The organism is Haloarcula salina (assembly GCF_010119195.1).
In the GTDB taxonomy this organism is placed as follows: domain Archaea; phylum Halobacteriota; class Halobacteria; order Halobacteriales; family Haloarculaceae; genus Haloarcula; species Haloarcula salina.
On record NZ_WRXL01000008.1, the window covers coordinates 1 to 108,992 of the forward strand.

Sequence of the window (108,992 nt, forward strand, 5' to 3'; positions counted from 1 at the left end):
TTACCTTCCCGAGGTGTAACAATGACTTACCGACATACTTCCAGTAACCGCAAGACGGAACCGCGAAACCGGCAGGGCCCACTTGCTGTCGCGAGCAAACCCGCGAGTGACAGCAGCGAATCGCCTGAGGATTTGAACTTCGGCCGGCGAATGACGTGAGTCCGCAGTCGGTTCACAATCTGGCAGAGCCCGTTTTCCGCGAGGAGCGGACGCGACGAGCGACCACCGCTGAATTAAAGATTCACTAGAAGGAGCTGGATCCCTTTCGGGAGGATAATCCCGACAAGTAGCTGGGTCCACATGGCGAAGGTGGCCGGGTACTCGCGAGTGTTCGTCACCCGGTCCATGCGGTTCTCCAGTTCTTCGATCCGTTCTCGTTCCGTCTCGGGCCGCTTGTGGGTCGCGATATCCCAGGGCCCATCTATGAGGTCACGGTACTGTCGATCGAGTTCGAATAGCTTCTCACGCTTCTGACGGTTCATGAAGCGATGGAAGACGTAGAGGGCGTGCGCGAGCGCACCGACTGCGGCGACCCACCCAACTGTGAACACGGCGTCGATCAGCGGACTGGGTTTCACGGGGGCCGTGATCGAACCGTCGAAAACCCAGGGGCCGTAGATGAATACCGCGAACCCGGCCAGTCCGAGCATGACGTAATAGTAGGAGTGCTTCACGAGTTCACCGAGCGGGCGAAGCCCGCCGAGGCCCTGCGGGTCGAGGAAGTCGAGTTCGAGATCGGTGTCCCGGATCCGACGCGGGAGCACGAGTTGCAGTCCGAGATACGTCGCGATGAAGTCGACTGCGACCGGGACGTAGACGAACGGCACGACGACGAAGTTCCCGAATAGCCCGGCAAGGCCATCGGTCCTGAGGATGACCGAGGCCCCGATGAAAAAATACGAGTTGACGAGAATCACCACCGCACCGACGACGAAGAGCCCCCATCGAAGTCGGTCGTCGATCAGCGACTCGAAGTCCGATGCGCGGGCGGTTCGCTGCTCGATGTGAATCTCGGCGAGTGCGCTCCGATACCGCCGCTGTAACGTCCGAGTGAACAATACAGCACCCAGCATGCCGACCGGGACGACGAGCCAGAACGGATTCTGGAACACAGTGGCACTACCGCCAGTCAGTTCTTTGTAGAGCTGCAGGACGACCGCATCGACGAACAGGAACGCGGAGACCAGGAGCACCGAGGGCGAGATGTCGTATCGGAGCCGATCGACCAGTCGGTCTCCTCCAAGCCGGGCAGCGAGTGCGTCCAGCCACGTGCGGACTTGGATCTCCTCGATCATCGCACGGTACTACAGTAATCTACTGGATAGCTGTTGCCCCGGTGGTGGGACGACCGACCGCCCCTCGGTCAGGACTCGCGGATGGGCTCGCTGACTGACGCCGAGCGCACAGCCGGACTCCGGAAACCGATCGATAAAACACCGCTCAGACGGACAGAACCGTCTAAACCATTATGGGTGTCTGTCGTCATATTCGGCTATGGCGGCGATCGAGGTCTCGGGGCTGAGCAAGCACTACGGCGACGTGCGGGCCAACGACGACCTGACGTTCACCGTCCGAAAGGGCGAGATCTTCGGCTACCTCGGGCCGAACGGCGCGGGGAAGACGACGACGATCCGCAGTCTGCTCGGCTTCCAGTCGCCGACCGAGGGCACCGCGACGGTGCTCGGCCACGACGTGCGCGACGAGGACGAACTCATCGAGGCGAAGGCCGAGATCGGCTACCTGCCGGGCGATCCGGGACTCGACGAGCAGGTCACCGGCCGCGAGTACCTCGACTACCAGGCGTCGCTGAAGGGCGACGAGCGCCGCGGGGAGCTGCTGGAGCTGTTCGATCCGCCGCTCGACCGGAAGATCCGGGAGTACTCCCGTGGAAACAAGCAGATGGTCGGTATCGTCCAGGCGTTCATGCACGATCCGGACCTGGTCATCATGGACGAACCGACCTCGGGGCTGGACCCGCTGAAACAGGAGGCGTTCAACGAATTTCTCCGAGGCGAGCGCGAGCGGGGCAAGACGGTGTTCTTCTCGTCGCACGTCCTCGGCGAGGTCCGGCGGGTCTGTGACCGGGTGGGGATCATCCGCGAGGGGAAACTCGTCACGCTCGAAGACATCGACGCGCTGCTCCGGCGCGGCGGGAAGCGCGTCCGGGTCCACACGCGGTCCGACGCCGACCTCGCCGGACTGGACGGCGAGGGCATCGTCGACCGTGAGGCGTTCGACGACGGCGTCCAGTTCACGTTCACCGGCGACTACAACGCCCTCGTGTCGCTGCTCGCCCAGTACGATATCGTCGACCTCGAAATCGAGGAACCGCCGCTCGAAGACGTGTTCATGCACTTCTACGGGGCGGACTGATGTTCGAGGTAACGCGCTACGAGGGCCGCCGTCGGATGCGTGGGACGGCCGTGCTCACCGCCCTGCTCGCGGTCTACGCGCTGCTCATCGTCTTCCTGTATCCGTCGATCGCCGAGTCGGGTGCGGACTTCGAGGAGTACGTCGAGAGCCTCCCGCCGGCGTTCCGGGAGGGGTTCGTCGGCTCGGCGAGTTTCACCACCGTCGAGGGGTTTCTCTCGGTCGAGATGTACCAGTTCCTCTGGCTGCTGTTGCTCGGGCTGTTCGTCGCGTACAGCGCGGGCGCGCTCGTCGCGGCGGACGTCGAGTCCGGCAGGCTGGACATGCTGCTCGCGACGCCCATCTCGCGCTCGCGGGTCCTGATCGAGAAGTACCTCTCGCTGCTGGTCCCGGTCCTCGGCGTCAATCTGGTGACGCCGTTCGTCGTCTACGCCGGTCTCCGCGCCATCGGCGAGACGATCGACCCGGTGTCGCTGTTCGCGCTCCACCTGCTCTCGATCCCGTACCTGCTGACCTGCGCCGGCGTGGGGCTGTTGCTGTCGGTCCGACTGGACCGCGCCGATATCGCCCAGCGCGGCGGAATCGGAGCCGTGTTCGGCCTGTTCCTGCTGGACACGGTGAGCACCGACACCGACTTCGAGTGGCTCGGGGCCGTGAGCCCGACGCGGTACTACAGCCCCGTGGACATCCTCAGCGAGGGGACCTACGACGTGGCCGGCGCGCTGCTCCTGCTCGCGGGGGCCATCGCCTGCGTCGGCGTGAGCGTCGCCCTGTTCGAACGGCGGGACTTCTGATGACGGGAGCCGACGCCGTCGACCGCTGACACACCGATCACCAATGTACGACCCTACCACACTTCGCGACGGCGGAATCGCCACTGAGACGGCCCGGTCGAGGGGGATCTCGTGAGCCGACTCGCCGCCGGAGCGAGGTTACTCGCCGTCGTGGTCGTCTGCTCGCTGCTCGCCTCGGGCGTCGTCCTTGGCTTCGTCGAGGGCTCGCCGGAGCTCTCCGCCTCGCTCGCCGAGAACCGCGTGGTCGCCGGCGAGGAGGCGACGCTCGAGGTGACGCTCACGAACGCGGGCGAACTGGAGACCATGTCGCCGACGAAACCGGAACTGAACCAGCGCGTCCTCACCGCCACCGGCGTCAGCGCCAGGCTCCGGGCCGACGGAGCGCCGCTCACCGTCACCACCGGCCGGCAGAGCGTCGGGAGCGTCGCCGACGGCGGCGAACGGACCGTCCCGTTCACCGTCTCGGTCGACGAGGACGCCTCGCCGGGAACCTATCGCCTCCCCCTCCGCGTGACGTACACGCACACGGCGGAGATCGACGAGGGCGGAGGCTTCTCCAGAACGCGGACGGTCGAGGAGACGCTGTCCGTGACGGTCCGGGTCGTCGAGCGGGCCCGGTTCGCCGTCGTCGACACCGAGGGCGACGTGGGGCCGGCGAGCGTCGGGACGGTCTCGGTGACCCTCGAAAACGTCGGCAGCGAGGCGGCCAACGAGACGGCCGTCACGCTCGACTCGCTGGACCCCGACGTGCGGGTCGGGTCGTCGGGGTCGTCGAGCCAGTACGCCGGCGCGTGGGAGCCCGGCCAGCGGCGGACGCTCACCTACGTGGTCGCGGCGGCCGAGTCCGCGACGAACGCGACCTACCCGTTCCGGGTGACGACGGCGTTCGACGACGACCGCGGCGTCCGGCGGACCGACGAGTCCGGCGTCGTCGGTATCGAACCGGCGTCCGGCCGCCGGTTCGTCGTCACCGACGTGGCGAGCGACGTGGCGGCCGGCGGGTCGGGGACGCTCACCGTCACGCTCCGGAACGACGGGCCACAGACGAGCGATGCCACGCTCGCCCTCCGGTCGACCGCCGGGGCGCTCGCCGTCGACGGCGGCGGCGCGACCACCCGTTTCGTCGGGGACTGGCCGGCCGGGGCCGAGCGGACGGTCACCGTCGGCGTGACCGCGCCGCCGGGCACGGAGGGTGGGACCTACACGCTCGACGCGGCCGTGGACTATCGGACCGCCACGGGCGTCGACGCCTCTGCCAGGCCGGCGAGCGTCGGGGTGACCGTCGCGCCCGACCCCGCCTTCGCCGTCCGCGACGCCGGCGTCTCGCTGGCCGTCGGCGAGGAGGGACGGGTGCGCGGGACCGTCCTCAACCGCGGCCCCACGTCGGCCCGGGACGCCGTGGTCGTCGTCTCCTCACCGTCGCCGAACGTCCGGTTCGCGGAGACGACCTACGCCCTCGGCGACCTCGATGCAGGCTCGTCCGCCGACTTCGCGTTCGACGCCGCGGTCGCGCCGACGGCCGAGGCAGGCCCCCGGCCGTTCGACGTGACCGTCCGCTACGAGGGGCCGAGCGGGGACGCCAGGGAGAGCGCGCCGCTTCGCGTCCGCGGTGAGGTCGCGCCCCAGCCCGACCGCCTCGCGTTCGAGGCGGTGAACGCAAGCTTCGGCATCGACACGAGCAACAGGCTCCGCGTCCGGGCCACGAACGTCGGCGACGAGCGCCTCGAAGACGTGCGGGTCAGGCTCGGGACGGCGCCGCCGTTCACCAGCGAGTCGCCCAGTGCGTTCGTCAGCGCGCTCGACCCCGGCGAGACCGTCACGCTCGGCTTCGAACTCACGGTCTCGGAGGACGCGGTCGAGAGCACCCACGCCGTCGCGCTCAACGCGACCGCCGAGACGGCCGACGGCGACACCGTCCGGACGGACCGGTCGCTCGTGGCCGTGACCATCGCGGAACCGTCGGGGCCGAGCGGCGACACAGCCGTCGTCGTCGGCGCGGCGATACTCGCGGCGGTCGTGCTCGCGGCCGGCTGGTGGTGGCTCCGTCGGTGAGCGGCGCAGACGTCGTCGATGGACAGGTCCCGCTCAGCGGCGGAGACGACAGAAGGAGACCGTCGGAATTAAATCGCCGTCTCAGACCGCGAGGTACTCGGCGATGGCGTCCTCGTCGGCCAGCGTCGTCGGGCCGACCTCGTCGACGATCTCGCCGCGTTCCATCGCGTAACAGCGGTCGGCCATCTCGCGGATGACGCCGAGGTTCTGCTCGACGAAGAGGATTGTCGTCCCGAGGTCCTCGTTGATGGCCTGCATGTCCTCGCTGATCTGGCCGACGATAGAGGGCTGGATGCCCTCGCTGGGCTCGTCGAGCAGGAGGAGGTCGGGGTTCGAGACCAGCGCCCGCGCGATGGCGAGCATCTGCTGCTGGCCGCCCGAGAGCGTGCCGGCGTCCTGATTCGCCCGTTCGTCGAGAATCGGGAAGTATCCGTAGATCTGGTCGTACAGCGTCTCGTCGCTGTCCGCCCGGATCTTCTCGCCCATCCGGATGTTCTGCTCGACCGTGAGCTTCGGGAACACGTCGCGCCCCTGCGGGATGTAGCCGATCCCGGCCCGGGCGCGCTCGTCGGCCGAGGCGCTCGTCACGTCAGCGCCGGCGTAGCGGATGGTCCCCTCGGTCGGTTCGAGGAGGCCCATCACCGTCTTCAGCAGCGTCGTCTTGCCGACGCCGTTCTTCCCCATCACGCCGACGATTTCGCCCTCGTCGACCGAGAGGTCGACGCCCCGGAGGATGGGCGTCCTGTCGTAGGCGGCGGTGACACCGTCGAGTTCGAGCAGGCTCATTCCTCTTCCCCCAGGTAGATCCGCTGGACCGCGGGGTCAGCCTTGACCTCGTCGATCGGTCCCTCCAGGAAGATCTCGCCGTTGTGGAGGACGGTCACCTCGTCGGCGATGGAGGCCACGAAGTCGGTGTCGTGCTCGATGACGACGAAGGCGATGCCCTCCTCCTCGTTGAGTCGGGTCACACGCTCGGCGATGGCCTCGCGCTCGGCCACGTCGAGGCCGGCGACCGGTTCGTCCAGCAGGAGGAGGTCGGGCTCCAGCGACGCCGCCATCCCGATCTCCAGTTGCTGTTGCTGGCCGTGCGAGAGCGCGCTCGCGTCGACGTGCTCGTAGCCGGTGAGGCCGGCCGCCTCGATGGCCCGGTCGACGCGCTCGCGCCTCTCAGCCCCGTCGGCGAAGCGCTGGATGGGGAGCCGGGCGTTCTCGCGCACGCTCAGGTCGCCGTAGACGGACGGAACCTGGAACTTCATGCTGATCCCTCGCTGGACCCGCTCGTGGGGTTCCAGGTCGGTGATGTCGTGGCCGTCGTAGTAGATGTGGCCCTCGCTGGCCTCGTACGTGCCGGTGACGAGCTTCAGAAGCGTCGACTTGCCGGCCCCGTTCGGGCCGATGAGACAGCGGAGTTCGCCCTCGGCGACGCCGAAGTCCACGTCGTCGGTCGCGGTGAAGCCGCCGAAGCGCTTGACCAGTCCGTCGGTCTGCAACAGCGTGTCGGTTCGGTCGCCAGTGGCCATCTCGGCGGCCGTCTGGCGGACGTTCGGTCCCAGCGGTCGTGATTCGGGTTCGGTCTCGCTCTCGCTCATGATTCGCTCGCCTCCGTCGGATCGGGCGTCTCCGGCCCCTCGGCGTCCGCGGGGGCGGGGCGGTTCTGTCTGATCTGCTTGTGTACCCACGGGACGATGCCGTTGGGGAGGAACAGGATGGTCCCCAGCAGCAGCGCGCCGAGCATGACGAGCGCCAGTTCGCCGCCGAGGGTCACGCGAATGTACTCGATGGCGATGGTCGCGATGATCGCGCCCAGCAGGCTCTTGCGGCCGCCGACGCTCACCCAGATGACGGGCAGCGTCGCGAACAGCAGCGTGAACACCGTCGGGTCGATGAACACGTTCCGCGCGGCGTACAGCACGCCGGAGAGGCCAGCGAGCGCGCCCCCGAGGATGAACACGACCAGCTTGATGCGCTTGACGTTGTACCCGAACATCCGCGTGCGGTCCTCGTCCTCGCGGACGGCGACCATCGCGCGGCCGTAGTCGGAGTTGACGAGCGCGCGCAGGCCGAGGTACGTCCCGACGAGCAGGACCAGCGCGAGGTAGTAGAAGGGGTCGAGCTCGACGGTGCCGAACCCGGGGACCCAGACGGGGATCGCGTTGTACATGAACTGGAACGACGCGGCCCCGACGCCGAGCTTCAGCAGCGGGATGTCAGGCATCCCGTTGAAGCCGCCCAGCGCGGCCTCGCCGATCGTCCACTCGGAGCCGGCGGTCTGGGCCATGAACGTGTGCAACACCATCGTCGCGACGAGCGTGATGATGGTGACGTACACGTCGCGGACGCCGCCGTAGAACATGAAGTAGCCGAGCACGGCGGCGCCGATGCCGCCGCCGACGACGCCGGCCAGCACGGCCGCGGTGATGCCTCCCGGCGTGGAGACGTTGATGGAGACGACGGCGAAGGTGTACCCGCCCAGGCCGAAGAAGACGACCTGACCGAAGCTCAGGACGCCCGTGTACCCCCACACGACCGACAGCGAGAGGCCGAGCAGGGAGAGGACGAGGAACAGCGAGAACTGCTCCGCGTTCCCCACGAGCGGGAAGGCGACCAGCGCCGCGACCGCGACGAGGAAACCGACCCAGAACCCGTTGGAGTTCCCGATGGTGTTCGGCCCCTCGAAGCGGGCGCGGACCCGTGCGGCCAGCGACTGCCCGCCGTCCGGTGGCGCGTCGGTCGCCATCTCACTCGCCCTCCTGTCTGCGGCTCTGTACCGTTTCGATGAAGCCGGTGATCCCGTCCGGCAGGAACCGGAGCGCGACCATCGCGGCGGCCAGCAGCGCGATGCGGCCGAAGAACGTCCCGTAGAGGTTCGTGAACACGGCCTGAATCGCGCCGAGCACGCCGCCGGACAGCGCCGTGCCGAGGACGACGCTCGGGCCGCCGACGACGACGGCGACGAACGCCTCGACGAGGAACTGGTCGCCCAGCGTGGGCTGCATCGAGAGCGTCGGGGCGAACAGCGCCCCCGTCAGCCCCGCGAGTCCGGATCCGATGGCGAACGTCGCCATGTAGATCCGCTCGGTGTCGACGCCCAGCGCGCGGGCGGTCTCCTCGTCCTGTATCGTCGCCCTCGCGGTCATCCCGTACTCCGTCCTGGTGAAGATGTAGTACACCCCGACCAGGAGCGCGATGCTGACCCCCGAGAGCACGATGCGGTACGTCGAGTACGAGAACGCGCCGTAGGCGATGTTGCCGAACGGCGTGCCCACGGTGTCGATGGAGTTCCCGAAGACGACGCGAGCCCCCTGCACCATGATGAGGCTGAGCCCGAACGTCGCGACCATCGAGTCCGCGAGCCGGTCGTACAGCGGCTCGACGAAGTCGCGACCGACCGTTCGTTGCCCGATCCAGTTGGGGACCGCCCCGGAGATGACGAACCGCTCGACGACGACGCCGAACGCGGCGGTGACGAGCGTTCCCACGAGCATCGCGGCCGCGAGCGGGAGCCCGAGCTTCGTCGCCGAGAGCGTCGTCGCGTACGCGCCGACGAGGATGAACTCCCCGTGGGCGAGGTTGATGACGCCCATGATGCCGAAGATGATGGCCAACCCCGCCGCTGCGAGCACGATGAACGCGAAGCTATCGAGGAACTGTAACGCGAGGTTGATCCCGTTTACCATCCCGCTACTCTGCCTCCTCGAAGTAGTCCACCGGGGTGTACTGCGTGGTCTCCGGGTTCTCGGGGAGGTTACAGCCGACCGTCTCCGAGAGGAACTGTTCGGGGATCTGCTCGTTCTTGACGGCTTCGACGTTGTGCTGGTCGTCGGCCTTCATGACCCACATGTGGTGGTCGACGTGGTGGGTCGCGCCGTCGAGCTTGATCGTCTCGCCCTCGGGCGCTTCGGGGGCGCGCTCGGTGCCCAGTTCGATGCCGGATTCGAGGGCCTCGATGACTTCGGGCTGTTCGAGCGTGCCGGCCTGCTCGACGGCCTTCTTGTACATGTACGTCGAGAAGTAGTTCGTCTCGGCCTCCTCGTTGAGGTAGGGGGCGTCCGGGTACTTCTCGTAGTAGCGGTCGACGAAGCCGCCGTCGCCCGTGTTGCTCTCCGTCGGGACCTCCTCCATGTAGTTGACGCCGGCGTAGATGTTGGCCATCGCGGGCGGGTCGAGGCGGCGGTGCTCGTAGCCCTGGGCCATCGCCGTCGACGTGCCGATCGGAACGTCGAGGCCGGCGGAGGCCTTCTGCTTGTAGAACGCGGTGTGGTTCGCGCCGACCAGCATCGACATCACGAAGTCGGGGTCGGCGTCCTGGATGTTGTTGATGACCGAGCCGAAACTGGACTCGCTGAGCGGGATGAACTCCTCGCCGACGACCTCGGCGTCGTTCTCGTCCGCCAGCACCTTCACCCAGTCGGCCGAGAGCTGCCCGAAGTTGTAGTCGGCCGCGATGGTGTAGATCTTCGGGCCGAACTCCTCGCGCAGGTACGGGAGGACGATGCCGAGCTGCTGTCGCGCTGTCGGTCCCACCGCGAACGTGTACTTGTCGCAGACGCCGCCCTCGTACTGCGTGGTGTAAAAGTACAGCTGCTCGTTGCGGTCGATGGTCGGCCGAATCGCCTCCCGCGTCGCCGAGGAGTACCCCGCCCAGAGCACGTCGACGTCGTTCTCGTTGATCATCTCGCGGGTGAGTTCCTGGTAGCGCTGGTTGTCTGACTGGGGGTCCGTGGCGTAGGTCTCGATCTGCTTGCCGTCGATGCCGCCGTTGGCGTTGATCTCCTCGATGGCGAGCATCGACGCCTTGTGCTTGGGCGCGCCGACGAGCGCGAAGTTCCCGGACTGGTCTTCCAGCACGCCGATCTTGACCACGTCGGCGCTACTGGCGGTGTCGGTCGTCGCGCCGCTCTGGCCCTGACCGCCCGAACAGCCGGCCAGGCCGGCGACGACCGCGGCCCCGCTGGCCCCGAGGAACTGCCGGCGGCTGACGGACGATCGGTTCATGCCTGCCCCCCGAACAGGCTGCAGTGTTCGACCGTATTCCGCGAAACATTGGCCATACTCGTAACTTCTCCGTTGATATCCGGACGTTCGTCCATGATTTCGTACACAGTGTTGCCGTTCCGCAGGAAGTAAATAAGGTTTGCCACTCTGATCTTATATTGTCCTCCATACTGACTCAAGTGTATAAGGTGATGAAAGGATATTGGAAATAGCAAGACGAACGGCCAATATTGTCGGTAATTTTTAATTCTTTCAGCAATCGTGGTCGGCCGGTGACCGATCCGGACAGCGCGGTGGCTGTGGGCCGTTCGAGGCGTCGGCGGACGAACTATCAGGTGTGTGTCTACTCTGCCGTGAGAACGGGCGATATCGGGGGGTTATAGCTGGCGCGCGCTCGGTGCGCTCACTCGTCGACGACGACGACCTTGACCTGCTGGACGCCGCCGAGCGCGCGCAGGCGGTTGGCCAGTTCGGTGATGTCGCCGGCCGCCCCCTCGACGACCAGCGTCTCCATGCAGGTGTCGTGCGAGAGGTGGATGTGCTGGACCGAGGTGATGAGCTCTGCCATCTCGTGTTGGATCGTCTGGAGGTCGTCGGCGATGCCCGAGACGTGGTGGTCGTGAACGATGACGACGGTCCCGTGGTGGTGGCGCTCGCCGCCGGACTCCCACTCGTAGGTCGCGAAGAAATCGCGCAGCGAGTCCCGTATCGCCTCCGACCGGCTCGCGTACTCCCACTCGTCGACGATGCCGTCGAGCCGGTCGACCATCGACGACGGGAGCGTCAGGCTGATTCGGTCGAGGTCCTCACTCATACCTGAGGTAGACGCCCGCGGGCATATGGCTATCCGGGCTTCGGTAATACTCTCCCGCCGCCGGTAATACTGTGCGATGAAAAAGTATTATTAGCGCGCCGGTGACAGACTGGGATAGCATGCACATTCCGGACGGGTACATCGATCTCCCCATCGCGCTCGCCGTCGCCGCCCTCTCCGTCGCCGTGCTGAGTCTCGCGGCGAAGCGCGTCAACGGCGAGATTCCCGACAGCCGCGCGCCCCTGCTCGGTGTCGTCGCGGCCGGCGTCTTCGCCGCACAGATGCTCAACTGGCCGATCCCGGGCGGCACGAGCGCCCACTTCGTCGGCGGCGCGTTCGCCGCCATCCTGCTCGGTCCGCACCTGGGCGCGCTCTGCGTCGCCACCGTCGTCGCGATCCAGGCGCTCGTCTTCGGCGACGGGGGCCTCGTCGTCCTCGGCGCGAACGTGTTCAACATGGCCATCGTCGAGGTGTACGTCGGCTACGCGATCTACCGCGTCCTCGCGCCCTACGGCGAGTTCCGCGCGGCCTTCGCCGCCGGGTGGCTGGGCATCACGGCCGGCGCGCTCGCCGCCGCCGTCCAGCTCGGCCTCTCCTCGGCGTTCGAGTACCAGCTGCTGACCACGCTGGCGATCATGGGCGTCGGCCACCTCGCGCTCGGCCTCGTCGAAGGCGCGATCACCGCCTTCGTCTACCGCTATCTTGCCCGCGCTCGCCCCGACCTCCGGCCCGACGCCGCCGCAGAGGTGACCGCGTGATGAGCCGCCTCCCCGACTGGCTCCCCCGCGCGCTCGCCGCGCTGCTCGTCTTGACGCTGCTCGCCCCCGTCTTCGGCTGGGCGGCCGGTCAGGTGGGCTACGCCGAACCCCTCGAGAACGCCGCCGAGGCGACCGGCGCGACCGACCACGCGAGCGCCACCGGGACGGCGCCGTTCCCGGACTACGGCGTCGCCGGCCTCGGCGGTCCGACCGGCACGCTCCTGTCGGCCGTCGTCGGGACCGCGCTGACGCTCCTGCTCGGAGCGGGCATCGGTCGGCTGCTCGGGGCGGACGCCGACCACGGCCCGAACTGAGATGAGCGGGCGCGCCCTGTTCGACCGGACGGTCGCGACCGTCGCCGAGCGCGCCCGGTGGTTCCTGCTCGCCGAGGACCTGCCGGACCGCGCCGGCTTCCTGCAGGCCGTCACCCCGTCCGTCAAGCTGCTCGGCGTCGTCGCCCTCGTCGCGCTCACCGTGGCCCAGCGCTCGCTCCCCACGGTCGCGGCGCTGGCCTTGCTGTCCGCCGCGCTCGCCGCGCTGTCGCGGGTTCCGGCCCGTACCTTTCTCGGCCGACTGACCGGCCCGCCCGCGTTCGCGCTCGTCGTCGTCGCGCCCCAGGCCGCGCTGATGGGCGGCCCCACGCTCGGGCCGCTCCCGCTGTCGGCCGCCGGCGTCGACTACGTCCTCACGTTCGTCGTCCGCGTGGCGGCCTGCGTCGGCTTCCTCTCGGTGCTGCTGGTGACGACGCAATTCTCCGACCTGCTCGGGGCGCTTCGCCGCCTGCGAGCGCCGCCCATCGCCGTTTCGCTGCTCGGCATCACCTACCGCTATCTGCTCCTCTTCTTCGCCGAACTCGAACGGCTGGTCCGCGCCCGTCGGAGCCGGACCGTCGCGGAGCCGAGCCTGCGTCGCACCTGGCGGGACTCCGGGAACGCCGTCGGGTCGTTCCTCGTCCGGAGCCTGGAGCGCGGCGAGCGCGTCCAGCGGGCCGCCCGTGCCCGCGGTGGGACGGGTCGAACGCCGGTTCTGCCGCGGGAGTCGCTCGGGACGGCGGACCTCGCGTTCGGGCTGGTCGTCGCGCTCGCCGTCGCGGTGGTGGTCGCGTGACCGTCCTCGACGCCGCCGACCTCCGGTACGCGTATCCCGACGGGACGCTCGCGGTCGACGGCGTCGACGTGGCGGTCGAACGCGGCGAGCGGGTCGCGCTCCTGGGGCCGAACGGGGCCGGCAAGTCGACGCTGCTGGAACTGCTCGGCGGCCTGATCGAGCCCGACGGCGGCCGGGTCCGGTACTTCGGGGAGACGACCGACGCCGACTCCGTTCGGGGTCGCCTGAGCGTCCTCACGCAGAACCCAGCGGACTACCTGTTCAATCCGACCGTCCGCGAGGACCTAGCCTACGGCCCGGCGCAACTGGACTGCTCGCGCGAGGACGTGGAGCGGCGCGTCGAGCGCGTCGCGGACCGACTGGACCTGGACGGCCTGCTCTCGAAGCCGCCCTTCCGCCTCAGCGGCGGCGAACAGCGCCGGGCCGCCCTCGCCAGCGCGCTCACCGTCGAGCCGGACGTGCTCCTGCTCGACGAGCCGGTGAGCAACGTCGACGCCGCGAACCGGGCGACGATTCTCGACCTGCTCGACGACCTCGCCGCGGACGGCGTCACGCTCGTCGTCTCGACGCCCGACGCCGAACTCGTCGCGCACGTCGCCGACCGCGTCGTCCTGCTCGACGCCGAGGGGGCCGTCGCCGCCGACGGGCCGACACGCGAGATCCTGACCGACACCGACCTGTTGACCGACTGCGCGCTCCGCCCGCCGCAGGTCGTCCGGCTGTTCGACGGGCGGACGGACGACGTGCCCCTGACCGTCGCCGACGCGGCCGCCCGCCTCGACGGCGACCCCGGGACCGCCGCCGGACTTGACGGAATCGCCGACGACGACCGAAAGTAAGACAGTTCGGAAGTTCCGCCCCTCCGTGGCCGGCCGTAACTTTGTAATTTTAATCGCTTGCGGATGAAGGGGCGTCAATTGCGCCGAGAGCAATCATTTTAGTATGAGTATCCAAAGAGACGGGCAGATGATAGACGAACAGTCAGAAATAGGCGGGGATCGTCGCGATGAGTGACGGACTCGTGCCCGGCGAGGTCGTCCCGGGCGAGGGGACCGTGACGCTGAACGAGGGCCGCGAGACGACGGAGGTGACCGTCGGAAACACCGGTGACCGGCCCTCGCAGGTCGGGTCGCACTTTCACTTCTTCGAGGCCAACGCGGCCCTGGCGTTCGACCGCGAGGCGGCCATGGGGATGCGACTGAACATCCCCGCCGGCACGGCCGTCCGGTTCGAACCCGGCGAGGAGCAGACCGTCGAACTGGTCGCGATCGGCGGGAAGCGCCGCGCTCACGGCATGAACGGTCTCGTGAACGGGAGCGTCGACGGCGACACGAGCGACGCGGTCGAGCGCATGCGGTCGGCCGGCTTCCGCGATACGGGGGCCGACGCCGAGACGGACGGCGGCGAGGTCGAGTCGGCGACAGACGGTGCCGACGGGGAGGGAGCGGAGTGACACGCGACATCGACCGCGAGAACTACGCGGACCTCTACGGGCCGACGACGGGCGACAGAGTCCGCCTCGGCGACACGGAGCTGTTCGCCGAGGTCGAGGAGGACCTGCGGACCCACGGCGACGAGGCGGTGTTCGGCGGCGGCAAGACCCTCCGTGACGGGCTCGGGATGGCCGCAGGCGTCACGCAGGCGGAGGGCGCGCTCGACTGGGTGCTGACCAACGCGACGGTCATCGACCCCGTTCTCGGAATCGTCGCCGCCGACATCGGCATCCGCAACGGCGAGATCGCCGGCGTCGGCAAGGCCGGCAACCCCGACACGATGGACGGCGTCGACATGGTCGTCGGCCCGTCGACCGACGTGTATCCCGCCGAGGGGAAGATCGCGACCGCCGGCGGTCTGGACATCCACATCCACTGGAACTCGGCGCAACTGCACGAACACGCCCTCTCGTCGGGCATCACGACGATGCTCGGCGGGGGCTACGGCGGCGGCGCGACGACGTGCACGACCGGCCCGGAGAACATCAAGCGCTTCCTGCAGGCCGCCGAGGCCTGGCCGGTCAACGTCGGCTTCTACGGCAAGGGCAACGCGTCCGACCCCGGCCCGCTCCGCGAGCAGGTCGCGGCCGGCGCGTGCGGCCTGAAGCTCCACGAAGACTGGGGCTCGACGCCGGAGACCATCGACACCTGCCTCGACGTGGCCGAGGACGAGGGCGTACAGGTCTGCATGCACACGGACACGCTGAACGAGGCCGGCTTCGTCGAGAACACGTTCGGGGCCGTCGACGGCCGGACGATGCACCTGTTCCACATCGAGGGGGCGGGCGGCGGGCACGCTCCCGACATCATGGAGATGGTCGGCGAGCCGAACATGCTCCCGTCGTCGACGAACCCCTCGATGCCCTACACCGACAACACGTTCGACGAGCACCTGGACATGGTGATGGTGTGTCACCACCTCAACCCCGACGTGCCCGAGGACGTGGCCTTCGCGGAGTCCCGAGTGCGTGCGGAGACCATCGCCGCGGAGGACGTGCTCCACGACATGGGGGCCATCTCGATGATGACCTCCGACTCCCAGGCGATGGGGCGGATGGCCGAGGTCGTCTCCCGGACCTGGCAGACGGCCTCGAAGATGAAGTCACAGCGCGGCCCGCTCCCCGAGGACGAGGGGAGCAACGCCGACAACTTCCGCATCAAACGGTACATCTCGAAGTACACCGTCAACCCCGCCATCTCCGCGGGCATCGACGAGTACGTCGGCACGCTTGAACCCGGCAAGCTCGCCGACGTGGTGCTGTGGGACCCGGCCTTCTTCGGCGTCAAGCCGGCGATGACGTTCAAGGGCGGCTTCCCGGTCCACTCCGAGATGGGCGAGGCCAACGGCTCGCTGATGACCTGCGAGCCCATCCTCCAGCGCGAGCGGGCCGGCGCGGTCGGCAAGGCAAAGCACGCCCTCTCGCTCTCGTTCGTCTCCCCGGCGGCCGCCGAGGCCGAGATCGGCGAGGCGTACAGTCTCGACACGCCCGTCGTCCCCGTCGAGGGCACGCGCACCCCCGGGAAGGACGACATGGTGTACAACGGCTACTGCCCCGACGACATCGAGGTCGACCCCGAGACGTTCGAGGTCCGGGTCGACGGGGAACACGTCACCTGCGAACCGTCTTCGGAACTGCCACTCGCACAGCGGTACTTGCTATGAAACTCACAGCCAAAGAGCAGGAACGACTCACGGTCTTCACCGCGGCAGAGGTCGCGCGGCGCCGCAAGGAACGCGGCGTCCCGCTGAACCACCCCGAGGCGGTCGCCTACATCAGCGACTGGTGCATCGAGCGGGGCCGCGACGGCCAGTCGGTGGCCGAGATCCGCTCGGGCGCGTCGAAGCTGCTCGGCCGCGAGGACGTGATGGACGGCGTCCCCGAGATGATCGGCATGATCCAGGTCGAGCCGGTGTTCCCCGACGGGACGAAGCTCGTCACGGTCCACGACCCGATCCGCTCTGACAGCGTCGGGACCGCCGACGGCGAGGACGCGGACGCCGACAGCGGCGACGACGCCGCGACGGACGGCGGAGACGACGCCGCGACAGACGGCGGCGAGGACGCGACGGAGGCCGACGAGTGAGCCTCACCCACCGCGACGTGGCGACGGTCGGCATCGGCGGGCCGGTCGGCTCCGGGAAGACCTCGCTGCTGACCGCCGTCGTTCCGAAACTGCGCGAGCGGGGCCTCGACGTGGGCGTCATCGCCAACGACATCCTCACGCAGGAGGACGCGGACGTGCTCCGCGAGCGCTTCGCCGGGGTCGTCCCCGAGGACCTCGTCGCCGGCGTCGAGACCGGGGCCTGCCCGCACACGGGCATCCGCGAGGACCCGTCGATGAACCTCCAGCAGATCGACGCCTTCCTCGCCGAGCACCCGGAACTGGACCTCGTGCTGGTCGAGAGCGGCGGCGACAACCTCGCGGCGACGTTCAACCCCGAACTCGCCGACTACTCGCTGTACGTCATCTCCGTCGCCGAGGGCGAGGACATCCCGCGCAAGCGCGGGCCGGGCGTCGTCGACTGCGACCTGCTGGTGGTCAACAAGACCGACCTCGCGCCCCACGTCGGCGCAGATATCGACGTGATGGAGCGGGACGCCCGCGAGGTCCGCGACGGCCCGGTCGTGTTCACCAACTGCAAGGACGAGACGGGCGTCGACGAGGTGCTGACACACGTCCGGGAGGGGGTGCTGTTCGCCTGATGGCCGCCGACGCGCCCCACCCGGCCTTCGAGGGGTACGCGACCGAGGCCGTCCCGCAGGCCGCCGTGGGGTCGCCGGGCAAGGACGGCGTCCTCGAACTGACGTTCGCCGCGACGGCGGACGGGACGCGACTCGTCCACGACTACGCGACGGTCCCGTTCCACGTCTCGGGGACGCTGGGCCACGACCCCCATCCCGAGGCCGACACCGTCTTCGTCCAGTCGCCGACCGGCGGCGTCGCGCAGGGCGACCGCCACGACGTGACCGTCGCGGTCGGCGAGGACGCCGTCGCCCACGTCTCGACCCAGAGTTCGACGAAGGTCCAGACGATGACGTGCAACTACGCCGCCGCCGACACCGCGCTCCGCGTTGAGGCCGGCGGCCACCTGGACTACGTGCCCGAACCGACGATTCTGCACGCGGACGCCAGATACCTCCAGGACCTCGCCGTCGATCTCGCACCCGGCGCGACGGCCGTCGTCGCCGACGTGGTCGTGCCGGGCCGCCTCGCCCGGGGCGAGCGCTTCGAGTTCGAGCGCTATCTCTCGCGCGTGCGGGCGACCGGGCCGCACGGCCTCCTGTTCGAGGACGCGACGCACCTGACACCGGCCGAGAGCGACCCGACCGCGCCCGGCGTCCTCGGCGAGTACACCGTCTACGGGACGGCGTTCGTCCTCGCGCCGGACCGCGACGCCGCCGACCTGAGCGACGCGCTGCACGCGGTCGTCTCCGACGGACCGGCCCGCGCCGGCGCGACGGCGCTCCCGAACGGGGCGGGCGTCGCCGTCCGGGCGCTCGGCGACCGCGCCGAGACCGTGCAGTCGACGCTCCACGCGGCCTGGGACCACGCACGCCGGGATCTGATCGACGCCCCCGCGCCGTCCGGGAGGAAGTACTGATGCTGGTCGCGAACACGTACGTCGGCCACGGCGACGAGGAAGATGTCGCCGACCGCCTCGCCGCGGCCGACTCCGTTTCCGTCGTGCTCTCGGACACCGAGCGCCGCCGCTCGCGGGTCCGGACCGAGACGGCCGACGGCCGCGACCTCGGGATCGTTGTGGCCCGCGACCTCGCCGACGGCGACGTGCTCGAAGCCGACGACGGCACGCTCGTCGTGGTCGAACTGGCTGCAATCGAGGCGCTCGTGCTCGACCTCGCTGACAGCGGGATCGCGCCGACCGCGGCCCTCGAACTCGGCCACGCGGTGGGCAACAAGCACTGGGACCTCGCCGTCCGCGGTGACGAGGCCCTGCTTCCGGTCACCGATTCGAAGGCCCGGATGGAGGCCGCCGTCGAGGAGCACCTCCCCGACGTGCCGACGCGATACGAGCGCGTCCCGCCGACGACGTTCGACGACGGCGGAGCCGACCACAGCCACGGCGGCGATGGCCACGGCCACGGCGATCACTCCCACGCCGACGACGGCGACCACAGCCACGCTCACGCGCACGACGAGGCCCACGACCACGGCGTCCGGACAATCGACGGGGGAGACCCGTGAGCGACGCCGCGACCCTCGAATCGCTCCGTCTCGCGGACTCTTTCCTCCCGGTGGGGACCTACAGCGTCTCCTACGGGCTGGAGCAGTTCGTCCAGGACGACCGAATCGAGGACGCGGACGACCTCGAAGCCCTGCTCGCGACGTACCTCCGCCGGCAGGTCGGCCCGGCCGACCTCGTGGCGCTCCGGGCCGCCCACGCCGCCGCGCGCGAGGGCGACCTCGACGCGCTCTGTGCGGCCGACCGGCGACTGCGCGCCGTGACGCTGGCCGCGGAGTTCCGCGAGAGCGCTCAGCAGTCGGGGGACCGCCTGCTCTCGCTCCAGACCGACCTCCGAGACGACCCGTTGCTCGCGGACTACGCCGACCGCGTCGCCGCAGACGAGTCGCCGGGCAACTACGCCGTCGTCCTCGGCGCGGCGACGGGCCTTGCCGGCGTCGACGAGCGCGAGGCCTGCCTGCTGTGCTGTCACGGCTTCGTCACCGGCCTGCTCGGCGCGGCCCAGCGCCTCCTCTCGCTCGGCCACACCGACGCCCAGCGCATCCTGGACGCCCTCGGCGCGGTGATGACCGAGGCCGTCGAGGACAGCGCCGACCGAACGATCGACGATATGACGCCGTTCGCCCCGCTGGTGGACGTGCTCGCCGCCGACCACGAGCGGGCCGAGCGCCGCCTGTTCGCGAGCTGAGGCGGGCCGGTCGGCCGCCCATCGCACCCGGGTGCGGTACCGTTCCGTTCTCTCCCGACCGACGTGACAGGCTTCTCACCGGTCGGGAACGACGCCGTAGTTTTAGACGGGAGCGGGTCCAAATCCGAACGAATGTCAATGTACGACAAGATTCTCGTTCCGACGGACGGGAGCGACGTGGCCGCGGCCGCGGCGGACGCGGCCGTCGCGCTAGCCCGAGAGTTCGACGCCGCGATCCACGCGGTCCACGTCCTCGAACTGGGGGAACTGCCGCCGGGCGTCGACGACGAGTACGCCGACGAGTTCGCCCACCGCGGCGAGCGGGCCACCGAGGAGATCGCCGAGATGGCCGCCGCGGCCGGCGTCGAAGCCACGACCGCCGTCATCGACGACCCCGGGAAGATCCACGAGGCGATCGTCGCGGCCGCCGAAGACACCGAGGCGGACTGCATCGTGATGGGGACCTACGGGCGGACCGGCCTGGACCGCTTCGTCCTCGGGAGCGTGGCCGAGCAGACGCTCCGGGACGCGCCGGTCCCGGTCATGACCGTCCACGAGGACACGACGCTCAACCTGCCCTTCGAGGACATCCTCGTCCCGACCGACGGGAGCGACTGCGCGTCGGCCGCCGCCGACCTCGCCATCGCGCTCGCCGCCGCGAGCGACGCGACGCTCCACGTCGTCAACGTCGTCGACCTCGGGGTCGTCTGGGGCGACATGGACACCGGAACGGTGCTCGAAGCGCTTGAGGCCGCCGGCCAGCGAGCGCTCGACAGCGTCATCGAGCGCGCCGATGCGGCTGACGTCTCGACGGTCGAGGCGTCTGTCATCAACGGGACGCCGTACCGAGCCATCGACACCTACGCCGAGGAGAACGACGCGGACTGCATCGTCATGGGCACGCACGGCCGGACCGGACTGGACCGGTACCTCCTCGGCAGCGTCACCGAGCGCGTGATTCGACTCAGCGACGTGCCGGTCTTCGCGACGAAGGACTTCGACGCCGCGGAGTGACCGCTGGCCGAGACGCGTCCCCGGTCTATCGCCGCCGGGAAGATGAATTGATTTATTGACAACAGCGCCCAATTGACACGCGGGATGACGATGTACGAAACGATCCTCGTCGCGACGGACGGGAGCGACCCGGCGAACCGAGCGGTCGAATACGCCCTGGACCTGGCGGCCAGTCGTGGAGCCGTCGTCCACGCGATCTCGGTTGTCGACACCGGTCGGTACGGCGAACCCGCCCTCTCGACGACGGAGATCGTCGTCGACGACCTGGAAGACTTCGCGCGGGAGTTACTCGCCGATATCGAGGAACGAGCCGAGGCCCGCGACGTGGAGTTCGTCGCGGAGTGCTGTCACGGCGAACCCCACGAGACCATCGTGGAGTACGCCGAGGAGATCGACGCCGACCTGACGCTGCTGGGCCGACACGGAGCCTCGCGGACCGGCCACCACATCGGCAGCGTCGCGAACAGGGTGGTCTCTCACTCCGACCGTCCCGTCCAGCTCGTCTGACGGGCGGTCCGGCGGCGGTCGATGTGGGCTCGCGGTGTCACTCGCTCGCGTCGAGCAGTCGGCCGTGGACGTCGATCTCGCCGTTGCGAATCCGGGTGCTGCTGATTCGCGTGCCGTCCTCGGCGACGACGAACGGCGGCGTGTGGATCTCCAGCGGGCGGAGGCCGTTCTCGCGGCGCTCCTGATTGAGGTCGTAGGCCCGGCGTTGCGCCTTCGCCTCCGGCGAGGCGACGAGGGCGTCCACGTCCTCGCGCGTCGCCGCCGGCCCCTGCACGTCGGCCAGTTCGAGGATCTCGTAGGACGCCGTGTAGGCGTCGTCGAGTTCGCTCAGTTCCGCGTCGAGGGCGTCCCGGCGTTCCTCGTAGGGTCCCAGCAGATCCGCGTGGTCGGGGTCGCTACGCGTCTCCGTGGCCAGGTCAGGGCTGGTGAGCCCGACGATAACGTGGCCGTCGCCGGGGCCGTCGTGGCTCGCGGTCTGGAACGCCTTGTGGAGCAGCGCGCGGTGGCCGTTGTGGACGGGCGTGAACGTGCCGCCGAGGATGGCGGTCCGGTCCGAATCGGACATACCGAACACTGCACGCGGCGGCCCCATAGGTGCTCGGCCGCGCGCCGTCTCGCTCGCGGTCGGCCGGGTCAGTACCCGCCGGGGAGCGCCGCGACGATGCTCGCCAGCGCGAGCGGGACGGCGAACAGGAGTGCGTACCACGCGCCGCCGCCAGCGAGCAACAGCCACGTCGACGCGCCGTAGCCCGTCGGGTCCCAGTCGATGCCGACCCGCGGCAGTCCCAGGACGCCGACGACCGGCACTCCAGCGGTGTACGCACCGAACAGGGCCAGGGTCATCGTGAACAGCGGCTTGCTTAATCGGACAGCGCCGCCGCGTCCGCTCGTGTCGACGGTCGCGAGAATCACCAGCGTCCCGACGACGAACGGGAGCGACGCGCCGATACCAGCGAGCGCGTACGATGGGACGAGCGACCCGGTCGGCGGGAGCGCCCGAAACAGTGATCGAACTCGCTTCGCGAGCAGGAACGGGAGCCAGCAGACGGCCGCGACGACGCCGGGGACGAGCAGCGACAGCCCGAACGTGAGCCACCCGCCGACGGTGTCGAGGAGCGACTGGAGGGGGACCATACTCGGAACACACGCCTCCCGCCGCACGTATCCTTCGGTTTCACGGCCGCTGAACCGCCATCTCCGTGCCCGATCAGTCGTCGGCGTCGGCCGTCTCGGCCCGCGGAACGGTCACGTCTGTCAGCCCGGCTTCGATCTCCTCGCGGCGGTCCTCGAACGTTCCGGGGAGGACGAGCCGGCCGCCGAGGTCGTCGAGGGGTTCGTCGCTGGTGTAGCCGGGCTCGCTCGTGGCGAGTTCGAACAGGACGCCGCCGTGTTCGCGGAAGTACACCGACCGGAACCAGTGGCGGTCGATCTGCTGGGTCGGTTGCAGCCCCCGCGAGCGGACGGCCGAGCGCATCGCCTGCTGGTCGTCGTCGGTGGGCGTCTGGAAGGCGACGTGGTGGACCGTACCGTGACCCTGGCGGCCGCCCTGGATGGTCGGGAGCACGTCGACGTACTTTCCGATCGGCCCGCTCGCGGCGAAGCGAGTCCGCTCGTCGCCCGGCGTGTCGCCCTGTGCCTGCTCGGTCCCGACCTCCTCGAAGCCCATCGTCCCCAGCAGTTCCTCGGTCGGGTCCGGGTCGGCGAGCCACAGCGTCACCGAGTGGAACCCGCGGATGGCGTGTTCCTCGGGGACGAACTCGGTCCAGGGGACGGTCGGGTCGTCGGCCGGGACCGCGACCGCGACCAGTTCGACCGGCAGGCCGTCGGGGTCAGAAAACGGGAGCACGGTCTCGCCGAAGCGCTCGACGCGCTCGTCGTAGTCCACCCCGTACTCGTCGAAGCGGTCCTCCCAGTAGTCGAGGCTCCCCTCGGGGACGCGGAAGGCCGTCCGGGAGACCTGCCCGGACCCGACCTTCCCCTGGCGCATGTCCTCCCACGGGAAGAACGTCATGCTCGTGCCCGGAGTCCCCTCCGCGTCGGCGAAGAAGAAGTGGTACGTCCCCGGGTCGTCCTGGTTGATCGAGCGCTTGACGAGGCGGAGGCCGAGCGTCTCGACCCAGAAGTCCATGTTGCGCTGCGGGTCGCCCGCGATGCACGTGACGTGGTGGATGCCCGGCGTCGGTGGTGCGTCTGTCATTACCCCGAGTAGGCGTCGCGCGTACTTCAATTCGTGCTGACGCGAGTGTTACCGGGTCGCGGCGGCCACTCGCGCGAGGTGACACCGCCGCGGCGTGCCTCACCAGTTGCTCGGCGTGTACTCGAACTCGTACTCGTCGACGCGCTCGGCCGGGAGGCCGACCGCCTCGAACATCCGCCGGAAGACGCTCCGATACTCGTCTTCGGGAATCGTGTCCCCGGGTTCGAGCGTCACCAGGAGCCACAGTCCGCCCAGCCGGTCCAGCTTGACGACGTACTCGTGGCCCGCGTCGGTCGTCACGATCCGAACGCTCGGGACGACGACGCTGAACTGCCCGAACTCACCGCTTTCGTCCGCGTAGGTCTGGGTCGCCCAGCCGTCGCCGAGGGTCTCCGAGGTCGTGACCGACGTGGCTCGCTCGGCGAACGCCCCGTGGACGGCCGCGAGATCGGTCTCGCGGTCGACGCGATGTGTGAGGAAGTGGTCGGACGTACCCGCGGCGGCCGACTTCACGTCCGCGACGAGCCCCGTCGCCGCCGCCGACGAGAGGTCGAACAGGAGCGCGAACTGCTCGCCGAGCCAGTCGTCCGGCGGGAGGTTCGTCGGCCGGAACGGCTGCTCGAAGTCGAGCGCGTCGTCGAAGAACGCCAGCCGCACGCCGCCGTCGGACACCGTGAAATCCACTTCGAAGAAGCGCGTCGCGGAGTAGGTGAACTGCGTGAGCACCACGCGGGCGTCCGTCCCGAACTGCTCTGTGAGCGCCGGCACGGTCAGTTCGCGGCCGATTTCGCGCTTCGCGTTGACGTAGTAGGGACCGTCGACGGTGTAGCCGGCCTCGCGGGCGCGAGCCTGGATCGAATCGTAGTCCACGCCCTCGACGGTGTCGCCGGCCGTGCTGTAGGCGGCGTGGTCCGCGCCGAACACGCCGAAACAGCCCCCAAGCGCCGCCGCTCCGCCGACCGCCGCTCCCGAAAGGACCTGCCGTCTGGTGTACATATGCGGGAGTAACTCGTGGCAGGACCGAAAGGACTCCGGCGCGCAGAACGCCTTTCGCCGGCCCTCGCTGTCGAGGCGGTCTGTCTGGATCCAGGTGTCGCGTCACTCGCCGCCTTCCAGACCGCGCTCGTCGCCGTGATCTCCGTCGAAGAACGGCTGGGATTCGCGGCCCTGTCGCGGGTCGGAGCCCGCGCCGCGGCGATAGCCGACGGACTTGGCAAATAACTGCCCTTTCGGTGCTTCCATTACCTCGATGGGCGAACCGTCCGCACGACTCTCCCGGCGACGTGGCGGCACAGTCGGGAGCTGCTATCATGGATTCCCGGCTATCGCGGGCAGTCGATCGGATCTCGTCGGTGGGGCGTCTCCCTCTCGGTACCGTCGGGACCGTCCTGTTGTTCCTGTTCGCCGTCCAGCTACTCGGTGCGGCAACCGACGCTGCGTCCCCGCTCCTCAGGCGACTGTTCTTCCGCGTCGTCGTCGGGGACGCCGCCGCGCTGGGGCTGAGCTGGCTCGCCGCGTACGCGCTGGGGAACGGGTCCGTCGTCGCTGCGCTCGCGCTCTCGCTGTTCACCGCCGACATCGTGTCGGTCCCACAGCTGTTCCTGCTGGTCGCGGGGTCGCGTCTGGGCGCCGCGGCCATCGTCGTCTTCGTCGGCGCGCTCGACTTCTTCCAGAAGAAGCGCTACACGCTACAGGAATCGGTCAGTCTTGGGCTGCTCGCCTTCCTGCTGACCCTCTCGATATACCTTCCGGTCACCGCGCTCGGCTACGTCGCGCTGCCGTGGCTCCGCGAGCCGCTCCAGGCTCTCACGCAGAACTGGTCGCTCGGCGTCCGTTCGCTCTCGGTGCTCGAACCGCTCACCGCGGCCATCACGGCGCGCGCCGGGCCGGCGCTGACGTTCGCCCTCGCCGTCGCGCTCCTGTTCGGGAGTCTGACGCTCTTCGACCGACTCCTCGGAACCGTCGACACCGAGACGCTCCGCGAGCGCTTCTTCAGCCGTCTCCAGCACACCTGGGTCTCGTTCGCCGTCGGTCTGCTGGTGACCGGACTCACCACCAGCGTCGCGTTCTCGCTCGGCGTCGTCGTCCCGCTGTACAACCGCGACTACGTCACCCGCGAGGAGCTCGTCCCGTACGTTCTCGGCGCGAACATCGGCACGCTGTTCGACACGGTGCTCGTCGCGGTCGTGCTCGAATCTGCCGTCGGCGTCGCGGTCGTCCTTGAACTCCTGGTCGTCGCGACGGGGCTGACGCTCGCGGCCCTCTTTGCCCTCGGCACCTACAGCCGGGGCATTTTCACGGCCTACGACCGCCTCCTCGACGACCGGCGGCTGTTCGTCGCCTTCGCTATCGTGCTCCTCGCCGTCCCGCTCGCGCTGGTGCTCGTCCCGCTGGCTACTGGGTAATCTGCGGAACTCAAACCGAATATTTCGCGGTTTCGGCGGTTATACGGTCCATTCCAATCGTTAGCCGGCGGATAAATATAGCCGCCTATTCCGTCTGTGCGGGCATGGCAACCGAAGAACGGGAGTACGTCATCGCTCCGTGGGGGGAGGGGGACTGCGAAACGTCGGTCGTCACGCTCGAGTTACCGTCGCGGGAACTCACCGCTCAGGTGGAAGTCCCGACGACCGTGCTCGAGAACGTATCCGAACTGGCCGACGAACATGGGATCGCCACCGAGCGGGCCCTCGCGGAGCGACTGGAGATCAACCGCGCTCGCATCTCGCTCTACGCCGCCAAATCGGTCGAGCGGGTGAGCGAGGTCCAGCAGCACCTCACCGACGCCCGCGAGTACCTCTCCGGCGTCGACGCGCTGGCGACGGACGACCTCGAAGACGACATCGAGCACATCTGGACCAGCGAGCTCGGCGAGCCGTAGAACCGGCTCGGACCGACCGCGGGAGCGGGTTCGACCCGCGGTGTGATCGAGACGCTTCACAGGAGTGGCTCGTGGTCAGCCGTGTGCGTTCTGCAACCGATACCGGGTGTGCCACCAGAGCGCTTCCCGAACAGCCGCCTGTGTGACGTACTGCGTCTCCGACGCGAGCCGGGACTCTGTGGTCTCCTTCGACAATTGAGTAAATTCAGATACGTGGATATACGCCCATCACATCCCACTACGAAAACATAGATCGTAAATATGAATCGATATTGCCGTCAGATGCGTGTGAATCCTGTCGGTGACTATGGGTAGTACAGGCGGTTTTCAGAACCACTCGCTGTGGTCGTTTCCCGCCTTATGCGGTCGGTTTCAGATAGCTGAAACGGCTCCGCACGCTGTGTGGGTTCCAAGCCGGCTTCCGTTATGAGATCGACGGCCTCCGCGTCTCCGTACGTCAGTGTCGAGTCTCCGTGTGCCATGGTTTGGACTAACAACCGTACGCTCGTTAGCGACTGCATTCCACAGTGTCGAACGACCGAACACGTTCGCGTCCGCGTATCGGCCGGGCGCGCGCACGTGGACCATCTCGGTTGAAGCTGATGTGCGCGGTGACTCCAATAAAAGTATATGCGGACTGATAGGCAATTGGAAGGGAGCTACTTGCGGGAAACAGTCGCTTGGCGACTGTCCGAGACGCTGGGGGAGCTCCGACGACTCAGACCCGATTCGCCCGTCTTTACCGGGTGAACGACCCTCAGCGAACGAATTAACTACACTCTGAGTCCCCATAAATTTATTATCAGATACGACCTGCCACCGGGTACGATGTCCGACTCCATTCCGGCGACCCACCAGTTGGTCTCTGGATTACCAGATCCCGAAACGGCCGACAACGTTCGGTACAATCCGTCGCTCGAACAGCTACGGTCGTTTTCCAGCGATCTGGAGACGACGACCTCCTTCGGCGCACCGTCGTACGTCAGCGACGAGCGCTCCCGGAACGCGGACAAGACGAAAAACAACGTCGACGACGCGTTCGACGGCGAGGACTACCGGCTCATGGAGGATCTCGTCTCGGCCGCCAACGAGGAGGCGATGGTCTGTCTCGACCGGAAAGTCGGCCGACACTCGGAGAACAGCTACACCTGCCGCTACTACGTTCCTGAGGAGTACGGCCGCATCGCGCTCAGTCTGGCCAAACTGCTGGAGCCGGCCGATCCCGGCGCGGAGCCGGACTTCCACACCGTCCAGATCCCGGAGTGGGACCGGACGGCCATCCGAATCCTCCCCGAGGAGGGGTTCACCGCGGTCGCAGGCAGCGACTACACGGGCGAGGCCAAGAAGTCGTTCCTCCGGCTGTTCATGCTCCGCGCGAAACAGCAGGGCGGCCTCGGACTCCACGCCGGGAGCAAGCAGGTCGAACTCGAGACGGACGACGGAATGGAGACCGTCGGCCAGCTGTTCCTCGGGCTCTCCGGGACCGGAAAGTCGACGCTGACCGCCCACGGCCTCTGGCTCGACGACCCGGAGGACGCGACGATGCTCCAGGACGACGTGTGCGCGCTCCTCCCCGACGGGAGCGTCGCCGGCAGCGAGGGCCAGGGCCTGTTCGTCAAGACCCACGGGCTCGACCGGGAGACCGAGCCGGCGATCTTCGACGCCACGACGGACGAGTCGGCCGTTCTGGAGAACGTCGACGTCGACGCTGACGGGACGGTCGACTTCGACAGCGACCGCTACTCCTCGAACGGCCGCGCGATCATCCAGCGCGAGAAGCTCTCCTCGGCGGGCGCGGACATCGACCTCCCCGAGGTCGACCAGATCTTCTTCATCACGCGCCAGCCCGCGATGCCGCCGGTCGCGAAGCTCTCGCCCGAGGAGGCCGCCGTCGCGTTCATGCTGGGTGAATCCATCCAGACCAGCGCCGGCGATCCGTCCGCCGCCGGCCAGTCCATCCGCGTCGTCGGCACGAACCCGTTCATCATCGGGTCCGAGGGCGAGGAGGGCAACCGCTTCCGCGACCTCATCGCGGACCTCGACGTCGACTGTTACGTCCTGAACACCGGCTCCGTCGGCTCTCGGGACGTCGGCGTCGAGGACACGATTTCGCTGCTCCGGGGCATCTCGCGCGGGACGCTGGAGTGGGAGACCGACGAGGCGACCGGCTTCACCGTTCCGGCGTCGGTCCCCGGCCTCGACACCGACGATTTCGCCGTCTCGGAGAACCTCGACGACTACGAGACGACGCTCGCGGCGCTCCGGAACGAGCGCGAGTCCTACCTCGCGCAGTTCGACGACCTCGACGACGACATCGTCGGCGCGCTCTACTAATTCGCGCGCGCCGCTAGCCGCTTGTCTTTCAGTCTCTGAGGCGTATCGAACGTCGGAATTATTTGAATCTTCCACTGCCAATTATCCAAACAGATACGTCGACTCTAGACATATATATTCAAAATATAGAGTTTAATTCCCTCTTCTGTGCCTGTCTTGCGTTGTGGGTCGTCGATTCTCGGAGCCGTCACAGCCGAGCAGCGCGCCGCTCAGTCCTGCCGATACCGCCGTGTCCACTTCGGGATCGCTCGCCGGTAGAGCGCGATCCCGATGAGGCCGAGGACCGCGCTACCGAGACCGATGGCGGCGAGCAGGGCCGGCGAGACGGGCGCGAGCGCGAACCCGACGACGAGTACGGGGACCAGCGGGACGACCATGGCGAGGCTGAACACGGCGAACAGCGCGGTGTCGAAGAGGAACTCGTTCGGCGAGAACCCGGTCAGGTACACGGTCGTCCCGAAGATGTAGCAGGCGACGCCGACGAGGAGTGCGGCCCCCGCGATAGCCTCGCCGACCGGACCGCCGCGCCAGACCACCGCGGGCGCGTAGACGGCGAGACCCACGACCGGGCCGAGCAGGAGGAACGCCCGGAGTTTGCCCGTGAACAGGGACGCGACCGACAGCGGGAGCGCCCGGTAGGCGTCCACGTCGTCGGACTGCGTGAGCCAGTTGTAGGTGGTAAAGCCCGAGAGCCCGAGCATCGCGCCGAGCGAGATGCCGGCGGAGGGGGCGACGCCCGTGATCCGGCCCGCGAGGTCGGTCAGCCCGACCGTGACGCCCAGCAGGACCCCGGCCGAGAACAGCACCTTGGCGAACCCGCCGGAACTCCGGTGGACGTCGAGGAGCGTCTTGGTCGCCACCGGGTCTCCGAGGCGACGACGCCAGCGGCGAAACGTCGGTCCGACGGTCCGTGCCGGCCGGCGCGCGGTCGGGTCGAAGGTCGCGGCTCCGACGAGCGAGACGGCCGCGACGGCGACTCCGGTCGCCGCGATCCGCGGGCCCGTCGGCGCGAGGAACACGCCGTAGGGCGTGTAGGCCGCGATGTCCACGCCGGTCGCCCACGCCGCGGCCCCCGCGGCGAGGACCGCGCCGAAGACCGCGCGTCCCGGCAGGCCCCGGCCGGTGAGTCCGAGGCCGGCGAGCGTCGCGCCCATGCCGAGGACGAACGCGCACGTCAGCGTCGCCCACAGGAGGGCTGTGGTGCCCACGAGCGACGCGACGCCGGGGAATCCGCCGACGGCCGCGACCGCCGTCGCCGTCCCGAGCGACATCGGCAACAGGAACAGGAGCGCGTAGTACACGAGGTCCTTGACGACGAAGACGCCGAGCAGTCGGGACTGAGACAGCGGGAGCGTCCGCGCGGAGAATACCAGCAGCGTCAGGTCTCCGAGGAGATCGTCGATTGCGTCGCGCCCGACGAAGCCGATCGAGCCGGTGTGGAGGCCGAAGACGACCGCCAGGCCGTGGAGTCCGGCGTAGACAGTCTCGGGCGCAGTTCCGGTCCAGACGACCCCACCCGCCGCTCCCGCGGTGACGAACGCGACGAGCACCGGGAAGAGCGCGAAGTGCGAGCCGCGAAACAGGCGGCCGTGGAGCCGCCACTCCTCGCGGAGCATCGCGGCGAAGACGCGGCGTGTCCGCCCGTCAGGCATCGCCGGCCACCCCGTCGACGGTCGCGTCCACGCGGTCCAGGAACACGTCCAGTAGCGTCTCCTCGCCGGGGAGATCTGGGGGACGCACGTCCGCGACGAGGCCGCCCTCGTAGACGATACCGACCCGCGAGCACAGCTCTGCCGCCACGTCCACGTCGTGCGTAGTGAGCACGACGGTGTTGCCCGCGTCGCGGTAGTCGCGGAGGAAGCGCTTGACCCGCTCCTGGACGATGGGGTCGAGGTTTGCCAGCGGCTCGTCGATGAACACGAGCGCGGGCTCGTGGAGGAACGCGCCGGCGATCATCACCTTCTGTTGCTGGCCCCGCGAGAGGTCGGTGGCCATCGTGTCGAGCTTCGCCGCGAAGCCGAGCCGGTCGGCCCACCGCTCGATCCGCTCGTCGACCGTCTCGGACGCGAGGTCACGGACCGCGCCGACGAACTCGAAGTACTCTCGCGGCGTCATGAAGCTCGGCGGGGACTCCTTCTCGGGGAGAATGCCGACTCGTTCGCGGACCCGCGTCGGGTGAGCGACCGGATCGACGCCGAGGACCGAAATCTCCCCGCCGTCGGGGACGAGCTGGCCGGTGAGCGTCTCCATGGTCGTGGTCTTGCCCGCGCCGTTCGGGCCGAGGAGGCCGAACAGCTCCCCCTCGGCGACCGACAGCGAGAGGTCTCCGACGGCGGTCACGTCTCCGTACGACTTGCGGAACGACTCGATCTGGATTGCTGGCACGGCGGTCTCACGAGCGTCTGTCCCGAAACCGCATAAGTAGTGGTGGTGGGCCGACCCGTCGCGGCCCGCGGGCGTGCCCTAATCGTCGCTCAGGACGCCCTCGGCGACCGCCATGTCGTCGACGCTCGGGTCGTCCTCGGACTGCCGGAGGACGAACCGCTTGCGGACCAGGTCGGCGGCGTACAGCGCCGTGCCGACGATGATGAGCGTGTCGCCGGGCAGCCGCGCCCAGAACAGCGTCTGGACGAGCGGCTGCTCGTAGAACGCCACGCTACGGGCGGCGGCGTAGCTCCCGGTGAAGGCGGCCTCTAACTGGAGGAAGCCGACCGGGAGGACGGAGACGAACACCATCAGCGCGAGGCCGACGTTCCAGCACCAGAACGCCCCGCGGAGCCAGGACGCGTCCCAGCGCTCGGGCTTGATGGAGAGCTGGAGCATGTACGTGACCATTCCCAGCGCGAGGAAACCGAATGCCCCGAACATCGCGGCGTGGGCGTGGCCGACGGTGAGGTACGTCCCGTGCTCGTAGTAGTTGATGAGCGGGAGGTTGATGAAGAACCCCAGCACGCCGGCCCCGACGAAGTTCCAGACCCCGCTGGCGACGATGAACATGAAGGGGAGCTTGTAGGTGAACCCACCGGTCTCGGTCATCGCCCGGTACTGGCCGATGGCCTCGTAGAGGATGAACACCAGCGGGATGAGTTCGAGCGTCGAGAAGACGCTTCCGATGGGGACCCACATGTCGGGCATCCCGACCCACCAGTAGTGGTGCGAGACGCCGATGACGCCCGTAGACATCACCAGCAGGGCCTGGAGCATGACCGCCTTCTCGGCGCTCTTGCGTTCGAGGAGGTTCATCGACACCAGCGTCAGGCCGACGATGGCGACGATGAAGAACTCGAAGGCCCCCTCGACCCACATGTGGACGACCCACCAGCGCCAGAACTCCGTGACGGCGATGTTGGTGTCCGGGGTGAAGAAGAACCCGGCGGTAAAGAGCAGGGCGATGGAGCCGCCGGCGTAGAGGATCATGTGCGCGAGGCCGAAGGGCTGCTCGCGGTCCAACATCGGCTTCAGCCCGCGGATCGAGAGGACGGCCCAGAGGCCGAAGCCGACGAGCAGGCCGACCTGCCAGACCTTCCCGACTTCGAGGTACTCCAGGCCCTCGTTGCCCAGCAGCCACCAGAGCTGGCCGTCGAGGTAGCCGTTCGCGCCGAGCCAGATGCCGCCGAGGCCGCCGACGGTGACGACGACGATGGCGACCAGCAGGCCGTCGATGTACGTCGACTGGCGCTTCGGTTCGTGGCCGGTCAGCAGCGGCGGGAGGAACAGCCCCGCGCCGAGCCACGTCGCGGCGATCCAGAGGATGCCGAGGTCGATGTGCCAGGTCTTGGCCATCGCGAACGGGAGCAACTGGAGGATGTGGACGCCGAAGATCCGCTCGACGCCGAAGAAGCCGGCGCGTTCGATGTAGAAGTGCGCCAGCAAGCCCCCGAGCAACACCTGTGCGAGGAACAGCCCAGCGGCGACCGGGACGAACCGCAGCGCCGACCGCTGGCTGGGGAAGACGCTCACGTCGCCCGGCTCGGGGACGGAGATGCCTTCGGCGGACGGCTCCGGGAGGTCGACGGCCTTGTACAGCCAGATGCCGCCGCCGGCCCCGCCGACGAGCAGGACCATGGCGATGACGCTCCAGGTCATCGCCGCGCCGGTGGCGTCGTTGCCCGCGGCCGGTTCGTAGGGCCAGTCGTTCGTGTAGGAGTGCTCACCGCCGGGGCGGTCGGTGTGGGAGAACCACGCCGTCCACATCGCGAAGTCGGCGAAGTTCCGCGCGTCTTCCTCGGTCTCGATCATCCCCTCGGGAACCCCGCGCTCGTGGCTCCCCTCGTGGTAGCGCTCGACGTACACCTCGCGGACCTGCTCGTGGGCGTACAGTTCCGCGGCGGAGTATTCGATTGGGCCGCCGCCGTACTCACCTTCGAGGTCCGCTTTGACCACGTCGTTGACGGCGGCCTGCTCGGCCGAGGCCAGCGAGTCGTACGCCGTCCCGTAGCGCTCCTCGGCGTAGTACGACCGCATGTACCGGGTCTTCAGTTCCAGCGCGTCGGCGGTGTAGTCCGCGCCGTAGTACGCGCCGTTGCCGAGGATCGACCCGTGGTTCATCAGTCCGTTCTTCTGGAACGACTTCTTGCCGTCCCGAATCTGTTCGTCAGTCACGATCGTCTCGCCGTCGGGCCCGACGACCCGTTCGGGGATGGGTGGGGCCTCTTGATAGGCGATCCACGCGCCTGCGCCCATCACGACGAGATTGAACACGAAGGCGACGACGATCACCTTCGCGATGGTTTTGCGTTTCAGCTCCATGTGTGCGATCGTTCGCCTGGGCCGCCCAAGAAGGGGGTTCTGCGTTCTCAGCGGCTGGTGGCCGAGGCGAATATGTTCGCCCTGACACCGAACCGCCCGACGGCCGTCGGTGATGTTCGGGTCCGGTTCGTCCCGCGACAGGCCCCACTTGACTGTTCAGTGTCACCGCATGTTGTGGCAATGATTCGCAATACCAATAGACCTATATAATGGTGTGCTATACCTTATCATGTATGGCGTCCGCACCGAGCAGTGACGATATGTTCGACCAGTTCCTTTCCCAGCGCGGTCACGACGTGGAAGAGACCGGATGGGAGGAGAACTACAACAAGAAGCAGTGCCCGGATTGCGGCGGTCTTCACGAGTCGACAGCGTCCCAGTGCTCGGTGTGTGGCTGGGCACCAGCACACTGACAGGGCAGGGCCGGTTTTCGTTTCTGTGTTCCTTCGCCGTCAGCGCCGCGAGCGACGCGCTCGCGGTTCAATACGCCAGTACTACCGAGTCTGTTTCGTAGTGCGGTAGGAAGTGGGTAATCGAGGGTCGGGCGACCGACGCCGGGGGTCAAGCGACGCGGTGCCGACCGTGATTTGGGGGGTCAGTGTCGGACCCAGCGAGCTTCGCCGCACGCCGATTGCGCCGCTGTCGTGCAATCGGCGTATACGTGGTCTCGACGGGCCGCTCGTGATCACATCGTGTCGAGGGACAACTGGAGGAACATCCCGAGCACGAGGTGTTGATACGCGGCGTTCTGAATCCGCTCTTTCGCAGTCGCGGTGTCAGCGATCGTATACTGCTTCGTCTGGACGAGTTCGTGCATCTGGAGCGTGTCTCGGGCTTCCAGATCGTGGAGCCGGGGGTACACTGTCCCCGGACTCAACTCGGCACCGAACTGCGTCGACAGTTCCTCCATCAGCCCGGTACCGTGGGTGCCACCGTCGGCGACGGCGATCATCGCCAGGAGGATTTCGTCCAGACTCTGTGTGACGAGTCCGTCGTCGACGTCGATATCGCGATCGACGACGTCGTCGACGACCGAAGCCAACAACGACTCCGGAATGGCGTCACGACTGGGCGGGTCATGCGAATGCGGGCGCTCGATCCCGACGAGGGGGGTCAGTCGCTCGTCGGCTGTCTCGCCCTGTGTCTTGCCCGTCGTCACGCGACGGAGGTTGTCTCCGGACATCGTCTCACCTGAACGCGATCTGCACTCGATGCTACAGGGTGATTGAACATATAAATAGTGCAGTGTTTTCTCAGCGTGAAAGTACCGCAGTGCTGGATAAATTTTATATAGCACGCCGAGAACGAACGGATAGTGGCCGAGGAACAGAGCATTGAGGAGATTCTCGACACGATCGGCGACCAGCACGCGCGCCGCGTGCTCGCCGCCATCAGTCGAGAACCGCAGTCGGCGAAAGAACTCGCCGAGGAATGCGACCTTTCCCTCCCGACCGTGTACCGCCGTATCGAACTGCTCGACGAGTACGACCTCGTCACAGACCGAACGCTCGTCGCCGAGGACGGCAACCACTACAAGGTGTACGAGTCCAACTTCGAGTCGACGGTCATCTCACTCGAAGACGAAGAGTACAAGGTCCGTATCTACCGAGAGGAGAACCTCCCGGACCGATTCAGCCAGCTCTGGGACGAACTGAATCCCGAATGACGCTCCTACTGCCCGCGAGGTCCGACCGTGCAAACTGACGGCGTCGCTCTCGCCCGCGGCGCGCTCGTCCTGATGCGGATGGTGGTGTTCGGACTGACGCTCGGGATCACGCTCATCAGTTTCCAGGCGTACCGGAAACGCCCCTCAGAGCGTCTCCAGTACGCCTTCGTCGGCTTCGCGTTCATCAGCATGGGCGTCGCCGTCTCCAGCGTCATCACCCAACTGAGCGCCGCCTCGGCCGGGGCGCTCGTCCGCATCTTCTTCCAGATGGCCGAGACCATCCCCTTTATCATCGGCTTCTCGATGCTGTACGTCTCGCTGTATCGGTAGCGCCACTTCCGACGTCCGCTCACGAAAGCAAGTCGTTTATCTGCCAGCGGCCCCACTACATGTCCAATGGCTGATTCGACCACCGAGGTTGTCCGCCTGTTCGGTGGGCCCGGTAGCGGGAAGACGACGGCGTTGCTCGACCGTGTCGACGAACTGCTGGAAGAGGAGGACGTCGACTTTCGCGACGTACTCGTCGTCTCGTACACGCGCGCAGCGGCCGCAGAGATCCGCGAGCGCCTCGCCGAACGGCTCGGGGAGTCCCCGCGCGCGCTCCGCGGCAACGTCTGTACGATGCACGCGAAGGCGTACGAGCTCCTGAACCTCTCGCGCGGCGACGTCGTCGGCGAGGACGACAAGGAGGCCTTCTGCGAGGAGTTCGGCATCGACTACGAGGACGAGTACGAGGGCTCGCGCCGTCGCTCGGCCCGCTCGACGACGCTCGGGAACAAGATCATCGCGACGAGCCAGTGGCTCCAGCGCACCCGGCGCGACGTGGCCGACTGGTACGACGTGCCGTTCAAGTGGGACGACGAGGAGGTCCGGCTGCCGCCGGAGATCGACGACAACGCCCAGACAGGCAACAAGTACACGCCGACGTGGCCGACCGACGACGACCGCGTGGACGTGCCCGCCGCCATCCGCGGCTGGCGAACCTACAAGGGCGAGAACGATCTGACCGGCTTCGCCGACATGCTCGAACGGGTCGCCCAGCGCTCGCTGCTCCCCAACGTCGACTACCTCATCATCGACGAGTTCCAGGACATCACGACCCTGCAGTACGACGTCTACCAGGAGTGGAAACCCCACATGGAGCGCGTCCTCATCGCCGGCGACGACGACCAGGTCGTCTACGCCTGGCAGGGCGCGGACCCCGACCTCCTGCTCGAGGAGACCGTCACGCAGGACGAGGTGCTGCCCAACTCCTACCGGCTCCCCTCGCGCATCCTCAACGTCGTCAACCGCGAGGTGCGCCACATCGAGAAGCGCCAGGAGAAAGACCTGAATCCGCGCAAGGAGGGCGGACGCGTCGAGGCGGTCCAGAACCCCTCGATGTTCGACCTCGCGCGGAACGTCCAGAGCACCGTCGAGCAGTCCGACGAGACCGTGATGGTGCTGTTCCGGGCGCGCTACCAGATGTTCCAGTTCATCGACGAGTTCATCGACAAGGGTATCCCCTTCTCCTGTCTCACGGACCAGCGGATGTGGACCGACCGGCTCACGCAGTACGTCCGCGGGCTGGAGGCCGTCGACGCCGACGAACCGCTCACCGTTCTCCAGGCCCGGCGGCTCGCCGACATGCTCGTCGACTCCGCGTTCGGGACCGGCGAGCGCGACGACTTCTTCGACGCGCTGGAGGAGATCGATGAGGCGCACGAGGACGAGGACATCGCGGACCTCGAGATCGAACCCGACGTCGTCCGCGACCACGTCCCGTTCCTCCCCGACGCCGCCTCCGCGGGCGACATGCTCCGGAAGGTGACGAACTTCCAGGAGCGTACCGTCGACGCGTACTTCCGGGGCGACTACACCGGCATGGACACCGACCGCGTCCGCGTCGGCACCATCCACTCCGCGAAGGGCCGCGAGGCCGACCACGTGTTCGTGGCGACCGACCTCACCGAGAAGGTGGTCGAGCAGATGGCCGCAACGGTCGACCAGCAGGGCATCGAGGTTCCCGGCGTCGACGAGTTCACCAAGCACACCAGTCCCGTGCCGACGCTGACCGACAACGAGCGCCGCGTGTTCTACGTCGGGATGTCCCGCGCCAGGGAGCGACTCGTCCTGCTGGAGAACCTCGTCGACGGCGCGCCGACGCTGCCGATCGACGTGTTGCTGGAGAACGAGCCGAGCGACCGCTCCATCGACGAACTGCTCGACGAGGCCGGCGAGACCATCGCCGCCGACTGAGCGCGTCGCCGGCCGCCTCGAACCCCACGCGACGCCGTTTTCCCGCTCTTACTCGTCGATGGTCCCGCCTTCGAGGTAGTACGTCGTCTTGTCCCGCGTCGACCGCGCGACCTTCGTGAACGTCACGACGCGCTCGCCGTCGTCGCGCTCGTCGCGCTCGACGTGCAGTTCCAGCCCCTGATCGCGGAAGTACGACAGCACGTCCCCGATGCTTTCTGGCTCGCCGCGGATCGTGTGAGTCTCGCCGACCGGCTCCCCGGCCTCGACCGAGCGGATCGTCTCGACGGCCGGCCGGAGGATGGCTTCGCCGAGTCGCTGTGCCCGCTCGCGGACCCGTTCGTCCGACTCCTCGAACTCCACGGCCTGGAACGCCTCGCGCATGACGCGGGTGAACACGAAGTCCCGGCCGTACTCGAAGGGGAGTTCGAAGGCGTGCTCCAGGTCGGCCCGGTGGATGGCGCTCGTCGTGTACTTCAGCGCTCGTCGTCCGTCGGTCGATTTCAGCACCACGCCTTCCCGGCCGCGCTCGTTGAGGTCGTGGATGCGCTCGCGCGCCGCGGCGGGGGCGGCCGACGGCGCGAACGTCCCGAAGTGGGCGACGCTGTCGAACCCGTAGGTCCCGCAGGCGTCGCGCCGTCGCTCGACGCCCATCGGGGCCCCCGTCTCGCGGTGGCGGATGCCGAACACGGAGAAGCAGACCGTCTCGACCTCGGCGTAGTCGTGGTTCGTGTAGGGGTTCTCCGGCCCGACGAGTTCGCCACAGAGCATGTGCTCGGGGTAGTCGTCGAAGAACGCGTCGGCGTCCATCAGCCGTTCGACCGTCCGGGTAGTGTAGGGGCAGACGAAGCCGCTGCGGGTGAACGCCAGCACGTCGCCGTCCACGCGCGCCACTCTGACGTTGTAGCCGTTGAGTTTCTCCTCGACGGCGACCGGGCCGTCGAACGCCACCTCGACCGCCGGTTCGAGGACTAGCGCGCGCGGCATCGAGGGGTAGCCGCGGACGACCGTGTCGCCGACGAGGGCCGTCCCCCGCTCGATGCCGTGGCGCGCGTCGCCGAGGTGGCGGTACCGCCGGCCGCGGAACCACTCGGTGTCGAAGTGCTCCAGCACGTCCTCGGCGTCTGCGTCGACGCCGAGCGTCGACGCCCAGTCTCGCGCCATGCATGGTATTTGTTGGCACGAATGCAAAGTTCTGCTGGCGCGTCCCGCCCGCCGGGACTCGCCAGAGGGCATTAGTTACCGGCCGCCGAACGTTCGGTATGGTCGACCGCCCGCTCAAGCAACGGTTCGTCCTCGACACGTCGCTGTTTCTCACGCCAGAGATTCGCACGGCGGACGAGGACCTCGATTCGGCCTGTCTGGAGCTGCTCGACCTCATTTCCGAGGCGAAACTGGTCCACAACATCTCCTGCTACATGCCGCCGTCGATCAAGGCGGAACTGACGACGATGCTCGCCGACCGGGCGGTCAGCGACGAGGTGACGACGAAACTGGACACGTGGGTCATCACGAAGTCGCCCGCACACTACGAGGTGATGATCCCGGCCGACCTGGTCTACGAGTTCATCGACGAGATGTCAGACCGGGTCGACCGCGGCCTCCGGGTCTCGGAAAAGGCAGTCCGCAAGGCCGAGGAGTCTCGCGCGGAGACGATCGAGGAACACGACCACATGACGCAGGTGGACAAGGTCATCTCGGACCTGCGCGACGAGTACCGGAACACGCTCCGGCAGGGCGTGCTCGACTCCCGCGAGGACTTCGACCTCCTCATCCTCGCCCGCGAACTCGACGCCGGCGTCGTCACCGAGGACCAGGGCATCATCAACTGGGCCGAGGACTTCGGTCTGCGCTATCTGAAGGGGCGGAACTTCCCCCCGCTGCTCAAGGAGTACCTCGCCGCGGACGACCCGGACCGCTGGCGCGATACGGGGTAGTCGGTTCCTACTCGTCCTCGTCGTCGGTCTTGACGACCGCGCCGACAGTCTTCTCGGCGACCATCCCGGGGAGGTCCGTCGGCGTCACGACGTACTGCTCGATGGCGACCATCCCGACGGCGATCGCCAGAAAGGCGACGCCGGGGACGACCTCGCCGCGGACGAGGTGTTCGGCCCCGAACAGCGCGACCGGGACCGCGAAGACGACGACCGTCAGCAGGCCGATGGTGTCCAGAATCCCCTGTGCCATTGGCCCCGCTTCGCGCCTGGCGGGGATAAGAACGTCGGCACCCGCCCGGGAGTACGTTGAAGAACGCGGGTGGCGAACGGACCGCTCATGCTGGTCGGAATCGTTTCGGACACGCACGACAACACGGACCTGGTCGACCGTGCGGTCGAGACCTTTGCGGACGCCGGCTGCGAGGCGGTCGTCCACTGCGGCGACTTCGTCGCCCCGTTCTCGGTGACGCCCTTCGACGGCGACTGGTCGTTCTACGCCGTCCGGGGCAACAACGACGGCGAGTGGGCCGTCCAGTCGACGGTCGCGGAGTTCGGGACGTACTTCGGGGAGATGGGCGAACTCACGCTGGACGGTCACGAGGTCGCGGTGTACCACGGCACGAGCGGCCCCGTGGTCGACGCGCTGGTCGACTGTGGCACCTACGACTACGTCCTCCACGGCCACACCCACGAGCGCGGCTCAGAGACGCGCGAGGGAACGGTCAGAATCAACCCCGGCGGCATCTCGATTCCACCGGCTCCGGAGGCGTTCTCCGTCGCGACGCTCTCGACGGAGACGGGCGAGATCGAGTTCCACGAACTGGGCTAACGGCGATCGGGGGCTCAGTCGTCGGCGTGACTGTCGACGGGCTGTGGGCTGCCTTCGTGTTCGACGAGGCCGCGGCCGACGCCGAGGGCCTCGTCCGTGCGACGGATGCTCTTCTCGGCGCTCGCGGTCCGCTCTGAGAGCGCGCGGACGGCGTCGATGTTCTCCGGGACCACGTCGGCCTCCTGGTGGATGGCCTGGAACAGGTAGAGGTCGCGGCCCTGGACCGTGATGGACTCCGCCCAGATGCAGTTCTCCCACACGTCGCCGCGGGGCCGGCCGGCGTCGCGCGTGTACTCCTTGAGTTTCCCCGCGCCGTCGATGCCGAGCGTCTCCGGGATGAGGAACAGGCGCGACTCGTCGGCGAGCAGCGACGTGACCTCCTCCGCGCTCGGTTCGCTCTCCAGCGTGACGTTGACGCTGTGGGTGTGCATCTGCGTCGTCGGCACCTTCATCCCCATCGTGTCGATGTCGAGGTCGGGGAAGATGGTCTGGACGTCGGGCCCGTGGTGCGAAGGGATCGTGACGGGGTCCGGCAGCGTGTCGTTGATGGGGCCGCGGCCGGTCTGGCCGGGGTCCGCGCCGCGGCGGACGAGCGTGACGCGCGTCTTCTCGACGCCGTAGGACTCCCTGAGCGGGGCCAGCAGGCGCGAGAGTCCCGTCGTGTTACATGAGACCACGCGGGCCGTGTCCGCGCCGACGGCGTCGTCGTAGTTGGCGCGTGCGTTGAAGCTCACGTCGGCCACGTCGGGGTCTTCACCGCCCTGGAAGATGGCCGGTGTGTCGTGCTCGGCGTAGAGGGGAGCGTTGGCCGCACCGACCCCGCCGGGCGTCGTGTCGACGACCACGTCGCTCGTCTCGATGAGGTCGTGGACCGTGCCGGCGGTCGCGAGGTCGGCCTCCGCGAACGGTTCGCGTCCGTCGGCGGCGTAGAGGTCGTACCCGCGGTCGTGTGCGATAGTTGCCTCGAAGTTCGGCGAGCGCTTCGCGACGCCCGCGACAGTCATATCTGGCTGGACACGCACCGCGTCAGCGACGCGTTTCCCGATGGTGCCGAAGCCGTTGATGCCCACGTGGAGCATACGACTTCATTTCTTCGGGGAGAGTATATTCTTTGTGATTAAAATTTGAAGAAATTAACTCAGATAGTTGTACCACCGACGGATGTCAACTTTTGCCACAACGGCCGCTGACGGCGCTCTGGGCGCTGAATCGTCGCTGGGCCTGCGCGCCTCCATCAAGAGTTATTCAGCGTGAGTACGCACCATCGGTATGGACAATTCGTCGCTCCGCGTTCCCGCCGAAACGGCCGTCCGGCAGTGCATGAACCTCCAACCCGACGAGTCGTGTGCGGTTGTGACCGACGACCAGCGCAAGGCCATCGGCGAGGCGCTGTACCGCGTGGCCGCCGAGATCACCGACGACGCGGCCTTCGTGCGCTACCCGCCGGGCGACCAGCACGGCGAGGAGCCGCCCGCACCCGTCGCCGGCGCGATGAAGACCGCCGACGTGGTACTCGCGCCGACGACCAAGAGCCTGAGCCACACCGAGGCCCGGACCGAGGCCAACGAGGCCGGCGCACGCGTCGCGACGCTTCCCGGCATCAGCGAGGGCGTGTTCCTGATGGGCCTCGACGCGGACTACGAGTCGATCGAACGCCACTGCGAGGCCGTCCTCGAACAGGTCGAAGACGCCGCGGAGATCCGCGTCACGTCTCCCCAGGGGACGGACATCACCTTCGGCGTCGGCGACCGCGAGTGGCACCTCGACACCGGCATCGTCCACGAGGCCGGCGAGATGTCGAACCTCCCTGCGGGCGAGGTCTTTCTCGCGCCGGAGACCGCCGACGGCACGTTCGTCGTCGACGGGACGATGCGCCCCCACGGCAAACTCGACGGTCGACTCCTGGCCTTCGAGGTCGAGGGCGGCTACGTCACGGACATCGACGACCCGGACATCCGCTCGGAGGTCGAAGCGGCCGCCGAAGAGGTCGGCCGCGACGCCTACAACCTCGCCGAGCTCGGCATCGGGACGAACGTCGCCGTGTCCGAACTCGTCGGCTCCGTCCTGCTGGACGAGAAGGCCGGCGGCACGGTCCACATCGCCATCGGCGACGACCACGCGATGGGCGGCGACGTGCACGCGCCGATCCACCTCGACGGGATTCTGAAACAGCCGACCGTGTACGCGGACGGCGTGGAAGTGAAACTTCCACGTGCAGAGTGAGCGGCGAGCGTTGCGAGCCGCGAACAGGGGGAGGTCGTAGACCTCCCACAAGCGAACGGCGACTGACAGGGGCCGTGCGCCGGAGACGTTTCACCTCCACGTGCTGAGTGAGGGGTGAAACCGCGAACGGCGACCGTGGCTCACGCCGTGGTCCGACGCTCCGCACGGACCGCGTACGCGACCAACGCCAGCGCCCAGACCAGCGAGCCGACGAGGACGAGGTCGAACGGCACCGCGTAGCCGAGGTTCCACCCGAGCACCAGCCCGTGAATCGAACCCATGAACGCCATGGTCGCGACGGCGACGACTCCGCCGATGCGCGGCGTTGCGGGCGGATCGAGACGGAACGCGGCGTCGAGTATCAGGAGCGTCAGCGCCATAACCGCCGGGAGCAGTGCGACTCCGACCGACTTCGAGACGTAGATGTCCGGCGTCCCGGACGCCGAGAAGTGGATCGCCGTCTTGGCGGGGAGGCGTGGCCAGACCGCGATTCCACCGACCGCCGTCAGGGCGACGACCGCGGCGCTCGCGAGTCCGAACCGATTCCGTAGGAGGGACATACCCCGACGTTCGGTACCGCATTCTAAAATAGTGGGTGACCGCTCGTGCCCCGCAGCGGCGACCAACGCCGTGCGAGGCCGAACCACGAACAGGGCCGTGGCGACGACCATTTACGGGAGCGTCATCAACTCGGAGGTATGACTGACGCGACACCGGGCGAACGCATCGCCCTGCCGTGCCCGGCCTGTTCACCCGATCTGGAGACCGTCCACGAGGTGCTCAAGCCCGGCGGCCACGTGACGGTTCGCTGTACGGACTGCGACCACGTCCACAAGGAACAGCTCCCCGAAGACGAGACGCTGGAGCGCAAGGTCGTCGTCTCGCAGGACGGCGACTCCTTCACCGCGACGGTCGACGTGCCGGCCGAGGAGGACCTCGCCGTGGGCGAGGAGTTCCTGCTGGAGACCGAGGAGGCCGTCGTGACCGCACGCATCACCAGTCTGGAGACCGACGACGGCCGGGAGGACGACGCGACGGCCAGCGACGTCGAGACGATCTGGTCCCGCGCGGTCGGGAACGTCGCGGTCAACGTCACGATGCACCCGAAGGACGGCCGCCACGACGAGACCGAGAGCTTCAAGCTCCACGTCCCCGGCGACTACGACTTCGTCGTCGGCGAGACGGACGAGTTCGGCGACGAGGAGTTCACCGTCGAAGGGATCCACGTCCGCGACGACGCCACCGGCTACGACCACCAGAACATGGACCACGACGGCGACTCGGCGATTGCAAAGGACATCAACCGGCTGTACGTGCGCGACGAGTCGACGACGGCGTGGTCGGCGTGGTAGGATGGTCGACTGGGACCGCGAGCGCTCGCGGCTGGTAACCCACCTGCGAGAGCGGGTGTCCGACGAGGCGGTTCTCGATGCGATGAATCGCGTCCCGCGCCACCGGTTCGTTCCCGAGCGAACGCGTCGGAACGCCTACGCCGACCGGCCGCTCCCCATCGGCGAGGGACAGACCATCTCGGCCCCGCACATGGTCGCGATCATGGCCGACCTGCTCGCCCTTTCTCCCGGCGACACGGTCCTCGAAGTCGGGACGGGCTGTGGGTACCACGCGGCCGTCACGGCCGAACTCGTCGGCACCGAGAACGTCTACAGCGTCGAGTACCACGAGTCGCTGGCGTCGAGGGCCCGGGAGACACTGGCCGAGACCGGCTACGGCGACGTGTCGGTCCGGGCCGGGGACGGCAAGCGGGGCTGGCCGGAGCACGCGCCGTACGACCGTGTCTATCTGACGTGTGCGGCCCCCGACTTCCCGCCGTCGCTGGTCGAGCAGACACGGACCGACGGGTACTTGCTCGCACCGCTCGGTGACGGGACCCAGACGCTCGTTCGGGCGTGCAAGCGAGCGGACGGCACGCTCGCCCGCGAAGACCACGGAAGTGTTCGGTTCGTCCCGCTGCAGTGATTCTCGGCGGCCGATCCGCGCCCGTGACTGGCACAGGTGACGCCCGCCGGTGCGTGGCGCGTAATTGATATAGCTCCGGCGGGAACCTCGGATATGGACCCGGCGGTACTGCGCGGTGACATGGTCGACAGCCTGCAACACGAGAGCAAGGGCGTCGTCCAGAGCGCCTGGCTGTCGGCGGCGATGCGCGCCGTCCCGCGCGAGGCGTTCGTCGGCGAAGACCACGCCTACTCGGATCGGCCGTTCGAACGGCTCGGGACGCGCGTGCTCTCGCCCAGCACCGCCGCCCGGTTACTGGAGGCGCTGGCTCCCGAGGAGGACGACGAGGTGCTCGTGGTCGGGGCCGGCGTCGGGTACACGGCCGCCGTGCTGGCCGAGCGCGTCGGGGCCGCGAACGTCCAGGCCATCGACATCACCCGACGGCTGGTCGTCGAGGCCCGGCAGAACCTCGCGCGGTCGGGCTACGACGCCGTGCTCGTCGACCGCCGCGACGGGGCCGAGGGCCTCCCGGAGTACGCGCCGTACGACCGCATCCTGCTGGAAGCGGCCGCGGTCGACCCGCCGCGAGCGCTCGTCCGGCAACTGGCGGACGACGGCCAGCTAGTGATGCCGCTCGGGACCGGCGAGCAGTCGCTGGCCGTGGTCGAGGCCGACGGCTCGACCGAGCGGCTCGGGACCGTGGCCTTCCAGCCGATGCTCGTCGAGGGCGAGCAGGCCGACACCGTCGAGCGCAATCGCACCCACCGCGAGGACCGCGAGCACGCCCGCCGCGCGGCGCAGTCCCGCGCGGGCTGGGAGCAGGAGTGGATCGACTGGGACGACTAGGTCGATTCGACGACCAACAGGTCGGTGTTCGACCGCGCGTCCTCGTAGCTGCTTCCCGCGGGCGGTTTCACCTCGAAGACGACCGTCCCGTCCTGCTGGTTCGAGCCGAGCGACGGCGACAGCGAGAGCGTCGCGTTCCCGGCGGCGCTCGTCTCGCCGGTCCTCACGCCGTCGAGCGTCGCCGTCCCGCTCTTGGCGACGACCGTCGCGCCCGACACCGGCGACCCCTTCGAGTCGACGACGGTGACGGTCACGTTCTGCGTCCCCGGCGTCGTTACTTCGGGGGCCGGTTCGACGTCCACTTCGGTCACCTGGAGCGTCTCGATGCCCGAAATCGTGCTCATCATCACGGAGAGACAGGCGACGCCGACCACCAGAGCGATGACCAGACGGATCGGCAGGCCTTCGATCGCGCGCTCGTCGCGCCACAGCGAGTCTGACATAGCCGGGCCTGGTCCCGGACTCGTACTTGAACCCTCGGCCGAAGGTTCACGTACCGGGACGGGACCAGCGCCGGCATGGTCGTCATCGGTCGCGAGGGGGCGGACGAAGCGAGTCACCTCGATACTGGCGAGCGGCGAAAGCCGCGGGGCCGCGAAGGGGCGAACGGACCGGCGGGGCGCCTCGGGTACTACCGGGCGCGCGACGGGAGTCGCGGTGCGGCGGTCGACTTCGACCTCGACTGTCCGCACGCGGGACTCGTCGTCGGCAAGCGCGGCTCCGGAAAGACGTACACGCTCGGCGTGCTCGCCGAGGGACTGCTCGCGGCCGACGGTATCGCGCCGGTGGTCGTCGACCCGATGGGCGCGTTCGCGCCGCTCGCCGACGCGGACGTGCCGGCGACGGTGGTCGACCCCCGGGTGTGCGCCGACGCGCTCGGGCCGCGGCAGTGGTGTACCGTGCTCGGCCTCGACCCCGAGCGGGCCGCCGGCGCGCTGGTCTGGCGAGCGGCGAGCGAGCGTGCGACCCTCGACGGAATGGGCGAGTGGATCGCGGCCGCACCGGCGGCCGATGCGACCCGCCGAGCCGCTGAGAACCTCCTCTCGCTCGCGGCGTCGTGGGACGTCTTCGACCCCGACGGGCTCTCGGTGTCGGACCTGTGCGGCGGCGACCTGACTGTCGTCGACGTAGCCGGCCTCGACACCAGGCCGGCGGGCGCGGTGCTGTCGGCCGTCGCGACCGCGCTGTACGACGCGCGGGTCGGCGGCGAGACGGCGCGGCTTCCCTGGCTACTGGTCGACGAGGCCCACGCCTTCACCGACGGGGTCGCGGCCCGCCCGCTCCGACGACTCCTGACGCGCGGCCGTCAGCCCGGCGTCAGCGTCGTGTTGGCGACACAGCGGCCGAGTTCTCTCCCGTCCACGGCAATCTCGCAGGCGGACGTGCTGATCGCCCACCGGCTGACGAGCGCGGCAGACGTCGACGCGCTCCGGGCGGCGCGTCCGACGTACCTCGACGGCGATTTCGCGTCTCGCCTGCCGACAGACACCGGCGAGGCGCTCGTCGTGGACGACGCGACCGAGTCCGTCCACCGCGTGACCGTTCGCGAGCGCGAGACTACCCACGGGGGCGGATCGCCGCGGGCGAGCGACCGGCCGTCCGCGACCACCCGGACCGACGGCGGGATTTAATTCGGCTCCGGCCGTCGGGTCGCCCGTATGGCTCCTTACACCATCCGATACCGGGTCGACGGCGAGTTCGACGAGATCGTCGCGGCGGTCCAGGACGAACTGGCCGAAGAGGGGTTCGGCGTCCTCTGTGACATCGACGTGCAGGCCACGCTGAAAGAGAAGCTTGGCGAGGAGTTCCGCAAGTACCGCATCCTCGGGGCGTGCAATCCGTCGCTCGCTCACCAGGCGATGAGCGAGGAGATCGAGCTCGGGGCGTTGCTCCCGTGTAACGTCGTCGTCTTCGAGACCGACGACCACGTCGGCGTGAGCGCGATCGACCCGAGCGTGATGCTGTCGGTCACGGAGAACCCGGCCCTCGATCCGTTCGCGGATGACGTGGGCGACCGGCTGGAGGGCGTGCTCCAGCGATTGCCCGGCGCGACGCCAGTCTCGGAGTGACGCCGAGGAATCGTCGTAGTGGACGCCGAACGTCCGTCACAGGAGATAGAGGACGGCCCACGCGAGGCCGACGGCGGCCAGCGCCCCGACGAGATTGCCGACGGCGTTGAGCGCCGCCAGCGCGACGTAGCCGTCCTCCCACAGCCGCACCGTCTCGAACGAGAACGACGAGAACGTGGTGAACGAGCCGCAGGCACCGACGCCGACGAGGAGCGCCGCGTCGCCGGTCGCGCCGGCGAACGTGAGCAGGCCGAGCGCGAAGCTCCCGAGGACGTTCACCGAGAGCGTCCCCAGCGGGAACGTCTCCCGCTGGACGGCCTGTGTCAGGTAGTAGCGACCGAGCGCGCCGAGCGCGCCGCCGGTCCCGACCAGGTGCCCGGGGTCGACGGCGACCATCAGCGCTCACCGCCCATGAGCCGGTGGACGACCGTCCGTCCGGCCAGGACGCCGGCGAACCCGAGCGCGTAGCTCCCGACGACGTTCGCCAGCGCCCACTCCGGCGAGGTGACGGTCTCGACAGCGAACGTGCTGTAGGTGGTGAACGACGAGATGAACCCCGTCGAGGCGGCCAGTTTCGTCTCGCTCGCCAGCACGCCGACCTGCAGCGCCTCGTAGAGGAGGACGCCGAGTGCGAAGCTCCCGAGCGCGTTGACGAGCAGCGTTCCCTGGAGGCCCGGCAGCACGAGGCCGACGAAGTACCGGAGGTTCGACCCGGCGAATCCCCCGATGCCGACGAGGACGACGGTCTCGACCGTCACGAGCGGATGGGCGTCGCTCATCGCTCAGTCACCGAGGATCTCGGCCAGCCGCGCCTCGCCGAGGGTGTCCACGAGCTGTGCGAGTTCGATGACCCGCTCCTCGCCGAGGGTGTCCACGAGTTCGCGGATCTCGTCCGGGTCGAAGGTCCGGGCCACGTAGCCGAGGTTCTCGACCATCTTCGTCGTCCGGTCGAGCACGTTCTCGTCCGGTCGAAGGGTCAGCGGCCGGTTCGTGAACTTCCCGTCGTCGTTGAAATAGCAGAACCGGAGCTCGGCGGTGTCGCTGTAGTCCGGTTTGACGACCTGCAGGACGCCGTATCCGTCGTCCCACTCGTCGAGTTCGACTTCGAGCAGCGTTTCGTATCGAGTCATAGATACGTATTCTAACGCACCCATCTTATGCGTTTTCATATTTTAGCGATATATGTTCGAAACAGGTTATGAGACGCAAGGAAAATACATTTCGCGCTCAGACAAAAATCCGCCGGCGAGCGACCCGTTGGCGGCCGGAGAATAATATTGGTACAGATGTTATTCCGAACGCTATCCGACGTTCCTGAACGCGAGCCCCGCGTAGCCGCCCGCTCGCCGCCAGACGTTCGGGTGAATGGAACCATTTTTATACGTTGTGCGACAATGGGCCGTATAATGCCAGAATCACAGCAGGAATCTAGCATCGCCCACTTCGATGTGGAACACATCGGTGGAATCGACGAGACGTCGGTCGATATCCCTCCGGGAGTGACGGTTCTGACCGGGAAGAACGCGACGAACCGGACCTCGTTCTTGCAGTCGATCATGGCCGCGATGGGGAGCAAGCAGGCGACGCTCAAAGGCGACGCGGAGGAAGGCCACGTGGCCTTCTCTTACCAGGGCGAACAGTACGAACGTACGCTGACGCGAGCCGGCAACGCCGTCCAGTTCAGCGGTGAGGGCTACCTCGACGACCCGGAGGTCGCCGACCTGTTCGCGTTCCTGCTGGAGACCAACGAGGCGCGCCGGTCCGTCGCCCGCGGCGACGACCTCCGCGAAATCATCATGCGGCCGGTCGACATCGACGCAATCCGAACGGAAGTCGAGCGCCTGGAGCGCGAGAAGGGCGAGATCAACGACGAACTCGCCACGATCGAATCCCGCCAGCGCGACCTCCCCGACCTCGAACAGCGCCGTACCGACATCCGCGAGCAGATCGAGGACAAGCGCGCGGAGCTCGCGGAACGCGAGGAGGAGATCGACGACAGCAGCCGCGACATCGAGGAGAGCCGTCAGGAGCAGGACGTTCTCGAAGAGAAACTCGACGAGCTCCGGTCGACGCGGTCGGACCTCGAATCCGTCCGCCGAGACATCGAGACCCAGGAAGAGAGCATCTCGTCGCTGAAACGCGAGCTCGCGGATCTCGAAGACGAACTGGACGAGCTGCCCGACACGCCGATGGGCGACCAGCAGCACCTCGACGAGGAGATCGCCCGCCTCCGGGAGCAGCGACAGACGCTGAACGGCGAGATCTCCGACCTCCAGAGCCTCATCCAGTACAACGAGGAGCGACTGGAAGAGGAAGACTACGACGTGATCCAGTCCCTCGAAGACGCGTCGGAGGAGGCGGACGGCGCGGTGACGGAGCAGTTGCTCGGCGGCGACGACGAGGAGTCCGTCGTCTGCTGGACGTGTGGCTCGACCGTCGACCGCGAGCAGATCGAGGACACCGTCGACCGACTGCAGGACCTCCGCCGGGAGAAGGTCGAGGACTTGAACGAGATCAAGTCCGACCTCGACGACCTGAAGGCCGACCAGCGCGAGGCCGAGAAGAAACAGCGACGCCGCGAGAACGTCGAGCGCAAGATCCAGGAGACCGAGACGGAGATCGAGCGCCGCGACGAACAGGTCTCGTCGCTGAAAGACCGCCGCGAGGAGCTGACCGACGAGGTCGAAGCCCTCGAGAACGAGGTCGACAACCTCGAATCCGAGGACTTCGACGAGATCCTCTCGCTCCACCGGGAGGCCAACCAGCTCGAGTTCGAGATCGACAGTCTGGAGTCCGACCTCGACGACGTGACGGAGGAAATCGAGGAGATCGAGGCGATGGTCGACCGCGCCGACGACCTCCGCGAGGAGCGCGACGAACTGGTCGACCAGCTCACCGACAAGCGGACGAAGATCGACCAGATCGAGGCCAACGCCGTCGAGCAGTTCAACGAGCACATGGACGCCATCCTCGGCATCCTCGAGTACCAGAACCTCGAACGCATCTGGATCGAGCGCGTCGAGCAGACCGTCCGCGAGGGCCGCCAGAAGGTCGACCGAACGGTGTTCGAACTCCACATCGTCCGGACCACTGAGAACGGCGCGGCCTACGAGGACACCATCGAGCACCTGAGCGAGAGCGAGCGCGAGGTGACGGGACTCATCTTCGCGCTGGCGGGCTACCTGGTCCACGACCTCCACGAGTCGGTTCCGTTCATGCTGCTGGACTCGCTGGAGGCCATCGACTCGGCGCGTATCGCCGAACTCGTCGACTACTTCGCCGACTACGCCGAGCACCTCGTCGTCGCTCTGCTGCCCGAGGACGCGCAGGCGCTCGACGACGACTACAGCCGCATCACCTCGATCTAACCCCAACACCTTTTACTTCCGGTTCACGTACGTGGTGACGAGAGATGGCAGACACGACAGACGGGCGACCGTCGAGCAAGGTCGCCCGGCTCATCGACGAGTACGACCTCGACGGTCTGGGCGCGGAGATGGAAGCGCGCTGGACCGGCGACGGCGAGGAGCGGATGAGCCTTCGAGACCTCGCGGAGTTCTTCAACAAGCGACTGCTGGAGCGATCCCTGGTCGACGCCGGCATGAGCGCCCTCGAGAGCGACGTCGAATCGACCTACGAGAACCTCACCAGTGACGACATCAGCACCGGTGTTCGGACGGACACGCGCAACCGACTCGAACGGAACGGCATCGACGTGGACGATCTGGAGACGGACTTCGTCACCTACCAGGCGATCCGCTCGTACCTCAAGGAGTGGCGCGGCGCGGAGTACCAGGGGCTCTCGGACGACGAGAAGATCGAGAAGGACCTAGAGAGCATCCAGCGGCTCCTGACGCGGACGCTGTCGGTCACCGACCAGCGTATCGAGAAACTGCGCGACACCGGCCGCATCGACATCGACGAGTTCGAGGTGTTCCTCGACGCGCAGGTGCTCTGTCAGTCCTGCGGCAGCCAGTACGCCGTCGCCGACTTCTTCGAGCAGGGCGGCTGTGAGTGCCAGCAGGACTGAACCGCGGTTCACCGCGACGCGTCCGAATCCGGTGACACAGATAGCGAATACAAATATGAGAGTAATAACCGATAGGGGTTGTGATACGCAACAATTCTTAAACACCGACTAAATGCGGTTGCGTGAATAAACTGAAGACAGTTGGTGTCTGGTTTATTTGGACCCGATCGACCGTGACAGTGCGCGGCGCGCAGGGCTGAAGTCGCCGGCGGCCCACTGGAGCGGTATGGAGCCAGCCGAACTTCGGGCGTCGATTCCGGCGCTCGACCGCTGTACCTACTTCAACACTGGCGCGAGCGGCCCGACGCCGCGTCCGGTCGTCGATAGCGCGACGGCGTTTCTCGAACGCCACGCCTTCGAGGCCCCGTGCGGCGAGGGACCCTACACCGTCGCCTGGGACGCGATGACGGGGGCCCGCGAGGTCGTCGCCGATCATCTCGGAACCGACGCCGAGACCGTCGCGTTCACCCAGAGCACGGCCGACGGCGTGAACCTCGTCGCCGGCGCGATCGACTGGCAACCCGGGGACGTGGTCGTCCGAACCGACCTCGAACACCCGGCCGGGTCGCTCCCGTGGGACCGCCTGGCCGACACCCACGACGTCGAGGTCCGCGTCGTGGAGACCGAGGGCGGCCGACTCGACCTCGACGACGTTCGAGCGGCCGTCGCGGACGCCCGGCTCGTGACGCTGAGTTCGCTCACCTGGACCCATGGGACTCGATTCCCGGTCCCGGAGGTCGTCGACATCGCGCACGAGGCGGGCGCCCAGGTGCTCGTCGACGCCGTCCAGTCCGTCGGCCAGCACCCCGTCGACGTGACCGAGTGGGGCGCGGACTTCGTCGCGGCGGCGGGCCACAAGTGGCTGCTCGGCGTCTGGGGCGGCGGGCTCCTCTACGTCGACCCGGACGCCTACGACCGCTTCCAGCAGACCCGCATCGGTTACCGGAGCGTCGAGGAACCGACAGCCGACGACTACGCGTACCACGAGGGCGCGCGCCGCTTCGAGGTCGGGACTACGTCGCCAGTCCCCTACGTCGCGCTCGCCACCGCAGTCGAGACCATCGAGGCGGTCGGTCTCGACACCGTAGAGGCCCGCGTCGAGCGGCTGACCGACCGACTCAAAGACGGCCTCGGCGACCGGCTCTTGAGCCCGCGCGAGTACGAGTCGGGACTCGTGACGTTCGCCGTCGACGACCCCGACGCGACGGTCGAGCGCCTCGCCGACGAGGGAATCGTCGCCCGCCAACTGCCGTTCCCGGACGGGGCGGTGCGAGCGTCGGTCCACGTGTTCAACACGGCCGACGACGTGGACCGTCTGCTCGACGCGCTGTAGCGCCGGCACGGTCGCCGCGGACCGCACTTTCTTGCTCCGCCGGGTCGTTCGCGCTCGCATGGACGAACGCGCCGTCGTCACCTGCTTCCTGCGCAGCGAGGGCGAGGTGTTGCTGTTGCGCCGGAGCGACGCCGTGGGGTCGTACGCGGGCCGGTGGGGCGGCGTCGCGGGCCACGTCGCCGACGACGACGGTCGCGACCGGGAGCCGGAGGCGGCCGCACAGGCGGAGATTCAGGAGGAGACCGGGCTCGGCGACGCGGTCGCGCTGCTCCGTCGGGGAGCACCGTTTCCCGTCGAGGACGCCGACCGCGGGACCCGGTGGGTCGTCCACCCGTTCCTGTTCGACTGTGCCTCCCGCGACGTGCGGGCCAACGAGGAGACGACGGAGACGGCGTGGGTCCACCCGCCCGAGATACTGCGCCGCGAGACGGTGCCGCGGCTGTGGACCTCCTACGACCGGGTTCGGCCCCGTGTCGCGACGGTCCGCGAGGATCGCACGCACGGCTCCGCGTGGATCTCGTTGCGAGCGCTCGAAGTCCTCCGGGACGAGGCCGCTCTCGCGGCGACCGGGCGAGCAGACGAACTGGAGACGGCAGAGCGCGCCGGCGACGACTGGGGCGCGCTCGCGACCCTCGCCCGCGCGCTCCGCGAGGCCCGCCCCTCGATGGTCGTGGTCGCCAACCGCGTCGACCGCGCGATGCACGCCGTCGCCGACCGCACGCCGTCTGCGGTCGAGCGGGCGGCGACCGAGGCGCTGACGGACGCCGTGAGCGCGGACGGGGTCGCCGCGGCCGTGGCCGCCGACCACGTCGGCGACCGCGTCGCCACCCTCTCGCGGTCGGGAACGGTCCGGACGGTCCTCGCCGCCGCCGGACCCTCCGCCGTCCTCGTCGCCGAGTCGCGACCGGGACGGGAGGGCGTCGGCGTCGCCGAAGCGCTCGCCGACGACGCCGCGGTGACGCTGACTACCGACGCGGCCTTCGGGCACGAACTGGCCGCGTGGGACGCCGAGACGCTCGTCGTCGGCGCGGACCGCGTCCTCCCGGACGGTCGGGTCGTCAACAAGGTCGGGACCCGCGCGGCGGCGCTGTCGGCGGCCGCTGCGGGCGCGGACTGCTACGCGGTCTGTGCCACGGACAAGGTCGCGCCGTCCGCCGACTGGGAGCGCGAGGACCGCGACCCCACGGAGGTGTACGACGGCGACGCCGCCGTCGACGTGGCGAACCCGACGTTCGACGTGACGCCGGCGGACGCGGTGACCGTCGTCACGGAGCGGGGCGTCCTCGACGCCGAGGATATCGGGGCGGTCGCCGACGCCCACCGAGAGCGAGGCGAGTGGCTCGAAGACGGGTGACCCAATTGCGGGGCCGCTGTCACTGCTCGTCCAGCACGACCGGCACGCCGGCCTCGGCCACGTCCGCGGCGAACTCCCGGGAGTCGGCTTCGAGGTTCGAGAAGGTGTTGTAGTGGACCGGCAGGACGAGGTCCGGTTCGACGGTCGCGGCCAGCGCGGCGGCCTCGTGGCGGTCCATCGTCGCCCGCGGGCCGATTGGCGGACACAGCAGCGACACGTCGAGCGTCCGATGGCCGGGGAGCACGTCCGAGTCGCCGGGATAGAACACCCTGGTTCCGTCGAGCGCGATCATGAAGCCGCAGCCGAACCCCTCGGGGTGGTACGGCGTCCCGTCCGGGAGCGTGTGCGGACCGTCCGGTTCGTTGTACGCCGGCGTCGACCAGATGGGCACGTCGTCGACGGTGACCTGCGACTTCATTCCCACCTCGACGACCTCGTACCCGAGCGAGGAGATGGGCGGGAGGTCGCGGTCGCCGACGCGCTCGTCGATGCCTTCGTAGGCGACGATGGTCGCGTCGTCGCTCGCCACGCGCTCGATGCCGTCCGGGTCGTAGTGATGGACGTGGGTGACACAGACCACGTCCCCGTCTCCCGCCCGGTAGTCGCTGCTGGGCGGGTGGCCGATGCCGTCGACGTGGGGCTCCCACTCGCCGGTGAGGACGCCGTACCGGCCCGGGTCGACGTACACCACGTCGCGCTCCCCGGCGAAGCGGAGCGTGGCGTAGCCGAGCCAGTCGACGGTGAGCCCGTCGTGTCGAATCGTCATTGTGCTCCGTACGGGCTACACCCTGAATAAGTCAGCTACTCGTCGGCGTCAGCGGGCCGAAGATATAACTCCAGTCCGCCTGTCGATTCCGGCGTGCGAAACTTCCACATCACGACGGTCTGGGGCATCCCGATCCGAGTCAACATCTCGCTGCTGGTCTTCCTGCCGGTCCTGGCCTGGATTATCGGAAGCGGGGCGCAGATCGAGGTGTACGCGGGCATCGTGAGCGGACTCGCCGGCGTGTCGCTGGACCTGGGTCGATTGACGGCGGGCTCGATGCCGTGGTTCATCGGGGGTGCCGCGGCGGTGGGACTGTTCGTCAGCGTCGCTCTGCACGAGCTGGGGCACGCCTGGGCGGCGATGCGGTACGGGCTGCGCGTCGAGTCGATCACGCTGTGGATCCTCGGCGGCCTCGCCAGCCTCGAAGCCATGCCCAAGGAGTGGAACCGCGAACTGGTCATCGCGCTCGCGGGTCCCGCGGTCAGCGTCCTCGTCGGCGTCGCCTGCTACGCCGCGCTGTTCGCCATCCCGGCCAGCGCGCAGGTGACGCTGTTCCTCGTCGGCTGGCTGGCGGTCACGAACCTCCTGCTGGCCGTGTTCAACATGCTGCCGGCGTTCCCGATGGACGGCGGCCGGGTCCTGCGGGCGCTGCTGTCACGGAACCGGCCCTACGCCGTGGCGACCCGGATCGCGTCCCGCATCGGGACCGGGTTCGCCGTGCTGTTCGCCGTGGTCGGCGTCCTCTCGATCAGCCCGATGCTGCTGTTGCTCGCGCTGTTCGTCTACGGCGCGGCCGCGAGCGAGTCCCGGTCCGTCGCGCTCGCCGCGCTGCTCGAAGGCATGACCGTCGACGACGTTGCGAGTCCGCTCGAAGCGACCATCGACGCGGACGCGACCGTCGAGGACCTGGTCGACCGGATGTTCGCCGACCGTCGGACCGAGTTCGCGGTCACGCGCGGCGGCGACGTGGTCGGAGTCGTCACCGTCGCGGACTTCCGAGCGCTGTCCAAGGCCCAGCGCGAGGCCGACAGCGTCACCGACCTGATGGAGACCGACCTCCCGCGGTTCGCCGCGGAGACGCCGGCGTTCGACGCCCTCGTCGAACTCGACACCGGCCGGGCGACCGCCGCGTTCGTCGACGGCCCCGAGGGGACCCGCGTCGTCACGCGAGCGGACTTCGCCAGCGCGATGGAGATGCGTCGCCTCATGGGCTCGCCGGAGCCGTTCTGACCGGCGCGACACCGCCCCGTCTGGCGACGACGAGGCGGTACTGCAAAGAGGCGTCGACGCGGACCACCTGACGAATGCAATCCGGGCTCGTCGAACTGTTCGCCGGCGTCGTCGGCACCGACCCGCTGATAAACGGCCTCGTCGGCGGGATCATCATCGCGCTGATGAATCTCTTCGGCGCGTCGCTCGTGTTCGTCTGGCGCGACCCCTCCGAGCGGGCGCTCGACGCCGCGCTCGGCTTCGCCGCCGGCGTGATGCTCGCCGCCGCGTTTACGAGCCTCATCCTCCCCGGCATCGAGGAGTACTCCGCCGGCAATCCGATCCCGACCCTCGTCGGCGTCGCACTGGGCGCGCTCTTTCTGGACCAGGCGGACGGGCTGGTCCCCCACGCGCACTATCTCTTGACGGGCCGCCGGCGGACCGACGCCGCCAACCCCAGTCAGTCCCTGCCGGTCGACGAGGCGCGGCTGACCGGCGTCGTCCTGTTCATCCTCGCCATCACGCTGCACAACATGCCGGAGGGACTCGCCGTCGGCGTCGGCTTCGGCGCGGCCGGCGGCGACCCGGCACAGCTAGGTGGGGCGATCTCGCTGATGCTCGCCATCGGCATCCAGAACATTCCCGAAGGGCTCGCCGTCTCCGTCGCGGCGATCAACGCCGGCCTCGACCGCCGCCTCTACGCCGCCTTCGCCGGTATTCGGGCGGGCGTCGTCGAGATCCCGCTCGCCGTGCTCGGGGCCGTCGCGGTCACGCTCGTCGAACCGCTCCTGCCCTACGCGATGGGTTTCGCCGCCGGGGCGATGCTGTTCGTCATCTCCGACGAGATCATCCCCGAGACGCACCAGCACGGCTACGAGCGGGTCGCCACGCTCGGGCTGATGATCGGAATCATCGTCATGCTGTACCTGGACATCTCGCTGGCCGCGTGAGCCGAGCGCGGCCGAGCGAAACGCCGCTCACTCCTCGTAGGGCCAGTTCGGGTCGCGGTCGATGCCGTCCGGCGACTCGCAGTCGCCGACCTCGTCCGGCGTGCACGCGCCGTGCTCGCGGAAGTTCTCGCGGGCGTCGCGCAGCGACACGTGGTTCGTGTCGCTGACGTACTCGTCGTCGCCGAACTGAATCGGGTCGTCGAGCCAGTGACACACCGGACACATCTCGTAGGACCCGGGCCGACCCTCGGGGAGCGTCCGGTAGCCACAGCACGGGCAGTAGCCGAGCTCCCGCGCAGCGGGGTTGCCGGGCGTCTCGGTCGACATGAATTCTGGTATGTGTCGTCACACCAAAGCGTTTCCGACTGTTCACGCCCTGCTTCGTCAGGGATGGACGCCAGTTGCCGGGGCGACGCGTTCAGTCGTCCGACTGCGCGTCCTCGACGCGCCCGGCGTACTCTTCGAGTTCGGCGGCGAGTTCGCGCGCCTGTGCGGCCGAGAGCGTGACAGAGTCCGCGTGGGGCTTCACCGCGTCGAGGTCGGTGTTGTCCATCTCCAACTGGAGTTCGACGTGGTCCGGATTCTTTCGCGGCGCGGTCACGTTCAGCACCGCCAGCGCTTCGTCTTCGAAGCCGTGGCCCTCTACCTCGCCGTCGAGCAGGTCGAAGGTCGTGTACGCGTTGACCTTCATGATGCGGTCGACCATACCCGCGGTTGGCGTCGGGCCGACTTAATCCCGGCCTTCCGACGCGTCGACCCCTTCGTACCCGACCCGCTCGGCGTCCGCCGCGGCGCGCTCGACGGCCGCGTCCAGATCGAACTCCCTGACGACTTCGCCGTCCCTGACGAGCGGTCCCATGAGCGACTCGGCGTTCTCCGGCCCCTCGCGGCTCGCGAGGCCGACGTGGTGGCCGCCGTCGGCGGTCCGGTACACCGACTTCTTGCCGGTGAGTTTGCCCCGCTTTGCCGCCGGTTCGCCGTCCACCTCGACGAGGTCCAGCGCGAAGTCCAGCGGGTCGGCGTTGGCGACGTAGCTCCCGACGCCGAAGCCGTCGGCCACGTCGCGGAGGTCGCGCAGTTCGGTGGGCCCGAGCCCGCCCGAGATGAACAGGTCCACGTCCTCGTGGCCGTAGGCGTCGAGCGTCCAGCGGACCTCGCGGATGATGTGTCGGAAGTCCCCGCGGCGAGAGCCGGTCGTGTCCAGGCGGACGCCGTCGAGGTCCGCGATCGCCTCGGCCGCCCGAAGCGCCTCGTCCGTCTCGTCGCTGTAGGTGTCCGTCAGCGCGATGCGCGGCGTCTCCGCTGGGACGCCCTCGTCGAACGCTTGCCACGCCTCCTCCTGATTGCCGCGACCGAAGCAGATGACCAGCGCGTGGGGCATCGTCCCGCCCGCCTCGCGGCCGATGACCTCGCCCGCGGCGACGTTCGAGATGCCGTCGAGGCCGCCCAGCAGCGCCGCCCGCTCGATCATCGCGGCGATGGAGGGGTGGACGTGTCGGGATCCGAAGGACAGCACCGTCGACTCAGGCGCGGCGTGGCGCGCTTCGAGCGCCCGCGTGGCGACGCCGGTCGGGTGCGAGAGGAAGCCGAGCAGCGCCGTTTCCAGCCGGCAGAACTCCCGATACGGCCCCTCGATTCGCATCACCGGACCGCCGTCGAACAGTTGCCCCTCGGGGAGGGCGTCGGCGTCGATGGCCAGCCCATCGAGCAACTGTGCGGCGTCTTTCAGCCCGGCCAGCACCTTCCAGGTCCCCGTCGCGAACTGGTTCGCCGTGACCTCCGCCACGACCTCCGGGTTCTTTCCCGCGTGCTCCAGCGCCTCCATCGTCCGGTCGAAGTAGGCGTCGGTCGCCCGGCCGTCGCGAATCGCCTCCGGCGAGACGATGTCGAACTCCTCGGTCATTGTCCCGTGTTCGGCCGTGCGAGGGAAAAAGCGGTCCGGTCGACGGTCACGCTTTGCCCCCGCAGCGAGGGACGCCTCCGCCGTGGCCCGTCCTCGTAACGCTTTCTACGTCGCCATCGCTACCCGTCGGGCGTGCTCAGTCCCCGCCGCTCCGTCGCCCTCCTGCTCGCGCTCGCGCTGCTCGCCGCCGGCATCGGCCTCGGCGGCTCGCAGTACCGGACGGCCACCGGCTACGCCGCGACGACGGGCACGGTCGAGACCGTCGAGATGGACAGCTACGCCGAGATCGGCCGACCCACGCTCGGCGGCAACCGGTACTACCGGCCGAACGTGACCTACACCTACCGCGTCGAGGGCCGGACCTACACCGGTCGCGACGTCGCGTTCGGCAGCGACGTGGACACGAACCAGCGGGACCGCGCCGCGCGGGTGCTGGCGAACTACGCCGAGGGGTCGCCGGTCACCGTCCGCTACGACCCGGACGACCCCGGCGACGCCTACCTCGCCCAGCGCTTCGACTTCTTCCCCGTCGGCGTGCTGGTCGCGCTCGGCCTCCTGCTGCTGGGCGACGCGCTGACGCCGCGAACGCGGTGGCTCCGCTTCGTCCTGTCGAAGATTCCGCTGAACCAGAGCGAACGGAGTCCACTCTCACGGACCGACACCGACGACCGCGTTCCCGACGACCCGACGCGGATTCTCGACCGGACGGACGCCGAGACCGGCGATTCGGACGGCGGCGGTTCGGACCCGGATGCGCCGGTCAGCGGCCGCTGGGCCGTCGTCCTCTGGGCGCTCTGTGGCCTCGCCGCGCTCGGGACGGTGGGCGGCTACCTCGCCGTCTCCCGGCCGCCACACGATCTGACCGCCTACGCGACGGCCGTCGTCACCGTCACGGGATTCGGCCGCTTCGCGTACCGCCGCGTCAGCTGATCGCGTTCAGGTCTCGGCTCGGTGAATCTCGCTCAGGTCGCCGACCGTCGGGCCGTTGACGATGCGGACCGTCTTGCCCGACCTGACGACGCGGAACGCGTCGGCGAACTGGTCGCCCTCGGGGACGACGTAGACGTTCGCTCGCAGTTGGCTGGCGTCGTGTTCCTCCACCAGCGCGCCGCGGTAGGCGTCGGCGAACTCGCGGGCGTCCTCCTCGGTGTCCCAGCGCGTCTCCCAGACGTAGCCGTAGCCGCCCGAACCGTTCCGGTACGGCACGACGAGGTCGCCGGCCCAGCCCTCGGAGGCCTCGCTCTCGTAGCTGTAGCGGTCGCCGTCGGTCTGGTCGTTGTGGTAGACGGTCGCGTAGATGGACGCCTCGCCGACGGTGTCGCCGACCGGGTCGTGGTCGAAGCGGTCCCACGCGTCGGACGAGCGGTCCGAAACGTCGACGGCGACCGGCTTCTCGTCGGGGTACTTCTCGGGGTGGAGCACCTGCTCGGTGCTGTCCGGGAAGTCGTCGTGCAGCGCGTCGACGGCGTCCCAGCCGCCGTCCTCACGGATCGAGTGGACGAACGCCGGCCCGGTGACGTAGGGCTGGTAGAGCACGGTGAACAGCCCCTCGTTGTAGCTCGGCTGCTGTGTCGCACTCTCGTTGCCGTCACCGCTGCCCTCCGACGCGCGGTCCGGGAGCGCGATGCACTCCCACTGGTCGCCACAGCGCCGCTCGTAGAAGATCCGGACGTAGTTCGCCTCGCCCTCGGTGACGCCCTGGCGCGAGAGCTGGGTGTCCTGGGTCTCCGCGGAGCCGTTCAGGCCGAACTGCTGGTCCTGGAGCGCGTGGACCAGTTCGTGCGACAGCGTGCGCCGGTCGATCTGGGGCGTCTCCGTCGGGCTGACGATGACGATCTCGTCGCGGCTCGGCGAGTAGTACCCCTGGACCGTCGTCGAGAGCGTGTCGTCCAGTTCCTCGCTGCTGCCCGAGTCCTCGCCGATGAGGAGGAGCGCCTCCCACACCTGGTCGTTCCAGGGGTCCTCCGGCGGCCCGCCGCCGCTCCCGTTGCCGCGCGAGCGGTTGCGGTACTCGGCTCGCGAGATGACCGACACGGGGACCGACTCTTCGAACTCCCGCTGTCGGATCTGCTCGACGCGGGCCATCGTCCGGGCGACGACGGCCTCGCGCTCCGTCTCGTTCAGCCCGTCGCCGGTCGTCACGCGAACGGGGTCGTCGTACCAGTAGCCGTCCTCCCAGCCGATCGCGTCCTCGCCGGCCGGCGTCGCCGGGTGGTCGCTCCCGCCGAACGACGGGACCGAACAGCCGGCGAGGACCGCGGCGAGCGCCAGCGACAGCGCGAGCAGGCGCTCCCTACGCATCGTGGACCTCGTCGAGTTCGGCCGCAGTCGGCGCGTTCACGACGGTGACTGTCCGGCCATCGACGGAGATCGATATCGCGTCGGCGTAGGGGCTGTCGTCCGCGATGACCCAGGTCCCGTCGGCGCGCTGGCTCCCGCCCCAGTGGACGACGACGCGCTCCCAGGCGCGGGCGAACTCGCTGGCGTCGGCCTCGCTGTCCCACCGCGTCTTCCAGACGTAGGCCGTCTCGCCGCCGTTCGCGTAGACGTGCATCCGGCCGCCGCGCCAGCCGTCGGTGGCGGGCAGGTCGTAGTTGTACGGGTCCTCGCTCCGGAGCGAGCCGTCGGACTCGTAGTTGATGACGTCGCCCGTGCGGACGACCGCCGAGTCGTTGTAGTCGTCGGCGAGCGTGTAGGCCATCGAGGCCGCGATGGCCGACGGGCCGACGACGGCGTAGTCGGGCCGGTCGCGGTCGGTCGAGGGGCGGACCCGCTCCCAGTCGGCGCTCGACCGGTCCGCGAGCGACACCGACGCCCGCTCCCACTCGGGGTAGCGGGCCGGGTAGGTCACCTCGACGGCGCTGTCGGGGTGGTCGCCGTAGGCGTCGTTCACCGCGTTCCACCCGCCGCGCTCACGGAGGTCGCTTACCAGGCCCGGGCCGTCGCTGTACGGGAAGTACAGCATGAAGCTGATACCGAAGTGGCGGTCGCCGCCGCCACCGCCGCCACTGGTCGGCGTCTCGATACACTCCCACGTCGCCGCGCAGCGCTCGGAGTATATCTGGCGCGTCGCCACGGCGTCGCCCTCGATAAGCCCGTTCCGACCCTGCACGCCGTCGCGCGTGTTCGCGTCGCTTCCCAGTCCGAACTGCTGGTCCTGGAGCGCGTGGACCAGTTCGTGAGCCAGCGTCCCGCGGCTGATCGTCGGCGTCTCGGAGTCGCTGACGACGACGATCTCGCCGCGTCGGCTGCTGTAATAGCCGAGGACGCTCTCGCCGCGGTTGCTGCTCTGGACGGCGATGGAATCGCGGTCCTCGCCGACGAAGAACAGCGCTTCGAACTTCGCGTTGTCGAACCGCCGCAGCGACTCGCCGGTATCGCCGCCGCCGGTGCTGTTGCGGTACTCGGCCCGCGAGACGACCGAGACGGGGACCGTCTCTTCGAACTCCAGGCCGCGGATCCGCTCGACGCGGGCCATCGTCCGGGCGACGACGGCCTCGCGCTCCGTCTCGTTCAGCCCGTCCTCGGTCGTCACAGCGAGCGACTCGTTGTACCAGTAGCCGTTCTCGTAGCCCAGTCGGTCCGCCGTCGGCGCGTCGGGGGCCGACCCGTTCACGGCGAGATCGACCGCGGGTTCGGTCGGCGTCGCGGCGGCGTCGGTCTGTCCGGCGTCGCCGCCGAGCGGCGTCTGCTCCGCCGGCGATCCGGGGGCCTGACAGCCTGCGAGCAGCAGCGCGACACAGACGACGGCGAGGGCGAGGGGGCGGCGCATCTACCTGAACGTGGGCCAGCGCAGTGAAAAGTCACACGGGGTAACGTTGGTACTCCGTCGGCCCGAACGTCCGCGTATGGAACTCGATCCGTCACAGACCGCGCTCGTCGTGGTGGACATGCAGAACGGCTTCTGTCACCCCGACGGGACCCTCTACGCGCCGGACAGCGAAGCGGCCGTCGACCCCTGCGGCGACCTGGTCGACCGCGCCCGCGAGGCCGGGGCCAGCGTCGTCTTCACTCGCGACGTGCACCCGCCCGGGCAGTTCGAGGACGCCCACTACTACGACGAGTTCGAGCGCTGGGGCGAACATGTCGTCGAGGGCTCGTGGGAGGCCGAGCTGGTCGCGGACCTCGACCCGGCCGAGGAGGACCTGGTCGTGGTCAAGCACACCTACGACGCCTTCTACCAGACGGAACTGGAGGGCTGGCTCGACGCCCACGGCGTCGAGGACCTCGTCATCTGCGGCACGCTCGCCAACGTCTGCGTGCTCCACACCGCCTCCAGCGCCGGCCTGCGAGACTACCGCCCGGTTCTGGTCGAGGACGCCGTCGGCTTCATCGAGGAAGACCACCGCGAGTACGCGCTGGAGCACGCCGACTGGCTGTTCGGCGAAGTGACCGACCGCGCGGGCCTCGACTTCGCCTGATGGCTGGCCGTCGCGACGCTACCCGGGGTCTGCGCCGCCAACCCCCTCGATAGTCACCCGCACCGCGTCTCCCACGTCGAGGTCGATTTCCCGGCCGACCAGTTTGACGCCGGCCCGCTCTCGGTCGCAGAACAGCGCGATGCCGGTCACCGCCTCGCCGTTCGCGAGGACGGTCACGTCGTCCCACGCGACGGTGCGCCCGTCGGCCGTTCCGACCCGCTTCCCCGCGAGCGCGGCGTGCTCACCCCCACGACCGCCGAGCAAACCGCCCCCGTCGTAGTGCGGGAAGCCGCCGTCGAGGACACTGGGATTTCCGCCTCCGACACCGTTCGCGACTCCGGCGAAGCGTTCGCCCGGCGCGGGATGTTCGGGCGCGTCGAGTCGCGCCCACGTCTCACCGGCCGCGACGACCGTCCCGCGTCCGTCCCACGGGACCGCCTCGACATCGGCGGCCACGTCGACGGGGAGCGATCCCGACGCCCGATAGGAGTTCGCGTCAGGGTCGCGAAACCCCAGGTGGACGTGGTTCGGGACCCACGGCGCGAAAAAGCCCGCCCGGACCAGGTCGCCGAGGTCGTCGCCCACCGCGACCGACTCGCCGGGTTCGACGCGCGGGTCGACGTGGAGTATCCGGGCGACGTGCTCGCCCGTGTCGACCAGGACGAGGTGGTCGTGCTCGGCGGCGTAGGCCTTCGGCGGCGCGCGGACCGTCTTCGTGTCGAGGACCTCGCCGGCGACCGGCGACGGCGCACACGCGCCCTCGGGATACAGGTCGATCGCGCACCCCTCGTCGTGGGCATCGAACGGGGAGTTGTACAGCGAGAAGCGGTAGTACTGGGCGAGTACGTCCCGGGGGAGCGTCACGGCCATCGCCGTCGGTTAGGTGCGCGCCAGCAAGTGGCTGTCGCCCGAGGGTTCAAGTCCGATGCCGGGGCCACCCGCGGACGATGCGCTGACTGTACACGCGACGGGGGCCGCGGGAGCGCGACACGTCCCGTCGCGAGGGTCGAGTGTCGCCTGTCCGCCATCGCTGCGCCAGCGGACTGCTCGGGCCGTCGGCTGTCTCCCCTACCCTGCCGCGGGCGTTTTGTCTCCGCGGACCCACTGTCGAGCTATGCGACTGCTCCGGGGTCGGGCCGCCGACCCAGACCGGGACTACCGGCGGACCCGGGAGATGACCGACCGCGTCGCGTCGGACCGCGAGGCGGCGCTCCGCGTCTGGCGGCCCCACCGGCAGGTGGCGTTCGGTCGCCGGGACGCCTCCAGCGACGGCTACGAGCGAGCGCAGGCCGCCGCTCGCGACCGGGGCTACGCGGTCGTCGAGCGTTCCGTGGGCGGCCGCGCCGTCGCCTACACCGGGTCGACCGTCGCCGTCGCGCTCGCGGAGCCGACCGACGACCCTCGCGGGATTATCCAGTCCCGCTACGACCGAGTCAGCGACGCGGTCAAGCAGGCCCTCTCCGACTGCGGTGTCGACGCACGAGAGGGTGAACCGCCTGATTCGTTCTGTCCCGGGACCCACTCGCTGCAGGCCGCCGGGAAGGTCGCCGGTCTCGCCCAGCGGGTCCGCCAGTCCGTCGCGGTGGTCGGCGCTGTCGTCGTCGTCCGTGACCACGAGGAGCTCGCCGCGGTGCTGACGCCGGTCTACGCGGCACTGGGCGTCCCCTTCGACCCGGACAGCGTCGGGAGCGTCGCCCGCGCCGGCGGGACCGACGACCCCGACCGCGTCGCCGCGGCGCTCGAAGCGGCGCTGACGGCGGAGCGGGACGCTTCGGTGAGCCACATCCGAGACACTTAGGGGTTCGCCCGGCCGACTGGGGGTATGCTCATCCGCAACGCGACGCTGCCCGACGGTCGCCAGCGCGACGTCCGGGTGCGTGGCGAGTCCATCGCCGAGGTCGGTCGCGACCTCGACGCCGACGATCAGCACGTCATCGAAGCGACGGGCAAGCGCCTGTTCCCCGGCATGATCGACGCCCACGTCCACTTCCGCCAGCCCGGCTATCCGCACAAGGAGACGTGGGAGACGGGCGCTCGCTCCGCGGCGGCCGGCGGGGTCACGACCGTGGTCGACCAGCCCAACACCGACCCGCCGACGATCGACGGCGAGGCGTTCGATCAGAAGGCCGAATTCGCCGCCGACGCCGTCGTCGACTGGGGCATCAACGGCGGCGTCACGGCCGACTGGATCCCGAACGTCCTCCTGCGCCGGCGACTCTTCGCCCTCGGCGAGGTGTTCCTCGCCGACTCGACCGGCGACATGGGCATCGAGGCCGACCTGTTCGCCGACGCGCTCGACGCCGCGACGGAGAAGGGCGTGCCGGTCACGGTTCACGCGGAGGACGCCGACTACTTCAACGACGACGCCCGCGCCCGCGACGACGCCGACGCCTGGAGCGCGTTCCGAACCGCGAAGGCGGAGGCGAAAGCCGTCGAACGCGCCTGTTCGGTGGCGAACGAGCGCGACGCGACGATCCACATCGCTCACACCTCTACGCCGGAGGGCGTCGACATCGCCAGCGAGGCCGGAATGACCACCGAGGTGACGCCCCACCACCTGCTGCTCTCCCGTCGCGACCTCTCCGACCTGGGTACGTTCGGCCGGATGAACCCGCCGCTGCGCCGCGAAAAGCGCCGGCTGCAGCTCTACGACCGCGTCGTCGACGGCACCGTCGACATGATCGCGACCGATCACGCGCCCCACACCCGCGAGGAGAAGGACGCGAGCATCTGGGACGCGCCGTCGGGCGTCCCCGGCGTCGAGACGGCACTCCCACTCCTGCTCGCCGAGGCCCGCGACTCGGACAGCGACCTCACCTACGAGCGCGTCCGGGATCTCACCGCGCGCAACCCCGCCGAGGTGTTCGACCTCCCGCAGAAGGGCGCGATCGAAGCCGGCCGGGACGCCGACCTCGTCCTGGTCGACACCACTGAGACGACCGCGGTTCGCGGCGAGACCCTCCACTCGAAGTGCGACTGGACGCCCTTCGAGGGCTTCGACGCGGTCTTCCCGGAGTGGACGATGGTCCGGGGAACCGTCGTGTACGAGCGCGGCGACGCGCTGGGCGACGGGGGCGAGGAGGACGTGTTCTACGACCACCAGGGCGAGAACGTCCGCGACGCGGACGCCGAAGTGGTCGAGTAGCCGGAACCTCACCGCTCTCTGACCCGATCGAGCCGGAAGGCCGGGACGGGAAAGAGAAAGCCGTAGCAGAGCCGATAACACAGGACGCCGACCCCGAACCCGGAGAGCGCGCCGGCGAGGACGACAGCCACACTCGCCTCGATGACGACGACGAACCCCGCTACGACGGCCGCGAGGACGACGAGCGACGCCAGCGCGGTCACCTCCGGGTACACGCCCGGGACCGCGGCGTGTTCGACGGCGTACAGCGCCGCCGCAGTCAGCAGGCCGACCACCGCCAGCGTCGGGAGCACGGTAAACAGCGCCGGGCCCGCCTCCGCGTAGCCGAGCACCGAGCCGCCGAGCCCGATCGCGAGGTCGGTTCGCAGGACTCGCTGTCTCGCTTCGCGGTCCGACATCGCGGACCCTCGCGGCTCCGATCCGGGATCGCTCATCTCACCGACGTGTTCGGACACGCACGGCGGGCTTCGCGGTTCCACCCCTCGTGGGCCCGAGATCCCTCCGGAATCTCGCGGTCCGAGTGGGCCTACTCGTCCGCTGCAAGCGAGGCGGACGACTACGTGTTCGGACACGCACAGCGGGCTTCGCGGTTCCACCGCTCGTGGGCCCGAGATTCCTCCGGAATCTCGCTGTCCGAACTGGTCTACTCATCCGCCTCGAACTCGTGGCCGCACTCCGGACAACACACCTCGTCGTGTCGCAGCGCGGCCGACTGCTCGCGGACCTCTCGCATCACGGTCGAGATGCGATCCTCGGCCTCCATCTCGTCCTCGACGGCGAGGTCGACGCCCTCGACTTCGAGCAGGAACTTCGCGACCTCCGTGGCCTCGTACATCACGTCGTCGAGTTCCTCGGCGGTGAAGAAGTCGCACATCGCGCCGTAGAGGAACGTCGCGCCGGCCTTCCGGACCTTGTCCTCGAAGGCCGAGCGGGCCTGATTGACGGCCTGCGGAGTGTACGTGTCGGTCATGAACGGGACGAGTTCCGGGAGGTTCTCGCCGATCTTCGTCATCTCGACGCCCGTCTCGGTCCGGAAGTCGGCACAGAGGCGCGCGATAGCCCACTCGCGGGCGGTGATGTACGTCCGGTCCCTGAGGAAGTCGTTGGCCCGGTCGTAGGTCCCGCCCTCGATCTTTTTGAAGCGGTCGTACTTTCGTACGTCGGCCGGCACGTCGGTGTTCTGGACCGCTGGGTCCTGCTCGTCGGCCGCGTCGGCGACTCCATCGTCGGCTTCCTCGGCGGTCCCCTCGTCTGCCCCGCTCGGCTCTCCGTCCCCGTCCCCAGTGTGTTCGTCGCTCTCGGTCGCCGGCCGGTCGCTCGGCTCCGGTTCGGCGTCCCCTCCGTCGATGTCCGTCTCGTCCGGCGATGCGCCCTCGGTCATGGCCGACGTTGGGTCCCCGCGGCGAAAAAGGGTATCGCCGCGAGACGCCACTCCAAACAACTGTGTGACACGTTCGCCAGGTGGCTTTTTGACCGGGGGTATACAAGTCCCGGCTATGAACGTACTGCTCGGTGTCGGGGGCAGCGATCTGTCCTACCGCGCACTGGATGAAACGTTGACACGAGCCTCGGAGACGGGCGACGACTTGACGGTCGCGGTCTACGAGGACGACGACGCGGACGAGGGCGTAGAGACGGTCTCTCGACGCGTGCGAGAACGGATCGAGGAGTCCGGCGTCGAGGCGACGATCCGCCGTATCGAGGGGTCGTCCCCGGGGAGCGATCTGGTGAACATCGCGGAGAGCGAGGATTTCGACCGCATCGTTCTCGGCGGCGGCAACCGCTCACCGCTCGGCAAGATCCAACTGGGCTCCATCGTCGAGTTCGTCTTGCTGAACGCACAGACCCCGATCACGCTCATCCGATGACTCGCACGTACCCAGACGACCCCGCGGACGCGTTCCCGCGACCGCCGCGGACGATCACCGACGGCGAGGGCCGCGAGATCGAGGTCGTCGCCGCCGACGCGACCGACACCGAGGACCTCGTGGAGATGTACCTCGATTTCAACCCCGAGGACCGCGCGCAGGGCATCCCGCCGGTCAAGGACGAGGCGATCCGCAAGTGGCTCGACGTCATTCTCGGCGACGAGTGTCTCAACGTCGTCGCCCGACACGAGGGCGACGCGATCGGCCACGCGACGCTCGTCCCCGACAACGAGGACGAGCAGGAACTCGCGATCTTCGTGTTACAGGCCTACCAGGGTGCTGGTATCGGGACGGCACTCGTCCAAACGCTACTCGGTCACGGGCAGGACCAGGGGGTCGGGAAGGTGTGGCTCACCGTCGAGCGCTGGAACGAACCCGCGATCGCGCTGTACGAGAAAGTCGGCTTCGAGACGAGCAACACCGAGAGCTTCGAGGTCGAGATGGCGATTCGCCTCTAGACGGAGAGGACTGGCTGACTCGCGTACTCGATGACGTAGAAGGCCGCGCGCCCCACGGCGTCCTCCGCGTCGGCCTCGCGCGGCACGACGATGAAGTCCGACCCGATCGCTTCGGCCACGTCGAGCACGACGCTCCCCGGGGTCTGCATCAGCCGCGTCTCGGAGAACGCCGCGGCGGCCGACGTGTCGAACGCGCCGTCGTAGGAATCGGCGAACTGCGCGTGGATGTCGTCGGCGAAGGACTTGTGGATGTCGGCGACGACCTCCGGGTCCACGTCGCCGTTCTCGATGTCGCGGTGCAGTCGCTCGTCGACGACGAACAGGAGATGGATGTCCGCGTCGTATCGCTCCGCGACGGCGATCGCGTACTCGGCCGCCCGTTCTGACTTGTCGCTGCCGTCGACTGGCGCGAGTACGAGGTCGATGTCCATCACACGCCACTGTGACCCCACCCGGCAAAAAGCCACCGAGGTCCGGGCCCCGTCGCCCGCCGCGTCCTGTCCGGGAAGGGACTGCTTATTTAATCGTGCCCGAAATAGCGTGGCGTATGTTCGATACGGTGGTCATCGCCACGGACGGGTCCGGGAGCGCAGAGCGGGCCGTCGAGGCGGCGCTCGATCTGGCGGCGCGCTTCGACGCGACCGTCCACGGGCTGTACGTCGTCGACGCCGGCGAGGTCGAGGCAACGCCGGAGGAGGTCCGCGAGGCGCTCGAGCGCGCGCTGGCGACCACCGGCGGTCGCGCCCTGTCGTTCATCCGCGAGGCCGCCGACGCCGAGGCCGACGAGGAACTCATCACCGCGGTCCGGCAGGGCGACCCCGCCGACGAGATCTGCAAGTACGCGAACGAGCACGACGCGGACGTCATCGCGAGCGGGACCCGCGGCCGTCACGGCGAACACGGCTTCCTCCTCGGGAGCGTCGCCGAGGAAGTCGTCCGGCAGGCCCCGATGCCGGTCCTCACGGTGCGCCAGCTCGAGGGCGACCCCAACCCCGAGCGAGAAGGGGTCTGACCGGACGCGCCTCGTCCCGTAGCGCGTCGCACGCCGTCGCCTCTCCCTTCCACCCCTTGTCATTTGATACCGTGTCTATATCCCTACCGACCGGTATAGGGAGGGTATGCGTAGCCAGGTTCGCGTCCTTCACGTCGACGACGACCCGGATCTCACGGCGGTGGTCGCTCAGTTCCTCGAACGCGAAGACGACCGCTTCAGCGTCGAGACGGCAGCGAACGCGACCGACGGGCTGGCGCGGCTGGAAGACGGGGACATCGACTGTATCGTCTCGGATTACGACATGCCCGGAACGAACGGCATCGACTTCCTCGAAGCCGTCCGAGAGTTCGACTCCGACCTCCCGTTCATCCTCTACACGGGGAAGGGATCGGAGGAGATCGCCAGCGACGCCATCTCGAGCGGCGTGACCGACTACCTCCAGAAGAGCGGCGGCACGGATCAGTACACGGTCCTCGCGAACCGCATCGCCAACGCCGTCGAGGCGTATCGGGCCACTCGCGACCTCGAACGGAAGAGCCGACAGGACGAGGCCATCGCGACGCTCAGCCGGGACGCGCTCGAGGGGCTCGCGCTCCCGTCGCTGTTCGAGCGCGCCGTCGGTCTCATCGCGGACCGTCTCGATACCGAGTACGCCGCCGCCCTTCGGTCCGTCGCCGAGGACGACCGGCTCTCACCCGTAGCCGCGACGGGGTGGGACCGCCCGGTCACCGACCGGGAGACGGTCGACGCCGGTCCTCGGACGCAGGCGGGCTACACGCTGTCTGTGTCGGAGCCGGTGGTCGTCGAGGACCTGTCCGGCGACGACCGATTCCGGGAGTCAACGCTACTCACCGACTCCGGCGTCGTCAGCGGAATCAGCGTCGTCGTCGGCAGCCGCGACGACCCGTGGGGCGTCCTCGGGACGTACGCGACCACCGGCCGCTCGTTCAGCGACGACGACGTGCGGTTCGTCCAGAGCGTCGCCAACGTCCTCGGGACCGCCATCCAGCGCCACCGCTCGGAACAGCGCCGGCGCGAGAGCGAACGCCGCTTCCGCGAGATCGCCGAGGTCAGTCCCGACACGATCTTCCGCCTCGACACCGACGGCGTGTTCACCTACGTCTCCCCCGTCGTCGAGTCCCTGCTGGGTTTCACGCGCGAGGAACTCCTCGGGGAGAACTTCCAGCAGTACGTCGAAGCGGACACCCTCGCGACGGCGTTCGATGGGTTCTCCCGCGTCCGAGACGGCGAAACGGTCCGCGAACTCGAACTGGCGCTCGTCGACGCGGACGGCTCGCGGGTCGACGTCGAGGTGAGCGCCAGCCCGGTTCGCCACGACGGCGCGATCGTCTTCGTCCAGGGACTCGTCCGCGATATCTCTGACCGGAAGGAACGCGAGCGCGAACTCCGCCGATACCGCGAGTACACGGACTGCGTGCTCGACGGCATCGACGACCTGCTGTTCGTCCACGACGCCGACGGCGACTTACAGCGGTGGAACGAGAGTTTCGCGGCGGTCACCGGCTACGACGACGCGACCCTCGCGACGATGAACGGGGTCGACTTCGTTCCTGAGACGCACCGGGAGGCGACGGCGGCGGCGATAACGCAGGTGTTCGAGACCGGCCACGCCCGACATCAGGCACCGCTACTGACCAGCGACGGCTCCGAGATCCCCTACGAGTTCGTGGCCAATCGCGTCACGCATCCCGACGGAACGGTGCTCCTCGTCGGGATCGGACGCGACATCACCGATCGGAAGGAACGCGAACGGGAACGGCGGGCGCTCGAGGCCCGGTACCGGACGCTCGTCGAGAACCTCCCGGACATGGGCGTGTTCCTGTTCGACCGCGACCTCCGGTACACGCTCGCGGCCGGCAGCGAACTCGCCGCTGTGGGTCTCACCTCGGACGACTTCGAGGGAATGACGGCCCAGGACCTGTTCCCCGACGACCTGGCGGAGGAGACCGAACACTACTACCGCGAGGCGCTGGCCGGCAACGAAGGGGTCTTCGAGCAGGCGTACCAGGGCGAGCGCTACCGCGTCCAGACCGTCCCAGTGCGGGACGACGAGGGCGAGGTCATCTCCGGGCTGGCTGTCTCCGAGAACGTCACCGAGCGCAGGGCTCGCCAGCGGGAACTGGAGCGCCAGAACGAGCAGCTCCGGGAGTTCGCGAGCGTCGTGAGCCACGACCTCCGAAACCCGCTCAACGTCGCCCGGGGGCGCCTCGAACTGGCGCGGGCGGAGTCCGACAGCGAGCACCTCGACGACATTGGGACCGCGCTCGACCGAAGCCACGCGCTCATCGACGACCTGCTGGCGCTGGCCAGGAGCGGCGACGCGGTCAGCGACACCGAACCGGTCGCGCTCGTCGACCTGGTCGAGCAGTGCTGGCAGAACGTCCCGACCGCGGCGTCGACGCTCGTCGTCGAGACGGACCAGACGATCCTCGCCGACCGCGCCCGGCTCGAACAGCTGTTCGAGAATCTCCTCCGGAACGCCGTGGAGCACGGTCCCGCACCCCTCTCCTCGCAAGCGCAGGGAGACGCCGTCGAACGCGGTCCGCCGACTAGTCCGCCGTCGTCGGAATCCGACGACGGCGAGGAACGCGCCGTTACGGTGACCGTCGGCTCGCTCGCAGACGGCTTCTACGTCGAGGACACCGGCCCCGGCGTCCCGCCGGCGGACCGCGAGAAGGTCTTCGAGGCCGGCTACTCCACCGCGACCGACGGCACCGGCTTCGGACTGCGGATCGTCCGGCAAATCGCCCACGCCCACGGCTGGGACGTCTCCGTGACCGACGGTGCGAGCGGCGGGGCGCGCTTCGAGGTCCGCGGTGTCGAGACGGCCCCGTGAGAGCGGCGTGGCCTCGCCTCGCGGCTCCGCGGCGGGCGGTCGATCCGCATCCGCGACGGCCGAACCCGACGGCTTCTTGACGACTCGCCCGCTTGCTCGGGCATGGACGATTGGCTCATCGACGACGACCGCCTCTCTCTCGGCCGCAAATCCGTTCTCCCCGGGGAGGGCTTCTTCGTCCCCGACTCCTACGAGGAAGAACAGGCCGAAGCCGAGGCCGCCGAGACCGTTTCCGACGCCGGCGTCGTGGTCATCGCGGACCCTGACGCCGACGGCCTGGCCTGCACCGCGCTGATTCGGCAGGCCCACGGCGAGGGCGCGCTGCTCCCCGCCGGCCCCCACGAACTCACCGAGGCGCTGGAGTGGACCGCCGAGTACGCCGACCCCGGCGCGACCGTCTTCGTCTGCGACCTCTGTCCCGACCGCGACTCCGATGTCGCGCCGCTCGACGACGTGGTCGCCCGCGTCGAGCGCGTCGTCTGGTTCGACCACCACCAGTGGCCCGACGACCTCGCCGCCGCCGTCGACGCGGCCGGCGTCGAGCGCACCGTCGGCGACTCCGACGAAGTGTGCACCGCCGACGTGGCGCTGGGCGAACTCGACCACGACTTCGACGAGCAGTGGGCCGACCTCGCCGCCGTCACTCGCGACCACGACCTCTGGATCCGCGACGACCCCCGAAGCGACGACCTCGCGGATTTCTCCTACTGGAGCGAGCCCGAGGAGTACATCGAGGCGGTCCGCGAGCACGGCCCCGACCTCTCGCCCGAGGTCCACGACTTCCTCGCGGAGAAGCGCGTCGAGAAGGAGGCGCTCATCGAGAAGGCCGTCGACCGGGCGGAACTCCGCGAGGTCGCCGACTGGACCGTCGGCGTCACGTACGGCCGCTGCTCGCAGAACGAGGTCGCCGAGGCCCTGCGCGAGCAGGGGGCCGACGCCGCCGTCGTCGTCAAGCCCGCCGGCTCGGCCTCCATCCGCGGCACGGAGAACTTCGAGCGCGCACACGAGGTCGCCCAGCAGGTCAACGGCGGCGGCCACCCGAAGGCCGCCGGCTGCAAGCCCGACATCTACGACGACATGATGGATTACGCCCACCACTGGACGACGCAGGGGGCGGTGGCGAAGCAGGCCATCGTGGACGCGTTCCGACGGCTTCCCGAAGAAGAGGAGGAAGGCGTCGATACCGACAGATAGCGGCGTCACCCGCGAACGGAGTGAGCGGCTTTTTCGCCCACGTTTTTCGACGAGTGGTGCGCGAACGCAGTGAGCGTTCCCGAGGAGAAAAAGGTGGACTCGGACGACGCAGGGGGCGGTGGCGAAGCAGGCCATCGTGGACGCGTTCCGGCGGCTTCCCGAAGAAGAGGAGGAAGGCGTCGATACCGACAGATAGCAGCGTCACCCGCGAACGGAGTGAGCGGCTTTTTCGCCCGTCGCAACGTTGATAGATCTCTCTGTCGACACCTCTGAGTGATGTCCGAGTCCCTCCACACTCGAATCGCGCGCGAAACAGTCGTACGAAAGCGCCTCGGGAGCGCCGTCGCGGTCGGTGTGACGCTGTACGTCCTCGACGGCTCGATACGGTACGCCGCGGCCACAGCGGCGATCGCCTTCTGCGTCTGGCTGGTCGCCGACGCCGCACGGGCCGCCGTCGGTGACTACGCCGACCACGTGGTCTTCGGGCTGCTCATCTTCGGTTTCCTGGGCTACACGGTCTCGGCCGGCGGTCCGACGTGGGTCGTCGCTCCGGGGGCGCTCCTCGGCTGCTGGTTCGTCGTCGACGGCGTCCAGCACCTCCGCCACGGCGTCACGCGCGACGACGTAGAGATACGGTATTCCCGCGACGGGAGCCTCGTCACTGGCCTGCCGAAGGCGCTGCTCGCCCGACTGGCCCGGCCGTTCTCGCTGTAGGCCCGCCGGCTACTGCTCGACGACCCACTTGTCGCTGTAGCGCTCGCCACAGGCGCACACCGCGTAGGCGTGGATGACGTCGCCCTCGGCGTAGAGGCCGCCCACGTCCTCGTTTTGCTCCTCGGCGAAGGCGAAGACGAACCGCGTGGTGTGGTCGATGTCCGGTTCCTCCTCGGCGACGGGACAGTCCGCGCCGGTCAGGTCGTCGTGGACGTGGCCCTCGGTGCCCATCGCCTGCTGGGCCAGCCCCATCGGGTCGATGCCGGTCGCCGACTGGAAGGCGCTGCGGCCGTCGTCGCCGGGGAGGACGAGCACGTGGCCGTATTCGACCGCGTCGGCGTAGTCGGCCAGCGCGCCGGGGTTCGAGACGGCGTCCTCGTGCAGGAAGAAGAGCACGTCGTCGGGCCGCTCGCCCGCCAGGAACTCCGCGTGATTGGTCATGCCCGCCCTGAGACGCTCGCCGGGCAAAAATGGCCCGCTCTCGGTCACGACACACAGCGTTTTCACCCGGCCCGTGCTACTGCGGGGCATGGTCGATCTCAGCGAGTACGTCACCGATATCGTCCACGAACCGACCCAGACCGACAGTCCGGGCTTCGATCTCACGGTCGCGGCCGTCTACGAGGTCGTCGAACCGGGCCGGATCGACTTCGGCGGCGGCGAACTCGACGCGGCCACGACCGCGCTCCACGAGACGCACAAGCGCGACCCCGACGACGACTACGAGTGGTGGACGCTCCGGGACGGGCAGTACCTCCTCGAGTACAACGAGTCGCTGACCGGCGACGCGACGGTGACGCTCCAGCCCCGAACGGAACTGCTCGAACGCGGGGCCACGCACCCGACGCTGCACGTGGACTCCCTCCCGCGAGTGCCGCTCTCTGTCGGCGGCGCGGGACTGAAACTGAAGGAGAACGCGCGGGTCAGCACCGTCGTCGCCGCCGAGGACTGAAGCGGACGACACGACAGCGGCCCGTCCGCGTCGGGGTGCGCTCCGTCGCAGTCAGGCGTTCACGTCTTCCAGGTGGCGGCTGGCGACGACCTTCCCGGTCGGCGTGAGCGCGGGGCCGTCGCCTCCGTCCTGAATGAGGCCGTCCTCGGAGAGGTCCTGGAGGATCATCGACACCTGCGAGGAGTCCTTGCCGAGGATGCTGGCGAGCGGCATCCCGTCCATGTCGCCGGTGGAGTACATCGCGACCAGCACCTCCTTCTTGTCCTTCGTGAGTTCGACGTTCCGGAGTTCCTCCATGAGTTCGGAGTACTCCCGGCGGAGGTAGCGTCCGAGGATGGACATCTTCCGGCCGGAGGCCAGCGCCGCCTGCGTCGTCATGGCGGTCCCGTCTTTCATGTGCCGGACCGTCAGCACCGGGCGCTTCGCGCCGCCGATCTCTCGCGTGTTGCGCTCGAAGTCGGAGACCGTCTTGAGGTCGACCGTGAACGCGCCGTCGTTGCGCCGGAACTCGACGGTCCCGGCCGTCAGAAACAGCCGCGCCGTCTTGAACGACTCGTCGGTGACGCGACCGCCGACGCGGGCGCGCTCTTTGACCGTGGTCTCGGTCCCGTTGACGACGGCCTTGAACAGGACGGTCCCGAACTTCTCGATCTTCTCGTTGTCGGCCTCGACCGCCGCGATGAGACGCCGCCCGTTTCGCTCGAAGGCGACGGTCACCGTCGAGTCGAAGAAGTCACCGAGGTCGGGCGGGACCTGCCCGATGGCGATGTCGAAGATGGACTCGAGCGGAATCGTCAGCTTGTCGGACTCGCTGGCGGCCAGGACCAGTCGCTTCTGGGAGAGGACGACGCGTCCCTTGATGGGGTCGCCCCGTGAAGCCACCTCCGAGTTGAATTTGCCCACGAAATCCGCGATCACTGATTCCGACATCGGACGTTACGGGAGCTACACGAGCCCCGATATTGAGCGTTTCGCGCGAGTATCAACTGAGAAAATCGGACGAGATCGAGCGAGCGGCGCGAACTGTCGTCAATTATCGAGGTTTCTGGCGATGTCCGACAGCGACGAGTCCGGGCCGTCGGTCGCGGTGTAGACGACGCGCTTGCCGGGCGTCCGGAGGCCGTACTCCTCGCCGGCGGTGATCACGTCGAGGTGAGCGGACCCGCCGAGGGACACCTCGCTCGACTCGACCCACTCCGCGAGCCGGTTCGGCCCCTCGCTCTCGCGGGCCAGGCGGCGGTTGTCGGCGACGTGCGAGAGCACCGGTTCGCCGTCGAAGTTCTCGCCGACGGCGGCGTGGTAGCCGTCTCCGTCGAGCGCCAGCCGAACGGCGTCGCCTTCCTCGAGGCCGAGGTCCGCGGGGAGGACGACGCGCGGGCGGTCGGTCCGGCCGATCGATTCGACGGGGACGCGATGCGTCTCGACGGTATCGTGGTCGCTGGGAACGCGGTCCGGCACGCGGGCTTACTCGTCGTCGCCGCCGAGCAGGTCGTCGACGTCGTCGCTTCCGCGATCCGTGATCTTCGCGTTGATCTGGCGCGTGTCGTCGCTGACCTCGCGGCCGCGGACGGTGATGCGCTTTCGCTCGCCGTCGGTGGTCGGCTCGAAGCCGACGCCGCCGTCGGACATGATCTCCTTCGTCGCGACGCCGCGGACGTCCGGGCGCATCGGTCGGCCGGCCGTGTCGGAGCCGCCGGTGAGTTCGAGCGTGTAGCCGTCGAGGCCGACCGCGCCGCCGTCGACCTCGTCGCCGAGCTCGCGGCCGATGAATCGGTTGGCGTCCTGTCCGTCGACGTCGATCTGGTAGGTGTGGCCGCTTTCCGGGTCGGAAACGGCGACCGTAAATTCTGCCATACCTGTGGTCTATCGACCGCGCTTCAAAAACGCGTCGAACCGTCGTTCCCCACTGTGACTCGTTGACGCGGGCCCGTGTGGCTACTGGTCGGCCATCGCGTCGCTCGCGATGGACCGCCCGCGGGCTTCGAGTTGGACTTCCCGGCGGGTCCGGACCGGTTCGAGGATCTCCGACTCGATGAGCCGGTCGTAGACGCCTTCGACCTCGCCGATCTCCATATCGACGAAGTCCGGGATCTTGAACGGCGAGATACCGGAGTACAGGGCCATCAAGACCTGCGTCTCCGCGTCGGAGAGCTCCACGTCGTCGGCGATGTTGCGCTGTTCGCCCTGGCGGACGAGCCCCTCCAGCAGCGAGACGTGCCGGGGGACCCCGGAGACGTGCGTCTCGACGCTGGTCCCCTCGATGGTGTGTTCGACCTCAAGAACCGGGCGCTCCTCGCCGCGGACCTCCTTCTCTTTGGCCTCGACGGTCCCCACGTCGTCGATATCGAGCTCGACGAACGTGCCGCTGGAGATGGCGAGATTGAGGCAGTCGCCGTCGAGTTTGAGACGGGTCTTCTCCCAGCCGCCGTCTTGCACGACGCCGCCCTTGACCGCGGGGTGTTTGACCAGGATGACGATCTGGTCCAGCAGGGTGCTGTAGAGATTCGACTGGAACTCCTCGTCCTGTCTGGCGGAGACGAGCGTCACGTCGCGGCCGGACTGAATCTTGACGTAGCTGTCGACCTGCGCCAGCGACTGGTTCATCTGACTCGCCGTGACGCTGGTGAGCTTCGACAGCGGGATGGTCCGCTTGCCCTGGTTCGTCGCGAGGACCAGCCGCTTGTTCGACAGGAGGATTCGACCGGGTAGCCACTCGATGTCGTTTCGCTTCCGACCGTCCGAGACGACCTGGACGAACTTCCCCTTCGTGTCGACCAGCGCGTGTTCTCCGTCGCTCATCGGTCAGCTCGCTGTCGACGTGACGTACGCCCCGGCGGGTCTTAATCCACTCGGCCGGCTCATCTGCGACCACCGAGCTTCGAGATGGCCGAGAACGCCTTCTTTCGGATCACGTCGTGTTCGGTGTCGTCGATGAGCCGGTCGAGCGTCTTCCGAGAGCGCTCGCCGCCGACCTTTCCGAGCGTGAAGATGGCCTGGCCCCGTATCTGCGGATCGACGCCGTCGTCTTTCACGATGTCGAGCAGCCGCCGCTCCACCATGTTGTCGTCGCCGCCCAGTTCGGCGAGCGAGGTGGCGGCGAACTGCCGGAGCATCTGGTCGTCGCCGGAGATTGCGTCGACGAGCGAGTCGATGACGCGGTCGCGCTCCTCCTCGCTGGTGACGCGCCCGAGGAGCCAGGCGGTGTTGCGTCGCTGGGCGGCCTGCGAACTCTCCTCCAAGATCTCGACCAGCGGGAGGACGACGCTCCGGTCGTCGGTGTTCGAGAGCTTCTCGACGACGGTGTCGCGGATCTCGTGACTCTGCTCCGTCGGGACGTTCGAGAGCAGTTCGATGAGCGAGTACACCGCGGTCCGTCGAACGGCTGCCGAGTCGTCCGACAGCGCCTCGACGAGGTAGTCGACGGGGCGGTCGTTCTCGAAGTTGCCGAATGCCCCCACAGCGATCCGGCGGACGCGTTCGTCGTCGTCCTCGTACAGCGGGAGGAGCGCCTGGAGCGCCTGCCGATTGCCGATGTTGCCCAGCGCGTCGGCGGCCTCGCGCCTGACGGCGGCTTTCGGATCCGTCAGGACGCCTTCGAGGGGCGTCGTCGCCCGCGAGTCGCCGATCTTCCCGGCCGAGCGCGCCGCCCGCGCCCGGACGCGCGAGTCGGGGTCCTCGAAGCGTTCGGCGAGCTTCGGGACCGCGTCGGCCTGATCGAGGGTCCCGAGGCCGTTGGCGGCCGCCATCCGAAGCTCGGCCACGTCGGCGTCGAGCGCCTGCATGTAGGCCTTGGCTTTCACCCAGTCCGCGGCGTCGTCTTCGAGGTCGACGCCGGCCATGCTCCCGATGAGTTCGGTGATGGCGTCGTCGCCGAGTTCGTCGAGCGAGTCGATGGCGGCGGCGGTCACGGCCTCGCTGTCGCCCTGTGCCGCCCGCACGAGCGCGTTGACCACGTCGCGTCGGTCGTCGTGGTCGTCGAAGTTCCCCAGGAGCTCTGCGGCGCGGGCCGTGACCCGCTCGTTGTCGCTCTCCCTGAGCAGGCGGATGAGTTCCTGGGCCTTGCCGTCGCGTTCGAGTTCGTAGAGGCTCATCGGTCGCTACACTCGCCGGTAGATCCGGTGGCGCTTGTCGACCGGGTCGAAGTCGCCCCGACACTCGGTCGGCAGCGTCTCGGTCATGCCGATCATCAGGTAGCCGCCCTCCCGCAGCGACCCGCGGATCGTCTCGAAGATGGGGACCTTGAACTCGGCGTCGATGTAGATGAGGAGGTTCCGACAGAACACGAGGTCGAAGTCCTGTTTCGGGTCGCCGCGGATGAGGTCGTGTTGCTCGAAGGAGACCATGTCCCTGACCCGGTCCCGGACGGTGAACGTGTTGCCGTCCTGTTCGATGTACTGCGTGTAGTCGTCGAGCGGCTCTAACTCCTCGGCGATGTCGGTGGTCTGTGACGTGGCGTAGGTCGCCGCCCGCGCCTCTTCGAGGATGTCGGCGTTGATGTCCGTCGCCGTGATCTCGACGCGCCGGGCGTCGATTTCCGGGTCGTCAAGCGCGAGCATCGCCGCCGAGTACGGCTCGCGGCCGTCCGCGCTCGGGGCGGACCAGAGCTTGACGCGGCGGTTGTCATCGGTCAGTTCCCGCAGCACCGGCCGCAAGTGTTCCCACGCATCGGGGTTGCGGAAGAAGCCGGTGACGTTGATCGACAGGGAATCGAGCAGTTCCTCGCGCTCGCCGTCGTCGCGCTCCAGCAGCCGCTGGTAGGAGCGGTAGTCATCGGTGTCCGTCCGGCGCATCCGCGCGGTGATCCGGCGGTCGAGGTACGAGTCGTTGTAGAAGCCCGACTCGAAGTCCATCTCCTCGCCGATGAACTCGACGAGGTCCTCGAACGTCCGCTCGCTGCCCTTGTTCATAGCGTCACCACGTCGAGGATGTGGACGATGTTCCCGTCGCCCAGCACGGCCGTCCCGGAGAGGCCGGGCGTCCCGGAGAGGATGCCTTCGAGGGGCTTGACGACCACCTCCTCCTGGCTGTCGACCGAGTCGCAGTGCAGCGCGACCTGGCGCTCGGACTCGCGGATGCGGACGAGCATCCCGTCGCCGTTGGCCGTCTCGCCCTGGATGTCGAAGGTGTCGTCGAGGTGGACGACCGGGTAGATCTCGTCGTTGTGCTTGATGACTTCCTTGCCGTTGACCTGCTTCGCGGCGTCGGTGCCGGTGATCTCGTCGACGTTCTTGATCGGGACGCCGTACTCCTCGTCGCCGACCTTCACGAACAGCACCTTGACGATGGCCATCGTCACCGGCAGGCGCAGGGAGACGGTCGTCCCCTCGCCGGGTTCGGAGTCGACGTTGACCGACCCGTCGAGCTGGGAGACCGTGTCGTGGACCACGTCCATGCCGACCCCGCGCCCGCTCGTGTCGGTCACCTCGTCGGCCGTCGAGAAGCCGGGGTGGAAGATGAGGTCGTACACCGAGGAGTCGTCCATCGCGTCCAGTTCCTCGGGCGAGCGGACCCCCTTCTCGATGGCCTTGTTCCGGATGCCCTCCACGTCCAGGCCCGCGCCGTCGTCCTCGACTTCGATGATGACGTGATCGCGCTCGCGCGAGGCCCGGAGCGTGATGTGGCCCGTCCGGGGCTTGCCGGCCGCTTCTCGCTCGTCGGGGGATTCGATCCCGTGGTCGACCGAGTTGCGCAGGATGTGCATCAGCGGGTCCGAGATCTCGGTGAGGATCGTCCGGTCGAGTTCGATGTCCTCGCCCTCGATGGTGAACTCCACGTCCTTGTCGAGGTCCCGGGCGAGGTCGCGGACGAGTCGCGGGAACTTCCCGACGACCTTCTTCAGCGGGATGAGCCGCATGTCCATCACCGTGTTCTGGAGGTTCGCGGTGATCTTGTCCAGCTCGTTCAGCGTCTCGCTGGTCGAGTCGAGGTTGTTCTGCTCGACGCCGCGCCGGAGCTTGATGCGGCTGGTGACGAGCTGTTCGACGAGCCCGTGGAGGTCGTCGAGCTGGTCGACGTCCACGCGCACGGACTTGATCTCGTCGACGCTGTGTTCCTGTTCGGGGTTGGAACCGTCGTCCGCCGCGTCCGCGGGCTCGTCACCGACGCTCGTTTCGCCCGCCGCGTTCGTCACCTCGTCGGTCACGTCGGTCACGTCGAAGGAATCGACCTTACCGGTCGTCCCGAGTTCGGCGTCGGCGGTCGAGGCGTCGGGCGCGTCGAGGTAGAGCACGAACGTCTCATCGAACTTCCCGTCCTCGATGTCGGCCCGGTCCGGGGTCGAGTCGAGGAGATCGAAGCGCTCCTCGATGGCCTCGACGGCCAGCATCGCGTCGACCCCGAGCATGTCCGAGTCGCCGACGCCGATCTCGGCCCGCAGGACGCGGTCCTCGATGGCACCGGCGTCGACATCGACGCTGTCGACGACCGCCTCGGCCGCGTCGTCTGTCGGCTCCTCGTCGGATTCGGTCGCGCCGTCGCCGGCGGCCGCCGCACCCTCTTCGAGGACCGCGCGCAGCTCCGCGACCATCTCGTCGGTCTCGGTCTGTGACTCGCCGTGCTCCTCGATCTCGCCGACGATGACCTCGATCTGGTCGACCCCGGCGAAGACGAGGTCCATCAGGTCGGGCGTGACTTGCATCTCGCCCTGGCGCATCTCGTCCAGCAAGTCTTCCATCGCGTGTGCGAGGTTCGCGGCGTCGTCGAAGCCCATCGCGCCGAAGTTGCCCTTCAGCGTGTGGGCCGTCCGGAAGATCGAGTCCATCGCCTCCGTGTTGGAGGGGTCCGATTCCAGGTCGAGCAGCGAGTTGTTCAGTTCGGTGATCGCTTCCTCGCTCTCGCGGATGAATGCGTCCAGGTATTGGTCGTTCATTGTTAGCTCTCCTCAGTAGTTATCGTGTCTATAATGCCGTCCGCAATGTCGTCGATCGGTAACACCGAGTCGACACAGCCCGTCTCGACGGCGCGTTTGGGCATCCCGTACACCGCGGACGTGGCCTCGTCCTGTGCGATGGTGCTGCCGCCGGCCGCCTTGATGCGCCGGATACCGTCCGCCCCGTCCTCGCCCATCCCCGTGAGGATGAGTCCGACGAGGGGGTCGTCGATCGTCTCCGCGGCGGTCTCCATCGTCACGTCGACCGCCGGTCGGACGCTGTTGACCGGTGCGTCCTCGGTCAGTCGAGCCCGAAGTCGCCCGTTCCGGTAGTTCTTGACCCGCATGTGCCGGTCGCCCGCGGCGACGAGTCCTTCGCCGCCGCCGATGCGCGCCCCGTCGGTCGCCTCGCTGACCTCGTACTCGCTTCGAGCGTTGATCCGCTCGGCGAAGCGCCCGGTGAATCCCTCGGGCATGTGCTGGACGATGAGCACGCGGAGGTCGGCCGCCGCGGGCAGGTTCTGCATCACCGTCTCGACCATCTTCGGACCGCCGGTCGAGGAGCCGACGACGAGCGTCGGGTTCTCGACGTAGGTGTCGCCGGCACCGGCCGACGTCGATGACTGGGTCGTCGCCGTCCGTTCGGACCCCGTCGAGGATCGCTTGGCCTTGCCCGCCGCGGTCACGTCGACCGCCGCGACGGAGACGACCATCTCCACCAGCTGGTCTTTCAGTCTGGACATCTCCATCGACACCTCGCCGCCGGGCTTCGTGAAGAAGTCGACCGCGCCCTTATCGAGCGCCTCGAAAGTCACGTCCGCGTTCTCGTCGGTGTGGGCCGACAGCATCAACACCGGCGTCGGTCGCTCGGCCATGATGCGTTCCGTGGCCTCGATGCCGTTCATCACCGGCATCTCGACGTCCATCGTCACGGCGTCCGGTTCGTGTTCGATGACGGCCTCGACCGCGTTCTCCCCGTCGCGCGCCTGTGCGACGACGTCGATTCCCCCGTCGTCGAGGATATCGGAGATGACGCTCCGCATAAAGTGGGAATCGTCTGCGACCACGGCGCGGACACCACCTACCATGTCACTGACGCTCCCGGGACGCGGGGCGCACCAGCGAACGAGACATCCTCATACCTACCTCGAAATCCCGTTCGGCCCCGAAATAAATACTCCGCCCACGTAATCAAAGTTGATAGCCCAGGAGGCAGCTTTATGCGCTCCTGTCCGAGACAGACGAACCAAGAGTTCTATGTCAGCCCAGTCAGCCACGACCGGCCAGGTGCTCGAGTTCCAGCTCGGGTCCGAGACGTACTGCGTGAGCATCGATTACGTCACCGAAATCGTCGACGTAGGGGAGCTCACCGCCGTCCCGAACGCGCCGCCCCACGTCCGGGGCGTCATGGACCTCCGCGGGCGCACGACGTCTATCGTCGACCCGAAGGTCGTCTTCGGCATCGAGGACGAGGGCGCGGAGAAGCGCATCATCGTTTTCGACCCTGATATCGTCGAGGACCAGGGCGCGGCCGGCTGGCTCGTCGACGAGGTGTACCAGGTGGTTCAGGTCACCCCGGACCAGGTGGATCAGTCGCCCGCGAACGACACCGGCTCGATCCGCGGCGTCGTCAAGCGCGACGAGAGTTTCGTCATCTGGGTCGACCCCGCGATCGTCCACGCCGGGAACTGAACCGAACTGCCGCCGTCTCGGCCCGGCGGTCGTCGGACCGGGCCGACGATCACCGACGACAATCCGTTTGAATCCGGGCGCTGTGGCAGGATACCAGCAAGACTTTTTAACATTCCCGACTGAAAAGTATCTAATCGACTAGCTGACTCTGACCTATGATAGAGCAAACCAAGACGGGGATCGAAGGCCTCGACGACATTCTGAACGGGGGCATTGTCAAGAATTCGACGACACTGGTGAGCGGCAATCCGGGCGCTGGGAAGTCCATTCTCTGTCTCCAGTACATCTACAACGGCGTCGAGCAGTTCGACGAGAAGGGGATCTACCTCTCGTTCGAGGAGGACGAAGAAGACCTCCGCGAGGCCGCCGAGTCGATCGGCTTCGAGAAGTGGGGCGAGTTCGTCGACAACGGCGACATCAAGATCTACGACAAGCAGGTCTTGCTGCGCGAGAACGACTTCACCTCCTCCCTCGACATCCTCCTCGAAGAACTGGAGGAGGGGGACTACGACCGACTCGTGCTCGACTCCCTCGCCATGTTCGCGCTGTTCTTCGAGAACGAGAAGGAGAAGCGGACCTACCTCCTGAAGTTCACCGACATCCTCAGCGACAGCGGCCTCACCACGCTGATGACGAACGAGCAGGGGGCCGTCTTCCCGGACACCGAGATCGGACTGGAGAACTACCTGACCGACGGCAACATCTACCTCATCCAGACGCCGACCGAGAACGGCGTCAGCCGATACGTGTGGGTCGCGAAGATGCGAAAGCAGAACATCGAGACGGACATCTATCCGATGGAGATCGATGCGGGCGGCATCAAGGTCCACCAGAACGCGAGCGCTTTCTCGATGATGAGCGAGGAAGAATCCCCGATCTAAGGGCGGAATAACTCGTTATTATTGCGGATAACGTCGGGTACAGGTACCGTACCTGACGTATCTCGGTCCTCTGTTCGTAAGTGCTTTACCCCGGTCGATCCCCGATATCACAGGCGATAGCTTTATTATCGACAGAATTTATGTTTTGATAACGATGGCTTCAGGGGAGATTCTTCAGACGCTTGGCAATAAATACAGCGCCGAAATCCTCGATGCGACGGACGAACCCGTGTCCGCGCAGGAACTCAGCGACGATCTCGGGATTCCCATCGCGACGTGTTATCGTCGCATCGACGAGCTCACCGAACACGACCTGCTCGAACTCCACGACAACATCCTCTCCGACGACCGCCGACGGATCAAGGTATACCGTCGGAACGTCGACGAAGTGCGCGTCGACTTCGACGACGAACTGACCGTTCACGTGGAGGAGCGGTCCGAGGTGACGAACAAGCTCGACGAGGCCTGGCGGACCCTCTCCGAGCGGTAACGTCCCGTCTCCTGTCGTTATCAGCGGCGATATTTTCGTGCATGGATTTAATAACGGGATCGGTGTAGGCCCGGATAGTGCAGATGATAGAACTTCTCTATGCCATCTCGACGCTGGTGTTCGTCGTGGCCGGACTGACGATGGTCGGGATGGCGATGCGGGCGTACGTCCAGACATCCCGGCAGGCGATGCTCCACCTCTCGGTTGGGTTCTCGCTCGCGATCGCGGGGGCGGCCGCCACGATGATCAGTGCGTTCATAAACGACTTCCAGGGAGTCCGGTCCCTCCTGCTGGTGAACAGCGGCCTGACCACGTTTGGGTACCTGTTCGTCATGTACAGCCTCGTCACCTACGAGTAGCGTCCGGCCAGTCCGACCGACACACCAGTGGCGGATTCTCTTTTGCACCTGTCTCTGTGAGTTCGTCTGTTCTCCAGTCGCGTCGGTGACCGAGCGCGCGTCTGCTCGCGAGGAGACCGGTTTCCGATTCAGTGCTGATACCGATTGTCTCGTCTTTCTCGATTATGAACTTCGGTGATCGGGGCTGTCTCGATTTACCGCTGTCCGACCGAAGTAGCGTCCTAGGCCCCTCTACCGCCCGTTATCACGGTCGATAACTCGGGGAGAGGTATTATTACCCGTGAAAGAATCGGTATCGGTAGGGTCAGACAGACCCGGATAACCAATGTTAACGGAACTCACGAACGACGACGACCGCGGGCAGGTCGGTATCGGCACGCTGATCGTGTTCATCGCGATGGTGCTGGTGGCCGCAATCGCCGCGGGCGTCCTGATCAACACGGCCGGCTTCCTCCAGAGCAGCGCCGAGGAGACCGGACAACAGAGCAGCGACCAGGTGACCAATCGACTCCAGCTCGTCAACGCCGTCGGTGAAGACATCAACGACAACGGCGTACAGACGGTGAACCTGACGGTCAAGCGCGCGCCCGGTGCGGCGAACATCGACATCGGGAGCACGATCGCGCAGTGGGTCGACTCCTCCGGGTCCTACGATCTGACCGTCGACGACAACAACCCGAAAACGTCCGACAACGACAACTTCGGCGTCACGGAAGTGCAGGACGATGACGGCTCTATCTCGGATAGCCAGGTGCTGAACGATCCAGCCGACCGCGCGCGACTGGAATTCAGTGCTGAGGCTATCCGCGGCGGGAGTAATCCGCTGCCCGAGGGTGCGACGGGGACGGTTCGCCTGAACACTCAGTCCGGTGGGACGACGACCGTGCGCCTGGTCGTTCCGGAGACTCTGTCTGGTAACTCCGCCGTCAGCCTCTAAGCTTCGACGACCACTGATTTCTGCGTCGCTCTTTTTGCTTCTTTCGCTCATCACGAACGACCACGCTCTGCCGTCCCAATACCGCTGAGCGGACGTCTTCCGTTGTCGCTCGATGTGCTCTCGAATCGTTCCAACACGGAAAATACGAGACAGACGATAAAGGCTCCAAAACACTCTCTACCGCCCGTTATCACGGTCGATAACTCGGGGAGAGGTATTATTACCCGTGAAAGAATCGGTATCGGTAGGGTCAGACAGACCCGGATAACCAATGCTAACGGAACTCACGAACGACGACGACCGCGGGCAGGTCGGTATCGGCACGCTGATCGTGTTCATCGCGATGGTGCTGGTGGCCGCAATCGCCGCGGGCGTCCTGATCAACACGGCCGGCTTCCTCCAGAGCAGCGCCGAGGAGACCGGACAACAGAGCAGCGACCAGGTGACCAATCGACTCCAGCTCGTCAACGCCGTCGGTGAAGACATCAGCAATAACGGTATCCAGACGGTGAACCTGACGGTCAAGCGCGCGCCCGGTGCGGCGAACATCGACATCGGGAGCACGATCGCGCAGTGGGTCGACTCCTCCGGGTCCTACGATCTGACCGTCGATACCGACAATAACCAGCCGAAGTTATCCGATGCTGATCATTTCGGTGTCACGGAAGTGCAGGACGATGACGGCTCTATCTCGGATAGCCAGGTACTGAACGATCCGTCTGATCGCGCGCGACTGGAGTTCAGTGCTGAAGACATCCGCGGCGGGAGTAATCCGCTGCCCGAGGGTGCGACGGCAACGATCCGTCTGAACACCCAGTCAGGTGGGACGACGACCGTGCGCCTGGTCGTTCCGGAGACTCTGTCTGGTAATTCCGCCGTCAGCCTCTAAGTTCGCTTTCCTTTTCTTGACGCTCTCTCAGCTCGAACGGCGACGGAGTTATACCACTTCCTCACACAGTACGACGTATGGCTCGGCGGTCAGACGAACCGAATCCGGAAGAAGGCAAGGTACTCTCGCCCGAGGAGCTCGACATCGCCGACGACGAGCACGTCACCGAGATCGACGAGGGCCGCTACGTCGTCTCCTCGGACGTCCGCACCGACGACTCCTACGGGAACCAGATCCCGTCGGATTCGGCGTCAGACCCGTCGGAGTCGTCCTCGGGGAACCCGCCCGAACCCGAGTTCACCGACGCGAACGTCCATCAGTGGCTCGCCGAACAGATGGCGGACTCGAACGCTCGGTACGGGTTCGACGTGACCGCCAAGTTCGACGGGGAGGTCGACCAGCAACAGTTGGTCTCCAACGACATCGTCACCGTCTTCGAGAGCTTCATGCTCTGGTACGGTCGGCAGATGGACGGCTCGACCGCGGTCGAGGACGTTCTCGGAATCCTGCTTTCGGAGTCGAACGTCCCGGTCCGGTATCCGCCGGGGGCCGTGAGAGAACTCGTCAAGTCGACGCAGCTCTCGCCCGACGACTCCATCGCGGACCTGTTGCACGCGGTCGAAGACGACGACGGCGTCCAGTTCTGACCGGCGAGAGATTTAACTGCGGCCACGGCGGTTGGTGGGGTAGCTGATGGACCGCTTCGAGCCACAGACCGTCACGGCCCTGTTCGTTCTGGCGACGCTCGTCGCCACCGGACCGCTCGTCGGCGTCGGCGCGTTCGAGCCGCGGGCCACGACCATCGGCGACGGGACCGCCTCCGTCGGGGGCGTTCACGTGGACACGACCCAGTTTCGGGTCACCGACGGCCGCTTCGGAACCGCGGTTCCGTACCTCAGAGTCCCGGACGCGTCCGTCACCGTGGACGCCGTGACGGGGCGTCCCAGACTGCTGTACCAGATTTCGATTCCCCGTCTGGACGCTTCGATGACATCCGAACGCGTGTTCTCGACGGCCGGGACGTACCGACTCGCCCCGGGTGATCGGGCGCTGGAGCCCTCTTCGGTCGGCCGGGAGCGATACAACGGGACCGTGCGAATCACCGTCCAGAGCTTCGAAGCGACCGAGACGGTGTACGACGAGAACGTCACCGTGGCGGTGATCGAATGACCCGCCACATCGACTCACTCGGTAACCGCGGACGGGCGGTCGCCCGCCGCGTCTTCGGCGACCGGTACGGCGTCGCGCTCTGGCTCGGCCTGCTCGTCGCCGTCTCGCTGTACTGGCGGGTCGGAATCTTCATCGCCGACACCTACACCACGGCCAACACGCTCGCGGCCGTCGCCGACGGCCACCTGAACATCGTCGAAACGCCGTACTCGCTGACGCTCGGTTCCCAGCCCGGGCTCCACCACGTCGGCGGCGAGCTCTACGGCCGGAACTACGGACAGGTCGCCCTGGCGGTCCCGCTGGTCTGGACCTTCCGGGCCCTCTCCGTGGTCGCCGCCCCGCGACTGCTCCTGCTCGGCCTCTGGTCGGGGCTGGCGCTGGCGTTCGTCTCCCAGATCGGGACGCTCGGCAACCGCCACACCGGTGCGTCGCGGCGGGCGATCCTGTTGGGCGGGAGCGCCGTCGTCGCGGCGCTGTTTCTGGTCGGCGTCTCGTCGGCCACGGCGCTCTCCGACTCCGCGCTCGCCCTGGCCGCGTTCCAGTTCTCGACGATGCTCGCGGCGGCCACGACCGGCCTCGTCCTGTACCGGCTGGTCGGGCTCTGGCACGGACGCCCGGTCGCGCTGGCGACCGGCGTGGCCGTCGGACTCGCCTCCTCGGTCGGCTTCTGGGCGTCGCTCCCGAAGCGTCACGTCCTCGTCGCCGCGCTCCTGCTGACGACCGTCTACGCGTTCGCTCGCAGCCGGATCGCCTACCGAGACGATCGGTTCCGCCGAGCGCTGGCGTTTCGCGCCGCCGCGTACCTGACGGCGTCGCTCGTCACCTGGACGCACGCCTTCGAGGGGTTCTTCCTGGTCGCGACCCTCGGCGTCGTCGACCTCGCCACCGCGCGGCGGAACGCGCTCTCGGACCTCCTGGTGGTCGGCTGCGCGCTGCTGGTCGGCTCGCTGCCGATGCTCCTGACGAACTACCTCATCTCGGGCAATCCCGCCAAGCCCCCGCGCCTGCTCCCGCGAGTCGACGGGGCCAACGCCGAGTTCGTGCCCGACACCACGTTCTCCGACGCCGGAGCGTCGGGCGGCTCCGACGCGGGGACCGGTGGAAGCGATGGGAGCGGGGGGAGCGGTGGCACTGGCAGCGACGGCAGTAGCGGGAGTGAAACCGGCGGCGATTCGTCGGCCGGTGATACCGGCGCAGCCAGTTCCGATGGCATCGGCGACGTCCCCGTCCTCGGGTCGCTCCTCGCCGTCGTCGACCGAATCGGCGACGTCATCGGTCCCGCGATGGCGTTCGTCCCGGCGGCGTTGCTCGGCGGGTTCGAGTCGCTGACGGACCTCGACCGGATGTCCCACGTCTTCCTTCGGAGCGGTCACATCCCGAGCGTCCGCTACCACCTCAACGGGTACGCCATCATCGAGCTCACGATGCTCGAATCCGTGCCGGTGCTGGGCGCGCTCGCGGCCGCCCCGATCCACGGGGTCCGACTGCTCCGACGGCGGGCGAGCGACCTCGGCCACCTGCCGAGTCAGTACTCGCCACGGGCCCAGACCGACCTGTTCGTCGCGGCGCTCGCTGTCGTCTTCACCGTGATCTACCTGGAACGGCTCCCGCTGTACTCGCAGCTCACGGTCCGGTATCTCCTCCCGACGGTCCCGCTGTTGCTGTACGGCGTCGCGCGGCTCCCGGCGGTGAACGGGGCCGCCCGGGACGCGACCCGCTGGCTCGTCGGCGGATACGCCGCGAGCACCCTGGGTGGAATCGCGCTCTGTCTCGCCGCCGTCGCCGGCCTCGACCTGGCGCTGGGCGAGGCCGTGCAGTTCCACGCGCTTCTCAACCTCGCCGGTGCGGCCGTCTGTGCCGCGGTCGTCGTCGGCGGGACCGTCGCCCCGGACCGCGTCCCGTCTCGGGTCGTCGCGGTCGGCGTTGCGCTCCCGGCCGGACTGACCACGGCGTTCGTGGCGCTGTCCGGACTGAGCTATTTCCAGTACGGTCCCCACGCCCTCGACGTGGTCCGGATCGCCGTCGAATATCTCCCGGCGGTGTAAGGACCCCGCTGCCGTCCCCGATAATATCACACGCGATAATTTACGGGACACCTTTATCTAACTCATCGGGATAGGTTGCGTTGATAGGCATGCCAGACGTACTGATCGCCGACGATTCGGAATTTATGCGTAACCTCCTCCGCGAAATCCTGGAAGAGGACCACCAGATCGTAGGAGAAGTCGAGAACGGCGTCGAAGCCGTCGAAGTGTTCAAAGAAGAGACGCCGGACCTCGTGATGATGGACATCGTGATGCCCATCCGCGACGGCATCGAGGCCACGGACGAAATCAAGTCGAACAACCCCGACGCCAACGTCATCATGTGTACGAGCGTCGGGCAGGAAGAGAAGATGAAAGAGGCGGTGAAGGCCGGGGCCGACGGGTACATCACCAAGCCGTTCCAGAAACCGAGCGTGATCGAGGCCATCGAGGACGTCGTGCCCTCATAGATGAACGTCGACATCCAGTCGCTCGGGACGTTCAACCAACTCGCTCACGAGGGTGCCGAGGAAGCCACGCGCTCGATGGCGCAGATGACCGGCATCGACGCCGTCGTCGACGTGACCAAGATCACGCTCCTGAACCGGGACGACGTCGGCGAAGAACTGACCGGCCGCGAGTTCGTCGGCGTTCAGTTCGCCTTCGACGGCGTGCTCGAAGGCGACACCGTGCTGGTGTTCGACGCCGACAGCGCCGCGACGATCGCCGACGCGCTGGTGCCCGGCGACAGCCCAGACGAGGCGATGGCCCGCAGCGGTGTCAAGGAGATCGGCAACATCATGATGAGCGGCTTCATCGACGGCTGGGCCGACTACGTCGAGGCGACCATCGATCACTCGCCGCCGGAGTACATCGAGAAGTCCGGGGCGGACGTGCTCCCGGACGCGCCGACCGACGCCGACCATCAGCAGGTCTTCGTCTTCAAGTCACAGATCGAGTGGATCGACGAGTCCGTGAACTTCTACATCTACATGCTCCCGGAGTACGAGCCGCTCGCGGAGCTGATGATGGAACAGGCCGACACCGAGGACGACGCCATCCCCATCGACAAGCTCCAGACGTTCAACGAGATGACCACGAAGGGGACCCAGAAAGCCGCTGACAACGTCGAGATGATGACCGGCATCCCGACGGACGCGGAGGTGACGCAGATCAGCTTCGCGCCGATCACCGACGTGCCAAAACAGGTCGGCACGGAGACCTACGTCGGGACGGTCGTGGAGTTCACTGGAACCCCCAGCGGCTACCTCATGGTGCTGTTCGACGAGGTTTCGGCGGTCACCGTCGCCGAGGCGATGATGCCGATCGAGATGGAGGGCGACGAACTGACCGACCAGCACACGGCCGCCATCGAGGAACTCGGCAACATCATGACCAGCGGGTTCGTCGACGGCTGGGCCAACGTCCTCCAGACCTCCGTCGAGCACACGCCCCCGCGGGTCGTTCACGACATGGGGCGGGCCATCGTCGACCCGCTCGCGGCCCAGGTCGGCCAGCACCAGGAACACGCCTTCATCATCGAATCGGAGATGAAGACTGAGGACATCGAGTTCGAGTCGGAGATCCTGGCCCTCCCGAACGAGAAGGAACTGCGCGAAGCGCTCGAAGCCCTCGACGTCGAGCGAGCGAACGAGACGCAGGCAGACGTGGAACAGATCTTCGAATAATGAAAGTATACGACGGCAGCCAGTCGGAGAGTACGACCCAGAACGCTCCCGAGCGAATCAAGGTCGGCATCGCCGAGTACAAGGTCACGACGGACGCGGCGCTGTTGACGACGAGCGGGCTGGGATCCTGTATCGGGGTCGCCATCTACGACGAACTCAACGGAGCCGCCGGACTCGTCCACGTGATGCTCCCGTCGGCGGCCGACATCGACGGTGGTAATCGCGCGAAATTTGCCGACACCGGCGTCGAGGTGCTCGTGGAGGCGCTCGAAGCAGCGGGGTCGACGACGGACGCGATGCGGGCGAAGATCGCCGGTGGGAGCGACATGCTCGACTTCTCGGAGAACGGGTCGTCGATCGGATCCCGCAACGCGAAACAGGTGCGCCGGACCCTCGAGGAGTACGACATCCCGATCGTCGGTGAGGATCTCGGCGGCGATCACGGCCGATCGATCAAACTCGAAGCGGCGACCGGCGAACTCATCGTCAAGAGCGCCAACACCGAGTCTATCACGTTGTGACAGACCGTCGGTGACGCCCGTGTAGATAGCCGGAGTAGCTCTGCGCAGACTCGTCAGACGGGTGGCTGCCACTCGTCTGCCGGGCACGCGGGGCCTCACTCTCTGTTCTTCATCTCAGTAGCTGGAATTAATTTGAAATGTAAGACGATAGTAACTAGAACGTTTATTTTGCGATTCTGGGTCGGGAATTTGGCCAATTATTATCAGATATGATACGCTAGGGGGAATATTGAAGGGTAGCAGAAGCGTCCATTACGGAAGATGAGTAGTCTCGCTCTCGAGCCGCTGGCCGCAGCCGTCTCGCCGGTACTGGTCGGGCTGGCACCCGTCCTCTTCGTTCTCCTGACGGGCGGGCTGGTCGGCATGAGCATCAAGAACATGTTCGACTCGATTCTGTCGGACGACGAGAGCGAGAACGGGAGTGACGGGAACGACGAGATGGCCGACGGGGGCGGCGGACTGATGGCCGACGACGGCGGTGACGGCGGCGACGACTTCGGCGGCCTCGGCGGCCTCGACGACGACGATGACATGGGCGGGTTCGGCGACGACGACTTCGGCGACATGGAGGACGCGAGCGGTCCGGACACCGACGAGCTCGAACACCGGCTCGACGAGCTGGAAAACGAGGTCGGCAGCCTCTCCTCGACGGTCAACACGGTCCGGACCGAGAACGAGAGCATCTCCGAATCGGTCGAAGAGACGGAGGAGAACGTCCGGAAACTGCTCGACATCTACGAGATGGTCACCCGCGGCGTCAACCCCTTCGCCGACGACGTCGACGGGGGCATGGGCGGTATGGGCGAGGGCGGTGGCTCCTTCGGGCTGTTCGACGACGGCGGCGACGAACCGGAGGAGGACATCGACGACGACGTCGCCAACGCCGACGCCGAAGGCTTCTTCGACGAGGACCTCACTGAGGGCGCTGGCGGCGACATGGGGATGGGTGACAGTATGGACATGGACGACGGCAGCGTCGACGACGTGTTCCCGGACGAGGGGGACGACATGGGCGGCTTCGAGGACGACGGCGGGTCCTTCGACGAGGAGTTCGACGACTTCGACGACGCGGGAGACGATGACATGAGTATGGATGACGGGATGAGCATGGACGACGCGAGCACCGACGACGGAGACAGCGACGACGGCGAGGGCGGCAAGTCCTTCGCCGAACTCAAAGACGAGTACGAGTCCGGCGACGCCGAGTGGGCCGAGGGCGACGAGGAAGCCGACGCCGACGAGGACGAGTTCGAGGACGACGGCGACCTGCTGGCCGACGACGACGGGGAGTTGTTGGCCGAGGACGACGGCGACGAGGACGCGCTCGCAGACGACGACCTCTTCGACGAGGTCATCGAGGACGACGGGGCCGACGGCGACGGTCTGGCAGACGACGGGGCCGACGCGGGTTCCGAATCCGTCACCGAGCCAGAGCCGGAACCCGAGCCCGAACCGGTCGCCGAACCGGAACCCGAGCCAGAGCCGGAACCCGAGCCAGAACCGGTCGCAGAGCCAGAGCCCGAGCCCGAACCGGACACAGAGTCCACCGACACCGGTTCCGCGGCAACTGGCGACGACGCCGAGACGACGGACGGCGATGGGGGGAAGCCGTACCTGTCGACGATGCCCGAAGGGTTCGCGGCGGACCTCATCATCGTCGAGTGGCTGGAGTACCTGGTCCAGAACTCCGGGTACCGCGAGACGGCCCGCGCCATCGACTACTACGAGACGATCGACTGGATCGACGAGTCCGTCGCGGACCAACTCAAGGAGTACCTCCGCGGCTTCGACGGCGTGGACGACACCGGAGCGGGGCTCTCTATCGACCACCACACGGAGAGCTTGCGATACATCTCGCAGCTGGACGGCGACAGCGGTGCCGACGCCGTCATGCTCTCGAAACTGGTCGGCGGAGGTGGTTCCGATGGGCTTCAGCGTTAGCGGCTCCGCGGCGATCATCTTCGTCGCCGCCTTCATCGGTTTCGGAATGTTCTACTCGGCGACCGCGAACAGCTTCGAGCGCGTTCAGGACGCGCGCGGAGCCCAGCAGGACCGGTTCCTCGACCAGCAGAACACCGCGGTCGAGATCACGGCGGCGACGTGGAACGCGAGCGGAACCGACGACCTCGACGTCACCGTCGAGAACACCGGCTCGACGACGCTCGCGGTGAGCGACACCGACTTGCTGGTCGACAACGCCTACCAATCGGGCTACGACACGGCCGTCGACGCCGACGCGTCGACCGACGTCTGGGCTCCCCAGGAGACGCTCACGATCACGGTGACGACCTTCGACAGCCGGCCCGGCCGAGTGAAGGTCGTCACCGAGAACGGACTCGCGGACACCGCGGTGGTGAGCTGAGATGGCGAGCGTCTCCGTCTCGCACCTGATCCTGTTCATCGCGTCGATGGCCATCGCGGCGAGCGTCGCCGGCGTGTTCACGAGCAGCATCGGCGAACTCAGCAACGCCGTCTCCGAGCAGGGCCTCGACGTGAGCAGCGAGGTCCGGAGCGACGTCGAGATCATCTCCGACGGCGGGAGCGACGCGATCTACGACAGCGGCACGATCACGCTCTACGTGAAAAACACCGGGTCGGAGACGCTCGCGCCGGTCCCCGGACAGCTGGACGTCTTCGTGGACGGCCAGTTCGCCACCGAGTACACGGTGACGCTCGAACCGAACGGCGGCGACTCCTGGCGGGCCGGCGACGTGGTCCGCCTCGAGATCAGCCAGAGCCTCAGCGGCGGTGATCACCGCGTCATGATCATCGTCAACGGCGACGAGGAGGTGTTCGAGTTCAACCTATGAGCATCGCAAGCACCGACCTGTTCTCGCTCGGACTGGACGACCACGACCGACTGAACAAGGAACTGGGCGGCGGTATCCCACCCGGCAGTATCATCCTCGTCGAGGGCGACTACGGGGCCGGCAAGTCCGCCATGAGCCAGCGGTTCACCTACGGCCTCTGCGAGGAAGGCCACGAGGTGACGTACCTCTCGACGGAGCTCACCGTCGGGAGCTTCCTCGACCAGATGCACTCGCTGTCCTACGACATGGTCGACCACATCCTCGACGAGAACGTGCTGTTCCTGCACGCCGACATCGGCGAATCGAACGCCCTCACCGGCGGCGAGCAGAAAGAGCGCAAGGAACTGCTCAAGCGGCTCATGGAGGCCGAGGTGATGTGGGAGGCCGACGTCATCGTCATCGACACGTTCGACGCCATCCTCCGGAACGACCCCAAGTTCGAGGCCCTGGTCCGGCAGAACGAGGAGCGCCAGGCCGCCCTCGAGGTCATCTCCTACTTCCGGGACGTGATCTCCCAGGGCAAGTGCATCATGCTCACCGTCGACCCGTCGACGCTGGACGAGGAGGCGATCGGCCCGTTCCGGGCGATCGCTGACGTGTTCATCGAACTGGAGATGATCGAGGTCGGCAACGACGTGCGCCGGCAGATCAACGTCCTCCGCTTTGCCGGCATGGGCGAACAGGTGGGTGACACCGTCGGGTTCTCCGTGCGCTCGGGGACCGGCATCGTCATCGAATCGCGGAGCGTCGCATAGGGGTGACCTAAGACATGACAGACCACGGACGAGCGAAACCGTCGGACGAACTTCGGCAGATCGCAGCGCGGCGACCGCACCTGCGGGACCACCTGAAGAAGTTCAAACAGATCACCGGCGAGTTCCCCATGCTCATCGACGAGGCCGACGGCGAGTTCGAGTCCGACCGGCCCAACGTCCTCTACCCCGTCGGTGGCCCCATCTTCTGTCACGTCTACGGCGACGTGGGCCAGGACACGAAGTACTACGCCATCGAGCCGGAACTCGACGACGACGAGCGGACGGTGTTCAGCAAGGTCCGCAACCGCCTGCTCCAGCGCAGCGTCAACAAGCCCGCCCCGGAGAACGAGGCCCAGTTCGACGACCGCATCGAGGAACTCCTCCAGGAGACGACGAAGATCCGCGACGAGGACAGCGACAGCGGCGTCCTCACGCGCCTGTCGAACCTCACCGACGTGAGCAGCGTCGAGGTCACCCAGGAAACCTACGAGAACATCCTCTACCGCCTCAACAGGGACATCGTCGGTCTCGGCCCGCTCGAACCGGTCATGCGCGACCCGGCCAACGAGGACATTCACGTCATCGGCCGCAGCGAGTGCCACGTCGACCACGGCGTGTACGGGATGCTGGAGACCACCGTCGAGTGGGAGAGCGAGGAGGCCTTCGACCAGTGGCTCCGCAACATGGGCGAGCGGATGGGCGACCCGGTGTCAGATTCGGACCCTATCGTCGACTCGACGCTGCCGGACGGCTCGCGTCTGAACCTCATCTACTCCGACGACGTGAGCCTCAAGGGCCCCTCGCTCACCATCCGTCAGGGCGACGAGATCCCCCTGTCGGTGTTCCAGATCACGAAGTGGATGACGTTATCGCCGGAACTGGCGGCGTATCTCTGGCTCTGCCTGGAGAACGAGCAGACGGTGTTCGTCGTCGGTGAGACGGCGTCAGGGAAGACGACGACGCTGAACGCCATCACCTCGTTCATCCCCGACGACGCGAAGATCTACACCGCGGAGGACACCGCCGAGGTGCTGCCGCCGCACAACACCTGGCAGCAGTTACTGACCAGGGAGGGCGAAGACGAGGGGACCAGCATCGACATGTTCGACCTGGTCGCGGCCGCCCTGCGTTCGCGTCCCGACTACATCATCGTGGGCGAGGTCCGTGGCGAGGAGGGTCGGATGGCGTTCCAGGCGGCCCAGACCGGGCACCCGGTGATGCTGACCTTCCACGCGAGCGACATCGTCTCGATGATCCAGCGGTTCACCGGCGAACCGATCAACGTCCCGGAGACGTTCATGGACGTGGCCGACGTGGCGCTGTTCCAGAACCGCGTCAAGCAGGGCGACCGCGTCCTGCGCCGTGTCACCTCGGTCCAGGAGATCGAGGGCTACTCGAAGGAGATGGACGGCGTCGTCACCCGGCAGGTGTTCAACTGGGACCCCGTCGAAGACGAGATCATCTTCCAGGGGATGAACAACTCCTTCGTCCTCGAAGAGCAGATCGCGACCCTGCTCGGCTACGAGGACACCCGCGACATCTACGACGACCTCCGGTTCCGGGCCGACATGATCGAACGCGCCATGCAGGAGGGCATCCTCGGCTATCACGAGGTCAACGACTTCATCTCGGACTTCCAGCGCGACGGCGTCGAAGGCATCCCGTTCAACATCTCGCGGCCCGACTAACGATGGCGCAGGGCGAAGCCGAGAGCGACCTGGATCTGACGATCACCGAGACGATCCAGGGGCTCGTCGAGTCCTACCGGCACATGTCGATGCCGCTGGAGCGGTACCTCTCGCTGATCTTGCTCCCGTCGGTCGCCTTCTTCGTCCTCTCGTCGATCGCCGCGCTGTTGCTCGACCTCCCGCTCTCGATTCGCGCTCCGATCCCCCTCCTCGGCTTCCTGGCGATGGCGTCGGCCATCTTCTACCCGAAGATCGTCCTGAGCCAGCGCAAGCGCGAACTCAACAACCGATTCCACCTGCTCATCACGCACATGACCGTGCTCGCGACGACGAAGATCGACCGGATGGAGGTGTTTCGCACCCTGGCCGAGGAAGACGAGTACGGCGAACTCGCGATGGAGATGCACCGCATCGTCCAGCTGGTCGACACCTGGAACCTGAGCCTCGACGACGCCTGTCGCCGCCGGGCGAAACAGGTCCCCAGCCGCGCCGTCTCTGACTTCTTCGACCGCCTCGCGTACACCCTCGGGGCCGGCCAGGGGCTCGACGACTACCTCCTGACCGAACAGGAGCAGATCATCCAGCACTACTCGACGGTGTATCAGAGCACCCTCGACAGCCTCGAGGTCATGAAGGACCTCTACCTGTCGATGATCCTCTCGATGACGTTCGCGCTGGTGTTCGCCGTCGTGCTGCCGGTGCTGACCGGGACGAACCCGACCATGACCGTCAGCGCCGTCATCGTCATGTTCGTCTTCGTCCAGAGCGGCTTCTACCTCGCCATCCGCTCGATGTCCCCCTACGACCCCGTGTGGTTCCACCCCGAGGAGTACCCCTCGCCGATCGAGGAGCGCCTCGACAAGTCCATGGCCGCCGGCGTCGGCCTGTCCCTGCTGCTCGCGTTCGTCACGCTCGGCGGCATGCTCGGCGTCTCGCCGGTGACGCTCAACGACCTCCTGTTCATGTTCGAGTCCGTGCCGCTGCCCCTCTACGCGGTCGTCCCCATCACGCCCATGCTCATCCCCGGTATCGTCTTTCGGCAGGAGGAACAGCGCATCAAGGGCCGCGACGAGGAGTTCCCCAACTTCATCCGCGCGCTCGGGGCGACCGAGGGGGCGAAGCAGTCGACGACCGGGATGGTGCTGCGGACGCTCCGGAAGAAGGACTTCGGGCCGCTGACCGACAACATCGACGACCTCTACAAGCGCCTCAACATGCGCATCGAACCGACCTCGGCCTGGCGCTTTTTCACCGCCGACTGCCGGTCGTACCTCATCCAGACGTTCTCCGAGATGTACCTCATCGGCCGCGAGATGGGCGGTTCGCCCAAGCAACTGGGCGAACTCATCTCCGAGAACATGAACCAGGTGCTTCAGCTCCGCCAGAAGCGCAAGCAGGCGACGACGACGCTCATCGGCCTGCTGTACGGGATGACGGCCGCCTCGACGTTCGCCTTCTTCATCGGCCTGCAGGTCGTCAACATCCTCGCCGACATGTCGCTGAACCTGAGCACCGGGAGCCGCCTCGACGCCGCCTCGCTCATCAACACCAGCGTCTACAACATCCCGCTCATCGAGTTCCTGCTCATCATCATCATCATGTTCTCCGCCATGCTCTCGGCGCTGATGATCCGGACCGTCGACGGCGGCCACTACGCCAACACCTACCTGCACTTCGTCGTCCTCGCGTGGATCGGCGCGGTCACCGGGACCTTCACCAAGTGGCTGGTGTCGCAGTTTCTCGCAATCTGAGAGTACCTTTTTACTTCGTCGCCCTTCCTCGCGGCGCTTCGCGCCGCTGTGGGAGGGCTCCTCGCAAAAATCTACGCTAAAAACGTCCTCCGAGTCGCGCTCTGCGAGCGCGCTCGGAGTGAAACCGCGCGCCGTCGGCGCGCGGTACGGTGCCAGTGTCACGGCCGCGGCGACACCTACCCTTCCCCGAGTCGCGCCACGGAGGGCGCTCTCGGCCAACAGCACCGCGGCAGCCGCTTCCGACCGACGGCACCGCCAGCACCGCAGCGACTACGCCTCGAAGCCGTCTTCCCACCGGAACACGCCGTCTCGCTGGACGACCTCGCCGTCGACTTCAAGCCGCGAGCCGTCGCCCATCGTCGTGATGAGGTCCTCGTGGACGGCGCTGTCGGTGCCGGACTGGCCCTCGGGCAGGCAGGCGTCGTACGCGCGCCCGAGCGCGAGGTGGACCGTCCCGCCCATCTTCTCGTCGAAGAGGATGTTGTCCGTGATTCGGTCGACGCCGCGGTTCATGCCGATGCCGAGTTCGCCCAGCTGTCTCGACCCGCCGTCGGTTTCGATGACTTCCGTGATGACCGACTCGCCCTGCTCGGCCGACCAGTCGACCACGACGCCGTCCTTGAAGGTGAGTTCGACGTTCTTCACGCGGCGGCCCTGGATGGTCATCGGCACGTCGAAGGTCACGACGCCGGCCGTGTCGTAGGGCGCGGTGAACACCTCGCCCGAGGGGAGGTTGTGGGAGTCGTAGGCCACGCTGGCGGCGGAGTTGACGGCGATGCGGTCGCCGATGAACAGCGTCAGGTCCGTCCCGTCGGTGACGAGGTGGACCTTGTCGCCGTCGTCCAGAATCTCCTTCAGCCGGGCCTGTTCCTCGGCGAGCGCCTCCCAGTCGCGCAGCGTCGCGTCGTAGACGAAGTCCCGGTAGTCGGCGTAGGCCATCCCGGCCTGCTGGGCCATCGCCCGCGTCGGGTGCTGGGTCGACACCCAGTCCGTGTCGAGGCGGGCCTCCCGGATCGCCTGGCGGGCCGTCGAGTACGCCCGCCGCGTGTCGCCGTCAACGTCGGCCGTCTCCGCGGTGTTTCGCGACCCCTTCAGGAACAGCACGCTGTCGGCCCGCTCGTACAGCGCGAGTTCGTACGCAGGGCTCTCTTCGAACTCTCCGTCGTGGGAGTCCAGATAGGCACGCGTCAGTTCGTCGGACTGGTACGTCGAGAGCAGGTTCGCGCCGCGCTCGCCCAGTTGCTCGGCGACGGCGACGGCGAGGTCGTGTGCGCCCTCGTCGACGGCGAGGACCACGTCGTCGCCGGCCTCGATGCGGGCGCTCCACTCCACCAGCGTCCGGGCGTGCTCGCGAATGCGGTCGTCCATACCGCGGCCACGGGCGGCGCGGGCAAAACACCGGTGGTCGGTCGCGGTCGCGCCGTCGGCCGGAGCGCTGGCACGGGCGCCTTCCGTAGATTTTTTGCGCCAGCGGCGCGAATTTAGCCTCGCCGGACGCGGCACGGCCCGCGGCGACCGCCGGTGTCACGCATTGATCCAACCGTTCCCCACCGCGCCACCGAACGGCGCTGGTCGAAGTGGGCCCAGAGACTGACTGACGACGGCACGACTGGTGTTCGTGCCGCGCTTTTCCGCCGAATCGCAACCACTACCTGTGCGCTCGGTGACCGCCAGGTATGGAACTGGGCGTCATCGGACTCGGACGCATGGGCCGTATCGTCGTCGACCGCGTGCTCGAAGCGGGCCACGAGGTCGTCGTCTTCGATATCAACGAGGAGAGCGTCGCCGACGCGGCGGACGCCGGCGCGCGGCCCGCGGCGTCGATCCCGGACCTCGCCGACGAACTCGGCTCGGAGAAACGCATCTGGCTGATGGTCCCGGCGGGCGACCCGGTCGACGCCGCCCTGGACGAACTGGCCCCGACGCTCGACTCGGACGACGTCGTCGTCGACGGCGGAAACTCCTACTTCGAGGACTCGGTGCGCCGCGCCGAGTCGACCGACGCGGCCTACCTCGACTGCGGGACCTCCGGCGGCCCCGCGGGCGCGGAACTGGGCTTCTCGCTGATGGTCGGGGGGCCGCAGTGGGCCTACGACGAACTGGTGCCGGTGTTCGACGCCGTCGCGACGGGGCCCGACGGCCACGACCGGATGGGGCCGGCCGGCTCTGGCCACTACGTCAAGATGGTGCACAACGGCGTCGAGTACGCCCTGATGCAGACCTACGGCGAGGGCTTCGAACTGCTGGCGAACGGCCGATATGACCTTGACCTCGAAGCCGTCGCCCGGACGTGGAACAACGGCGCGGTCATCCGCTCGTGGCTGCTGGAGCTCTGCGAGGAGGCGTTCCGCGAGGAGGGGACCGACCTCGGAACCGTCGCCGACCGCGTCGAGGGCGGGTCGACCGGGACCTGGACCGTCCAGGAAGCCCTGGAACAGGAGGTCCCCGTCCCGCTCATCTACCAGGCGCTCGCCGAGCGGTTCGGCTCGCGGGCCGACGACGGCCGCTTCTCGCGCCGCCTCGCCAACCGCCTCCGGTACGGCTTCGGTCGCCACGAGGTCCCGCGCCGGGAGTAGCGCCACGGTTCCGATTGCCCCCGCTACGTAGCGCTGGCCTGCTCTCACGCTCGGCCGAATCTGCCAGGGCCTGTGTCCCCGTCCGTCGGTGTCGGAGGCGCCCTGCGGCGGAAACAACAGCTAATTAAACCAGTGTTCCATAGCCGCCCACATGGTAGAACTCGTTGGACTCGCCGGCGGGGCCGTGCTCACCCTGATCGTGGTGGCGCTCCACTACGCCAAGGGGACCGGCTGGGAGGCACCGGAAGACATCTCCCAGGAGGTCCTCGAGCAGCGGGCCGCGTCGGTCCCCGAGACGGACTTCCCCGAGCCGTACAACCGCTCTATCGGTGGCGGCGGCGCCGCCGCGATTCCGGCCGGCGACGCCGAGGGCGAACTCGGCGAGGGCGAGGAAGCCGAGGAAGCGGACGAGGGCTTCGACCCCGACACCATCGCCGACGACGAGGTCGAGTACTACGAGATCGAGTTCGCGAAGGAGGGCGAGACCATCGAGGTCGCGAACAACGAGACGATCCTCGAAGCCGGCGAGGAGGAGGGCTGGGACCTCCCCTACGCCTGCCGAGAGGGCCAGTGTATCTCCTGTGCCGGCCACATCGATGACGGCCCGGCCGAGGACTACATCCGCCACAGCAACAACGACTCGCTGATGGACGACGACATGGAAGAGGGCTACTGCCTGACCTGCGTCGCCTACCCGACCAGCGAGTTCACCATCGAGACCGGCGAATCTCCCTGACTGCGATCTGTTCTCGCGTTCACAACCGTTAAGGTAGCCTGTCGAATAGCCAGTGTCGAGGGCGGCTAGTTCAGCGGACAGAACGCCTGGTTCCGGACCAGATGGTCGGGGGTTCAAATCCCTCGCCGCCCGCTTTTCCTGCGAACAGAGTGAGTCAGTGAAAAGCGACACAAGAGGGATTTGAACCCGGGGAGCCGCAGCGGCCGAGCGAAGCGAGGCCGACCGTCTCCACTCGGCTCAAATCCCTCGCCGCCCGTTTTTCGGCGTCCACGCGAGTGACACGAGTGCGGGCTCGTGACGGCTTGCCGTCACGGCGAACCCATGTGAGCGAGACCGGTCCGACACCGCCACCACATTTTATCTCGGTTCTCCGCGAACGCTATAGTGGTGTTATCAGAATGTCACTTCTCGATGGCAAGACGGCCGTCGTCACGGGCGGCAGTTCGGGAATCGGTCGCGGCATCGCTAGCGGATTCGCGGACCACGGCGCGAGAGCGGTCGTTGTCGCCGACGTCCGCGACGACCCGAAAGAGGACGGCCGGCCGACACACGAACTGATCGAGGACGAAACGGACGCCGACGCCGCGTTCGTCGAGTGCGACGTCACGAACCGGTCGGACCTGACCGAGGCGGTGGAGGCCGCCGAGGCCGCCGCCGGGCTCGATATCATGGTGAACAACGCGGGAATCTGGCACGCCGAGGACTTCTTCGACGTGACCGAGGCGGACTACCAGCGGATGATGGACATCAATCTCAAAGGGGCGTACTTCGGCTCGCAGATCGCCGCGGACCGGATGGTCGACCACGGCGCAGGCGGGACCATCATCAACACCTCGAGCATCGCCGGGCTCTTCGGCAACGGGGACTGGCCGACGTACTCCGCGTCGAAGGGCGGGCTGACGACGCTCACCTACTCGCTGGCGCACAAGCTCGGCGAGCACGACATCAGGGTAAACGCGATTCACCCCGGCGGGATCGAGACGATGATCGGCGGCGAGTCGGACGATCCGGAAGCGGCGGCCGAACAGGCGGAGCAGTTCACGCAGATGGTGCCGCTCGGACGCTACGGACAGCCCGAGGACATCGCCGGCGCGGCGACGTTCCTCGCGAGCGACCTGGCGAGCTACGTGACCGGGGAATCGCTCGTCGTCGACGGCGGCTGGACCAGCTGGCGGTGACAGGCCGGCCGGCGCCGTCGGCCCGACCGCCTCCCCGCCGCGTGGAGCGTGGCCGCGACCGGCTCGCTCCCACAGCGTTATGACGCGCGTCACCGTCTGACGTGGTGTGATGCGCGCAGCTGTGTTCACCGGACACGGAGAGCCGCTGGCGGTCAGAGAGGTCGACGAGCCGGAGCCCGACGAAACGGGAGTCGTGGTCGAGACCGAGGCGTGTGGCATCTGCCGGAGCGACTGGCACGCCTGGCAGGGCGACCCGCTCTGGGAGTCCCGCGGGTTCTCGGAGGGGCACGTGTTCGGACACGAGCCCGCCGGCGTCGTGGTCGATGTCGGCGACGAGGTCGAGACGGTCCGCGAGGGTGACCGCGTGGCGGTGCCGTTCAACCTCGCCGACGGGACCTGCCCGTCCTGCCGCCGGGACATGTCGAACCTCTGTGACGAACGGATTCCGCTGGGGCTCGCGCCCGAGTCGCCCGGCGCGTTCGCCGAGCGGTTCCACGTCCCGTGGGCCGATTTCAACGCCGTCCACCTCCCCGACGGCATCTCGCCGGTCGAGATGGCGGGTCTGGGCTGTCGGTTCATGTCCTCGTTTCACGGCCTGGTCGACAGGGCCGACGTGAACGGCGGCGACTGGGTCGCCGTCCACGGCTGCGGCGGCGTCGGGCTGTCCGCCGTCCACATCGCCGACGCCCTGGGTGCGAACGTCGTCGCCGTCGATCTTTTCGACGAGAAACTGTCCCTCGCGGCCGACCTCGGGGCCGTCGAGACGGTCAACGCCGAGCGGGTCGACGACGTGCCCGCGGCGGTGACGGCCGTCACCGACGGCGGGGCCGACGTGTCGGTCGACGCGCTCGGTATCGCGGAGACGTGCCGCAACTCCGTCCGCTGTCTCCGAAAGCGCGGACAGCACCTCCAGATCGGCCTGACGTCGAGCGCCGAGGGCGGCGAGGTGGCGCTTCCCACCGACCTGATGGTCGCGAAGGAGCTCCAGTTCGTCGGGACGGTCGGGATGCCGCGGCCGCACTACGACGACATCTTCCGGATGATCGACCACGGGAAGCTCGATCCGACCGCCATCGTCTCCGAGACGGTGTCGCTCGAACGAGCGCCGGAACTGCTCGACGCGATGACCGACTTCGAGACGACCGGCATTCCGGTCATCGACGAGTTCTGACGGCACAACGACCTTGGGGGTGCGATACGACAGCACAGATACATGCGAGTGTTGGTCGTCGGCGCGACCGGATTCATCGGACAGCGACTCGTCCGCGCCCTGAACGACGCGGGCCACCACGTGGTGGCGTTCTCCCGGAGCGCGAGCGAGGAGTCGTTTCCCGAGGGCGTCGAGCCGTTCGACGGCGACCTCGGCGACCCGGACTCGCTGTCCGGACTCTGTGAGGGCGTCGACGCGGCGTACTACCTCATCCATTCGCTGACCGCGGATAATTTCGCGGAACTCGACCGCGAGTACGCGCGTCGCTTCAGTGAAATCGCGTCCGATGACGGCGTCGACCGGGTGGTGTACCTGAGCGGCATCAGCGGCGACGAGGAGAACCTCTCGCCGCACCTCGCCTCGCGGCGCGAGGTGGAGTCGGTGCTGGCCGAGGGGAGTTACGACCTGACGGTGCTCAGAGCCGCGGTCATCATCGGCGCCGAGAGCGCGAGCTTTCGCATCCTCAACGACCTGACCGACCGCCTCCCGCTGATGCTCGTCCCGAAGTGGGTCCGGACGCCCTGTCAGCCCATCGGCGTCCGCGACGCTATCTCATATCTCGTCGCGGTGCTCGAGGCCGACGAGACGCGCGGCGAGACCTACGACATCGGCGGGCCGTCGGTGTGGTCCTACGAGTCGCTGCTGAAGCTGACCGCTCGCGAGAAGGGCAAGCGGGTGTTCATCGTTCCCGTGCCGGTGATGACGCCGGCGCTGTCATCGCACTGGCTCCGCCTGACGACGGACGTGCAGTACGCCATCGCGCGGCCGCTGGCCGAGAGCATGCGCAACCCCGTGACCGTCGACCCCGAACTGGACCTCCAGACCGTCGTGCCCATCGACCAGACGCCCATCGAGGAGGCGGTTCGCGAGGCGCTCGTCTCGGCCTGATCGGCCGCGGCACGCGCCGGCCTGCGTGGCTGTTTTCACCCCCCGGACCGAGTCGGCGGATATGGCCGAGACGGTCGCCGTCACCGGCGGGAACGGGCGCGTCGGCGGGCACGTGCTCGCTCATCTGAACGACGCGGGGTATCGAACGGTCAATCTCTCGCGAGGTGGGCGCGACGAGGAGCGCGCCGACGCGTACGTCACCGCAGACCTGCTCGACGCGGGCGAGGTGTACGGGGCCGTCGCGAAGTCCGACGCCGACGCGGTCGTCCATCTCGGCATGATTCCGACGCCCGACCGGACGCCGGGGTACCGGACCTACGAGAGCAACGTCATGACGACGTATCACGTGCTCGAAGCTGCCGGCGAACTGGGCGTCGACACGGTGGCGCTGGCGTCGAGCTGCAGCGCCATCGGCGGCGGCTTCGAGCCCGACCCGATCACGGTCGACTCCCTCCCCGTCGACGAGTCCCACCGGCTCACGCCGTCGAATCCCTACGGCATGGGCAAGCAGGCGCTCGAACTCGCCGCCGACGGCTTCGCCCGCCGCGCTGCGGGCGCGCCGCGGACCATCACCTCGCTGCGGTTCCCGTGGGTCGTCGACGACGACCTGGCGCGCGAGACGTTCGTCGAGGCCGACCGCTCGCTCGCCGCCCTCCGCGACTCGCCGCACTTCCACACCCAGCGAAACACCCTGTTCTCCTACGTCCACGCCGACGACGCGGCCTCGCTCGTCCGGCGGGCCGTCGAGGCCTCCTTCGACGGCCACGAACGGGTCTGGGTGTCGGCCCCCGACACGAGCGCCGAGACGCCGAGCGCGGACCTCGCGGCCGAACTGTTTCCCGACGCCGACCGTCGCGAGTCGCTCGCCACCGGGGACCCCTACGCGGCGCTGGTCGACACGTCGAAGGCCGAGCGGCTGTTCGACTGGGAGCCGACCTGGCGCTGGCGGGACGCGGCCTGAGGCGCGTCGCGGCCTCGGTCGGCAGGTCGACCTGGACGTATGTCCCTCGCGGACGGAGACCGCCACCGAGTTCCGGGACGTCTCGGCCCGTCAGAGCACGTCGACCGATTTTATGTGCGCTCGTCACCGTCTCTCCGAACGTGAATCCCCTCCCGCTGTTCGCCGCCCTGTTCGTCGTCCCCGTCGCCGTCGCGCTGGTCCTCGTCGACGCCGGGAAGCGCGGCCTCTCCCGACGGACGCGCCGCCGGTGGAGCGGCGGCGTCGGCGTCGTCAGCCTCGGCGGCTTCGTCGCGTCGGCCGCGCTCGACGGCGCGCTCGTCCCGGCCTACAACGCGCTCCTGGGTCGCCCCGTCGTGGTCGTCACCCCGCTCCAGTTGCTCACCGGACTGGTCCTCGTCGGTCTCGCGGTCAGCGCGCTCGCGGTCCTGACATACGGCGTCGCCAGTCGGTACGGTCCGCTCGCGGCGACCTAAGCGCTCGCTCGCACCCGTAGTTTCAAACGCGTCACGGCCGCACCGTGGAGCATGAGCGACACCGACTGGATCGGCGAGACGTTCACCAGCGACGCCGGCTGGGACCACCTGGAGACGCTGGTCGACATCGAGAACCGGATGGCGGGCAGCGAGGGCGAGCGGGCCGCCGCGGCGGAGACGCGCGACGCCCTCGCCGAACACGCCCGGAACGCCCGTCTCTCCGAGTTCGAGATACAGGGCTGGGAGCGCGGCCAGAGCGCAATTCGGGCCGACGGCGAACCGGTCGCCGCGCGGGCCCACGAGTGCATTGCCCTGCCGCGCTCGCCTGCCGACGAGGTGACCGGCGACCTGGTCGACGTGGGCCACGGCCTCCCCGAGGAGTTCGCGGACGCCGACTGCGAGGGAGGCGTCGTGATGGTGCGCTCGGACGTGCCCGACTGGTACGACCGGTACATCCACCGCCGCGAGAAGTACTACCGCGCCGTCGAGGCGGGCGCGGCGGCGTTCGTCTACCGGAACCACGTTGAGGGCGTCCTCCCGGCGACGGGCAGCGTCGGGACCGCCGACGCACCGATCGGCGAGATCCCCGCCGTCGGCGTCGCCAGCGAGACTGGGGCCAGACTGGCGAGGCGCTACGACGGCGACGCGGTGACCGTCGCGGTGGACTGCGAGACGCCCGAGGCGACGAGTCGGAACGTCCACGCCGACCTCGGGCCGGACACCGACGAGCGCCTGCTGGTGACCAGCCACGTCGACGCCCACGACATCGCCGAGGGTGCGATGGACAACGGCGCGGGGACGGCGATGGTCGTCGAACTCGCCCGGGCGCTCGCCGGTCGCGAGCACGAACTCGACACCCGCGTGGAGTTCGTCGCGTTCGGTGCGGAGGAGGTCGGACTGGTCGGCTCGAACCGCCTCGCCCGCGACGCGGCCCTCGACGACGTGACCGCCGTCCTCAACCTGGACGGCGTGGTCCAGGGCCGAACGCTCGAGTGTTACACTCACGGCTTCGATGCCCTGGCCGACGCCGCCGAGCGGGTGGCCGGCCGCTTCGACCATCCGATCTCGCTCACACCGGAACAGGGGCCACACAGCGACCACTGGCCGTTCGTCCGTCGGGGCGTCCCCGGCTACCACGTGACCAGCGAGACGGGCGAGTCCGGCCGCGGGTGGGGCCACACCCACGCCGACACGCTCGACAAACTGGAGCCCCGGAACTTCCGCGAGCAGGCCGTCCTGCTGACGGAACTGGCGGTGACGCTCGCCGACGGGACGGTCGACCCCGAGCCGGTCGACCCGTCGGTCATCGCCGACGCGCTGGAATCCCAGGACCTCGCCGAGGGGATGCGGGTCACCGGTGACTGGCCCTTCGAGGAGTGAGCGTTCCGCGTAGCGGTCGCGTCACGTGGACTGCGAGCGTCGCGACTCGCTGACGGGCGGTAGTACTAGAATTTTTACATATGCCGGGTCGCTGTCATTCTGGGCCTGCACGCGCTCTCCCGTCTACAAAGGATTTACTCG

General features: G+C 67.9%; 118 protein-coding genes and 1 tRNA gene. 75 read left to right on the forward strand and 44 right to left on the reverse strand.

Features of this window, described 5'->3' with window-relative positions:
- Positions 1 to 233: 233 nt before the first annotated feature.
- Positions 234 to 1,295, reverse strand: a complete 1,062-nt coding sequence (locus GM656_RS17370) for a hypothetical protein (RefSeq protein ID WP_162414970.1) — start codon at positions 1,293 to 1,295, stop codon at positions 234 to 236.
- A 199-nt stretch (positions 1,296 to 1,494) separates the two neighbouring features.
- Here GM656_RS17370 and GM656_RS17375 point away from each other — a divergent pair, with 199 nt between their 5' ends.
- The 3 genes from GM656_RS17375 to GM656_RS17385 all read left to right on the forward strand — a co-directional run bounded on the left by GM656_RS17375 (position 1,495) and on the right by GM656_RS17385 (position 5,216).
- On the forward strand, positions 1,495 to 2,373 hold the full coding sequence (locus tag GM656_RS17375; RefSeq protein WP_162414971.1) for an ABC transporter ATP-binding protein: 879 nt from the start codon (positions 1,495 to 1,497) through the stop codon (positions 2,371 to 2,373).
- Positions 2,373 to 3,164, forward strand: coding sequence for an ABC transporter permease subunit (locus GM656_RS17380; protein WP_162414972.1), 792 nt, complete (start codon positions 2,373 to 2,375; stop codon positions 3,162 to 3,164). The genes GM656_RS17375 and GM656_RS17380 overlap by 1 nt, the downstream gene beginning before the upstream one ends.
- Before the next feature lie 111 nt (positions 3,165 to 3,275).
- Positions 3,276 to 5,216: a COG1361 S-layer family protein gene (locus GM656_RS17385; RefSeq protein ID WP_162414973.1), complete on the forward strand. Its 1,941-nt coding sequence runs from the start codon at positions 3,276 to 3,278 to the stop codon at positions 5,214 to 5,216.
- A gap of 81 nt (positions 5,217 to 5,297) precedes the next feature.
- Here GM656_RS17385 and GM656_RS17390 read toward each other — a convergent pair whose 3' ends face one another.
- From GM656_RS17390 to nikR, 6 genes are all read right to left on the reverse strand, one after another.
- On the reverse strand, positions 5,298 to 6,002 hold the full coding sequence (locus tag GM656_RS17390; protein ID WP_394352102.1) for an ABC transporter ATP-binding protein: 705 nt from the start codon (positions 6,000 to 6,002) through the stop codon (positions 5,298 to 5,300).
- Complete coding sequence (locus GM656_RS17395; protein ID WP_162414974.1) at positions 5,999 to 6,805, reverse strand: ABC transporter ATP-binding protein; 807 nt, start codon at positions 6,803 to 6,805, stop codon at positions 5,999 to 6,001. The genes GM656_RS17390 and GM656_RS17395 overlap by 4 nt, the downstream gene beginning before the upstream one ends.
- A complete protein-coding gene (urtC, locus tag GM656_RS17400; protein ID WP_162414975.1) occupies positions 6,802 to 7,953 on the reverse strand; it encodes an urea ABC transporter, permease protein UrtC in 1,152 nt (383 codons plus the stop codon). The genes GM656_RS17395 and urtC overlap by 4 nt, the downstream gene beginning before the upstream one ends.
- 1 nt (position 7,954) lies before the next feature.
- Entirely contained in the window at positions 7,955 to 8,893 is a 939-nt protein-coding gene (gene urtB, locus GM656_RS17405) for an urea ABC transporter, permease protein UrtB (protein ID WP_162414976.1), read from the reverse strand.
- A 4-nt stretch (positions 8,894 to 8,897) separates the two neighbouring features.
- Entirely contained in the window at positions 8,898 to 10,211 is a 1,314-nt protein-coding gene (locus tag GM656_RS17410) for an urea ABC transporter substrate-binding protein (protein WP_162414977.1), read from the reverse strand.
- A 403-nt stretch (positions 10,212 to 10,614) separates the two neighbouring features.
- On the reverse strand, positions 10,615 to 11,025 hold the full coding sequence (nikR, locus tag GM656_RS17415; RefSeq protein ID WP_162414978.1) for a nickel-responsive transcriptional regulator NikR: 411 nt from the start codon (positions 11,023 to 11,025) through the stop codon (positions 10,615 to 10,617).
- A 119-nt stretch (positions 11,026 to 11,144) separates the two neighbouring features.
- Here nikR and GM656_RS17420 point away from each other — a divergent pair, with 119 nt between their 5' ends.
- The 13 genes from GM656_RS17420 (at position 11,145) to GM656_RS17480 (ending at position 20,796) form a co-directional block, all read left to right on the forward strand.
- Positions 11,145 to 11,783: an energy-coupling factor ABC transporter permease gene (locus GM656_RS17420; RefSeq protein ID WP_162414979.1), complete on the forward strand. Its 639-nt coding sequence runs from the start codon at positions 11,145 to 11,147 to the stop codon at positions 11,781 to 11,783.
- Positions 11,783 to 12,097, forward strand: coding sequence for a PDGLE domain-containing protein (locus GM656_RS17425; RefSeq protein ID WP_162414980.1), 315 nt, complete (start codon positions 11,783 to 11,785; stop codon positions 12,095 to 12,097). The genes GM656_RS17420 and GM656_RS17425 overlap by 1 nt, the downstream gene beginning before the upstream one ends.
- A 1-nt stretch (position 12,098) precedes the next feature.
- Entirely contained in the window at positions 12,099 to 12,890 is a 792-nt protein-coding gene (gene cbiQ, locus GM656_RS17430; protein WP_162414981.1) for a cobalt ECF transporter T component CbiQ, read from the forward strand.
- Positions 12,887 to 13,729 (forward strand): energy-coupling factor ABC transporter ATP-binding protein, encoded by an 843-nt coding sequence (locus GM656_RS17435; RefSeq protein ID WP_162414982.1) that lies wholly within the window; start codon positions 12,887 to 12,889, stop codon positions 13,727 to 13,729. Before cbiQ ends, GM656_RS17435 begins: the two co-directional genes overlap by 4 nt.
- A gap of 167 nt (positions 13,730 to 13,896) precedes the next feature.
- Positions 13,897 to 14,343 carry an urease subunit beta gene (locus tag GM656_RS17440; RefSeq protein ID WP_162414983.1) on the forward strand — a complete coding sequence of 149 codons (447 nt, stop codon included), beginning with the start codon at positions 13,897 to 13,899 and terminating at the stop codon, positions 14,341 to 14,343.
- A complete protein-coding gene (gene ureC, locus GM656_RS17445) occupies positions 14,340 to 16,046 on the forward strand; it encodes an urease subunit alpha (protein ID WP_162414984.1) in 1,707 nt (568 codons plus the stop codon). The genes GM656_RS17440 and ureC overlap by 4 nt, the downstream gene beginning before the upstream one ends.
- Positions 16,043 to 16,468: an urease subunit gamma gene (locus tag GM656_RS17450; protein ID WP_162414985.1), complete on the forward strand. Its 426-nt coding sequence runs from the start codon at positions 16,043 to 16,045 to the stop codon at positions 16,466 to 16,468. The genes ureC and GM656_RS17450 overlap by 4 nt, the downstream gene beginning before the upstream one ends.
- Positions 16,465 to 17,088 (forward strand): urease accessory protein UreG, encoded by a 624-nt coding sequence (ureG, locus tag GM656_RS17455; RefSeq protein WP_162414986.1) that lies wholly within the window; start codon positions 16,465 to 16,467, stop codon positions 17,086 to 17,088. Before GM656_RS17450 ends, ureG begins: the two co-directional genes overlap by 4 nt.
- Positions 17,088 to 17,987, forward strand: a complete 900-nt coding sequence (locus GM656_RS17460; protein WP_162414987.1) for an urease accessory protein UreD — start codon at positions 17,088 to 17,090, stop codon at positions 17,985 to 17,987. The genes ureG and GM656_RS17460 overlap by 1 nt, the downstream gene beginning before the upstream one ends.
- A complete protein-coding gene (locus GM656_RS17465) occupies positions 17,987 to 18,589 on the forward strand; it encodes an urease accessory protein UreE (RefSeq protein ID WP_162414988.1) in 603 nt (200 codons plus the stop codon). The genes GM656_RS17460 and GM656_RS17465 overlap by 1 nt, the downstream gene beginning before the upstream one ends.
- The gene (locus GM656_RS17470; protein ID WP_162414989.1) at positions 18,586 to 19,275 is read left to right on the forward strand and encodes an urease accessory protein UreF; all 690 of its coding nucleotides are present in this window, start codon (positions 18,586 to 18,588) and stop codon (positions 19,273 to 19,275) included. Before GM656_RS17465 ends, GM656_RS17470 begins: the two co-directional genes overlap by 4 nt.
- Before the next feature lie 132 nt (positions 19,276 to 19,407).
- Positions 19,408 to 20,289, forward strand: a complete 882-nt coding sequence (locus tag GM656_RS19395; protein WP_241692812.1) for a universal stress protein — start codon at positions 19,408 to 19,410, stop codon at positions 20,287 to 20,289.
- A gap of 90 nt (positions 20,290 to 20,379) precedes the next feature.
- Positions 20,380 to 20,796 (forward strand): universal stress protein, encoded by a 417-nt coding sequence (locus GM656_RS17480; protein WP_162415117.1) that lies wholly within the window; start codon positions 20,380 to 20,382, stop codon positions 20,794 to 20,796.
- Positions 20,797 to 20,833: 37 nt separating this feature from the next.
- Here the strand turns inward: GM656_RS17480 and GM656_RS17485 are convergent, their stop codons facing one another.
- The 5 genes from GM656_RS17485 to GM656_RS17505 all read right to left on the reverse strand — a co-directional run bounded on the left by GM656_RS17485 (position 20,834) and on the right by GM656_RS17505 (position 24,235).
- Positions 20,834 to 21,361 carry a phosphopantetheine adenylyltransferase gene (locus GM656_RS17485; RefSeq protein WP_162414990.1) on the reverse strand — a complete coding sequence of 176 codons (528 nt, stop codon included), beginning with the start codon at positions 21,359 to 21,361 and terminating at the stop codon, positions 20,834 to 20,836.
- A gap of 68 nt (positions 21,362 to 21,429) precedes the next feature.
- Positions 21,430 to 21,930 (reverse strand): hypothetical protein, encoded by a 501-nt coding sequence (locus GM656_RS19400; RefSeq protein WP_162414991.1) that lies wholly within the window; start codon positions 21,928 to 21,930, stop codon positions 21,430 to 21,432.
- A 73-nt stretch (positions 21,931 to 22,003) separates the two neighbouring features.
- Positions 22,004 to 22,993, reverse strand: coding sequence for a ring-cleaving dioxygenase (locus GM656_RS17495; protein ID WP_162414992.1), 990 nt, complete (start codon positions 22,991 to 22,993; stop codon positions 22,004 to 22,006).
- A gap of 99 nt (positions 22,994 to 23,092) precedes the next feature.
- Positions 23,093 to 23,989 (reverse strand): hypothetical protein, encoded by an 897-nt coding sequence (locus GM656_RS17500; protein WP_162414993.1) that lies wholly within the window; start codon positions 23,987 to 23,989, stop codon positions 23,093 to 23,095.
- A 102-nt stretch (positions 23,990 to 24,091) separates the two neighbouring features.
- Entirely contained in the window at positions 24,092 to 24,235 is a 144-nt protein-coding gene (locus tag GM656_RS17505; protein WP_162414994.1) for a hypothetical protein, read from the reverse strand.
- Positions 24,236 to 24,303: 68 nt separating this feature from the next.
- Here GM656_RS17505 and GM656_RS17510 point away from each other — a divergent pair, with 68 nt between their 5' ends.
- From GM656_RS17510 to GM656_RS17520, 3 genes are all read left to right on the forward strand, one after another.
- Complete coding sequence (locus tag GM656_RS17510; protein ID WP_162414995.1) at positions 24,304 to 25,398, forward strand: sodium:phosphate symporter; 1,095 nt, start codon at positions 24,304 to 24,306, stop codon at positions 25,396 to 25,398.
- Positions 25,399 to 25,502: 104 nt separating this feature from the next.
- Positions 25,503 to 25,874 (forward strand): hypothetical protein, encoded by a 372-nt coding sequence (locus GM656_RS17515; protein ID WP_162414996.1) that lies wholly within the window; start codon positions 25,503 to 25,505, stop codon positions 25,872 to 25,874.
- Positions 25,875 to 26,702: 828 nt separating this feature from the next.
- Positions 26,703 to 28,208 carry a phosphoenolpyruvate carboxykinase (ATP) gene (locus GM656_RS17520; protein WP_162414997.1) on the forward strand — a complete coding sequence of 502 codons (1,506 nt, stop codon included), beginning with the start codon at positions 26,703 to 26,705 and terminating at the stop codon, positions 28,206 to 28,208.
- Between the two features lie 209 nt (positions 28,209 to 28,417).
- Here the strand turns inward: GM656_RS17520 and GM656_RS17525 are convergent, their stop codons facing one another.
- The 3 genes from GM656_RS17525 to GM656_RS17535 form a co-directional block, all read right to left on the reverse strand.
- Entirely contained in the window at positions 28,418 to 29,860 is a 1,443-nt protein-coding gene (locus tag GM656_RS17525; protein ID WP_162414998.1) for a hypothetical protein, read from the reverse strand.
- Positions 29,853 to 30,593, reverse strand: coding sequence for an ABC transporter ATP-binding protein (locus tag GM656_RS17530; protein ID WP_162414999.1), 741 nt, complete (start codon positions 30,591 to 30,593; stop codon positions 29,853 to 29,855). Before GM656_RS17530 ends, GM656_RS17525 begins: the two co-directional genes overlap by 8 nt.
- A gap of 78 nt (positions 30,594 to 30,671) precedes the next feature.
- Entirely contained in the window at positions 30,672 to 32,957 is a 2,286-nt protein-coding gene (locus GM656_RS17535) for a nitric-oxide reductase large subunit (RefSeq protein WP_162415000.1), read from the reverse strand.
- A gap of 233 nt (positions 32,958 to 33,190) precedes the next feature.
- On the opposite strand from GM656_RS17535, the gene GM656_RS17540 reads away from it, so the two are divergent.
- Positions 33,191 to 33,370: an HVO_0416 family zinc finger protein gene (locus tag GM656_RS17540; protein ID WP_162415001.1), complete on the forward strand. Its 180-nt coding sequence runs from the start codon at positions 33,191 to 33,193 to the stop codon at positions 33,368 to 33,370.
- Positions 33,371 to 33,642: 272 nt separating this feature from the next.
- On the opposite strand, the gene GM656_RS17545 is transcribed toward GM656_RS17540, so the two are convergent.
- Positions 33,643 to 34,140: a helix-turn-helix transcriptional regulator gene (locus GM656_RS17545; protein WP_162415002.1), complete on the reverse strand. Its 498-nt coding sequence runs from the start codon at positions 34,138 to 34,140 to the stop codon at positions 33,643 to 33,645.
- 132 nt (positions 34,141 to 34,272) lie between these two features.
- Between GM656_RS17545 and GM656_RS17550 the strand changes: the two genes are divergently transcribed.
- The 3 genes from GM656_RS17550 to GM656_RS17560 all read left to right on the forward strand — a co-directional run bounded on the left by GM656_RS17550 (position 34,273) and on the right by GM656_RS17560 (position 36,861).
- Positions 34,273 to 34,623 (forward strand): ArsR/SmtB family transcription factor, encoded by a 351-nt coding sequence (locus tag GM656_RS17550; RefSeq protein ID WP_004515333.1) that lies wholly within the window; start codon positions 34,273 to 34,275, stop codon positions 34,621 to 34,623.
- 72 nt (positions 34,624 to 34,695) lie between these two features.
- Positions 34,696 to 34,953: a DUF7521 family protein gene (locus GM656_RS17555; RefSeq protein ID WP_162415118.1), complete on the forward strand. Its 258-nt coding sequence runs from the start codon at positions 34,696 to 34,698 to the stop codon at positions 34,951 to 34,953.
- Positions 34,954 to 35,019: 66 nt separating this feature from the next.
- Positions 35,020 to 36,861, forward strand: a complete 1,842-nt coding sequence (locus GM656_RS17560; RefSeq protein ID WP_162415003.1) for a UvrD-helicase domain-containing protein — start codon at positions 35,020 to 35,022, stop codon at positions 36,859 to 36,861.
- 48 nt (positions 36,862 to 36,909) lie between these two features.
- On the opposite strand, the gene GM656_RS17565 is transcribed toward GM656_RS17560, so the two are convergent.
- Positions 36,910 to 38,022, reverse strand: a complete 1,113-nt coding sequence (locus GM656_RS17565; RefSeq protein ID WP_162415004.1) for an RNA ligase — start codon at positions 38,020 to 38,022, stop codon at positions 36,910 to 36,912.
- Positions 38,023 to 38,120: 98 nt separating this feature from the next.
- Between GM656_RS17565 and GM656_RS17570 the strand changes: the two genes are divergently transcribed.
- Positions 38,121 to 38,795, forward strand: coding sequence for an RNA ligase partner protein (locus GM656_RS17570; protein WP_162415005.1), 675 nt, complete (start codon positions 38,121 to 38,123; stop codon positions 38,793 to 38,795).
- 7 nt (positions 38,796 to 38,802) lie between these two features.
- Here the strand turns inward: GM656_RS17570 and GM656_RS17575 are convergent, their stop codons facing one another.
- Positions 38,803 to 39,045, reverse strand: coding sequence for a DUF7533 family protein (locus tag GM656_RS17575; protein ID WP_162415006.1), 243 nt, complete (start codon positions 39,043 to 39,045; stop codon positions 38,803 to 38,805).
- 87 nt (positions 39,046 to 39,132) lie between these two features.
- Between GM656_RS17575 and GM656_RS17580 the strand changes: the two genes are divergently transcribed.
- Positions 39,133 to 39,624, forward strand: coding sequence for a metallophosphoesterase (locus tag GM656_RS17580; protein WP_162415007.1), 492 nt, complete (start codon positions 39,133 to 39,135; stop codon positions 39,622 to 39,624).
- Positions 39,625 to 39,638: 14 nt separating this feature from the next.
- Here GM656_RS17580 and GM656_RS17585 read toward each other — a convergent pair whose 3' ends face one another.
- Positions 39,639 to 40,703 carry a type II glyceraldehyde-3-phosphate dehydrogenase gene (locus GM656_RS17585; protein ID WP_162415008.1) on the reverse strand — a complete coding sequence of 355 codons (1,065 nt, stop codon included), beginning with the start codon at positions 40,701 to 40,703 and terminating at the stop codon, positions 39,639 to 39,641.
- Between the two features lie 190 nt (positions 40,704 to 40,893).
- Here GM656_RS17585 and GM656_RS17590 point away from each other — a divergent pair, with 190 nt between their 5' ends.
- Positions 40,894 to 41,847 (forward strand): aminopeptidase, encoded by a 954-nt coding sequence (locus tag GM656_RS17590; protein ID WP_162415009.1) that lies wholly within the window; start codon positions 40,894 to 40,896, stop codon positions 41,845 to 41,847.
- A 140-nt stretch (positions 41,848 to 41,987) separates the two neighbouring features.
- Here the strand turns inward: GM656_RS17590 and GM656_RS17595 are convergent, their stop codons facing one another.
- Positions 41,988 to 42,407, reverse strand: coding sequence for a DUF1648 domain-containing protein (locus tag GM656_RS17595; protein WP_162415010.1), 420 nt, complete (start codon positions 42,405 to 42,407; stop codon positions 41,988 to 41,990).
- A gap of 138 nt (positions 42,408 to 42,545) precedes the next feature.
- Between GM656_RS17595 and GM656_RS17600 the strand changes: the two genes are divergently transcribed.
- The 3 genes from GM656_RS17600 to GM656_RS17610 all read left to right on the forward strand — a co-directional run bounded on the left by GM656_RS17600 (position 42,546) and on the right by GM656_RS17610 (position 44,649).
- Positions 42,546 to 43,199: an HVO_0476 family zinc finger protein gene (locus tag GM656_RS17600; RefSeq protein ID WP_162415011.1), complete on the forward strand. Its 654-nt coding sequence runs from the start codon at positions 42,546 to 42,548 to the stop codon at positions 43,197 to 43,199.
- 1 nt (position 43,200) lies between these two features.
- Positions 43,201 to 43,824: a protein-L-isoaspartate(D-aspartate) O-methyltransferase gene (locus GM656_RS17605; protein ID WP_162415012.1), complete on the forward strand. Its 624-nt coding sequence runs from the start codon at positions 43,201 to 43,203 to the stop codon at positions 43,822 to 43,824.
- 93 nt (positions 43,825 to 43,917) lie between these two features.
- Entirely contained in the window at positions 43,918 to 44,649 is a 732-nt protein-coding gene (locus tag GM656_RS17610; RefSeq protein ID WP_162415013.1) for a protein-L-isoaspartate O-methyltransferase family protein, read from the forward strand.
- Here the strand turns inward: GM656_RS17610 and GM656_RS17615 are convergent.
- Positions 44,646 to 45,092: a DUF7382 domain-containing protein gene (locus GM656_RS17615; protein ID WP_162415014.1), complete on the reverse strand. Its 447-nt coding sequence runs from the start codon at positions 45,090 to 45,092 to the stop codon at positions 44,646 to 44,648. The genes GM656_RS17610 and GM656_RS17615 overlap by 4 nt on opposite strands.
- 75 nt (positions 45,093 to 45,167) lie before the next feature.
- Between GM656_RS17615 and GM656_RS17620 the strand changes: the two genes are divergently transcribed.
- Together GM656_RS17620 and GM656_RS17625 are read left to right on the forward strand one after the other, a co-directional pair.
- Positions 45,168 to 46,280, forward strand: coding sequence for an ATP-binding protein (locus tag GM656_RS17620; protein ID WP_162415015.1), 1,113 nt, complete (start codon positions 45,168 to 45,170; stop codon positions 46,278 to 46,280).
- A 27-nt stretch (positions 46,281 to 46,307) separates the two neighbouring features.
- Positions 46,308 to 46,718, forward strand: a complete 411-nt coding sequence (locus tag GM656_RS17625; RefSeq protein ID WP_162415016.1) for a DUF302 domain-containing protein — start codon at positions 46,308 to 46,310, stop codon at positions 46,716 to 46,718.
- 36 nt (positions 46,719 to 46,754) lie between these two features.
- On the opposite strand, the gene crcB is transcribed toward GM656_RS17625, so the two are convergent.
- Genes crcB through GM656_RS17640 form a run of 3 tightly spaced genes read right to left on the reverse strand, consistent with a single transcriptional unit; the run spans position 46,755 to position 47,848 of the window.
- Entirely contained in the window at positions 46,755 to 47,114 is a 360-nt protein-coding gene (crcB, locus tag GM656_RS17630; RefSeq protein ID WP_162415017.1) for a fluoride efflux transporter CrcB, read from the reverse strand.
- Entirely contained in the window at positions 47,114 to 47,497 is a 384-nt protein-coding gene (locus GM656_RS17635) for a fluoride efflux transporter FluC (RefSeq protein ID WP_162415018.1), read from the reverse strand. Before GM656_RS17635 ends, crcB begins: the two co-directional genes overlap by 1 nt.
- Before the next feature lie 3 nt (positions 47,498 to 47,500).
- Complete coding sequence (locus GM656_RS17640; protein ID WP_162415019.1) at positions 47,501 to 47,848, reverse strand: hypothetical protein; 348 nt, start codon at positions 47,846 to 47,848, stop codon at positions 47,501 to 47,503.
- A 276-nt stretch (positions 47,849 to 48,124) separates the two neighbouring features.
- On the opposite strand from GM656_RS17640, the gene GM656_RS17645 reads away from it, so the two are divergent.
- The 4 genes from GM656_RS17645 to GM656_RS17660 all read left to right on the forward strand — a co-directional run bounded on the left by GM656_RS17645 (position 48,125) and on the right by GM656_RS17660 (position 53,435).
- Entirely contained in the window at positions 48,125 to 50,086 is a 1,962-nt protein-coding gene (locus GM656_RS17645) for an archaea-specific SMC-related protein (protein ID WP_162415020.1), read from the forward strand.
- A 44-nt stretch (positions 50,087 to 50,130) separates the two neighbouring features.
- Positions 50,131 to 50,748, forward strand: coding sequence for a rod-determining factor RdfA (gene rdfA, locus GM656_RS17650; protein ID WP_162415021.1), 618 nt, complete (start codon positions 50,131 to 50,133; stop codon positions 50,746 to 50,748).
- A 226-nt stretch (positions 50,749 to 50,974) separates the two neighbouring features.
- Complete coding sequence (locus GM656_RS17655; RefSeq protein WP_162415022.1) at positions 50,975 to 52,081, forward strand: aminotransferase class V-fold PLP-dependent enzyme; 1,107 nt, start codon at positions 50,975 to 50,977, stop codon at positions 52,079 to 52,081.
- Between the two features lie 58 nt (positions 52,082 to 52,139).
- The gene (locus tag GM656_RS17660) at positions 52,140 to 53,435 is read left to right on the forward strand and encodes an NUDIX domain-containing protein (RefSeq protein WP_162415023.1); all 1,296 of its coding nucleotides are present in this window, start codon (positions 52,140 to 52,142) and stop codon (positions 53,433 to 53,435) included.
- A gap of 19 nt (positions 53,436 to 53,454) precedes the next feature.
- Here the strand turns inward: GM656_RS17660 and GM656_RS17665 are convergent, their stop codons facing one another.
- A complete protein-coding gene (locus GM656_RS17665; protein WP_162415024.1) occupies positions 53,455 to 54,201 on the reverse strand; it encodes an MBL fold metallo-hydrolase in 747 nt (248 codons plus the stop codon).
- 93 nt (positions 54,202 to 54,294) lie between these two features.
- Between GM656_RS17665 and GM656_RS17670 the strand changes: the two genes are divergently transcribed.
- Positions 54,295 to 55,431 carry a site-2 protease family protein gene (locus GM656_RS17670; protein ID WP_162415025.1) on the forward strand — a complete coding sequence of 379 codons (1,137 nt, stop codon included), beginning with the start codon at positions 54,295 to 54,297 and terminating at the stop codon, positions 55,429 to 55,431.
- A 74-nt stretch (positions 55,432 to 55,505) separates the two neighbouring features.
- Entirely contained in the window at positions 55,506 to 56,360 is an 855-nt protein-coding gene (locus GM656_RS17675) for a ZIP family metal transporter (RefSeq protein ID WP_162415026.1), read from the forward strand.
- A gap of 27 nt (positions 56,361 to 56,387) precedes the next feature.
- Here GM656_RS17675 and GM656_RS17680 read toward each other — a convergent pair whose 3' ends face one another.
- The 3 genes from GM656_RS17680 to GM656_RS17690 all read right to left on the reverse strand — a co-directional run bounded on the left by GM656_RS17680 (position 56,388) and on the right by GM656_RS17690 (position 58,263).
- Positions 56,388 to 56,687: a CPCC family cysteine-rich protein gene (locus tag GM656_RS17680; RefSeq protein ID WP_162415027.1), complete on the reverse strand. Its 300-nt coding sequence runs from the start codon at positions 56,685 to 56,687 to the stop codon at positions 56,388 to 56,390.
- A gap of 91 nt (positions 56,688 to 56,778) precedes the next feature.
- Complete coding sequence (locus GM656_RS17685; protein WP_162415028.1) at positions 56,779 to 57,066, reverse strand: DUF6360 family protein; 288 nt, start codon at positions 57,064 to 57,066, stop codon at positions 56,779 to 56,781.
- A 24-nt stretch (positions 57,067 to 57,090) separates the two neighbouring features.
- A complete protein-coding gene (locus GM656_RS17690) occupies positions 57,091 to 58,263 on the reverse strand; it encodes a nicotinate phosphoribosyltransferase (RefSeq protein ID WP_162415029.1) in 1,173 nt (390 codons plus the stop codon).
- Between the two features lie 132 nt (positions 58,264 to 58,395).
- Between GM656_RS17690 and GM656_RS17695 the strand changes: the two genes are divergently transcribed.
- Positions 58,396 to 59,193 (forward strand): DUF3592 domain-containing protein, encoded by a 798-nt coding sequence (locus tag GM656_RS17695; protein ID WP_162415030.1) that lies wholly within the window; start codon positions 58,396 to 58,398, stop codon positions 59,191 to 59,193.
- A 6-nt stretch (positions 59,194 to 59,199) separates the two neighbouring features.
- Here GM656_RS17695 and GM656_RS17700 read toward each other — a convergent pair whose 3' ends face one another.
- Together GM656_RS17700 and GM656_RS17705 are read right to left on the reverse strand one after the other, a co-directional pair.
- The gene (locus GM656_RS17700; protein ID WP_162415031.1) at positions 59,200 to 60,564 is read right to left on the reverse strand and encodes an Hvo_1808 family surface protein; all 1,365 of its coding nucleotides are present in this window, start codon (positions 60,562 to 60,564) and stop codon (positions 59,200 to 59,202) included.
- Entirely contained in the window at positions 60,557 to 62,035 is a 1,479-nt protein-coding gene (locus tag GM656_RS17705) for an Hvo_1808 family surface protein (protein ID WP_162415032.1), read from the reverse strand. Before GM656_RS17705 ends, GM656_RS17700 begins: the two co-directional genes overlap by 8 nt.
- 76 nt (positions 62,036 to 62,111) lie before the next feature.
- Between GM656_RS17705 and GM656_RS17710 the strand changes: the two genes are divergently transcribed.
- On the forward strand, positions 62,112 to 62,684 hold the full coding sequence (locus GM656_RS17710) for a cysteine hydrolase family protein (RefSeq protein ID WP_162415033.1): 573 nt from the start codon (positions 62,112 to 62,114) through the stop codon (positions 62,682 to 62,684).
- 18 nt (positions 62,685 to 62,702) lie between these two features.
- On the opposite strand, the gene GM656_RS17715 is transcribed toward GM656_RS17710, so the two are convergent.
- Positions 62,703 to 63,554 (reverse strand): hypothetical protein, encoded by an 852-nt coding sequence (locus tag GM656_RS17715; RefSeq protein WP_162415034.1) that lies wholly within the window; start codon positions 63,552 to 63,554, stop codon positions 62,703 to 62,705.
- A gap of 244 nt (positions 63,555 to 63,798) precedes the next feature.
- Here GM656_RS17715 and GM656_RS17720 point away from each other — a divergent pair, with 244 nt between their 5' ends.
- Together GM656_RS17720 and GM656_RS17725 are read left to right on the forward strand one after the other, a co-directional pair.
- The gene (locus tag GM656_RS17720) at positions 63,799 to 64,482 is read left to right on the forward strand and encodes a lipoate--protein ligase family protein (protein ID WP_162415035.1); all 684 of its coding nucleotides are present in this window, start codon (positions 63,799 to 63,801) and stop codon (positions 64,480 to 64,482) included.
- Between the two features lie 24 nt (positions 64,483 to 64,506).
- Complete coding sequence (locus GM656_RS17725; protein WP_162415036.1) at positions 64,507 to 65,829, forward strand: dihydroorotase; 1,323 nt, start codon at positions 64,507 to 64,509, stop codon at positions 65,827 to 65,829.
- A gap of 8 nt (positions 65,830 to 65,837) precedes the next feature.
- Here the strand turns inward: GM656_RS17725 and GM656_RS17730 are convergent, their stop codons facing one another.
- Both GM656_RS17730 and GM656_RS17735 read right to left on the reverse strand, forming a co-directional pair.
- Positions 65,838 to 66,227 (reverse strand): hypothetical protein, encoded by a 390-nt coding sequence (locus GM656_RS17730; protein ID WP_241692814.1) that lies wholly within the window; start codon positions 66,225 to 66,227, stop codon positions 65,838 to 65,840.
- 245 nt (positions 66,228 to 66,472) lie between these two features.
- Complete coding sequence (locus tag GM656_RS17735; RefSeq protein WP_162415038.1) at positions 66,473 to 67,210, reverse strand: DUF5806 family protein; 738 nt, start codon at positions 67,208 to 67,210, stop codon at positions 66,473 to 66,475.
- A 115-nt stretch (positions 67,211 to 67,325) separates the two neighbouring features.
- Here GM656_RS17735 and GM656_RS17740 point away from each other — a divergent pair, with 115 nt between their 5' ends.
- Both GM656_RS17740 and GM656_RS17745 read left to right on the forward strand, forming a co-directional pair.
- A complete protein-coding gene (locus GM656_RS17740; RefSeq protein ID WP_162415039.1) occupies positions 67,326 to 67,697 on the forward strand; it encodes a universal stress protein in 372 nt (123 codons plus the stop codon).
- On the forward strand, positions 67,694 to 68,215 hold the full coding sequence (locus GM656_RS17745; protein ID WP_162415040.1) for a GNAT family N-acetyltransferase: 522 nt from the start codon (positions 67,694 to 67,696) through the stop codon (positions 68,213 to 68,215). Before GM656_RS17740 ends, GM656_RS17745 begins: the two co-directional genes overlap by 4 nt.
- Here GM656_RS17745 and GM656_RS17750 read toward each other — a convergent pair.
- The gene (locus GM656_RS17750; protein WP_162415041.1) at positions 68,212 to 68,646 is read right to left on the reverse strand and encodes a universal stress protein; all 435 of its coding nucleotides are present in this window, start codon (positions 68,644 to 68,646) and stop codon (positions 68,212 to 68,214) included. The two genes, GM656_RS17745 and GM656_RS17750, sit on opposite strands and share 4 nt — an antisense overlap.
- Positions 68,647 to 68,762: 116 nt before the next feature.
- Between GM656_RS17750 and GM656_RS17755 the strand changes: the two genes are divergently transcribed.
- From GM656_RS17755 to GM656_RS17770, 4 genes are all read left to right on the forward strand, one after another.
- Positions 68,763 to 69,227, forward strand: coding sequence for a universal stress protein (locus tag GM656_RS17755; RefSeq protein ID WP_162415042.1), 465 nt, complete (start codon positions 68,763 to 68,765; stop codon positions 69,225 to 69,227).
- Between the two features lie 106 nt (positions 69,228 to 69,333).
- Positions 69,334 to 72,066: a PAS domain S-box protein gene (locus GM656_RS19405; RefSeq protein WP_162415043.1), complete on the forward strand. Its 2,733-nt coding sequence runs from the start codon at positions 69,334 to 69,336 to the stop codon at positions 72,064 to 72,066.
- 102 nt (positions 72,067 to 72,168) lie between these two features.
- A complete protein-coding gene (locus tag GM656_RS17765; protein ID WP_162415044.1) occupies positions 72,169 to 73,260 on the forward strand; it encodes a DHH family phosphoesterase in 1,092 nt (363 codons plus the stop codon).
- A gap of 276 nt (positions 73,261 to 73,536) precedes the next feature.
- Complete coding sequence (locus tag GM656_RS17770; protein ID WP_162415045.1) at positions 73,537 to 73,974, forward strand: hypothetical protein; 438 nt, start codon at positions 73,537 to 73,539, stop codon at positions 73,972 to 73,974.
- Between the two features lie 9 nt (positions 73,975 to 73,983).
- On the opposite strand, the gene GM656_RS17775 is transcribed toward GM656_RS17770, so the two are convergent.
- Positions 73,984 to 74,415, reverse strand: a complete 432-nt coding sequence (locus tag GM656_RS17775; protein WP_162415046.1) for a DUF5807 family protein — start codon at positions 74,413 to 74,415, stop codon at positions 73,984 to 73,986.
- Positions 74,416 to 74,503: 88 nt separating this feature from the next.
- Between GM656_RS17775 and GM656_RS17780 the strand changes: the two genes are divergently transcribed.
- A complete protein-coding gene (locus tag GM656_RS17780; RefSeq protein ID WP_162415047.1) occupies positions 74,504 to 74,926 on the forward strand; it encodes a dCTP deaminase/dUTPase family protein in 423 nt (140 codons plus the stop codon).
- A 51-nt stretch (positions 74,927 to 74,977) separates the two neighbouring features.
- Here the strand turns inward: GM656_RS17780 and GM656_RS17785 are convergent, their stop codons facing one another.
- The 8 genes from GM656_RS17785 to cheB form a co-directional block, all read right to left on the reverse strand.
- On the reverse strand, positions 74,978 to 75,856 hold the full coding sequence (locus tag GM656_RS17785) for a CheF family chemotaxis protein (RefSeq protein WP_162415048.1): 879 nt from the start codon (positions 75,854 to 75,856) through the stop codon (positions 74,978 to 74,980).
- 99 nt (positions 75,857 to 75,955) lie between these two features.
- A complete protein-coding gene (locus GM656_RS17790; RefSeq protein ID WP_162415049.1) occupies positions 75,956 to 76,384 on the reverse strand; it encodes a DUF7112 family protein in 429 nt (142 codons plus the stop codon).
- 6 nt (positions 76,385 to 76,390) lie between these two features.
- Complete coding sequence (locus tag GM656_RS17795) at positions 76,391 to 76,780, reverse strand: 30S ribosomal protein S6e (protein WP_162415050.1); 390 nt, start codon at positions 76,778 to 76,780, stop codon at positions 76,391 to 76,393.
- 81 nt (positions 76,781 to 76,861) lie between these two features.
- Entirely contained in the window at positions 76,862 to 77,725 is an 864-nt protein-coding gene (locus tag GM656_RS17800) for a CheF family chemotaxis protein (RefSeq protein WP_162415051.1), read from the reverse strand.
- 59 nt (positions 77,726 to 77,784) lie between these two features.
- Positions 77,785 to 79,017 (reverse strand): HEAT repeat domain-containing protein, encoded by a 1,233-nt coding sequence (locus GM656_RS17805; RefSeq protein WP_162415052.1) that lies wholly within the window; start codon positions 79,015 to 79,017, stop codon positions 77,785 to 77,787.
- Positions 79,018 to 79,023: 6 nt separating this feature from the next.
- The gene (locus GM656_RS17810; protein ID WP_162415053.1) at positions 79,024 to 79,833 is read right to left on the reverse strand and encodes a CheR family methyltransferase; all 810 of its coding nucleotides are present in this window, start codon (positions 79,831 to 79,833) and stop codon (positions 79,024 to 79,026) included.
- Positions 79,830 to 81,794 (reverse strand): chemotaxis protein CheA, encoded by a 1,965-nt coding sequence (gene cheA / locus GM656_RS17815; RefSeq protein ID WP_162415054.1) that lies wholly within the window; start codon positions 81,792 to 81,794, stop codon positions 79,830 to 79,832. Before cheA ends, GM656_RS17810 begins: the two co-directional genes overlap by 4 nt.
- 2 nt (positions 81,795 to 81,796) lie before the next feature.
- Positions 81,797 to 82,882 carry a chemotaxis-specific protein-glutamate methyltransferase CheB gene (gene cheB, locus GM656_RS17820; protein WP_162415055.1) on the reverse strand — a complete coding sequence of 362 codons (1,086 nt, stop codon included), beginning with the start codon at positions 82,880 to 82,882 and terminating at the stop codon, positions 81,797 to 81,799.
- A gap of 169 nt (positions 82,883 to 83,051) precedes the next feature.
- On the opposite strand from cheB, the gene GM656_RS17825 reads away from it, so the two are divergent.
- The 18 genes from GM656_RS17825 to flaJ all read left to right on the forward strand — a co-directional run bounded on the left by GM656_RS17825 (position 83,052) and on the right by flaJ (position 99,449).
- The gene (locus GM656_RS17825; RefSeq protein ID WP_162415056.1) at positions 83,052 to 83,486 is read left to right on the forward strand and encodes a chemotaxis protein CheW; all 435 of its coding nucleotides are present in this window, start codon (positions 83,052 to 83,054) and stop codon (positions 83,484 to 83,486) included.
- Between the two features lie 155 nt (positions 83,487 to 83,641).
- Positions 83,642 to 84,367, forward strand: coding sequence for an RAD55 family ATPase (locus tag GM656_RS17830; protein WP_162415057.1), 726 nt, complete (start codon positions 83,642 to 83,644; stop codon positions 84,365 to 84,367).
- A gap of 154 nt (positions 84,368 to 84,521) precedes the next feature.
- The gene (locus GM656_RS17835; protein WP_162415058.1) at positions 84,522 to 84,857 is read left to right on the forward strand and encodes a winged helix-turn-helix domain-containing protein; all 336 of its coding nucleotides are present in this window, start codon (positions 84,522 to 84,524) and stop codon (positions 84,855 to 84,857) included.
- Positions 84,858 to 84,940: 83 nt separating this feature from the next.
- Complete coding sequence (locus GM656_RS17840; protein WP_162415119.1) at positions 84,941 to 85,216, forward strand: DUF7521 family protein; 276 nt, start codon at positions 84,941 to 84,943, stop codon at positions 85,214 to 85,216.
- Positions 85,217 to 85,541: 325 nt separating this feature from the next.
- Entirely contained in the window at positions 85,542 to 86,153 is a 612-nt protein-coding gene (locus GM656_RS17845) for an archaellin/type IV pilin N-terminal domain-containing protein (RefSeq protein ID WP_162415059.1), read from the forward strand.
- A 271-nt stretch (positions 86,154 to 86,424) separates the two neighbouring features.
- Complete coding sequence (locus GM656_RS17850; protein WP_162415060.1) at positions 86,425 to 87,042, forward strand: archaellin/type IV pilin N-terminal domain-containing protein; 618 nt, start codon at positions 86,425 to 86,427, stop codon at positions 87,040 to 87,042.
- 77 nt (positions 87,043 to 87,119) lie between these two features.
- Positions 87,120 to 87,689, forward strand: a complete 570-nt coding sequence (locus tag GM656_RS17855) for a DUF7500 family protein (RefSeq protein ID WP_162415061.1) — start codon at positions 87,120 to 87,122, stop codon at positions 87,687 to 87,689.
- Between the two features lie 46 nt (positions 87,690 to 87,735).
- Entirely contained in the window at positions 87,736 to 88,212 is a 477-nt protein-coding gene (locus tag GM656_RS17860; RefSeq protein ID WP_162415062.1) for a YbeD family protein, read from the forward strand.
- The gene (locus GM656_RS17865; RefSeq protein WP_162415063.1) at positions 88,209 to 90,257 is read left to right on the forward strand and encodes a hypothetical protein; all 2,049 of its coding nucleotides are present in this window, start codon (positions 88,209 to 88,211) and stop codon (positions 90,255 to 90,257) included. Before GM656_RS17860 ends, GM656_RS17865 begins: the two co-directional genes overlap by 4 nt.
- Before the next feature lie 89 nt (positions 90,258 to 90,346).
- The gene (cheY, locus tag GM656_RS17870; RefSeq protein ID WP_162415064.1) at positions 90,347 to 90,706 is read left to right on the forward strand and encodes a chemotaxis protein CheY; all 360 of its coding nucleotides are present in this window, start codon (positions 90,347 to 90,349) and stop codon (positions 90,704 to 90,706) included.
- Positions 90,707 to 91,924: a chemotaxis protein CheC gene (locus tag GM656_RS17875; protein WP_162415065.1), complete on the forward strand. Its 1,218-nt coding sequence runs from the start codon at positions 90,707 to 90,709 to the stop codon at positions 91,922 to 91,924.
- Positions 91,924 to 92,445, forward strand: coding sequence for a chemotaxis protein CheD (locus GM656_RS17880; RefSeq protein WP_162415066.1), 522 nt, complete (start codon positions 91,924 to 91,926; stop codon positions 92,443 to 92,445). The genes GM656_RS17875 and GM656_RS17880 overlap by 1 nt, the downstream gene beginning before the upstream one ends.
- 261 nt (positions 92,446 to 92,706) lie before the next feature.
- Positions 92,707 to 94,386, forward strand: a complete 1,680-nt coding sequence (locus GM656_RS17885) for a FlaD/FlaE family flagellar protein (protein ID WP_162415067.1) — start codon at positions 92,707 to 92,709, stop codon at positions 94,384 to 94,386.
- Positions 94,370 to 94,807, forward strand: a complete 438-nt coding sequence (locus GM656_RS17890) for a flagellin (protein WP_162415068.1) — start codon at positions 94,370 to 94,372, stop codon at positions 94,805 to 94,807. The genes GM656_RS17885 and GM656_RS17890 overlap by 17 nt, the downstream gene beginning before the upstream one ends.
- 1 nt (position 94,808) lies before the next feature.
- Entirely contained in the window at positions 94,809 to 95,255 is a 447-nt protein-coding gene (locus tag GM656_RS17895) for a flagellar protein G (RefSeq protein ID WP_162415069.1), read from the forward strand.
- The gene (locus GM656_RS17900) at positions 95,252 to 96,010 is read left to right on the forward strand and encodes an ATPase domain-containing protein (protein WP_162415070.1); all 759 of its coding nucleotides are present in this window, start codon (positions 95,252 to 95,254) and stop codon (positions 96,008 to 96,010) included. The genes GM656_RS17895 and GM656_RS17900 overlap by 4 nt, the downstream gene beginning before the upstream one ends.
- Positions 96,011 to 96,024: 14 nt before the next feature.
- Positions 96,025 to 97,698, forward strand: a complete 1,674-nt coding sequence (locus tag GM656_RS17905; protein ID WP_162415071.1) for a type II/IV secretion system ATPase subunit — start codon at positions 96,025 to 96,027, stop codon at positions 97,696 to 97,698.
- 2 nt (positions 97,699 to 97,700) lie between these two features.
- Entirely contained in the window at positions 97,701 to 99,449 is a 1,749-nt protein-coding gene (gene flaJ / locus GM656_RS17910; protein WP_162415072.1) for an archaellar assembly protein FlaJ, read from the forward strand.
- Between the two features lie 270 nt (positions 99,450 to 99,719).
- On the opposite strand, the gene GM656_RS17915 is transcribed toward flaJ, so the two are convergent.
- Complete coding sequence (locus GM656_RS17915) at positions 99,720 to 100,817, reverse strand: aminopeptidase (RefSeq protein ID WP_162415073.1); 1,098 nt, start codon at positions 100,815 to 100,817, stop codon at positions 99,720 to 99,722.
- Positions 100,818 to 101,125: 308 nt separating this feature from the next.
- Between GM656_RS17915 and gnd the strand changes: the two genes are divergently transcribed.
- The 9 genes from gnd (at position 101,126) to GM656_RS17960 (ending at position 108,851) form a co-directional block, all read left to right on the forward strand.
- Positions 101,126 to 102,025, forward strand: coding sequence for a phosphogluconate dehydrogenase (NAD(+)-dependent, decarboxylating) (gnd, locus tag GM656_RS17920; protein ID WP_162415074.1), 900 nt, complete (start codon positions 101,126 to 101,128; stop codon positions 102,023 to 102,025).
- 151 nt (positions 102,026 to 102,176) lie between these two features.
- Positions 102,177 to 102,761, forward strand: a complete 585-nt coding sequence (locus GM656_RS19565; RefSeq protein WP_162415075.1) for a 2Fe-2S iron-sulfur cluster-binding protein — start codon at positions 102,177 to 102,179, stop codon at positions 102,759 to 102,761.
- Between the two features lie 59 nt (positions 102,762 to 102,820).
- Positions 102,821 to 102,893, forward strand: a tRNA-Arg gene (locus GM656_RS17930).
- A 266-nt stretch (positions 102,894 to 103,159) separates the two neighbouring features.
- Positions 103,160 to 103,939: an SDR family oxidoreductase gene (locus tag GM656_RS17935; RefSeq protein ID WP_162415076.1), complete on the forward strand. Its 780-nt coding sequence runs from the start codon at positions 103,160 to 103,162 to the stop codon at positions 103,937 to 103,939.
- 109 nt (positions 103,940 to 104,048) lie between these two features.
- A complete protein-coding gene (locus GM656_RS17940; RefSeq protein ID WP_162415077.1) occupies positions 104,049 to 105,110 on the forward strand; it encodes a zinc-dependent alcohol dehydrogenase family protein in 1,062 nt (353 codons plus the stop codon).
- A 42-nt stretch (positions 105,111 to 105,152) separates the two neighbouring features.
- On the forward strand, positions 105,153 to 106,037 hold the full coding sequence (locus tag GM656_RS17945; RefSeq protein WP_162415078.1) for an NAD(P)H-binding protein: 885 nt from the start codon (positions 105,153 to 105,155) through the stop codon (positions 106,035 to 106,037).
- 61 nt (positions 106,038 to 106,098) lie between these two features.
- Entirely contained in the window at positions 106,099 to 106,998 is a 900-nt protein-coding gene (locus GM656_RS17950) for an NAD-dependent epimerase/dehydratase family protein (protein ID WP_162415079.1), read from the forward strand.
- 140 nt (positions 106,999 to 107,138) lie between these two features.
- Positions 107,139 to 107,471 (forward strand): hypothetical protein, encoded by a 333-nt coding sequence (locus GM656_RS17955; RefSeq protein WP_162415080.1) that lies wholly within the window; start codon positions 107,139 to 107,141, stop codon positions 107,469 to 107,471.
- A 51-nt stretch (positions 107,472 to 107,522) separates the two neighbouring features.
- Positions 107,523 to 108,851 (forward strand): M28 family peptidase, encoded by a 1,329-nt coding sequence (locus GM656_RS17960; protein ID WP_162415081.1) that lies wholly within the window; start codon positions 107,523 to 107,525, stop codon positions 108,849 to 108,851.
- Positions 108,852 to 108,992: the final 141 nt, after the last annotated feature.

Excerpts from the sequence above, each read along its gene's own strand:
- GM656_RS17370 (WP_162414970.1), bottom strand. The coding sequence starts at position 1,295 with ATGATCGAGGAGATCCAAGTCCGCACGTGGCTGGACGCACTCGCTGCC.
- GM656_RS17375 (WP_162414971.1), top strand. The coding sequence starts at position 1,495 with ATGGCGGCGATCGAGGTCTCGGGGCTGAGCAAGCACTACGGCGACGTG.
- GM656_RS17380 (WP_162414972.1), top strand. The coding sequence starts at position 2,373 with ATGTTCGAGGTAACGCGCTACGAGGGCCGCCGTCGGATGCGTGGGACG.
- GM656_RS17390 (WP_394352102.1), bottom strand. The coding sequence starts at position 6,002 with ATGAGCCTGCTCGAACTCGACGGTGTCACCGCCGCCTACGACAGGACG.
- GM656_RS17395 (WP_162414974.1), bottom strand. The coding sequence starts at position 6,805 with ATGAGCGAGAGCGAGACCGAACCCGAATCACGACCGCTGGGACCGAAC.
- urtC (WP_162414975.1), bottom strand. The coding sequence starts at position 7,953 with ATGGCGACCGACGCGCCACCGGACGGCGGGCAGTCGCTGGCCGCACGG.
- urtB (WP_162414976.1), bottom strand. The coding sequence starts at position 8,893 with ATGGTAAACGGGATCAACCTCGCGTTACAGTTCCTCGATAGCTTCGCG.
- GM656_RS17410 (WP_162414977.1), bottom strand. The coding sequence starts at position 10,211 with ATGAACCGATCGTCCGTCAGCCGCCGGCAGTTCCTCGGGGCCAGCGGG.
- nikR (WP_162414978.1), bottom strand. The coding sequence starts at position 11,025 with ATGAGTGAGGACCTCGACCGAATCAGCCTGACGCTCCCGTCGTCGATG.
- GM656_RS17420 (WP_162414979.1), top strand. The coding sequence starts at position 11,145 with ATGCACATTCCGGACGGGTACATCGATCTCCCCATCGCGCTCGCCGTC.
- GM656_RS17425 (WP_162414980.1), top strand. The coding sequence starts at position 11,783 with ATGAGCCGCCTCCCCGACTGGCTCCCCCGCGCGCTCGCCGCGCTGCTC.
- cbiQ (WP_162414981.1), top strand. The coding sequence starts at position 12,099 with ATGAGCGGGCGCGCCCTGTTCGACCGGACGGTCGCGACCGTCGCCGAG.
- GM656_RS17440 (WP_162414983.1), top strand. The coding sequence starts at position 13,897 with ATGAGTGACGGACTCGTGCCCGGCGAGGTCGTCCCGGGCGAGGGGACC.
- GM656_RS17450 (WP_162414985.1), top strand. The coding sequence starts at position 16,043 with ATGAAACTCACAGCCAAAGAGCAGGAACGACTCACGGTCTTCACCGCG.
- GM656_RS17460 (WP_162414987.1), top strand. The coding sequence starts at position 17,088 with ATGGCCGCCGACGCGCCCCACCCGGCCTTCGAGGGGTACGCGACCGAG.
- GM656_RS17465 (WP_162414988.1), top strand. The coding sequence starts at position 17,987 with ATGCTGGTCGCGAACACGTACGTCGGCCACGGCGACGAGGAAGATGTC.
- GM656_RS19395 (WP_241692812.1), top strand. The coding sequence starts at position 19,408 with ATGTCAATGTACGACAAGATTCTCGTTCCGACGGACGGGAGCGACGTG.
- GM656_RS17480 (WP_162415117.1), top strand. The coding sequence starts at position 20,380 with ATGTACGAAACGATCCTCGTCGCGACGGACGGGAGCGACCCGGCGAAC.
- GM656_RS17485 (WP_162414990.1), bottom strand. The coding sequence starts at position 21,361 with ATGTCCGATTCGGACCGGACCGCCATCCTCGGCGGCACGTTCACGCCC.
- GM656_RS19400 (WP_162414991.1), bottom strand. The coding sequence starts at position 21,930 with ATGGTCCCCCTCCAGTCGCTCCTCGACACCGTCGGCGGGTGGCTCACG.
- GM656_RS17495 (WP_162414992.1), bottom strand. The coding sequence starts at position 22,993 with ATGACAGACGCACCACCGACGCCGGGCATCCACCACGTCACGTGCATC.
- GM656_RS17500 (WP_162414993.1), bottom strand. The coding sequence starts at position 23,989 with ATGTACACCAGACGGCAGGTCCTTTCGGGAGCGGCGGTCGGCGGAGCG.
- GM656_RS17505 (WP_162414994.1), bottom strand. The coding sequence starts at position 24,235 with ATGGAAGCACCGAAAGGGCAGTTATTTGCCAAGTCCGTCGGCTATCGC.
- GM656_RS17510 (WP_162414995.1), top strand. The coding sequence starts at position 24,304 with ATGGATTCCCGGCTATCGCGGGCAGTCGATCGGATCTCGTCGGTGGGG.
- GM656_RS17515 (WP_162414996.1), top strand. The coding sequence starts at position 25,503 with ATGGCAACCGAAGAACGGGAGTACGTCATCGCTCCGTGGGGGGAGGGG.
- GM656_RS17520 (WP_162414997.1), top strand. The coding sequence starts at position 26,703 with ATGTCCGACTCCATTCCGGCGACCCACCAGTTGGTCTCTGGATTACCA.
- GM656_RS17525 (WP_162414998.1), bottom strand. The coding sequence starts at position 29,860 with ATGCCTGACGGGCGGACACGCCGCGTCTTCGCCGCGATGCTCCGCGAG.
- GM656_RS17535 (WP_162415000.1), bottom strand. The coding sequence starts at position 32,957 with ATGGAGCTGAAACGCAAAACCATCGCGAAGGTGATCGTCGTCGCCTTC.
- GM656_RS17540 (WP_162415001.1), top strand. The coding sequence starts at position 33,191 with ATGGCGTCCGCACCGAGCAGTGACGATATGTTCGACCAGTTCCTTTCC.
- GM656_RS17545 (WP_162415002.1), bottom strand. The coding sequence starts at position 34,140 with ATGTCCGGAGACAACCTCCGTCGCGTGACGACGGGCAAGACACAGGGC.
- GM656_RS17555 (WP_162415118.1), top strand. The coding sequence starts at position 34,696 with ATGCGGATGGTGGTGTTCGGACTGACGCTCGGGATCACGCTCATCAGT.
- GM656_RS17560 (WP_162415003.1), top strand. The coding sequence starts at position 35,020 with ATGGCTGATTCGACCACCGAGGTTGTCCGCCTGTTCGGTGGGCCCGGT.
- GM656_RS17565 (WP_162415004.1), bottom strand. The coding sequence starts at position 38,022 with ATGGCGCGAGACTGGGCGTCGACGCTCGGCGTCGACGCAGACGCCGAG.
- GM656_RS17570 (WP_162415005.1), top strand. The coding sequence starts at position 38,121 with ATGGTCGACCGCCCGCTCAAGCAACGGTTCGTCCTCGACACGTCGCTG.
- GM656_RS17575 (WP_162415006.1), bottom strand. The coding sequence starts at position 39,045 with ATGGCACAGGGGATTCTGGACACCATCGGCCTGCTGACGGTCGTCGTC.
- GM656_RS17580 (WP_162415007.1), top strand. The coding sequence starts at position 39,133 with ATGCTGGTCGGAATCGTTTCGGACACGCACGACAACACGGACCTGGTC.
- GM656_RS17585 (WP_162415008.1), bottom strand. The coding sequence starts at position 40,703 with ATGCTCCACGTGGGCATCAACGGCTTCGGCACCATCGGGAAACGCGTC.
- GM656_RS17590 (WP_162415009.1), top strand. The coding sequence starts at position 40,894 with ATGGACAATTCGTCGCTCCGCGTTCCCGCCGAAACGGCCGTCCGGCAG.
- GM656_RS17595 (WP_162415010.1), bottom strand. The coding sequence starts at position 42,407 with ATGTCCCTCCTACGGAATCGGTTCGGACTCGCGAGCGCCGCGGTCGTC.
- GM656_RS17600 (WP_162415011.1), top strand. The coding sequence starts at position 42,546 with ATGACTGACGCGACACCGGGCGAACGCATCGCCCTGCCGTGCCCGGCC.
- GM656_RS17605 (WP_162415012.1), top strand. The coding sequence starts at position 43,201 with ATGGTCGACTGGGACCGCGAGCGCTCGCGGCTGGTAACCCACCTGCGA.
- GM656_RS17610 (WP_162415013.1), top strand. The coding sequence starts at position 43,918 with ATGGACCCGGCGGTACTGCGCGGTGACATGGTCGACAGCCTGCAACAC.
- GM656_RS17615 (WP_162415014.1), bottom strand. The coding sequence starts at position 45,092 with ATGTCAGACTCGCTGTGGCGCGACGAGCGCGCGATCGAAGGCCTGCCG.
- GM656_RS17620 (WP_162415015.1), top strand. The coding sequence starts at position 45,168 with ATGGTCGTCATCGGTCGCGAGGGGGCGGACGAAGCGAGTCACCTCGAT.
- GM656_RS17625 (WP_162415016.1), top strand. The coding sequence starts at position 46,308 with ATGGCTCCTTACACCATCCGATACCGGGTCGACGGCGAGTTCGACGAG.
- crcB (WP_162415017.1), bottom strand. The coding sequence starts at position 47,114 with ATGGTCGCCGTCGACCCCGGGCACCTGGTCGGGACCGGCGGCGCGCTC.
- GM656_RS17635 (WP_162415018.1), bottom strand. The coding sequence starts at position 47,497 with ATGAGCGACGCCCATCCGCTCGTGACGGTCGAGACCGTCGTCCTCGTC.
- GM656_RS17640 (WP_162415019.1), bottom strand. The coding sequence starts at position 47,848 with ATGACTCGATACGAAACGCTGCTCGAAGTCGAACTCGACGAGTGGGAC.
- GM656_RS17645 (WP_162415020.1), top strand. The coding sequence starts at position 48,125 with ATGCCAGAATCACAGCAGGAATCTAGCATCGCCCACTTCGATGTGGAA.
- rdfA (WP_162415021.1), top strand. The coding sequence starts at position 50,131 with ATGGCAGACACGACAGACGGGCGACCGTCGAGCAAGGTCGCCCGGCTC.
- GM656_RS17655 (WP_162415022.1), top strand. The coding sequence starts at position 50,975 with ATGGAGCCAGCCGAACTTCGGGCGTCGATTCCGGCGCTCGACCGCTGT.
- GM656_RS17660 (WP_162415023.1), top strand. The coding sequence starts at position 52,140 with ATGGACGAACGCGCCGTCGTCACCTGCTTCCTGCGCAGCGAGGGCGAG.
- GM656_RS17665 (WP_162415024.1), bottom strand. The coding sequence starts at position 54,201 with ATGACGATTCGACACGACGGGCTCACCGTCGACTGGCTCGGCTACGCC.
- GM656_RS17675 (WP_162415026.1), top strand. The coding sequence starts at position 55,506 with ATGCAATCCGGGCTCGTCGAACTGTTCGCCGGCGTCGTCGGCACCGAC.
- GM656_RS17680 (WP_162415027.1), bottom strand. The coding sequence starts at position 56,687 with ATGTCGACCGAGACGCCCGGCAACCCCGCTGCGCGGGAGCTCGGCTAC.
- GM656_RS17685 (WP_162415028.1), bottom strand. The coding sequence starts at position 57,066 with ATGGTCGACCGCATCATGAAGGTCAACGCGTACACGACCTTCGACCTG.
- GM656_RS17690 (WP_162415029.1), bottom strand. The coding sequence starts at position 58,263 with ATGACCGAGGAGTTCGACATCGTCTCGCCGGAGGCGATTCGCGACGGC.
- GM656_RS17700 (WP_162415031.1), bottom strand. The coding sequence starts at position 60,564 with ATGCGTAGGGAGCGCCTGCTCGCGCTGTCGCTGGCGCTCGCCGCGGTC.
- GM656_RS17705 (WP_162415032.1), bottom strand. The coding sequence starts at position 62,035 with ATGCGCCGCCCCCTCGCCCTCGCCGTCGTCTGTGTCGCGCTGCTGCTC.
- GM656_RS17710 (WP_162415033.1), top strand. The coding sequence starts at position 62,112 with ATGGAACTCGATCCGTCACAGACCGCGCTCGTCGTGGTGGACATGCAG.
- GM656_RS17715 (WP_162415034.1), bottom strand. The coding sequence starts at position 63,554 with ATGGCCGTGACGCTCCCCCGGGACGTACTCGCCCAGTACTACCGCTTC.
- GM656_RS17720 (WP_162415035.1), top strand. The coding sequence starts at position 63,799 with ATGCGACTGCTCCGGGGTCGGGCCGCCGACCCAGACCGGGACTACCGG.
- GM656_RS17725 (WP_162415036.1), top strand. The coding sequence starts at position 64,507 with ATGCTCATCCGCAACGCGACGCTGCCCGACGGTCGCCAGCGCGACGTC.
- GM656_RS17730 (WP_241692814.1), bottom strand. The coding sequence starts at position 66,227 with ATGTCGGACCGCGAAGCGAGACAGCGAGTCCTGCGAACCGACCTCGCG.
- GM656_RS17735 (WP_162415038.1), bottom strand. The coding sequence starts at position 67,210 with ATGACCGAGGGCGCATCGCCGGACGAGACGGACATCGACGGAGGGGAC.
- GM656_RS17740 (WP_162415039.1), top strand. The coding sequence starts at position 67,326 with ATGAACGTACTGCTCGGTGTCGGGGGCAGCGATCTGTCCTACCGCGCA.
- GM656_RS17745 (WP_162415040.1), top strand. The coding sequence starts at position 67,694 with ATGACTCGCACGTACCCAGACGACCCCGCGGACGCGTTCCCGCGACCG.
- GM656_RS17750 (WP_162415041.1), bottom strand. The coding sequence starts at position 68,646 with ATGGACATCGACCTCGTACTCGCGCCAGTCGACGGCAGCGACAAGTCA.
- GM656_RS17755 (WP_162415042.1), top strand. The coding sequence starts at position 68,763 with ATGTTCGATACGGTGGTCATCGCCACGGACGGGTCCGGGAGCGCAGAG.
- GM656_RS19405 (WP_162415043.1), top strand. The coding sequence starts at position 69,334 with ATGCGTAGCCAGGTTCGCGTCCTTCACGTCGACGACGACCCGGATCTC.
- GM656_RS17765 (WP_162415044.1), top strand. The coding sequence starts at position 72,169 with ATGGACGATTGGCTCATCGACGACGACCGCCTCTCTCTCGGCCGCAAA.
- GM656_RS17770 (WP_162415045.1), top strand. The coding sequence starts at position 73,537 with ATGTCCGAGTCCCTCCACACTCGAATCGCGCGCGAAACAGTCGTACGA.
- GM656_RS17775 (WP_162415046.1), bottom strand. The coding sequence starts at position 74,415 with ATGACCAATCACGCGGAGTTCCTGGCGGGCGAGCGGCCCGACGACGTG.
- GM656_RS17780 (WP_162415047.1), top strand. The coding sequence starts at position 74,504 with ATGGTCGATCTCAGCGAGTACGTCACCGATATCGTCCACGAACCGACC.
- GM656_RS17785 (WP_162415048.1), bottom strand. The coding sequence starts at position 75,856 with ATGTCGGAATCAGTGATCGCGGATTTCGTGGGCAAATTCAACTCGGAG.
- GM656_RS17795 (WP_162415050.1), bottom strand. The coding sequence starts at position 76,780 with ATGGCAGAATTTACGGTCGCCGTTTCCGACCCGGAAAGCGGCCACACC.
- GM656_RS17800 (WP_162415051.1), bottom strand. The coding sequence starts at position 77,725 with ATGAGCGACGGAGAACACGCGCTGGTCGACACGAAGGGGAAGTTCGTC.
- GM656_RS17805 (WP_162415052.1), bottom strand. The coding sequence starts at position 79,017 with ATGAGCCTCTACGAACTCGAACGCGACGGCAAGGCCCAGGAACTCATC.
- GM656_RS17810 (WP_162415053.1), bottom strand. The coding sequence starts at position 79,833 with ATGAACAAGGGCAGCGAGCGGACGTTCGAGGACCTCGTCGAGTTCATC.
- cheA (WP_162415054.1), bottom strand. The coding sequence starts at position 81,794 with ATGAACGACCAATACCTGGACGCATTCATCCGCGAGAGCGAGGAAGCG.
- cheB (WP_162415055.1), bottom strand. The coding sequence starts at position 82,882 with ATGGTAGGTGGTGTCCGCGCCGTGGTCGCAGACGATTCCCACTTTATG.
- GM656_RS17825 (WP_162415056.1), top strand. The coding sequence starts at position 83,052 with ATGTCAGCCCAGTCAGCCACGACCGGCCAGGTGCTCGAGTTCCAGCTC.
- GM656_RS17830 (WP_162415057.1), top strand. The coding sequence starts at position 83,642 with ATGATAGAGCAAACCAAGACGGGGATCGAAGGCCTCGACGACATTCTG.
- GM656_RS17835 (WP_162415058.1), top strand. The coding sequence starts at position 84,522 with ATGGCTTCAGGGGAGATTCTTCAGACGCTTGGCAATAAATACAGCGCC.
- GM656_RS17840 (WP_162415119.1), top strand. The coding sequence starts at position 84,941 with ATGATAGAACTTCTCTATGCCATCTCGACGCTGGTGTTCGTCGTGGCC.
- GM656_RS17845 (WP_162415059.1), top strand. The coding sequence starts at position 85,542 with ATGTTAACGGAACTCACGAACGACGACGACCGCGGGCAGGTCGGTATC.
- GM656_RS17850 (WP_162415060.1), top strand. The coding sequence starts at position 86,425 with ATGCTAACGGAACTCACGAACGACGACGACCGCGGGCAGGTCGGTATC.
- GM656_RS17855 (WP_162415061.1), top strand. The coding sequence starts at position 87,120 with ATGGCTCGGCGGTCAGACGAACCGAATCCGGAAGAAGGCAAGGTACTC.
- GM656_RS17860 (WP_162415062.1), top strand. The coding sequence starts at position 87,736 with ATGGACCGCTTCGAGCCACAGACCGTCACGGCCCTGTTCGTTCTGGCG.
- GM656_RS17865 (WP_162415063.1), top strand. The coding sequence starts at position 88,209 with ATGACCCGCCACATCGACTCACTCGGTAACCGCGGACGGGCGGTCGCC.
- cheY (WP_162415064.1), top strand. The coding sequence starts at position 90,347 with ATGCCAGACGTACTGATCGCCGACGATTCGGAATTTATGCGTAACCTC.
- GM656_RS17875 (WP_162415065.1), top strand. The coding sequence starts at position 90,707 with ATGAACGTCGACATCCAGTCGCTCGGGACGTTCAACCAACTCGCTCAC.
- GM656_RS17880 (WP_162415066.1), top strand. The coding sequence starts at position 91,924 with ATGAAAGTATACGACGGCAGCCAGTCGGAGAGTACGACCCAGAACGCT.
- GM656_RS17885 (WP_162415067.1), top strand. The coding sequence starts at position 92,707 with ATGAGTAGTCTCGCTCTCGAGCCGCTGGCCGCAGCCGTCTCGCCGGTA.
- GM656_RS17890 (WP_162415068.1), top strand. The coding sequence starts at position 94,370 with ATGGGCTTCAGCGTTAGCGGCTCCGCGGCGATCATCTTCGTCGCCGCC.
- GM656_RS17895 (WP_162415069.1), top strand. The coding sequence starts at position 94,809 with ATGGCGAGCGTCTCCGTCTCGCACCTGATCCTGTTCATCGCGTCGATG.
- GM656_RS17900 (WP_162415070.1), top strand. The coding sequence starts at position 95,252 with ATGAGCATCGCAAGCACCGACCTGTTCTCGCTCGGACTGGACGACCAC.
- GM656_RS17905 (WP_162415071.1), top strand. The coding sequence starts at position 96,025 with ATGACAGACCACGGACGAGCGAAACCGTCGGACGAACTTCGGCAGATC.
- flaJ (WP_162415072.1), top strand. The coding sequence starts at position 97,701 with ATGGCGCAGGGCGAAGCCGAGAGCGACCTGGATCTGACGATCACCGAG.
- GM656_RS17915 (WP_162415073.1), bottom strand. The coding sequence starts at position 100,817 with ATGGACGACCGCATTCGCGAGCACGCCCGGACGCTGGTGGAGTGGAGC.
- gnd (WP_162415074.1), top strand. The coding sequence starts at position 101,126 with ATGGAACTGGGCGTCATCGGACTCGGACGCATGGGCCGTATCGTCGTC.
- GM656_RS19565 (WP_162415075.1), top strand. The coding sequence starts at position 102,177 with ATGGTAGAACTCGTTGGACTCGCCGGCGGGGCCGTGCTCACCCTGATC.
- GM656_RS17935 (WP_162415076.1), top strand. The coding sequence starts at position 103,160 with ATGTCACTTCTCGATGGCAAGACGGCCGTCGTCACGGGCGGCAGTTCG.
- GM656_RS17940 (WP_162415077.1), top strand. The coding sequence starts at position 104,049 with ATGCGCGCAGCTGTGTTCACCGGACACGGAGAGCCGCTGGCGGTCAGA.
- GM656_RS17945 (WP_162415078.1), top strand. The coding sequence starts at position 105,153 with ATGCGAGTGTTGGTCGTCGGCGCGACCGGATTCATCGGACAGCGACTC.
- GM656_RS17950 (WP_162415079.1), top strand. The coding sequence starts at position 106,099 with ATGGCCGAGACGGTCGCCGTCACCGGCGGGAACGGGCGCGTCGGCGGG.
- GM656_RS17960 (WP_162415081.1), top strand. The coding sequence starts at position 107,523 with ATGAGCGACACCGACTGGATCGGCGAGACGTTCACCAGCGACGCCGGC.